The organism is Corynebacterium sp. LK2537, assembly GCF_040946485.1.
GTDB lineage: Bacteria > Actinomycetota > Actinomycetes > Mycobacteriales > Mycobacteriaceae > Corynebacterium.
The window spans coordinates 55332-166233 of record NZ_JAYWLQ010000005.1; the positions used below are offsets into that span (position 1 = coordinate 55332).

Annotated in this window: 118 protein-coding genes, 1 pseudogene and 1 riboswitch (2 of these 120 only partly in view); of the genes and pseudogenes, 38 read left to right on the plus strand and 81 right to left on the minus strand. The window is 66.2% G+C overall.

Annotated elements, in window-relative coordinates:
* Positions 1 to 279: the 3' portion of a tRNA (cytidine(34)-2'-O)-methyltransferase gene (locus VVS03_RS07805; RefSeq protein ID WP_070769206.1), read on the plus strand. It extends 192 nt beyond the left edge of the window; 279 of the gene's 471 nt are visible here — the last part of the coding sequence; its start codon lies off the left edge, out of view; its stop codon occupies positions 277 to 279.
* Here the strand turns inward: VVS03_RS07805 and VVS03_RS07810 are convergent.
* The gene (locus VVS03_RS07810) at positions 276 to 1742 is read right to left on the minus strand and encodes a PH domain-containing protein (RefSeq protein ID WP_368534295.1); all 1467 of its coding nucleotides are present in this window, start codon (positions 1740 to 1742) and stop codon (positions 276 to 278) included. The two genes, VVS03_RS07805 and VVS03_RS07810, sit on opposite strands and share 4 nt — an antisense overlap.
* Entirely contained in the window at positions 1739 to 2212 is a 474-nt protein-coding gene (locus VVS03_RS07815; RefSeq protein ID WP_368521340.1) for a PH domain-containing protein, read from the minus strand. The genes VVS03_RS07810 and VVS03_RS07815 overlap by 4 nt, the downstream gene beginning before the upstream one ends.
* Positions 2213 to 2338: 126 nt before the next feature.
* Here VVS03_RS07815 and VVS03_RS07820 point away from each other — a divergent pair, with 126 nt between their 5' ends.
* Positions 2339 to 2599 carry a helix-turn-helix transcriptional regulator gene (locus VVS03_RS07820; RefSeq protein WP_368520049.1) on the plus strand — a complete coding sequence of 87 codons (261 nt, stop codon included), beginning with the start codon at positions 2339 to 2341 and terminating at the stop codon, positions 2597 to 2599.
* A gap of 38 nt (positions 2600 to 2637) precedes the next feature.
* Here the strand turns inward: VVS03_RS07820 and VVS03_RS07825 are convergent, their stop codons facing one another.
* Positions 2638 to 5811 carry an error-prone DNA polymerase gene (locus VVS03_RS07825; protein ID WP_368534294.1) on the minus strand — a complete coding sequence of 1058 codons (3174 nt, stop codon included), beginning with the start codon at positions 5809 to 5811 and terminating at the stop codon, positions 2638 to 2640.
* Between the two features lie 243 nt (positions 5812 to 6054).
* Here VVS03_RS07825 and VVS03_RS07830 point away from each other — a divergent pair, with 243 nt between their 5' ends.
* The 3 genes from VVS03_RS07830 to VVS03_RS07840 all read left to right on the plus strand — a co-directional run bounded on the left by VVS03_RS07830 (position 6055) and on the right by VVS03_RS07840 (position 8765).
* Entirely contained in the window at positions 6055 to 6930 is an 876-nt protein-coding gene (locus VVS03_RS07830) for a MetQ/NlpA family ABC transporter substrate-binding protein (protein ID WP_368534293.1), read from the plus strand.
* Between the two features lie 120 nt (positions 6931 to 7050).
* The gene (locus tag VVS03_RS07835) at positions 7051 to 8088 is read left to right on the plus strand and encodes a methionine ABC transporter ATP-binding protein (protein ID WP_368520046.1); all 1038 of its coding nucleotides are present in this window, start codon (positions 7051 to 7053) and stop codon (positions 8086 to 8088) included.
* Complete coding sequence (locus VVS03_RS07840) at positions 8085 to 8765, plus strand: methionine ABC transporter permease (protein WP_296202927.1); 681 nt, start codon at positions 8085 to 8087, stop codon at positions 8763 to 8765. Before VVS03_RS07835 ends, VVS03_RS07840 begins: the two co-directional genes overlap by 4 nt.
* A gap of 90 nt (positions 8766 to 8855) precedes the next feature.
* On the opposite strand, the gene VVS03_RS07845 is transcribed toward VVS03_RS07840, so the two are convergent.
* Positions 8856 to 9734 (minus strand): sucrase ferredoxin, encoded by an 879-nt coding sequence (locus VVS03_RS07845; protein ID WP_368534292.1) that lies wholly within the window; start codon positions 9732 to 9734, stop codon positions 8856 to 8858.
* A gap of 130 nt (positions 9735 to 9864) precedes the next feature.
* Here VVS03_RS07845 and VVS03_RS07850 point away from each other — a divergent pair, with 130 nt between their 5' ends.
* On the plus strand, positions 9865 to 10491 hold the full coding sequence (locus VVS03_RS07850) for a hypothetical protein (RefSeq protein ID WP_368534291.1): 627 nt from the start codon (positions 9865 to 9867) through the stop codon (positions 10489 to 10491).
* Positions 10492 to 10531: 40 nt separating this feature from the next.
* On the opposite strand, the gene VVS03_RS07855 is transcribed toward VVS03_RS07850, so the two are convergent.
* The 4 genes from VVS03_RS07855 to VVS03_RS07870 form a co-directional block, all read right to left on the minus strand.
* Complete coding sequence (locus VVS03_RS07855) at positions 10532 to 12118, minus strand: DNA polymerase Y family protein (protein ID WP_368534290.1); 1587 nt, start codon at positions 12116 to 12118, stop codon at positions 10532 to 10534.
* Positions 12115 to 12903: a hypothetical protein gene (locus VVS03_RS07860; protein WP_368520838.1), complete on the minus strand. Its 789-nt coding sequence runs from the start codon at positions 12901 to 12903 to the stop codon at positions 12115 to 12117. Before VVS03_RS07860 ends, VVS03_RS07855 begins: the two co-directional genes overlap by 4 nt.
* An 82-nt stretch (positions 12904 to 12985) precedes the next feature.
* On the minus strand, positions 12986 to 13648 hold the full coding sequence (locus VVS03_RS07865) for a response regulator (protein WP_368521346.1): 663 nt from the start codon (positions 13646 to 13648) through the stop codon (positions 12986 to 12988).
* A gap of 2 nt (positions 13649 to 13650) precedes the next feature.
* Positions 13651 to 14835 carry a PspC domain-containing protein gene (locus tag VVS03_RS07870; protein WP_368534289.1) on the minus strand — a complete coding sequence of 395 codons (1185 nt, stop codon included), beginning with the start codon at positions 14833 to 14835 and terminating at the stop codon, positions 13651 to 13653.
* 123 nt (positions 14836 to 14958) lie between these two features.
* Here VVS03_RS07870 and VVS03_RS07875 point away from each other — a divergent pair, with 123 nt between their 5' ends.
* From VVS03_RS07875 to VVS03_RS07895, 5 genes and pseudogenes are all read left to right on the plus strand, one after another.
* The gene (locus VVS03_RS07875) at positions 14959 to 16248 is read left to right on the plus strand and encodes a PspC domain-containing protein (protein ID WP_368534288.1); all 1290 of its coding nucleotides are present in this window, start codon (positions 14959 to 14961) and stop codon (positions 16246 to 16248) included.
* A 412-nt stretch (positions 16249 to 16660) separates the two neighbouring features.
* Positions 16661 to 17599, plus strand: a complete 939-nt coding sequence (locus VVS03_RS07880; protein ID WP_368534287.1) for an efflux RND transporter periplasmic adaptor subunit — start codon at positions 16661 to 16663, stop codon at positions 17597 to 17599.
* Complete coding sequence (locus VVS03_RS07885; protein WP_368534286.1) at positions 17581 to 17847, plus strand: hypothetical protein; 267 nt, start codon at positions 17581 to 17583, stop codon at positions 17845 to 17847. The genes VVS03_RS07880 and VVS03_RS07885 overlap by 19 nt, the downstream gene beginning before the upstream one ends.
* Positions 17848 to 17870: 23 nt before the next feature.
* Positions 17871 to 18546, plus strand: a pseudogene (locus VVS03_RS07890) (ABC transporter ATP-binding protein).
* A complete protein-coding gene (locus tag VVS03_RS07895) occupies positions 18536 to 19840 on the plus strand; it encodes an ABC transporter permease (RefSeq protein ID WP_368534285.1) in 1305 nt (434 codons plus the stop codon). The pseudogene VVS03_RS07890 and the gene VVS03_RS07895 overlap by 11 nt, the downstream one beginning before the upstream one ends.
* A 138-nt stretch (positions 19841 to 19978) precedes the next feature.
* Here the strand turns inward: VVS03_RS07895 and guaA are convergent, their stop codons facing one another.
* Positions 19979 to 21559: a glutamine-hydrolyzing GMP synthase gene (gene guaA, locus VVS03_RS07900; protein WP_368534284.1), complete on the minus strand. Its 1581-nt coding sequence runs from the start codon at positions 21557 to 21559 to the stop codon at positions 19979 to 19981.
* Between the two features lie 172 nt (positions 21560 to 21731).
* On the opposite strand from guaA, the gene VVS03_RS07905 reads away from it, so the two are divergent.
* A complete protein-coding gene (locus tag VVS03_RS07905) occupies positions 21732 to 23102 on the plus strand; it encodes an amino acid permease (RefSeq protein ID WP_368520830.1) in 1371 nt (456 codons plus the stop codon).
* A gap of 198 nt (positions 23103 to 23300) precedes the next feature.
* Here VVS03_RS07905 and VVS03_RS07910 read toward each other — a convergent pair whose 3' ends face one another.
* Both VVS03_RS07910 and guaB read right to left on the minus strand, forming a co-directional pair.
* Complete coding sequence (locus VVS03_RS07910; protein WP_368534283.1) at positions 23301 to 24449, minus strand: GuaB3 family IMP dehydrogenase-related protein; 1149 nt, start codon at positions 24447 to 24449, stop codon at positions 23301 to 23303.
* A gap of 77 nt (positions 24450 to 24526) precedes the next feature.
* Positions 24527 to 26047, minus strand: coding sequence for an IMP dehydrogenase (gene guaB / locus VVS03_RS07915; protein WP_368520828.1), 1521 nt, complete (start codon positions 26045 to 26047; stop codon positions 24527 to 24529).
* 133 nt (positions 26048 to 26180) lie between these two features.
* Here guaB and VVS03_RS07920 point away from each other — a divergent pair, with 133 nt between their 5' ends.
* On the plus strand, positions 26181 to 26552 hold the full coding sequence (locus VVS03_RS07920) for a DUF5319 domain-containing protein (protein ID WP_368520827.1): 372 nt from the start codon (positions 26181 to 26183) through the stop codon (positions 26550 to 26552).
* Positions 26553 to 26636: 84 nt separating this feature from the next.
* Here the strand turns inward: VVS03_RS07920 and VVS03_RS07925 are convergent, their stop codons facing one another.
* Positions 26637 to 27452, minus strand: a complete 816-nt coding sequence (locus tag VVS03_RS07925; protein WP_368534282.1) for a hypothetical protein — start codon at positions 27450 to 27452, stop codon at positions 26637 to 26639.
* Positions 27453 to 27514: 62 nt separating this feature from the next.
* Positions 27515 to 28075 carry a sigma-70 family RNA polymerase sigma factor gene (locus tag VVS03_RS07930; protein WP_368534281.1) on the minus strand — a complete coding sequence of 187 codons (561 nt, stop codon included), beginning with the start codon at positions 28073 to 28075 and terminating at the stop codon, positions 27515 to 27517.
* 405 nt (positions 28076 to 28480) lie between these two features.
* Between VVS03_RS07930 and VVS03_RS07935 the strand changes: the two genes are divergently transcribed.
* A complete protein-coding gene (locus VVS03_RS07935; protein ID WP_368520824.1) occupies positions 28481 to 28798 on the plus strand; it encodes a WhiB family transcriptional regulator in 318 nt (105 codons plus the stop codon).
* A 109-nt stretch (positions 28799 to 28907) separates the two neighbouring features.
* Here the strand turns inward: VVS03_RS07935 and VVS03_RS07940 are convergent, their stop codons facing one another.
* The 13 genes from VVS03_RS07940 to glmS all read right to left on the minus strand — a co-directional run bounded on the left by VVS03_RS07940 (position 28908) and on the right by glmS (position 43315).
* Positions 28908 to 31271, minus strand: coding sequence for an ATP-binding cassette domain-containing protein (locus tag VVS03_RS07940; protein WP_368534280.1), 2364 nt, complete (start codon positions 31269 to 31271; stop codon positions 28908 to 28910).
* 134 nt (positions 31272 to 31405) lie between these two features.
* On the minus strand, positions 31406 to 33022 hold the full coding sequence (groL, locus tag VVS03_RS07945; protein ID WP_290224835.1) for a chaperonin GroEL: 1617 nt from the start codon (positions 33020 to 33022) through the stop codon (positions 31406 to 31408).
* Between the two features lie 18 nt (positions 33023 to 33040).
* A complete protein-coding gene (gene groES, locus VVS03_RS07950) occupies positions 33041 to 33334 on the minus strand; it encodes a co-chaperone GroES (protein WP_070769183.1) in 294 nt (97 codons plus the stop codon).
* 341 nt (positions 33335 to 33675) lie between these two features.
* A complete protein-coding gene (locus VVS03_RS07955) occupies positions 33676 to 35073 on the minus strand; it encodes an L-serine ammonia-lyase (RefSeq protein ID WP_368534279.1) in 1398 nt (465 codons plus the stop codon).
* 274 nt (positions 35074 to 35347) lie between these two features.
* Positions 35348 to 35773, minus strand: a complete 426-nt coding sequence (locus tag VVS03_RS07960; RefSeq protein ID WP_368520820.1) for a hypothetical protein — start codon at positions 35771 to 35773, stop codon at positions 35348 to 35350.
* 177 nt (positions 35774 to 35950) lie between these two features.
* Entirely contained in the window at positions 35951 to 36610 is a 660-nt protein-coding gene (locus tag VVS03_RS07965; protein ID WP_368534278.1) for a hypothetical protein, read from the minus strand.
* Positions 36611 to 36873: 263 nt separating this feature from the next.
* Positions 36874 to 37926, minus strand: a complete 1053-nt coding sequence (gene tsaD, locus VVS03_RS07970; protein ID WP_368534277.1) for a tRNA (adenosine(37)-N6)-threonylcarbamoyltransferase complex transferase subunit TsaD — start codon at positions 37924 to 37926, stop codon at positions 36874 to 36876.
* A gap of 77 nt (positions 37927 to 38003) precedes the next feature.
* Positions 38004 to 38498 (minus strand): ribosomal protein S18-alanine N-acetyltransferase, encoded by a 495-nt coding sequence (gene rimI / locus VVS03_RS07975; protein ID WP_368534276.1) that lies wholly within the window; start codon positions 38496 to 38498, stop codon positions 38004 to 38006.
* Positions 38495 to 39190, minus strand: coding sequence for a tRNA (adenosine(37)-N6)-threonylcarbamoyltransferase complex dimerization subunit type 1 TsaB (gene tsaB / locus VVS03_RS07980; protein WP_368534275.1), 696 nt, complete (start codon positions 39188 to 39190; stop codon positions 38495 to 38497). Before tsaB ends, rimI begins: the two co-directional genes overlap by 4 nt.
* On the minus strand, positions 39190 to 39666 hold the full coding sequence (locus VVS03_RS07985) for a hypothetical protein (RefSeq protein ID WP_368534274.1): 477 nt from the start codon (positions 39664 to 39666) through the stop codon (positions 39190 to 39192). The genes tsaB and VVS03_RS07985 overlap by 1 nt, the downstream gene beginning before the upstream one ends.
* A 163-nt stretch (positions 39667 to 39829) precedes the next feature.
* On the minus strand, positions 39830 to 40336 hold the full coding sequence (gene tsaE, locus VVS03_RS07990) for a tRNA (adenosine(37)-N6)-threonylcarbamoyltransferase complex ATPase subunit type 1 TsaE (protein ID WP_368520814.1): 507 nt from the start codon (positions 40334 to 40336) through the stop codon (positions 39830 to 39832).
* Between the two features lies 1 nt (position 40337).
* On the minus strand, positions 40338 to 41438 hold the full coding sequence (gene alr, locus VVS03_RS07995; RefSeq protein WP_368534273.1) for an alanine racemase: 1101 nt from the start codon (positions 41436 to 41438) through the stop codon (positions 40338 to 40340).
* Between the two features lie 5 nt (positions 41439 to 41443).
* Entirely contained in the window at positions 41444 to 43315 is a 1872-nt protein-coding gene (gene glmS / locus VVS03_RS08000) for a glutamine--fructose-6-phosphate transaminase (isomerizing) (protein ID WP_368520812.1), read from the minus strand.
* Between the two features lie 134 nt (positions 43316 to 43449).
* On the opposite strand from glmS, the gene VVS03_RS08005 reads away from it, so the two are divergent.
* A complete protein-coding gene (locus VVS03_RS08005; protein WP_368520811.1) occupies positions 43450 to 44283 on the plus strand; it encodes a dienelactone hydrolase family protein in 834 nt (277 codons plus the stop codon).
* Here VVS03_RS08005 and VVS03_RS08010 read toward each other — a convergent pair.
* The 4 genes from VVS03_RS08010 to glmM form a co-directional block, all read right to left on the minus strand.
* Positions 44280 to 44549: a hypothetical protein gene (locus VVS03_RS08010; RefSeq protein WP_368520810.1), complete on the minus strand. Its 270-nt coding sequence runs from the start codon at positions 44547 to 44549 to the stop codon at positions 44280 to 44282. The genes VVS03_RS08005 and VVS03_RS08010 overlap by 4 nt on opposite strands.
* Positions 44543 to 46123: a zinc metalloprotease gene (locus VVS03_RS08015; RefSeq protein ID WP_368534656.1), complete on the minus strand. Its 1581-nt coding sequence runs from the start codon at positions 46121 to 46123 to the stop codon at positions 44543 to 44545. The genes VVS03_RS08010 and VVS03_RS08015 overlap by 7 nt, the downstream gene beginning before the upstream one ends.
* Positions 46116 to 46424, minus strand: a complete 309-nt coding sequence (locus VVS03_RS08020) for a hypothetical protein (protein ID WP_368534657.1) — start codon at positions 46422 to 46424, stop codon at positions 46116 to 46118. Before VVS03_RS08020 ends, VVS03_RS08015 begins: the two co-directional genes overlap by 8 nt.
* 156 nt (positions 46425 to 46580) lie before the next feature.
* On the minus strand, positions 46581 to 47924 hold the full coding sequence (glmM, locus tag VVS03_RS08025) for a phosphoglucosamine mutase (RefSeq protein ID WP_368520807.1): 1344 nt from the start codon (positions 47922 to 47924) through the stop codon (positions 46581 to 46583).
* Between the two features lie 137 nt (positions 47925 to 48061).
* On the opposite strand from glmM, the gene VVS03_RS08030 reads away from it, so the two are divergent.
* Positions 48062 to 49600, plus strand: a complete 1539-nt coding sequence (locus tag VVS03_RS08030) for an FAD-binding oxidoreductase (protein ID WP_368520806.1) — start codon at positions 48062 to 48064, stop codon at positions 49598 to 49600.
* 23 nt (positions 49601 to 49623) lie between these two features.
* Positions 49624 to 50931: a class I SAM-dependent methyltransferase gene (locus VVS03_RS08035; RefSeq protein WP_368520805.1), complete on the plus strand. Its 1308-nt coding sequence runs from the start codon at positions 49624 to 49626 to the stop codon at positions 50929 to 50931.
* 140 nt (positions 50932 to 51071) lie between these two features.
* On the opposite strand, the gene rpsI is transcribed toward VVS03_RS08035, so the two are convergent.
* The 6 genes from rpsI to eccCa all read right to left on the minus strand — a co-directional run bounded on the left by rpsI (position 51072) and on the right by eccCa (position 57949).
* Entirely contained in the window at positions 51072 to 51611 is a 540-nt protein-coding gene (rpsI, locus tag VVS03_RS08040; RefSeq protein WP_368520804.1) for a 30S ribosomal protein S9, read from the minus strand.
* Positions 51611 to 52054, minus strand: coding sequence for a 50S ribosomal protein L13 (gene rplM / locus VVS03_RS08045; protein WP_070769166.1), 444 nt, complete (start codon positions 52052 to 52054; stop codon positions 51611 to 51613). The genes rpsI and rplM overlap by 1 nt, the downstream gene beginning before the upstream one ends.
* A gap of 281 nt (positions 52055 to 52335) precedes the next feature.
* The gene (locus VVS03_RS08050; protein WP_070769165.1) at positions 52336 to 52623 is read right to left on the minus strand and encodes a WXG100 family type VII secretion target; all 288 of its coding nucleotides are present in this window, start codon (positions 52621 to 52623) and stop codon (positions 52336 to 52338) included.
* Between the two features lie 66 nt (positions 52624 to 52689).
* On the minus strand, positions 52690 to 53007 hold the full coding sequence (locus tag VVS03_RS08055; protein WP_368520803.1) for a WXG100 family type VII secretion target: 318 nt from the start codon (positions 53005 to 53007) through the stop codon (positions 52690 to 52692).
* A gap of 191 nt (positions 53008 to 53198) precedes the next feature.
* Entirely contained in the window at positions 53199 to 54248 is a 1050-nt protein-coding gene (locus tag VVS03_RS08060) for a type VII secretion-associated protein (protein ID WP_368520802.1), read from the minus strand.
* Entirely contained in the window at positions 54245 to 57949 is a 3705-nt protein-coding gene (eccCa, locus tag VVS03_RS08065) for a type VII secretion protein EccCa (protein WP_368534658.1), read from the minus strand. The genes VVS03_RS08060 and eccCa overlap by 4 nt, the downstream gene beginning before the upstream one ends.
* 227 nt (positions 57950 to 58176) lie before the next feature.
* Here eccCa and eccD point away from each other — a divergent pair, with 227 nt between their 5' ends.
* Positions 58177 to 59655, plus strand: coding sequence for a type VII secretion integral membrane protein EccD (gene eccD / locus VVS03_RS08070; RefSeq protein WP_368520800.1), 1479 nt, complete (start codon positions 58177 to 58179; stop codon positions 59653 to 59655).
* Between the two features lie 65 nt (positions 59656 to 59720).
* The gene (locus VVS03_RS08075) at positions 59721 to 60848 is read left to right on the plus strand and encodes a S8 family serine peptidase (protein WP_368534272.1); all 1128 of its coding nucleotides are present in this window, start codon (positions 59721 to 59723) and stop codon (positions 60846 to 60848) included.
* Here the strand turns inward: VVS03_RS08075 and eccB are convergent.
* The 14 genes from eccB to VVS03_RS08145 all read right to left on the minus strand — a co-directional run bounded on the left by eccB (position 60842) and on the right by VVS03_RS08145 (position 72718).
* Complete coding sequence (eccB, locus tag VVS03_RS08080) at positions 60842 to 62134, minus strand: type VII secretion protein EccB (protein WP_368534271.1); 1293 nt, start codon at positions 62132 to 62134, stop codon at positions 60842 to 60844. The genes VVS03_RS08075 and eccB overlap by 7 nt on opposite strands.
* Before the next feature lie 114 nt (positions 62135 to 62248).
* Positions 62249 to 63175 carry a tRNA pseudouridine(38-40) synthase TruA gene (gene truA / locus VVS03_RS08085; RefSeq protein WP_368534270.1) on the minus strand — a complete coding sequence of 309 codons (927 nt, stop codon included), beginning with the start codon at positions 63173 to 63175 and terminating at the stop codon, positions 62249 to 62251.
* Positions 63176 to 63713: 538 nt separating this feature from the next.
* On the minus strand, positions 63714 to 64250 hold the full coding sequence (gene rplQ / locus VVS03_RS08090; RefSeq protein ID WP_368534269.1) for a 50S ribosomal protein L17: 537 nt from the start codon (positions 64248 to 64250) through the stop codon (positions 63714 to 63716).
* A gap of 64 nt (positions 64251 to 64314) precedes the next feature.
* Entirely contained in the window at positions 64315 to 65325 is a 1011-nt protein-coding gene (locus VVS03_RS08095; RefSeq protein WP_070768227.1) for a DNA-directed RNA polymerase subunit alpha, read from the minus strand.
* A 66-nt stretch (positions 65326 to 65391) separates the two neighbouring features.
* The gene (gene rpsD / locus VVS03_RS08100) at positions 65392 to 65997 is read right to left on the minus strand and encodes a 30S ribosomal protein S4 (protein ID WP_070768226.1); all 606 of its coding nucleotides are present in this window, start codon (positions 65995 to 65997) and stop codon (positions 65392 to 65394) included.
* Between the two features lie 23 nt (positions 65998 to 66020).
* Positions 66021 to 66425, minus strand: coding sequence for a 30S ribosomal protein S11 (rpsK, locus tag VVS03_RS08105; RefSeq protein WP_070768225.1), 405 nt, complete (start codon positions 66423 to 66425; stop codon positions 66021 to 66023).
* A 3-nt stretch (positions 66426 to 66428) separates the two neighbouring features.
* A complete protein-coding gene (gene rpsM / locus VVS03_RS08110) occupies positions 66429 to 66797 on the minus strand; it encodes a 30S ribosomal protein S13 (RefSeq protein WP_296202787.1) in 369 nt (122 codons plus the stop codon).
* Between the two features lie 182 nt (positions 66798 to 66979).
* Positions 66980 to 67198, minus strand: coding sequence for a translation initiation factor IF-1 (infA, locus tag VVS03_RS08115; RefSeq protein ID WP_004566852.1), 219 nt, complete (start codon positions 67196 to 67198; stop codon positions 66980 to 66982).
* Positions 67199 to 67454: 256 nt separating this feature from the next.
* Positions 67455 to 68315, minus strand: coding sequence for a L,D-transpeptidase (locus tag VVS03_RS08120; RefSeq protein WP_368520795.1), 861 nt, complete (start codon positions 68313 to 68315; stop codon positions 67455 to 67457).
* Positions 68316 to 68468: 153 nt separating this feature from the next.
* A complete protein-coding gene (map, locus tag VVS03_RS08125) occupies positions 68469 to 69266 on the minus strand; it encodes a type I methionyl aminopeptidase (protein WP_368534325.1) in 798 nt (265 codons plus the stop codon).
* 16 nt (positions 69267 to 69282) lie between these two features.
* Positions 69283 to 69828: an adenylate kinase gene (locus VVS03_RS08130; RefSeq protein ID WP_368520794.1), complete on the minus strand. Its 546-nt coding sequence runs from the start codon at positions 69826 to 69828 to the stop codon at positions 69283 to 69285.
* Positions 69828 to 71153, minus strand: a complete 1326-nt coding sequence (gene secY, locus VVS03_RS08135) for a preprotein translocase subunit SecY (protein ID WP_070768220.1) — start codon at positions 71151 to 71153, stop codon at positions 69828 to 69830. Before secY ends, VVS03_RS08130 begins: the two co-directional genes overlap by 1 nt.
* A gap of 258 nt (positions 71154 to 71411) precedes the next feature.
* On the minus strand, positions 71412 to 72077 hold the full coding sequence (locus VVS03_RS08140; RefSeq protein ID WP_368520793.1) for a response regulator: 666 nt from the start codon (positions 72075 to 72077) through the stop codon (positions 71412 to 71414).
* The gene (locus VVS03_RS08145; protein ID WP_409338394.1) at positions 72077 to 72718 is read right to left on the minus strand and encodes a sensor histidine kinase; all 642 of its coding nucleotides are present in this window, start codon (positions 72716 to 72718) and stop codon (positions 72077 to 72079) included. Before VVS03_RS08145 ends, VVS03_RS08140 begins: the two co-directional genes overlap by 1 nt.
* A 198-nt stretch (positions 72719 to 72916) precedes the next feature.
* On the opposite strand from VVS03_RS08145, the gene VVS03_RS08150 reads away from it, so the two are divergent.
* Genes VVS03_RS08150 through VVS03_RS08160 form a run of 3 tightly spaced genes read left to right on the plus strand, consistent with a single transcriptional unit; the run spans position 72917 to position 75258 of the window.
* Positions 72917 to 73603, plus strand: a complete 687-nt coding sequence (locus VVS03_RS08150; RefSeq protein WP_368534267.1) for an ABC transporter ATP-binding protein — start codon at positions 72917 to 72919, stop codon at positions 73601 to 73603.
* Positions 73600 to 75042, plus strand: coding sequence for an FtsX-like permease family protein (locus VVS03_RS08155; RefSeq protein ID WP_368534266.1), 1443 nt, complete (start codon positions 73600 to 73602; stop codon positions 75040 to 75042). The genes VVS03_RS08150 and VVS03_RS08155 overlap by 4 nt, the downstream gene beginning before the upstream one ends.
* Positions 75043 to 75090: 48 nt before the next feature.
* Entirely contained in the window at positions 75091 to 75258 is a 168-nt protein-coding gene (locus VVS03_RS08160; RefSeq protein WP_368534265.1) for a hypothetical protein, read from the plus strand.
* A 143-nt stretch (positions 75259 to 75401) separates the two neighbouring features.
* Here VVS03_RS08160 and rplO read toward each other — a convergent pair whose 3' ends face one another.
* From rplO to rpsH, 6 genes are read right to left on the minus strand one after another with little or no spacing between them, the layout of a single operon-like run.
* Positions 75402 to 75851, minus strand: a complete 450-nt coding sequence (rplO, locus tag VVS03_RS08165) for a 50S ribosomal protein L15 (RefSeq protein ID WP_070768216.1) — start codon at positions 75849 to 75851, stop codon at positions 75402 to 75404.
* A 7-nt stretch (positions 75852 to 75858) separates the two neighbouring features.
* The gene (gene rpmD / locus VVS03_RS08170; protein WP_290224733.1) at positions 75859 to 76044 is read right to left on the minus strand and encodes a 50S ribosomal protein L30; all 186 of its coding nucleotides are present in this window, start codon (positions 76042 to 76044) and stop codon (positions 75859 to 75861) included.
* Between the two features lie 3 nt (positions 76045 to 76047).
* Positions 76048 to 76668, minus strand: a complete 621-nt coding sequence (gene rpsE, locus VVS03_RS08175; protein WP_070768214.1) for a 30S ribosomal protein S5 — start codon at positions 76666 to 76668, stop codon at positions 76048 to 76050.
* Between the two features lie 34 nt (positions 76669 to 76702).
* The gene (gene rplR / locus VVS03_RS08180) at positions 76703 to 77104 is read right to left on the minus strand and encodes a 50S ribosomal protein L18 (protein WP_070768213.1); all 402 of its coding nucleotides are present in this window, start codon (positions 77102 to 77104) and stop codon (positions 76703 to 76705) included.
* Positions 77105 to 77107: 3 nt separating this feature from the next.
* Positions 77108 to 77644, minus strand: a complete 537-nt coding sequence (gene rplF / locus VVS03_RS08185) for a 50S ribosomal protein L6 (RefSeq protein ID WP_368520788.1) — start codon at positions 77642 to 77644, stop codon at positions 77108 to 77110.
* Positions 77645 to 77658: 14 nt separating this feature from the next.
* Positions 77659 to 78042: a 30S ribosomal protein S8 gene (gene rpsH, locus VVS03_RS08190; protein ID WP_368520787.1), complete on the minus strand. Its 384-nt coding sequence runs from the start codon at positions 78040 to 78042 to the stop codon at positions 77659 to 77661.
* 500 nt (positions 78043 to 78542) lie between these two features.
* On the opposite strand from rpsH, the gene VVS03_RS08195 reads away from it, so the two are divergent.
* Together VVS03_RS08195 and fdhD are read left to right on the plus strand one after the other, a co-directional pair.
* Positions 78543 to 78815: a DUF6457 domain-containing protein gene (locus VVS03_RS08195; protein ID WP_368534264.1), complete on the plus strand. Its 273-nt coding sequence runs from the start codon at positions 78543 to 78545 to the stop codon at positions 78813 to 78815.
* Between the two features lie 69 nt (positions 78816 to 78884).
* Positions 78885 to 79724 carry a formate dehydrogenase accessory sulfurtransferase FdhD gene (fdhD, locus tag VVS03_RS08200; RefSeq protein ID WP_368534263.1) on the plus strand — a complete coding sequence of 280 codons (840 nt, stop codon included), beginning with the start codon at positions 78885 to 78887 and terminating at the stop codon, positions 79722 to 79724.
* A 142-nt stretch (positions 79725 to 79866) separates the two neighbouring features.
* On the opposite strand, the gene VVS03_RS08205 is transcribed toward fdhD, so the two are convergent.
* Positions 79867 to 80652, minus strand: coding sequence for a formate/nitrite transporter family protein (locus VVS03_RS08205; RefSeq protein WP_368521358.1), 786 nt, complete (start codon positions 80650 to 80652; stop codon positions 79867 to 79869).
* A gap of 235 nt (positions 80653 to 80887) precedes the next feature.
* On the opposite strand from VVS03_RS08205, the gene VVS03_RS08210 reads away from it, so the two are divergent.
* On the plus strand, positions 80888 to 81877 hold the full coding sequence (locus VVS03_RS08210) for a hypothetical protein (protein WP_368534659.1): 990 nt from the start codon (positions 80888 to 80890) through the stop codon (positions 81875 to 81877).
* Between the two features lie 370 nt (positions 81878 to 82247).
* The gene (locus VVS03_RS08215; protein ID WP_368534660.1) at positions 82248 to 83291 is read left to right on the plus strand and encodes a hypothetical protein; all 1044 of its coding nucleotides are present in this window, start codon (positions 82248 to 82250) and stop codon (positions 83289 to 83291) included.
* 337 nt (positions 83292 to 83628) lie between these two features.
* Here the strand turns inward: VVS03_RS08215 and rplE are convergent, their stop codons facing one another.
* From rplE to rpsJ, 14 genes are all read right to left on the minus strand, one after another.
* Complete coding sequence (gene rplE / locus VVS03_RS08220; protein WP_070768205.1) at positions 83629 to 84180, minus strand: 50S ribosomal protein L5; 552 nt, start codon at positions 84178 to 84180, stop codon at positions 83629 to 83631.
* A gap of 2 nt (positions 84181 to 84182) precedes the next feature.
* Complete coding sequence (rplX, locus tag VVS03_RS08225; RefSeq protein WP_368534260.1) at positions 84183 to 84497, minus strand: 50S ribosomal protein L24; 315 nt, start codon at positions 84495 to 84497, stop codon at positions 84183 to 84185.
* A 4-nt stretch (positions 84498 to 84501) separates the two neighbouring features.
* Complete coding sequence (rplN, locus tag VVS03_RS08230; RefSeq protein ID WP_070768203.1) at positions 84502 to 84870, minus strand: 50S ribosomal protein L14; 369 nt, start codon at positions 84868 to 84870, stop codon at positions 84502 to 84504.
* 329 nt (positions 84871 to 85199) lie between these two features.
* Positions 85200 to 85508 (minus strand): 30S ribosomal protein S17, encoded by a 309-nt coding sequence (gene rpsQ / locus VVS03_RS08235; protein ID WP_070768202.1) that lies wholly within the window; start codon positions 85506 to 85508, stop codon positions 85200 to 85202.
* A 2-nt stretch (positions 85509 to 85510) separates the two neighbouring features.
* Positions 85511 to 85741: a 50S ribosomal protein L29 gene (rpmC, locus tag VVS03_RS08240; protein ID WP_070768201.1), complete on the minus strand. Its 231-nt coding sequence runs from the start codon at positions 85739 to 85741 to the stop codon at positions 85511 to 85513.
* The gene (gene rplP / locus VVS03_RS08245) at positions 85741 to 86157 is read right to left on the minus strand and encodes a 50S ribosomal protein L16 (RefSeq protein ID WP_368520781.1); all 417 of its coding nucleotides are present in this window, start codon (positions 86155 to 86157) and stop codon (positions 85741 to 85743) included. The genes rpmC and rplP overlap by 1 nt, the downstream gene beginning before the upstream one ends.
* 3 nt (positions 86158 to 86160) lie before the next feature.
* Entirely contained in the window at positions 86161 to 86907 is a 747-nt protein-coding gene (rpsC, locus tag VVS03_RS08250; RefSeq protein ID WP_070768199.1) for a 30S ribosomal protein S3, read from the minus strand.
* Positions 86907 to 87269: a 50S ribosomal protein L22 gene (gene rplV / locus VVS03_RS08255; RefSeq protein WP_070768198.1), complete on the minus strand. Its 363-nt coding sequence runs from the start codon at positions 87267 to 87269 to the stop codon at positions 86907 to 86909. The genes rpsC and rplV overlap by 1 nt, the downstream gene beginning before the upstream one ends.
* 3 nt (positions 87270 to 87272) lie before the next feature.
* Positions 87273 to 87551: a 30S ribosomal protein S19 gene (rpsS, locus tag VVS03_RS08260; RefSeq protein ID WP_040084843.1), complete on the minus strand. Its 279-nt coding sequence runs from the start codon at positions 87549 to 87551 to the stop codon at positions 87273 to 87275.
* Between the two features lie 13 nt (positions 87552 to 87564).
* Positions 87565 to 88401 (minus strand): 50S ribosomal protein L2, encoded by an 837-nt coding sequence (gene rplB, locus VVS03_RS08265; protein ID WP_368520780.1) that lies wholly within the window; start codon positions 88399 to 88401, stop codon positions 87565 to 87567.
* 28 nt (positions 88402 to 88429) lie between these two features.
* Positions 88430 to 88732 (minus strand): 50S ribosomal protein L23, encoded by a 303-nt coding sequence (gene rplW, locus VVS03_RS08270; protein WP_368534259.1) that lies wholly within the window; start codon positions 88730 to 88732, stop codon positions 88430 to 88432.
* Positions 88725 to 89390, minus strand: coding sequence for a 50S ribosomal protein L4 (gene rplD / locus VVS03_RS08275; RefSeq protein ID WP_368534258.1), 666 nt, complete (start codon positions 89388 to 89390; stop codon positions 88725 to 88727). Before rplD ends, rplW begins: the two co-directional genes overlap by 8 nt.
* On the minus strand, positions 89387 to 90043 hold the full coding sequence (gene rplC, locus VVS03_RS08280; protein WP_368520778.1) for a 50S ribosomal protein L3: 657 nt from the start codon (positions 90041 to 90043) through the stop codon (positions 89387 to 89389). Before rplC ends, rplD begins: the two co-directional genes overlap by 4 nt.
* A 32-nt stretch (positions 90044 to 90075) precedes the next feature.
* Entirely contained in the window at positions 90076 to 90381 is a 306-nt protein-coding gene (gene rpsJ, locus VVS03_RS08285) for a 30S ribosomal protein S10 (protein ID WP_003848085.1), read from the minus strand.
* An 837-nt stretch (positions 90382 to 91218) separates the two neighbouring features.
* Here rpsJ and VVS03_RS08290 point away from each other — a divergent pair.
* From VVS03_RS08290 to amaP, 6 genes are read left to right on the plus strand one after another with little or no spacing between them, the layout of a single operon-like run.
* Positions 91219 to 91632: an Asp23/Gls24 family envelope stress response protein gene (locus tag VVS03_RS08290; RefSeq protein ID WP_368520843.1), complete on the plus strand. Its 414-nt coding sequence runs from the start codon at positions 91219 to 91221 to the stop codon at positions 91630 to 91632.
* A gap of 6 nt (positions 91633 to 91638) precedes the next feature.
* Positions 91639 to 92022, plus strand: coding sequence for a hypothetical protein (locus VVS03_RS08295; RefSeq protein WP_368534257.1), 384 nt, complete (start codon positions 91639 to 91641; stop codon positions 92020 to 92022).
* A gap of 46 nt (positions 92023 to 92068) precedes the next feature.
* Entirely contained in the window at positions 92069 to 92266 is a 198-nt protein-coding gene (locus tag VVS03_RS08300; protein ID WP_368520776.1) for a hypothetical protein, read from the plus strand.
* Positions 92266 to 93186 (plus strand): Asp23/Gls24 family envelope stress response protein, encoded by a 921-nt coding sequence (locus VVS03_RS08305; RefSeq protein ID WP_368534256.1) that lies wholly within the window; start codon positions 92266 to 92268, stop codon positions 93184 to 93186. The genes VVS03_RS08300 and VVS03_RS08305 overlap by 1 nt, the downstream gene beginning before the upstream one ends.
* The gene (locus tag VVS03_RS08310) at positions 93176 to 93751 is read left to right on the plus strand and encodes a DUF6286 domain-containing protein (protein WP_368520774.1); all 576 of its coding nucleotides are present in this window, start codon (positions 93176 to 93178) and stop codon (positions 93749 to 93751) included. Before VVS03_RS08305 ends, VVS03_RS08310 begins: the two co-directional genes overlap by 11 nt.
* Positions 93744 to 94304 carry an alkaline shock response membrane anchor protein AmaP gene (amaP, locus tag VVS03_RS08315; RefSeq protein ID WP_368520773.1) on the plus strand — a complete coding sequence of 187 codons (561 nt, stop codon included), beginning with the start codon at positions 93744 to 93746 and terminating at the stop codon, positions 94302 to 94304. Before VVS03_RS08310 ends, amaP begins: the two co-directional genes overlap by 8 nt.
* Positions 94305 to 94337: 33 nt before the next feature.
* Here the strand turns inward: amaP and VVS03_RS08320 are convergent, their stop codons facing one another.
* The 5 genes from VVS03_RS08320 to rpsL all read right to left on the minus strand — a co-directional run bounded on the left by VVS03_RS08320 (position 94338) and on the right by rpsL (position 100029).
* A complete protein-coding gene (locus VVS03_RS08320) occupies positions 94338 to 95075 on the minus strand; it encodes a hypothetical protein (RefSeq protein ID WP_368534255.1) in 738 nt (245 codons plus the stop codon).
* A gap of 150 nt (positions 95076 to 95225) precedes the next feature.
* A complete protein-coding gene (tuf, locus tag VVS03_RS08325) occupies positions 95226 to 96416 on the minus strand; it encodes an elongation factor Tu (protein WP_368521361.1) in 1191 nt (396 codons plus the stop codon).
* Positions 96417 to 96842: 426 nt separating this feature from the next.
* The gene (fusA, locus tag VVS03_RS08330; protein ID WP_368520770.1) at positions 96843 to 98972 is read right to left on the minus strand and encodes an elongation factor G; all 2130 of its coding nucleotides are present in this window, start codon (positions 98970 to 98972) and stop codon (positions 96843 to 96845) included.
* Positions 98973 to 99183: 211 nt separating this feature from the next.
* Complete coding sequence (gene rpsG, locus VVS03_RS08335; protein WP_070768185.1) at positions 99184 to 99651, minus strand: 30S ribosomal protein S7; 468 nt, start codon at positions 99649 to 99651, stop codon at positions 99184 to 99186.
* A gap of 6 nt (positions 99652 to 99657) precedes the next feature.
* On the minus strand, positions 99658 to 100029 hold the full coding sequence (gene rpsL, locus VVS03_RS08340; protein ID WP_290224662.1) for a 30S ribosomal protein S12: 372 nt from the start codon (positions 100027 to 100029) through the stop codon (positions 99658 to 99660).
* A 555-nt stretch (positions 100030 to 100584) separates the two neighbouring features.
* Between rpsL and VVS03_RS08345 the strand changes: the two genes are divergently transcribed.
* Positions 100585 to 102399 carry a ribonucleoside triphosphate reductase gene (locus VVS03_RS08345; protein WP_368534254.1) on the plus strand — a complete coding sequence of 605 codons (1815 nt, stop codon included), beginning with the start codon at positions 100585 to 100587 and terminating at the stop codon, positions 102397 to 102399.
* A complete protein-coding gene (locus tag VVS03_RS08350) occupies positions 102380 to 103069 on the plus strand; it encodes an anaerobic ribonucleoside-triphosphate reductase activating protein (protein WP_368520768.1) in 690 nt (229 codons plus the stop codon). The genes VVS03_RS08345 and VVS03_RS08350 overlap by 20 nt, the downstream gene beginning before the upstream one ends.
* A 30-nt stretch (positions 103070 to 103099) precedes the next feature.
* On the opposite strand, the gene VVS03_RS08355 is transcribed toward VVS03_RS08350, so the two are convergent.
* The 4 genes from VVS03_RS08355 to VVS03_RS08370 all read right to left on the minus strand — a co-directional run bounded on the left by VVS03_RS08355 (position 103100) and on the right by VVS03_RS08370 (position 106574).
* Complete coding sequence (locus VVS03_RS08355; protein ID WP_368520767.1) at positions 103100 to 103750, minus strand: hypothetical protein; 651 nt, start codon at positions 103748 to 103750, stop codon at positions 103100 to 103102.
* Positions 103751 to 103758: 8 nt separating this feature from the next.
* Entirely contained in the window at positions 103759 to 104529 is a 771-nt protein-coding gene (locus VVS03_RS08360) for an energy-coupling factor transporter transmembrane protein EcfT (RefSeq protein WP_368520766.1), read from the minus strand.
* Positions 104522 to 105997 (minus strand): ABC transporter ATP-binding protein, encoded by a 1476-nt coding sequence (locus VVS03_RS08365; RefSeq protein WP_368520765.1) that lies wholly within the window; start codon positions 105995 to 105997, stop codon positions 104522 to 104524. The genes VVS03_RS08360 and VVS03_RS08365 overlap by 8 nt, the downstream gene beginning before the upstream one ends.
* A complete protein-coding gene (locus VVS03_RS08370; RefSeq protein WP_368520764.1) occupies positions 105990 to 106574 on the minus strand; it encodes an ECF transporter S component in 585 nt (194 codons plus the stop codon). The genes VVS03_RS08365 and VVS03_RS08370 overlap by 8 nt, the downstream gene beginning before the upstream one ends.
* Positions 106564 to 106679: riboswitch (TPP riboswitch) on the minus strand. (Overlaps the previous gene by 11 nt.)
* A gap of 149 nt (positions 106680 to 106828) precedes the next feature.
* On the opposite strand from VVS03_RS08370, the gene VVS03_RS08375 reads away from it, so the two are divergent.
* Genes VVS03_RS08375 through VVS03_RS08390 form a run of 4 tightly spaced genes read left to right on the plus strand, consistent with a single transcriptional unit; the run spans position 106829 to position 110180 of the window.
* On the plus strand, positions 106829 to 107665 hold the full coding sequence (locus VVS03_RS08375; protein WP_368520763.1) for an ABC transporter ATP-binding protein: 837 nt from the start codon (positions 106829 to 106831) through the stop codon (positions 107663 to 107665).
* Positions 107666 to 107680: 15 nt separating this feature from the next.
* Positions 107681 to 108469 carry an ABC transporter permease gene (locus tag VVS03_RS08380; protein WP_368534250.1) on the plus strand — a complete coding sequence of 263 codons (789 nt, stop codon included), beginning with the start codon at positions 107681 to 107683 and terminating at the stop codon, positions 108467 to 108469.
* Positions 108470 to 108477: 8 nt separating this feature from the next.
* The gene (locus VVS03_RS08385) at positions 108478 to 109539 is read left to right on the plus strand and encodes a sensor histidine kinase (RefSeq protein ID WP_368520761.1); all 1062 of its coding nucleotides are present in this window, start codon (positions 108478 to 108480) and stop codon (positions 109537 to 109539) included.
* Positions 109536 to 110180 carry a response regulator gene (locus VVS03_RS08390; RefSeq protein WP_368520760.1) on the plus strand — a complete coding sequence of 215 codons (645 nt, stop codon included), beginning with the start codon at positions 109536 to 109538 and terminating at the stop codon, positions 110178 to 110180. The genes VVS03_RS08385 and VVS03_RS08390 overlap by 4 nt, the downstream gene beginning before the upstream one ends.
* Before the next feature lie 145 nt (positions 110181 to 110325).
* Here the strand turns inward: VVS03_RS08390 and VVS03_RS08395 are convergent, their stop codons facing one another.
* On the minus strand, positions 110326 to 110902 hold the 3' end of the coding sequence (locus VVS03_RS08395) for a DNA-directed RNA polymerase subunit beta' (protein WP_368520759.1). It continues 3416 nt past the right edge of the window; 577 of the gene's 3993 nt are visible here — the last part of the coding sequence; its start codon lies off the right edge, out of view — the gene reads right to left on this strand; the stop codon is at positions 110326 to 110328.

Genomic DNA, 110902 nt, shown 5'->3' on the forward strand with positions numbered 1-110902 from the left:
TTCCAGGCCTGCATGGATGCCCTGCCCGGCGCGCGGGTCTTCGCGTTTACCACCCACACGGACAAGTGGTTTACCGATATCGAGTACCAGGAAGGTGACGTACTGCTCTTCGGCACGGAGCCGACCGGCCTGCCGGCCGAGCACCTCGCCCACGAGCGGATCACCGAGCAGGTGCGTATCCCCATGGTGCCGGCGCGGCGCTCGATGAACCTGTCGAATGCGGCATCGACGGCCGTGTTCGAGGCCTGGCGCCAGCTGGGCTTTAACGGCGCGGTCTAGGCCGGGTCCGGATCGTCTGTGGCGTGGGCGCTCGGGGCCGCCGGCAGGCGCCGGACGCGCAGGTGGCTTAGCAAGGCGGCGGCGTCGGCCGGATCCAGGTCGCTGCCGGCCATGCGCACCGGCCCGGCGACCAGTTCGTAGCGGACGGTGGCCAGCCGGCACAGCTGGGCAATCGGGCCGGCGGTATAGGCCAGCTCCTGGATGTGGCTGTTGGCAATCACGCTGACCCGGCGGTTGAGCAGCCCGGCGTGGGTGATGCTGTTATCGCCCACCAGGGTCACGGCCTGCCGGTGGGAATCCAGCGGCGAGACCCACCAGGCCCGGCGCGGCGAGGAATAGGTCGGCTCACGGGCGCCCTCCGGTTGGGCGTAGCGGTCGATCTCCTTCTTGTCCAGGGGGCTGAGCAGCTCCAGCAGGCGGAGGGCCTGCTCCCGGCTGCCGACGGGCAGCACCCGGGTAGTGCCCGAGCCCTTGCCCGCGGCGGAGCCGTAGCCGGCCACGGAGACGCGGACCTCCCACCACTTGGTCAGGCGCCACAGCAGCGGCTGGCGGACCTGGACGGCGTGGATGCGATCCAGTCGCACCGACTGGTGGCGCCGGTCGGCCAGGCCGTAGTTGATGATGAGCAGCGCGCGGCCGGAGTCGTCCTCATCCAGGCGGGAGCTAAACCGCCACGAGGTGTCAATGAGCCCCCAGACGTTGGGCACCATGCCCACCAGGATCGGCACCACGGTGGTAGTCGGCACCGGTGTGAGGATCAAGACCGCAGCAATCGCCACCACCAGCAACGTGCTCACCCGCAGGGCCGCGCCCAGCAGGCTGCGCCGCGTCGGGATAGGCGGGATGACCACCTCCTGGTGGCCGGTGCCGCTGCCGGTGTCGCTGCCGGCGGCATCGTTAGCGGCAGCTGGCTCCGCGCCGGTGGGTGGGCGGCGGCCGCTGGTGCGGGTGAGGATCTCCTCGCGCAGCTGGGTGGCCGCGGGCTTTTTCAGGTAGGCGATCTGGATGTGGGAGGACGCCCCGCCGGCGGTCTCGACGCGGACGGCGGCCACGCCGAAAATCCGGGCGATGACCGGCTCGATGACGTCGACGGCCTGGATGCGGTCGTAGCGGGCGGTGCGCAGCTGGGTGGATAACACCCCGCGCCGCAGGGCCAGCTCGTCCGTGCCCAGCCGGTAGCCCAGCCGCCGCCACCAGATGGCGGAGAGGAACCAGATGGCCAGGCAGACGCCGAGGAAGGCGGCTGCGGTCCAGGCGGCGTCCCGCAGGCCGCGACCCCAGTGGCCGTCGGCGATGAAGCGCGCGGCATCCCCTAGGACCTCGAGGTTGATGTTGACCACCCCGATGGCCAGGATGGCCAGGATGACCGACCAGAACTGCAGCAGCGGCGTGAGCCGGTGCACGCGGTGGAAGCCGTCGGCGTCGACGGCCGCGTTGTCCGGGCCGCGGCGGTGTTTGCTCACAGCCCGCTCATCCTCTCCCGGGCCTTGACGGCCAGGCGCTCGCGCAGCTGGTCCGCGGTCTGGGCCGGCAGGCCCTTGACGGTCGCGTCCGTGGTCGCCGAGGCCGTGTGCAGCTGCAGCTTCTTAATGCCCAGCCAGCGCTGGATGGGCCCGGCGGTCGCGTCCACGAACTGGATGCGCCCGTAGGGCACCACGGTGAAGGTGTGCCACAGCTTGCCGCGGGTAATGAGCAGCTCGTCGTCGGTTTCCAGCCAGCCCAGGTTGCGCACCTGGGCGGGGATGAGCCAGGCCAGCCACGCGCCGAAGGCGGCAATGACGATAAGGCCCCAGTACCACCAGCTGGCCCAGAAAAATCCCAGGGCGCCTACGCCCAGGGCCAGGGCTATCAGCCAGATCGCGGCATTGATGTAGCGGGCCTTGACCAAGGCTTGGGAGACCGGGTTGAGCTCCGGCGAGGCGACAGCGTTCATGCGCTTTAGCCTAACAATCCTGGGCGCGACTGCCGGGTGATAGCCGCGGTGCTACGCCCGGGCGGGTGCCGCGCGCCGGAAAACTACACCTTGACTAGCCGTTATGTTTATATAATAATTTCTTGCATGTCCCCGAAGAAGAAGCCGCGCCGCCCCATCTACAACCGCGTGCGCCTGCTTCGCGTCGAGCGCGGCGTCTCCCGCGCCGAGCTGGCCGCGGCCGTGGATGTGAACCCCCAGTCCATCGGGGCGCTCGAGCGCGGCGACCACTCGCCCAGCCTGGACCTGGCCTTTAGCATCTGCGAGTTTTTCGACCTGCCCGTCGAGGCCGTCTTCTCCCGCACCGAGTTCACCCCGCTGTCCAGCGAGCTCTACCAGCGGATCTAGCCGGGCCCTCCCCGGCGCCTCCGGCGGCTGGCGCCCGCCTAGCGGAAGTCCCGCGAGCCGCGGCTGAAATACTCTCCGATATCCAGCGGCTCGAGCTTGTCCGCCACCACGCTGACCGCGCCCGTGGCGTTCTGGACAATACCCCGGATGACCAGCGCCTTGGCCGTGCGCGCCAGCACCTTCTGCCGCTTCCACAGCCCGGGCGAGACCATCACGTTCATCAGCCCCGTCTCATCCTCCATCCCTAAGAAGATGAGGCCGGCGGCCGTCTGCGGGCGCTGCCGGTGCGTGATGATCCCGGCCAGGCGCACGCGGGTGCCGTCCGGGACCGCGGCCAGGTCGCGCGCCCGCAGGATGCCGACGGCATCCAGGGCCCCGCGCACCGCGGACATCGGCTGCCGGTCGTGGCTGACCCCGGTGGCGGCGATGTCTTGGGCCAGCAGCTCGAAGGAGGACATGCCGGGCAGGGCCGGCGCCGAAATGGCGGACATGCCGGGCAGCATGCCGGCGCGCTCGGTGGCCGCCACCCCGGCCTGCCACAGCGCCTGCCGGCGGCTTAGCCCCAGACAGTCCAGGGCGCCGGCCTCGGCCAGGGCCTCGACCTGGGCGACCTTTAGCCCCGCCCGGCGCGACAGGTCCGGGATGTCCGTGTACGGCGCGTTGGCCTCCACCCGCTCGGCCGCCTTGTCGCCCAAGCCCTTGACCAAACCCAGCCCTAGGCGGATGGCCATGGGACCAGGTGGGCCGCCCGGCCGGGGTGGGGTGGGCTCGCAGGTCTCCACGCTCGACTCCTTGCCGGAGGCGTTGATGCTGACCGGGCGCACCGGCACGCCGTGGCGGCGGGCGTCCTGGATGAGCGACTGCGGGGAATAAAAGCCCATCGGCTGGGCGCGCAGCAGGCCCACGCAGAACTGCGCCGGGTAGTGGTGCTTGAACCAGGCGGAGAAATACACCAAGGAGGCAAAGGACTGGGAGTGCGACTCCGGGAAGCCGTAGGCGGCAAACGCCACGATCTTGTTCCAGAGCTTGTCCGCCGTCTCCCCGGTGATCCCGTGGGTGGCGGCCAGGCCGGCGAAGAACTGGTCTTTCAGCGCGGCCATCTTCTCCGGCGAGCGCTTCGAGCCCATCGCGCGGCGCAGATCGTCGGCCTGGGCGCCGGTAAAACCGGCGGCATCGACGGCAATCTGCATCAGTTGTTCCTGGAACAGCGGGATCCCCAGCGTCTTGCCCAGGGACTTTTCCAGCACCGGGTGATCGTAGGTGACCTCCTCCAGCCCGTCGCGGCGGCGCAGGTACGGGTGCACGGACCCGCCCTGGATGGGGCCCGGGCGGATGAGGGCGACCTCGACGACCAGGTCGAAGAAGACGCGGGGCTTCAGCCGCGGCAGGGTGGCCAGCTGCGCACGGGACTCGACCTGGAAGACGCCGACGGCATCAGCCCGGCAGAGCATGTCGTAGACGGCCTCCTCCGCCAGATCTAGCTCCCAGAGGTTGACCTCACGGCCGGTCGACTCGGCCACCAGGTCCTGCATGTGGTGCAGGGCCTCCAGCATGCCCAGCCCCAGCAGGTCGAATTTGACCAGGCCGGCGGCCGCGCAGTCGTCCTTGTCCCACTGCAGCACCGAGCGACCCTCCATCCGCGCCCACTCCATGGGCACCACGTCCGCGATAGGCCTATCGCACAGCACCATCCCGCCGGAGTGGATGCCCAGGTGCCGCGGCTGGCCCAGGAATTCCTCGGCGAGTGCGACCACGTCCGCCGGGGGCTCGTCGGTGCCCTTCGACCAGGCGTCCGCGCTGCCCTGCGGGTAGCCCAGGGCGCGGGCGGCGTCCCGGGTCGCACCCTTGCGGCGGTAGGTGTTGACGTTGGCCACCTGCGCGGCCTGCTGGCGCCCGTAGGCGGAGTAGACGTACTGGATGACCTCCTCGCGGCGGCCGGACTCAATATCAACGTCGATATCCGGCGGGCCGTCCCGGTCCGGGGACAAGAAGCGCTCGAAGAGCAGGCCCGCGGAGATGGGCTCCGCGTTCGTGATGCCGAGAGCGAAGCAGACCGCGGAGTTGGCGGCGGAGCCGCGGCCCTGGCACAGGATGTTTTCCCGGCGGCAGAAATCCACCAGGTCCGTGACGATGAGGAAATAGCCGGGAAAGCCCAGCTGCTCCACCACGGCGAGCTCGTGTTCTATCTGTTTTTTCGCGCGCTCGCGGATATCGGCCGGCCGGCTCGCGTAGCGCTTGCGCGCCCGCACGTAAACCAGCGTACGCAGCCAGGTCATCTCCGTGTGCCCGTCCGGCACGTCAAAGTGCGGCAGGTTGGGCACCAAAACGTCCCAGCGGAAGCTGCAGTCGCGCCCCAGCTGGGCCGCGGCGGCCAGCAGATCCTCGCGCCCGGGAAGCAGGCGCGCCATGTCCTCGCCGGAGCGCAGCCAGCTCGCCCCCATCGGGTGCTGGTCCGGGTCCGCCTGCTGCAGGGACTGCCGGTGGGCCAAGGCGTTTTTCGCCGCCGCCAGGCGGGCCTGGGTGCGCCGCGCCGCCGCCGGGCGGGCGCTCGCGATAGCCCGCAGCCCCCAGCCGTCCCGGGCGGCATCCAGCCGGCGGTGGCGGTCCGCGTCCGCCGGCACCATGGTGCTGGCGTATTCAAGCACCACGTTGTCGGCCCCGGCGGCGCCCACCAGCTGCTCCAACCGGTCCACCCAGTCCACGTCGGCGAGGTAGACCACCTCCTCGCCCAGGGCGCGGGCGACCTGCGCCAGCGGCGGGTAGGCGGTCTTGCCCTTCTCCCCGGCCGCCATCTTGGCCTGGGCGATAAGCCGCGACAGGCGCCGGTAGCCCTCCGGGCCGCGCGCCAGCACCGTCAGGGCGCCCTCGTCCAGGCTCAGCTCGGCGCCGAAGACCGTGGGCAGGCCCGCGCGGGCGGCGGCTTCGGCGAATTTCATCAGGCCGTAGAACCCGTCCCTGTCCACCAGCGCCAGGGATTCCAGGCCTAGTTCAACTGCGCGTTCGACCAACTCCTCCGGCTCGGAGGCGCCCTGCAGGAAGGAATAGCTCGACACGGCGTGCAGCTCCGCAAACGGCACCGCGGATTTCCCCTTAGCCCGCGGTACGTCCTGCTCAGCGCTGTGGTTTACGGGCACAGGCGTGAGCGCCGGGCGGCCGGAAAGGATCCGCTCCAGCCGCGACCAGCTCAGCGCCCGTCCACCGTTGAATCTCACGCCGCACAGCCTAGCAAGATACGAACTCGTGTTCTAATTACTCGCACCTTACAAACCGAGCAGTCTGTGAATATGCATAAAATCTGCAAGTAAATAGACAAAGCGGTATACAGACTGTTAGGTTATAACCCATCGAGGTTGCGCGCCCCGCAACCCGCTTTATTACGCCTGCCGACGGCGCTCGGGCACTGCCCCGAGACACCGCCCGGCCTTATAAAAGTCACACAGAAAAGGACCATTCTCATGCAGATCCGTCGCGCACTTGCCGCAGCCGCCGCCACCGTCGTGGCAGCGACCGGCCTGGTTGCCTGCTCCTCCGACTCCGAGGGCGGGGAAATTACCAAGGATTCGAAGATCGCCGTCGGCACCACCGACGCCTCCAAGAAGGCCTGGGCGGCATTCGAGACCGCCGCCAAGGACCAGGGCTTCGACCTGGATATCGTCAATTACTCGGATTACACCACCCCGAACCAGGCCCTGGAGCAGGGCGAGCTGGACACCAACAACTTCCAGCACCTGAAGTTCCTGGCCGAGTACAACAAGGGCAACGGCACCGAGCTGGTGCCGATCGCCGCCACCGAGATCGTGCCGCTGGCCCTGTTCTGGAAGGACCACAACTCCCTGGACGGCATCGAGGGCGAAAACGTCGCCATCCCGAACGACTCCACCAACCAGGGCCGCGCCATCAACCTGCTGGTCCAGCAGGACCTGGTCACCCTGAAGCAGGACGGGCTTATTACCCCGACCCCGGCCGACATTGACGAGAAGGCCTCCAAGGTCAAGGTCACCCCGGTCGGCGCCGAGCAGACCACCTCCGCCTACAGCGAGGGCACCCCGGCCGTCATCAACAACTCCTTCCTGGAGCGCGCCGGCATCGACCCGACCACCGCGGTGGTCCAGGACGACCCGAACTCCGAGGAGGCCGAGCCCTACATCAACGTCTTCGCCGTGCGCTCGGAGGACGCCGACAACGAGACCCTCAAGGAGCTCGTCAAGATCTGGCACACCCCCGAGATCCAGGAAGCCGTGCAGGAAGACTCCAAGGGCACCTCCGTTTCCGTGGAGCGCACCCCGGAGGAACTGCAGGACATCCTCAAGCGCCTGGAAGAAGACCTCTAAACTTAACTCCCGGCACCTTCCACCCCGCCGACGCGCCCAGCCCACTGGCTACCGCGTTGCCGGGGTTGTACCACGTTTAATGAACCCGCTACTGCACACGCAACAACCAAGGGGCTTTTAGTGACCGAATCACCCACCACCGGAACCCGCGTCGAGTTCCGCCACGTATCCAAGGTCTTTGAGCATAAAAAGACCACCACCCGGGCGCTCGACGATGTCAGCCTGACCGTGGAGCCCGGCGAAATCATGGGCATCATCGGCTACTCCGGCGCCGGCAAGTCCACCCTGGTGCGCCTCATCAACGGGCTCGACACCCCGACCGAGGGCGAGCTGTTGCTGGACGAGACCAACATCGCCGGCATGTCGGAGAAGAAGCTGCGCTCCCTGCGCCGCTCCATCGGCATGATTTTCCAGCAGTTCAACCTGTTCAACTCCCGCACGGCCGCCGGCAACATCGAATACCCGCTGCAGCTGGCCGGCGTGGCCAAGGCCGAGCGCAAGCGCCGCGTGCAGGAGCTCCTGGAATTCGTCGGCCTGGGCGACAAGGGCTCGAGCTACCCGGAGCAGCTCTCCGGCGGGCAGAAGCAGCGCGTCGGCATCGCCCGCGCGCTGGCCACCAACCCGCGCCTCCTGCTGGCCGACGAGGCCACCTCCGCGCTGGACCCGCAGACCACCCACGAGGTCCTCGAGCTGCTGCGCCAGGTCAACCAGAAATTCGGCATCACCATCGTGGTCATTACCCACGAGATGGAGGTCGTGCGCTCCATCGCCGATAAGGTCGCCGTCATGGAGCAGGGCCGCGTGGTCGAGCAAGGCTCCATCTACGAGGTCTTCTCCAACCCGCAGACCCCGGTGGCGCAGCGCTTCGTGTCCACTTCCCTGCGCAACACCCCGGACCACGTCGAGGCCGACGACCTGCTGGCCCACGAGGGCCGCTTGTTCACCATCAACCTGACGGAAAACTCCGGCTTCTTCGGCGCGGCCGCCCAGCTGCGCGAGCGCGGCGTGTCCATCTCCATCGTCCACGGCGGCGTGACCACCTTGCAGCAGCACTCCTTCGGCAAGATGACCGTCCGCCTCAACGGCTCTGACGAGGCCATCGAGGAGTTCTACCACACCATGTCCCAGACCACCGACATTGAGGAGATCAAGCGATGACGACAACTATCTTGGCCGCCGCGGACTGGGACCGCCTGTCCGGTACCCTCATGGAGGCGGTCGTCGACACCCTCATCATGGTCTCGCTGACCATGATCATCGGCGGCATCCTGGGCCTTATCCTCGGTATCCTCCTCTACACCACCCGCCCGTCGGGAATCCTGGCCAACCGGTTTATCTACACGATCCTCAACATCGCGGTAAACATCATCCGGCCCATCCCGTTCATCATCTTGCTGGCGTTCGTGCAACCGGTCACCGTGGCCGTTATGGGCTCGTCCATCGGCCGCGAGCCCGCCACCTTCGTCATGGCCTTTGCCGCCACCTTCGCCGTGGCCCGCATCGTCGAGCAAAACCTCGTGGGCATCGACCCCGGCGTCATCGAGGCCGCCCGCGCGATGGGCGCCAGCCCCTGGAAGATCATCACCAGCGTCATCATCCCGGAGGCCCTCGGCCCGCTGGTGCTGGGCTACACCTTCCTGTTCATCGCCGTGGTCGACATGTCCGCCATGGCCGGCTACGTCGGCGGCGGCGGCCTGGGTGACTTCGCCATCGTCTACGGCTACCGCGCCTACGAGTGGCAGGTCACCGTCGTGGCCACCCTGATCATCATCGTCCTAGTCCAGGCCGCCCAGTTCCTGGGCAACTGGGTCTCGGCCAAGATCATGCGCCGCTAACCAGTCCCCGCCACAACCCCCAACCCCCGGCCAGCACCTAGCAGTTAAAGCTGGTGCCGGCCGGGGGTTGGTTTATCTCCGGGGGCAGGCTTAGGCGACTTCCCAGATGAGGGAGGACTTCGGTTCCTTCCCGCAGGAGGCGACGATGCCGTCGTATTCGCGCTGGACCAACTCGATGTCCCAGTGCCGCCCGTCGCGGTGGCTAACGCGCACGGGCCCGGAGCCGGTGTCCGTGGGGCGCAGATCCGCGTATCCCAGCTCCTCGCCGGCCTCGATGAGGCGGCGGGCGACCTCCAGCTCGGCTACCTGCCCGCGCTGGGAATACAGGCCGCGGCCACGGTTGGCCGGGTAGAAATAGCTGCCGTTCAAGGCCTGCTTGGTCATCTCGCGCGCGGCCTCCAGGTTCAGGCGGCCGAAGGAGTAGCCCCACGGCATCAGCAGCACCGAGGGGGCGAAGCGGTGGCCCTTGGTGTGGGAGGTCTCCCAGACAATCGCCGGGAAGATCTCGCCCAGCTGCGCGGCCAGCGGGCGGCCCTTGATGGCGCAGCACTTGTCGCGCTTGGAGTGGGTGCACACCAGCACCAAAGGCGTGTCCAGCTCACCGCCGCCGTTGCGCCCCGGGCCGGAAAGATCCAGGTGGAGGATGTCTTCCGGGCCTTCCAGCAGGAGCATTTCCATCTCCCCGCGCTCGGCCCAGACCAGGTAGCAACGGTGCACGCTGCCGACCTGGTGGCCGGCCCGTCCGGGCCGCCGGATGAGCTGGAGGCCCGCCTGCCCGTCGAGTTTCTCTTTCAGCCGGGCGGTGAGCTCTGGGCTAAAGGTGCCGCCGTCCAGGATGTCGTGGGACCACCCGCCAGGCCACTCGAAGAGGACATAGACGGATTCCTGCTTCGCGGACCCCGCCAGCGGCTCGACGTCGACGTCGGAACACAGCGCGTCAGCTGCCCCGATCTTTTCAGCTGTTGACATGCCCGTCATTCTACCTTCCGCCGGCCCGCCTAAACCCCCTAGCGGAGGCGCTGCAATAATTTTATTTCCTTTCGAGTGAAATCGAACTCGTATTTTGTTTCTGCCTGTAAGAACCGCTACCGTAGGCACTATGTCTGTCCCTGATCGAGCCCGCCGGGCCCAAATTGCAGCAATTTTTATCACCGCTGCGTGTGGCCTGTCTGCCTGCTCGACGGACGGCTCCCGGGACATGCTCGCCGGGATTGGCGACGCCCACCCCACGGATTCTTCCTCGGCGGACTCCGACAAGCAGGATCACAACGTCTCCGGCCCCAGCCCCCTGGGCGACGCCAACAAGGAGATGAAGACCCAGCGCCCGCCGGCACCCGCCCGCCTGATGGTGACCAACATGCGCATCGGCCAGCACCCCGGCTTTGAGCGCGTGGTCTTCGACCTGGAGGGCGAGGGCCAGCCCGGCTGGTTCGTCGATTTCCAGGACCAGCCCACCCAGCAGGGCTCCGGCAAGCGCATCAACTACTACGGCGCGACCGCCCTCAACGTCAACATCGACGGCACCGTCCTGCCCTACGAGCTGGGCAAGGACGACCCGGCGCTCGGCACCATGACCGGCTACGGCAGCCTGATCACCGAGGTCACCAGCGCCGGCACCTTCGAGGGCCGCTCCCAGTTCATCATCGGCCTCGACCAGGCCCACCCCTACTCCGTGGAGGTCCTCGACAACCCGAAGCGCGTGGTCATCGACATCCTCGACCGCTAACCCGTACCGCGCAGAATCGCGGCGCTGGGTCCCGCCTTTTCTAGACGTAGCTGGCTTCGACCGTCCAGAGCCCGGCCTGCCAATTGAGCAGCCAGGCCCGTGTCTTTTCTTGATCCGTGCCGACTATCTGCAGCCGCGCCAGGCGCGTGCCGGCCGCCGTCCACCAGCCCGTGTCCACCGGCCACGGGCCTGCCCACGCGGTGACCAGGTAGCGGTTTTTGCCCCAGGCCAGGCCGGCCGGCTCAGCCGAGAGCAGCGCCTCCTCGGTGACGAAGACGTCGTGGCCTTCGGCATTGATCATCCGGATGCGGGCGGCCGGGTGGTTCGCGCTCGGGTGATCGAGTTCCAGCTGGGCCGGCAGCGGCGCCGGAATCCGGCCCGGCCAACTACCCGGCGGCGCGGGCTCGACCCGCTCGCCGTAGGGGACGAAGTCCACCCGCTCGGCCACCCCGCGGCCGCCGCGGTCTACCGGTTGGACCACCTTGTCGATGCCCAGCTGGGACTGGACGCGCTCGATGACCTGCTGGGCGCGGGCCGCCGAGCCCGCCCCGGATTCCACCAGGCTGTGCTGCTCCGGCTGGGCGACCTCCAGCGGCTCCAGCCCGAGCCCCACGATCCCGCCCTCGGCCTGGTTGCCCACCAGCCAGCCGTCGAGCTGCCAGCGCACCCGGTCCGCGGTGGCGGATTCGCTCAGCGCCGCGCGCGTGCGCCAGACCCGCCGCAGCTCCGTGCCGTCGGCCCACTGCGCGCTCACGCGCAGGCGCAGGCACGACAGCCCGGCCGCGCTCAAGCGCTGGTGCAGCTGGGCGGCCAGCTGGCGGGCGGCGAACGCGGCGGCGTCCACGCGCTCCAGCGGATCCTCCGGCCGCATCCACACGTCCAGTTCAGCACCCGCCAGCTCCGGGGCGACCCGCCGGTCCAGCTGCGCGCTGGCGATGGCGTGGCACCGCCGCCCGGCGTGGCCGAAGCGGCTGGTGACTTGGTGCAGCGGCAGCTGCGCCACATCCCCCAAGGTGGGCAGACCCAGCCGCACGAACTGGGCGACCAGCTCCGGCGGGCAGCCCAGGGAGACCTCCGCGGCCAGCACCTGGACGCTGCGCGGGGCCAAGAACTGCCGGGAGGCCCCTGGCTCCACCACCACGCCGAGCCCGCGGTCCCGGGCCGCGATGATGGCGGTGGCCAGCTCATCGGCCACCCCGACCGTCATGTCCAGGCCCTGGCGCGCGGCGGCGTCGACCAACATCTCCACCGCGATGGCCTCCCCGCCGTGGAAGCGGGCGGCCGCGGCGGCGTCCACCACCACGAGGCCGGGGCGGATGACCTCGATGGACGAGGCCACCGCGTCCAGGGATTCCACGATTTCGGCGAAGACGGCGCCCTCGCGCTCCGGCTGGGACTCCCAGACTAAAAGCTCCGGGCAGACCGCCTGGGCCGCCCGCACCCGCATGCCGCGGTGGACCCCGGCGCGGCGCGCGGCGGTATTGCAGACCTTCACGGCCCCGCCGGCGAGGACCCCGATGGGGCTGCCCGCCCCCGCGCCCTCCGGCAGGGTCTCGGCGTAGCGGGCGGCCTGGATGGGCCAGTCGGGAAACCAGAGCGCAGCAATCCGCACGGCCGGCGCGCTCATGCGCACCTCACCACGGACTGCGCCGGGCGCGACAGGTACTTCGAATACGCCTGCACGCGCACCTCGACCCCGCGGATGCGCCCGCACCCGCGCCCGATCCCCGGGTAGGACTCCACCTGGGCGTCCAACCGCAGCGCCGCGGACGGCACGTGCTGCCCGACGGTAATGAGCACCGCGCGCCCCTGCCGCAGCCGCGCCGCCACCGGGCGCGCCCGCGCGGGGCTTAGCACCCGCTGCTGGGAGGCCGCGCGCACGCGCTGGATGACAAAATCCATGCCCTCGACCAAGGTGGCGCTGACCGCCCACGGATCCGTGCCCGGGTCCGGCACCGCGACGACCTTGCTGATATCCCCGCGCTCGCACACCTGGGCCAGGGCCAGCTCCGGCCAGCCGACCAGGGCCACGTAGTAGCCTTCCTCCGTGGCTTGGCACACCAGTTCTATTATGAAGGCCGGGCACTCGCTGCACCGCACCGCGCTGCCGCGCACCAGGCCGCCCGCCGGGAGGGCGCCGGCCAGCGCGCCGCCCAGCTCAATCTGCTGCTCGGCAGCCTGCGCCCCGCGGGGCGCCACGCCGCCGGCCAGTGCGGCCTGCCCGCCGGACCCCCCGGAACTTTTGTTACTTCCCTGTTCAGCACCGCTTTCGGCGGAGCGTGCAGCGCGCTGCTGAGGCCCGCGCGCGGGCAGGGCGGAGCCGCCGCCCATCTTTTCCATCTGCGCGCGCAGGGCCGCCACCCGGTCCTCGACCGACTGGCCCACCACTTGGGGAACACTTGTTTGCTGCACCCCTCAAGTATGAACTCTCCCCCGGACACATGCAAACGTCCGTTCGACTGACGCAAGGGGTGTGCGCCTCACCTGGGATTAATCAGTCCAGGTCGCGGCTGGCCGCCCAGCGGGTGAGCTGATAGCGGTTGGACTGCTGGGTCTTGCGCAAGATATTGGAGGCGTGCGTTTCCACCGTCTTGATGGAGATGAACAGCTTCTGCCCGATCTCGCGGTAGGTATAGCCGCGCGCCAGCAGGCGCAGTACCTCCAGCTCGCGCGGGGTCAGGGCGTCGACTATCGGATCCTCGCCCTGGGCGGGCAGGGGCTTGGGCTCGCCCTCCGGTTCCGGCGCCGGCTCGCCGGCGGCGAAGGCGTCCAGCACGAAGCCGGCCAGCCGCGGGGAGAAATACGCGTCCCCGCCGTAGACCTGCTCGACCGCCCGCGCCAGCTCCGCGCCGTCGATATTCTTAGTCACGTATCCGCGCGCCCCGGCGCGGATGAGAGCGATGACGTCTTCCGCGGCATCGGACACACTCAGCGCCAAGAACTTCGGGCCCGGCTCAATGCCCTGGATGACGGCCAGCCCGCCGCCGTCCGGCATGTGCACGTCCAGCAGGACCACGTCCGGCCGGGTCTCGTTGATGCCACGGATGGCCTCGGCGACCGTCCCGGCGTCCCCCACGATGTCTACCTTGTCGGCCAGCTCCGCGCGCACCCCGGCGCGGAAGACGGAGTGATCATCGACCAAGAAGACAGTAACCATGCCTATAACGCTACCGTGAGCTCCACTTCCGTGCCGGCCCCGGGCTGGCTATCCAGCCGTGCCGCACCGCCCGCGCGTTCCATGCGCTGCCGGATGGAGTCCCGGATCCCGTGGCGGTCGGCCGCCACCGCAGTCGGGTCAAAGCCCACGCCGCGGTCGCGCACGAACAGGGTCAGCTCGCCTGCCAGCACCTCGCAGAAGACGTCGACCGTGTCCACCTGCGCGTGCTTGCCGGCGTTGACTAGCGCCTCGCGGGCCGCCTCGACCGCCAGCTTGGTGTTGTCGCTCAGGGGCGCGTCCTGCCCCACGGTCACCGGACTAATCCGCACGTTGAATAGGTCCTCGACCTCGGCGCAGGCGGCTTCCACCGCGCCGAAGATGGTCTCCGGGGTGGCGGAGTCGGCATCGAAAAGCCAGGCCCGCAGCTGGCGCTCCTGGGAGCGGGCCAGCCGCGCGACCTCCGGGCCATCGTCGGCGCGTTTCTGGATAAGCGCCAGGGTCTGCAGCACCGAGTCGTGCAGCTTGGAGGCGATAGCCGTCCGCTCGTCCGCCGCCGCCTTCGCCGCCTTTTCCTCCGCCAGCGAGCGCCACAGCTTCAGCACCAGCGGGATGACCAGCACGCCCAGCCCCAGCATGGTCAGCAGGGAGGCCACCAGCGCCGAGCTGAACCCGTGCTCGCGGTCCCAGAACACCGCCATGACCACCGTGCCGGCCAGCACCAGGGCAAAGCCGGCTGCGAGGCTGCCCATGCCGAGCAGCGTATTCGTCGCGCGATCGTAGGCCTGCCAGGCCAGCAAGGCGCCCACCGCGACGAAAGCCAGCGGCATCAGCACCTGCGGCGGCACGCCCAGCACCACCGTCGCGATTGCGACCCCGGCCGCCAGCGCGAGGGCCACCACCAGCCCCCAGCCCCAGCGCGGGATCTCCCACTGCGAGGCCGGGGCCTGGGCGCCCTCCCGGGCCGGGGTGCAGATCCACAGGCCCGCGTACAAAATCAGCCCCACCCCGGAGACCAGCGCCAGCCCGGCCAGCGCCAGGCGCACCCAGAGGATGTCCACGCCTAGGTTTTCGGCCACACCGCTGGCCACGCCGGCGACCATCTTGCCCTGCTGCGGGCGCACCATGGCCGGGTAGGGTGCCGCGCGCCGCTGGGAATACGCGGCGGGCTCGGACGGGGGAGTACTCATAGATCAATATCGTGCCACGCTCCCGCGCAGACCACATCCGGGATCACCCTGAGAGGTCTAATCCGGGCAAAGATCAGGGCGCTCCCCGATGTGCGGGGCAGGCACGCAGACCATACTTAAAGCATGACTTCCCCATACGAGCCTTTCCACTCCACGCCCCGCTCCGAACCCCACTCCGAATCTCATTCGGATCCCCACGCTGCCGCCTCCGCTAACGATGCCCCCGCCAGCCCCTATTCCGCCCCCACCCACTCCGATTCCACCGACGGGCTGGGCGAGACCCTGCGCGCCATGTGGGCCACCCGCCCGCCGCGCATCCCCGCCGAGCAGGGCGGCAACGCCAAGATAGCCGGCGTGTGCGAGGGCATCGGCGCCCGCTTCGGCATCGACCCGGTCCTGCCCCGCGTGGCCTTCGTCGCCACCACCCTCGCCTTCGGCGGCGGGCTGGCGGCCTACTTCTTAGCCTGGGCGCTGATGCCCCGCTATTCCAAGGCCTCTTCCCCGGTCGAGGATCTCTTCGGCCGCCGGGACGGGGAGACTTCCGAGTCGGGGCTTGCCATCGCCTTGCTCATCGGCTTCCTGATGACCTCCGGGGCCTGGTCGGTAACCATCATGGAAGACTCCTTCTTCCCCTCCTTTAGCTCCTCGGCCCTAGGCATTGCCCTGTTCACCGGCCTCATCTGGTTCTTCCTGTACCGCCACCGCCCGACCCCGCCGGCGGGACTTTTGGCGGCCGGGCAGCTCGCCCAGACCGACGCGCAGCAGGCGCAGCCGGCCGCGGACCCGGAGGTGGACATGTCGATGTTCACCCCGGTGGACGGCTACCCCTTCCCACCGGGCCGGAACACCCCGCCGGCCTGGGACCCGCTGGGCGCCGCCCCGGACACCTGGCACTTGCCGGACCCGCGCCCGGCCGAGCAGCCGAAGAAGAAGCGATCCCTCTTCAAGACCCTCCTGGTCATCGCCTTGAGTTTCTTCGGCGTGGCCCTGGCCGCCGCCCTCGTCATCGCCGCCACCGTGGGCTTCGGGGTGGTCCGCCACGTCGACAACCCCACCGACGGGCTGACGGTCACCGACGGCTTCGTCTTCGACGACCGCGAATACACTCCCACCTCGGTCAACGGCCTGCCGCAGACCTACGACTTCTCCGTCGGCTACGGCAAGGTGGACTTCAGCCAAATCCGCGACTGGGACCAGCTCAACCACCGCACCGAGGTCACCATCGACGCCGGGGTTGGCAACCTCGACATCGTCCTGCCGAAGGGGGTCTCCTACAGCCTGACCTGTGACGACGGCGTGGGTACCACCAACTGCCGCGAGCAGGACAACCCCGACGCCAAGTTCGCCGTCCACGTTGACGCCGGCGTTGGCAACGTCACCATCGACTACCCCACCGCCGCTGCCAATTCCTAGGCGCGCAGGTTAACCCCTCCGCTCTTAAAACCTCCGCCTAGGCTCGGGCTTTCCCTCGGTCCGGCTCCCGCTCCCCAATTCCTCACGCCCCTCTCCCTCGCCCATCCTCCCCGACGTGATTTTCACCCGGCTATGTATTTTTCCGGGAAATCATTCTCAGGGAGGATTAAGGTGAGGGTTTTCGCGTCCATAGTTAGGAGCTGCCAAAAACTTGCCCGTCTGCCACCCCGCGGTGCCAGAGCCTTAAATCCTGCCTTTGCCCCAAGGCCTTTACTCAAAAGGAGTACTAGCTGTTATGGCCATCGAGCCCGCTACCGCTAAGAGGAAAACCAAGAAGCCGCTGATCATCGGCGCCATTATCGCCGTGGTTGTCCTCATCCTCGGCGCGCTTGCCTGATCCTGGTACGCCAGCGTGGCCAGCGGGAGCGTCCTGCAGGCCGACGACGTCACCGAGGTCACCCGCGGGGACGTCACCAACGCGGTCAGCGCCAACGGCACCGTGGCCGCCCGCGAAGAGGCCGTACTGTCCACGCGCCTGACCGGCCCGGTCTCCAGCGTGCGCGTGGGCGACCGCGTCCAGGCCCATCAGCCCCTGGCCGTCATTGACACCACCCCGGAGGAGCAGGAGCTGGCCGGCCAGCGCGCCACCCAGCGCACCGAGCTGCGCTCCGCCCAGAACCAGGTGGCCGACGCCCAGGCCGAGCTGGATCGCCTCTACACCGCCGCCGCCAACGGGGAGACCGAATCCGCCGCGACCGGGGCGACCGGCGAGGGCGAGGAGGGCGCCGCCGCCGCAGCCGGCGACATCCAGACCCAGATCGCCGCCCAGGAACGCGCCCTGGCCCGCGCCCAGGAGGACGTCTCTGCCGCGCAGGAGTCGGCCAACCTGGCCAACGCCGGGCTGGAAAACTCCATCAACGCCGGCACGCTGTCCGCCCCCTTCGAGGGAGTGGTGACCGCCCTGAACGCCCGGGAAGGCAGCCCCGCGGAAGGGCCGGTGGCCACCGTGGCGGACGACTCCACGCTGGAAATCCGCACCACCGTCAACGAGGTCGACATGCCCAACCTGCGCCCGGGCAACCGGGTGACGTTTACCTCCCCGAGCGCCCCGGGCAAGGAATTTGCCGGCAAGGTCACCGGCATCTCTCCGGTCGCCCAGCAGCCCAAGGCCGCCGCTGGCGCCGGCGCCGGCGGGGATAGCGCCGCGCTGGCCGGACAGGGCGGGGCCACCAAGGCGACCTTCCCAGTCACCATCGAGGTCACCGCGACACCGAGGGCCTGCACATCGGCTCCACGGCAAAGACCAAGATCGTCTCCGCGGAGGAAAAACACGTGCCCACCGTGCCGCTGACCGCGATTCTCAGCGAGGGGCAGCGCGCCTTCGTCCTCGTGGCCGAGCCCGCCGGCGACAACCCAGACGAGGACGGCTACCGCGTGGTCAAGCGCCCCGTGACCGTGGGCATTACCAGTGCCTTCGCCGCGGAGCTCAAGGGCACGGAGGTCAAGCCCGGCGAGATCGTGCTCACCCAGACCCGCGACCACGAGGATCTGGTCGATCAGAACGTCACCATCGCCGGATTCGAAGGCAGCCAACAGTGACCGAGAACCACGCCCTCATCGACATGCGCGGCATCGTCAAAAGCTTCAACGTCGGCACCGAAGGGGAACTGACCGTCCTGCCGGGCTGCGACTTCCAGGTCCCCCGCGGGGAATTCACCGCCGTGGTCGGCGCCTCCGGTTCCGGCAAGTCGATCCTGATGAACATCATCGGGCTGCTGGACCGGCCGAGCGCGGGCACCTACCTGCTCGACGGCATCGACGTGCTCGATAGCACCGACGACCAGCTGGCGTACTACCGCAGCCAGGCCATCGGCTTCGTCTTCCAGAACTTCAACCTGGTCGGCCGCATCAGCGCCGCCAAGAACGTGGAAATGCCCCTGGTCTACGCCGGCGTGCCCGCCAAGCAGCGCGCGCAGCGGGCCGCAGAGCTACTCGAGCTCGTCGGCATGGCCGATCCGCGCCCACCACCTGCCCAACGAGCTGTCCGGCGGGCAGAAGCAGCGCGTGGCCATCGCCCGCGCGCTGGCCAACGACCCCGATATCCTGCTCGCCGACGAGCCGACCGGCGCGCTGGACTCGCACACCGGCCGCCGCATGATGGACCTTTTCCACACGCTGCACCGCGAGCACGGCAAGACCATCGTGTTCATCACCCACAACCCGGAACTGGCCGAAGAGACCGAACGCACCGTCACCATGCGCGACGGCATTTTGCAGGAGGAGCCCCGTGAGCATTAAGGAATCCGTCTTCCTGGCGCTAACCAGCCTGCGCACCAACAAGATGCGCTCGTTTTTGACGCTGCTGGGGGTCATCATCGGCATCGCCGCGGTCATCGCCATCATGACGCTGAGCGCCTCGCTGAAAAACCAGTTCCAGCAAAACCTGGACGACGCGGGCATCAACAACCTCAACGTCGATGTCACCTCCCGCCCCGCCGAGGAGGAGGAGGACGCCGAGGACCCGGCGGCCATGTACGGCTCCGGCGAGAGCATCGATAGCGCCTCGCTGATTAGCCCCGATCAGCTCGAGCAGCTGCGGGAGCACATGGGCGACATGGTCACCGGGATCGGCGTGGGAGAAAACTCCGCCACTTTCGGCAAGGTCTCCATGGACAACCAGCTCGTGCCCCAGGAGTTCTCCGCGACCACCCGCGGCATCAACCCGGACACGGCGCTGATTAACGGCGACCCGCTGGCGGCCGGCCGGGACATCGAGGACGCCGACATCGACGGCGCCCGCCCGGTGGCCGTGCTCAACGCGGACCTGTCGGAAAAACTCTTCGGCGCGGACCCGCACAACGCGCTCGGCCAATTCGTGGAATTTACCCCGGAGGAAGGCAACGCGGTAGATCTGATGGTCGTCGGTGTAAAGGCCCGGGAGGAATCCGCCAGCCTGCTTAGCGTCAACGCCGAGGATCTCAGCCTGACGGTCCCCTACCCGCTGGCGGCGAATTACTCGAAGCAGCCCGGCGCCGGCGAGGCTTTCAACCACCTGACGGTCCAGGTGGCCAACTCGGTCGACAAGCAGGCCGCGGCCGACCGCCTGCGCTCGGCCTTAGACGAGATGTACGCGGACAACGACGCCTACCACGCCAAGGTCACGGACTTTAGCCAGGACATGGCCAGCTTCAACCAGGTCATTACCTCGCTGAGCATTGGCCTGGCCGCCATCGGCGGCATCTCGCTGCTGGTCGGCGGCATCGGGGTCATGAACATCATGCTGATCACCGTCACCGAGCGCACCCGGGAGATCGGCGTGCGCAAGGCCCTGGGGGCAACCCGCCGGGATATCCGCTGGCAGTTCGTCACCGAGGCCATCATCGTCTGCCTGGTCGGCGGCGTCATCGGCATCATCCTCGGCGCCCTAGCCGGCATGGCCGGTTCCGCCGCGATGGGGCTCCTCGCCTTCCCGCCACTGTCCGCCGTGGTCATCTCCCTGCTCTTCGCCCTCGCCATCGGCCTGTTCTTCGGCTACTACCCCGCCGGCAAGGCCGCTAAACTCGACCCCATTGAGGCCCTGCGGTACGAGTAGCTGGCCCCGCCGGACTGCTAAAACCGCGAAAATACACAAACCCGCCGCCGCTACCAGGACACGTTCCTGAGGTAGCGGCGGCAGGTTTTTATGCTGAAAGGCGCGTGCCTTCAGCTGAAGCCGGTTAAGCTTTCCGGCTTATTCCCACTCGATGGTTCCCGGCGGCTTGGAGGTCACGTCGAGCACGACGCGGTTGACTTCCTTGACCTCGTTGGTGATCTTGGTGGAGATCTTCTCCAACACGTCGTAAGGGATGCGGGTCCAGTCCGCGGTCATGGCGTCCTCGGAGGAGACCGGGCGCAGCACGATCGGGTGGCCGTAGGTACGGCCATCGCCTTGGACGCCGACGGAGCGCACGTCCGCCAGCAGGACCACCGGGCACTGCCAGATCTCAGCGTCCAGGCCGGCGTTGGTCAGCTCGGTGCGGGCGATGAGGTCCGCCTGGCGCAGGGTCTCCAGGCGATCCTCGGTGACCTCGCCGATGATGCGGATGCCCAGGCCCGGGCCCGGGAAGGGCTGGCGGTTGACAATCTCTTCCGGCAGGCCCAGCTCGCGGCCCACGGCGCGGACCTCGTCCTTGAACAACAGGCGCAGCGGCTCGACCAACTCGAATTCCACGTCGTCCGGCAGGCCGCCGACGTTGTGGTGGGATTTGATGTTCGCGGTGCCGTCGCCGCCGCCGGATTCCACGACGTCCGGGTACAGGGTGCCCTGCACCAGGTAGTCCACGGTGGAGCCTTCCGGGGCGTCATCCAGCACGCCGGCGACGGCGCGCTCGAAGGAGCGGATGAATTCCGCGCCGATGGCCTTGCGCTTGTCTTCCGGGTCGGTCTTGCCGGCCAGCTTCTCCAGGAAGGAGGCGCGCTCGTCCACGGTGACCAGCTTGGCGCCCGTGGAGGCCACGAAGTCCTTTTCCACCTGTTCGCGTTCCCCGGCGCGCAGCAGGCCGTGGTCCACGAAGACGCAGGTCAGGCGGTCGCCGATGGCGCGCTGCACGAGGGCGGCGGCCACGGCGGAGTCCACGCCGCCGGACAGGCCGCAGATGGCCCGGCCGGTCTCGCCGACCTGAGCGCGGACGTCGTCGATGAGCTGCTCGGCGATGTTATCGGCGGTCCAGTTCTGCTCCAGGCCGGCGATCTCGGTCAGAAAGCGGGTCAGCACTTCCTGGCCGTGCGGCGAGTGCAGCACCTCCGGGTGGTACTGGACGCCGGCCATCTTCTTGTCCACGCACTCCATGGCGGCCACCGGGGCGCCCGCGGAGGAGGCGGTCACGGTGAAGCCTGCCGGGGCGGCCGAGACCGCGTCGCCGTGGGACATCCAGACCTTGTGGGTTGCTTCCAGACCGGCGTGCAGCACGCCGGACTGGTCATCCACGTGCAGGTCGGTGCGGCCGTACTCGCGCTCCCCGGTGGAGGAGACGGTGCCGCCCAAAGCGTGGTTCATGGCCTGGAAGCCGTAGCAGATGCCGAAGACCGGCACGCCGAGCTCCAGCAGCTCCGGCTTCAGGGCCGGGGCGCCGTCGGCGTAGACGGAGGAAGGACCACCGGAAAGGATCAGCGCGGCCGGGTTCTTGGCCTTGATCTCCTCCACGGTGGCGGAGTTGGGAACTACCTCGGAGTAAATCTGGGCCTCGCGCACGCGACGGGCGATAAGCTGCGCGTACTGAGCCCCGAAATCCACCACGAGGACTGGACGAGGGGTAGTGGAAGGCTTAGTCACCCCGCCAGTTTAACGCATAGACGGCCCGACGCTATAGCCTGGCCATCCCCCGCAACCTCCCCGCCTCGCGCCCGGTTGCAGAATCAAGCAATTCCCCCGAACTCATGCCTCGCGGTTTATCACTCGTCTATGCTAGAGTGTCATATTTCACACCAGACGAGGAGGAGAGGTAATGAGCACTCCCATCCACGGCGACGAGCTGCCTGAGCAACATAGCCCGGAGCATATTGCGCAGTCGCGCGAAGAATTCGACTTAGAGCACATCCACGAAGAGGACATCCAAGACCCGGTGGAGGGCGAAGACTCCTCCGCCGGCTCCGATCTGACGTGGGCTATCACCCTGTTCGGCACCGCGGTCGGCGCGGGCATCCTCTTTTTGCCGATTAACGCCGGCAGCTTCGGCTTCTGGCCGCTGCTTATCGCCACCGCCTTCATCGGGCCCGTGGTGTTTTTCTCCCACCGCACCTACGCGCGCATCGTCGCCGCCTCCCCCATCAAGGGCCTGGACGTTTTGCAGGTCATCACGGCGCTGACCGGGCGCAAGCGCGGGCTAGCCACGGCGCTGCTGTACTGGCTGGCCATCTACCCCACCGTGCTGATCTACGGCATCAGTATCACAAACACCGTCGACAGCTTCATCGTCAACCAGCTCGGCGGCCCGGAAATCAACCGCTGGGTGCTGGCCAGCGTCTGTATCGGCGTGCTCACCCTCGCCTTCGCCGCCGGCAAGAAGGCCGTGCTCTGGCTGGGCAACGCGCTGGTCTACCCGCTGATTATCGCCCTGGCGGTGGTCTCCATCTACCTCATCCCGCAGTGGGACCTGGCCAGCTTCTACAGCTACCAGTCGGACACGCCCCTGTGGAAGTCCCTGCTGCTTATCCTGCCGGTGCTGGTCTTCTCCTTTAGCCACATGGCGGCGCTGTCCCAGTTCGCGCTTGATGCCCAGCAGGGCCACGGCGATGACGTCGCCAGCACCGAGCGCCAGGTCTCCCGGGTGGAACTTATCACCGCCTGCCTGCTGGTGACCTTCACGATGTTTTTCGTCTGGTCCTGTTCCATGGCCATGGGCGCGGAAGGCATGGACGCCGCGGGCGAGGCCAACATCCCGATCCTGTCCTACTTCGCCAACGTTACCCACACCCCGTTCATGGCTTTCCTCGCCCCCGTGGTGGCCATCTGCGCCATCGCCTCGTCCTTCTCCGGCCACATGCTGGGCACCGAGGAGGGCACCAAGTACATCTTCCGCGTGCTCGCCCCGCGCACCGCGGACAAGCTCACGGGCAAAAAGCTCACCTACGTCATCTACGTGATGGTCTTTATCGGGTCGGTCGCCGTGGCGGTCTACAACCCGTCCATCCTGGACTTCATCTCCGTCGTCGGCGGCATCTTCGTCGCCTTCTTGGTCTACATCGTGCCCATGCTGCTCTTCCGCAAGGCCACCGCCTTCAAGCACTACGCCACCCGGCCGGACACCATCTTCGTCTTCGTCGTGGGCCTTGTCATCATGGCCGTCTCCGCCTGGGACATCGTCGCCGGCAGCTAGGACCGCCGCCGCGCTTAAACGGTCCGACGCGACTGGACCGGGAGTCTGCACGCAGGCCCGGGAGTCCGCGCGCAAAGACGCGAAGGAGGGCATCGCCGTGCTTGGCGATGCCCTCCTTTACTTTCTCGACCAGTGCCTCCCGGGTTTCGGGCGCTCTAGCTTTCCGGGGTCGTACTTTGTGCCGCGTGCCTTCCCGGCTTAGCCGCGGATGGCGAGGTTGACCTTCTGGAAGGACTTCAGGTCCGTGTAGCCGCACTTGGCCATGGCGCGTTTGAGGCCGCCGACCAGGTTGAACTGGCCGAAGGGCTCGTTCGACGGGCCGTGCAGGACCACCTCGAGGCTCGGGGCGTTGTGCTCGACCTCGCCGTCCAGGAAGTCGACGTCCAGGTCGCCCGGGACGGCGGCGGCGTAGTCCACGAAGCCGCGCGGGAAGCGCGGGTGGCCGGCCGCGGCCGGCCAGTACCAGCCCTTGCCGCCGGCCTCGCGGGCCGAGGCCAGAAGCGGGCCCAGGACGACGCCGTCGGCGCCGCAGGCCACGGCCTTGGTGATCTCGGCGGAGTTGACGAAGTCGCCGTCGGCCAACAGGTGCACGTAGCGCCCGCCGGTCTCGTCCAGGTAGTCCCGGCGCGCGGCCGCGGCATCCGCCACGGCGGTGGCCAGGGGCACGTCGATGCCGACGGCCTCCGGGTTGGTGTTCACGCCGCCGCCCACGATGACGCCGGCCGCGCCGGTGCGCATCAGGTGCAGGGCCGTGGTGTAGTCCGCCACGCCGCCGGCGATGACCGGCACGTCCAGGGAACCGATGAATTCCTTCAGGTTCAGCGGCTCGCCGCCGGTGCTGACGTGCTCGGCGGAGATCAGGGTGCCCTGGATGAACAGCAGCTCCGCGCCGGCCGCGATGACCACCGGGGCCAGCTCGCGGGCGTTTTGCGGGGACACGCGCACCGCCACGGTCACGCCGGCCTCCCGCACCTGGCGGATGCGCTCGGTCAGCAGGTCGGTGTCCAGGTCCGCGGCGTGCAGCTCCTGCAGCACGGAGTTATCCCCCGGCTGGGAATAGACCTGCTCGAGCGCGGCCTCCAGGTCCACGTGCCGGCCCCATAGGCCCTCGGCGTTGATAACGCCCAGGCCGCCCTGCTTGCCCATCTCGATGACGAATTCCGGCGTGGCCAGGGCGTCGGTCGGGTGGGAGACGAACGGGATGTCGAAGGTGTAGGCGTCGATGTGCCAGGTGGTGTCCACGTCCTTCGAGGACCGCGTGCGCCGGGTGGGCACCAGGGAAATATCGTCCAGGTCGTAGGTGCGCTGCGCCTGCCGCCCCAGTCCGATTTCTACGTAGTCGCGCATGTGCTGCTCCTTGTCTGTGAGTGTTGCGACGTTGCGGGTAGTGCTACGTGTCGTTTAACGGGTCTTCTACGCGCTGCTTAGCGGTAGTTCGGGGCCTCGGCGGTCTGCTGCAGATCGTGCGGGTGGGACTCGCGCAGGCCGGCCGCGGTGATGCGGACGAAGCGCTTGGTCTTGAGATCCGCGATGGAGGCCGAGCCGGTGTAGCCCATGGCCGCGCGCAGGCCGCCGATGATCTGGTGGGTGATCGCGTCGATCTCGCCGCGGTAAGGAACCTTGCCTTCCACGCCTTCCGGCACCAGCTTGTCCTCGCTCTTGACGTCGGCCTGGAAGTAGCGGTCCTTGGAGTAGGAGCGCTTCTCGCCGCTCAGGCCGCGGCCCTGCATGGCTCCCATGGAGCCCATGCCGCGGTAGCGCTTGTACTGCTTGCCGCCCACGACGACGATGTCGCCTGGGGCTTCCTTGGTGCCGGCGAACATGGAGCCCAGCATCACGGTGTCGGCGCCGGCGGCCAGGGCCTTGGCGACGTCGCCGGAGTACTGCATGCCGCCGTCACCGATGATCGGAACGCCGGCGGGGCCGGCTACGGCGGCGGCCTCCATGATGGCGGTGATCTGCGGCGCACCCACGCCGGCGACCACGCGGGTGGTGCAGATGGAGCCCGGGCCGATGCCGACCTTGATGGCGTCGGCGCCGGCGTCGATCATGGCCTGGGCGGCCTCGCGGGTGGCCAGGTTGCCGCCCACGACGTCGACGCGGTGGCCGAAGTCCTTCTTCACGCGGGAGACCATCTCCAGCACGCGGTTGTTGTGGGCGTGGGCGGAGTCGACGACCAGCACGTCGACGCCGGCGTCCACCAAGGCGCCGGCGCGCTCGTAGGACTCCTCGCCGGTGCCGATGCCGGCGGCGACCAGCAGGCGGCCGGAGGAATCCTTGGAGGCGTTCGGGTACTGCTCGGACTTCACGAAGTCCTTGACGGTGATGAGGCCGACCAGCACGTTGTTGTCGTCCACGATGGGCAGCTTCTCGACCTTGTTGTTCGACAGCAGCTTCAGGGCCTCGCTCTTGGACACGCCCTCCTTGGCCACCACCAGCGGCATGGAGGTCATGATGTCCGAGACCTTGCGCTGGAAGTCCGGCTCGAAGCGCATGTCGCGGTTGGTGCAGATGCCCAGCAGGACACCCTTGTCATCGACCACCGGCAGGCCGGAGATGCGGAACCGCGCGCACAGGGCGTCGACTTCCTCGATGGTCATGTCCGGCGAGGCCACCACCGGGTCGGTAACCATGCCGGACTCGGAACGCTTGACCGTTTCCACCTGCTCGGCCTGCTCCTGGGTCGACAGGTTGCGGTGCAGCACGCCGATGCCGCCCTGGCGGGCCATCGCGATAGCCATGCGCGCTTCCGTGACCGTGTCCATGGCCGCCGAGGACAGCGGGATGCCCAGCCGGATGTTGCGGGTAAACTGCGCCGAGGTGTCTACCTCCGAAGGCACGATATTGGATTCGGCCGGCAGCAGAAGCACATCATCAAAGGTCAGCCCATTGAGCAGGATCTTATCCGGGTCGTTTCCCCCAGTTTGCACGCGGTTGTCAGTCATCTTGAGTGCCCATCTCCTTAACACGAAGCCGAATTTTGGTGGTATGCACCCTAACTGTAGTGCCTTTTAGCGCCACATCGTGAGTCCGGGGGAGAATTGCCTAAGTCTGGTTGAGTAAATAGGCTTCTAAACTGTGAACTTTTTCGCCAATATGCCCCGCGACCCATTTGCCGACGACCCCAATGATCCCGCCTCCTTCCTGGAAGAAGACGAGCAGGCACAGCCGCTGAGCCAAGAGGAGCGCGCCGCCGTGATCCACGACCTCGCCTTGGTCCAGGAATTCGCCCGCGCGCTCGGGCCCCGCGGAGTGGACGGAATCTTCTTCTACTGCGAGGACTGCCAAGAAAACCACTTCTACGAGTGGGACATCATGGCCGCCAACATGCGGGCCACCCTGAACAACGAGCTCGCCCCGGTGCACGAGCCGGGCGCTGAGCCGGACCCGAACCGCTACGTGCCCTGGGACTACGCCCTGGGCTACCTGGACGGCCTCGACGCACGCTAAAACCGCCCCCGGCGAAAGGTGGGCTCCACCCCACCCCGCCAAGAGCGGTTTAGTTAAAAGACGTTTTCTAAAAGGACCTAGCTGCTACTGCTGCACCTGCGGCGGAGCGAGTTCACCGTCGTTTTCCTCCGGGGAAGCGCTCGGCTCCTCCGTGGGTTCTACCGGTGCGGGCAGCGGGTTGGGCAACCCGGTCTCGGTCACCGTAACCGTCACGGTCTGGGTGGCCTTCTCCGTCACCGTGGTCGGCTCCGGGGCAGGAGCCGGCTTGTTGGCCTCCGCGTCCTGCTCGGGCGGCAGGGTCTCGGTCACCGTCTCCGTCGGGCGCGGGCGGGCCACCCGCGACGAGCGGGCCTTGTCCTGCTTGACCTCGGCGTCGGCTTCCTTCTCTTCTGCGAGGTTGAGCATCTTGCGGGCCTCGGCCAGCAGGGACTGCGCGCCCTCCCAGTCGCCGCTGGCGGCGCGTGACTCGATCTCATCCAGCTTGCCGGCCAGCTCGACCGACTGCGGATCGTGCTGGGCACCAAAACCCTGGGTGTTGTAGACCACCGCGCCGGCCCCGGCGATAACCAGGGTAGCCGCGGCCGCACCAATGAGGCCGTGGACGAACGGGCGCGGGCGCTTGGCCTTACGGCGATCCGCCAGCGAGGCCACGGAGGCCCCCGCGGCGTTCCCCGTGCCCTCGGCCGACTCAGCGCCTTCGAGGGGAGCCACCACCGGCACCGGCGGCAGCGGCTGGTGGACCTCGTTACGCAGGTCCATGAATAACGCTGCTAGCTCGTCGCTGCCGTCACTGGGGTCTTTTCCTGCGGATAGATCGGTCAGGAAGTGATCGTCATCAACTAAGGGCTGCAGCTGATCGGCCAAGTCATTAGTGTCATCGGGCCGACGTCGCTTTGACATGATCATCCCTCCTTTCCGATCCTGCCGTGCAGGATATTTTAAAAAAATCTGGTTTTTAGTTGTTATTGAGATTCAGCCAGCCGCTTGCGCAACTGCCCGAGGGCTCGGTGCTGAGCTACCCGGACCGCGCCCGGAGTAGAACCTACGGCTGCGGCTGTTTCCTCCGCGGAAAGGCCCACGAACACCCTTAAAATCACAATGTTGCGAGCCTTTTCACTTAATGTATCGAGTAACTCGCGAACTCTGTTACTTCCATCTGTAACCAGCGCGTATTCCTCCGGGCTGTGGCCGGAGGCCGTCTGTTCCGGCAGGTCCTCGGTGGGCACCGAGTGGTCGCGCCCCAAGTTGCGGTGCGCGTCCGCCACCTTGTTAAAAGCGATGCCGTAGACGTAGGCCATGAACGGCCGCCCCTTGTCCTCGTACTTGGGCAGGGAGGTCGCCACGGCGAGGCAGACCTCTTGCGCCACGTCGTCGGCCGTCGGGTGGCGGTGGCCGCCGATCCGGGCGCGGCAGTACCGCACCACCTGGGGGTGGATTAGGCGGATGATCTCTTGCAGAGCTCGGCGATCACCCGATACCGCCGACGGCACGAGGGCCGCTAGCTCGGTCTCGGAATCACTCACGGTTGGGCTCTACTTTCTCAGTTACGGTTTCACAGCAGCACGGTGGCCCGGGCACCCGTTTTAGGGCGTGGGAGCGGGCACCGGATCGGTTCGGAAATTAGCCGTCTCAGAACTATACCGATGATCAGCGTCTAATTCATCATCGTGATTTTACTTTTAGTTACGGCACGGAGTCTGCCACCTGGCTCTTTCTACCCCGAAGGTAGTAGCCCACGCCGTGGTAGACAAAGTTCACCAAACTTTAACCTTTGCGCATATGGCCAGGCCAGGCAACTAATTACCAAGATTTACATAACCAGAAAACCAGCTGGCAACCAGCTGGCAACCAAACGTTTACCAATCCGGACCACACTGCCAAATCGGAATACTTCAAGTCCCGAATTAACCAATTGAGGAGATTTCGTCGTGTCACAGCCGCATCTGCTTCCCGGACCCAACGCAGATTTTTGGGAATGGCAACTGCATGGAGCATGCCGCGGGAAGAACTCGGATGTTTTCTACCACCCGGACGGGGAACGCGGCCGTGCCCGCGCGCAGCGTGAAAACCGCGCGAAGGCCATCTGCAACGCGTGCCCGGTCATCGAGCTGTGCCGCGAGCACGCCCTCCAGTCCGCTGAGCCCTACGGCGTCTGGGGCGGCATGTCCGAGTCCGAGCGCTCCCACGCCCTGCGCGCCCGTAATAAGCGCGCCCAGGTCACCAAGGTCGCCCCGGTTTCCGTCTAGGCGGTTTCCCGTTAGGGCTTGACCCCTACCGCCACTGGCGCACAGGCCACCGCGCTGCCCCATAGTGCAGCCTGCTGCCCTGCGCCCGGTGGCGCCTTTTTGTGGCTGCCTAGACCTCGTGGGCCAGGTAACGGGCCAGGTAGCTGCCGGTGACCGAGTCCGCGACTTCGGTGAGCCCGCGCAGGCTCGTGCTGGCCACGACGCGGCCGCCGGCCGAGCCGGCCCCGGGACCCAAATCGATGACGTGATCGGCGTGGGCGATAACCGCCGGGTGGTGCTCGACGCAGACAACGGTGTGCCCGCTGTCGACGAGTTCGTCCAAAAGCTCCAGCAGCACCTGCGTGTCCAGCAGGTGCAGGCCGGTGGTCGGCTCGTCCAGGATGAGCACGTCGGCCGTCGCCTTCTTATCGGCCATATGCACGGCCAGCTTCAGCCGCTGGCGCTCCCCGCCCGACAGGGTGTTGAGCGGCTGGCCTAGGTGGATATAGCCCAGGCCGACGGTACGCAGGATCTCGCAGATTTTCGCCGCGGCCGGCACCCGGGATTCCTTGGCGGCGAAGAACTCGGCGGCCTCCGCGGCGGGCATGTCAAGGACCTCGGCGATGTTTAAGCCGCCGAAGGTATACGCCAGCACCTCCGCGGAAAAGCGCTTACCCTCGCAGACCTCGCAGGGCACGTCGACCCCGGTCATCACGCCCAGCTCCACGTAGACCACCCCGGCGCCGTTGCAGTTCGGGCAGGCGCCGGCGGAGTTGGCCGAAAACAGCGCGGGCTTAACCTCGTTCGCCTTGGCGAAGGCCTTGCGGATGGGCTCGAGCGCGCCCGTGTAAGTCGCCGGGTTCGAGCGCCTCGACCCGGTGATGGTGGCTTGGTCGACCATGAGGACGCGGCCGTCCTCTATAAGCTGCTGCGGCAGGCAGGCCAGCAGCGAGGACTTGCCCGAGCCGGCCACGCCGGTAATGGCGGTGAGCACCCCGGTGGGGATGTCGACGTCGAGGTCGCGCAGGTTGTTTTCGCTCGCGCCGCGCACCTCGATGGCCCCGGTGGGCGTGCGGACCTCCTCCTTGAGGCCGGTCTGCAGGCCCAGCGCCCGCGCGGTAGCCGTGTCCGCCTTTGCGAGTTGCTCGACGGTGCCGGTGAAGACGACCTCGCCGCCGCTCTGCCCGGCGCCGGGGCCGAGCTCCACCACGTAGTCGGCGATGTCGATGGTCGCGCGCTTGTGCTCGACCACGAGGACGGTATTGCCCTTGTCCCGCAGGCGCAGCAGCAGGCGGTTGAGGCGCTCGATGTCCTGCGGGTGCAGGCCCGCGGTCGGCTCGTCGAAGACGTAGGTGATATCCGTCAGCGCCGAGCCCAAGTGCCGGACCATGCGGGTGCGCTGCGCTTCCCCGCCCGAGAGGGTGCCCGCCGGCCGGTCTAGGCTGAGGTAGCCCAGGCCGATCTCCACGGCGCTGTTGACCGCCTGGCGCAGGTTGTCCACCAGTGGGGCCACGCGGGCATCTTCCAGGCTCTCCAGCCAGGAGTAGACCTCGGTCAGCTCCCATTGGGAGACCTCCGCGAGGGAAACACCCGCGATATAGGACCGGCGGGCGTGCTCGGCCAGGCGGGTTCCCTCGCAGGCCGGGCAGTCGACGAAGCGGGCGGCGCGCTCGACGAACTCCCGCATCTGTTTGGGCAGCTGCTGCGGGTCTTTGGACAGCGTCGAGCCCTCCAGCCTCGGTACCAGGCCCTGGTAGGAGATGTTGATGCCGTTGACCTTCACCTTGACGTCGTCGAGGTAGTACAGCGCGTGCTTTTGTCCGTCGGTGAACTCGGCGACGGGCACGTCCGTGGGGTACAGCCCGGACTGGGCGTAGCTCTGCCAGGTCCAGGAGCCGACCTTGAGGCGCGGGACGATGATGGCGCCGTCGTCGAGGCTGAGCGTCTCATCCACTAGCGCCGTGAGATCAATGTCGGTGACCCGGCCGGTGCCGCTGCAGTCCGGGCACATGCCGCCGGTGCGCTGGAAATGGGTGACTTCCTTCTTCGCGCCGGCCTTCTCGACCTGGATGGCGCCCTGCGCGCTCACGGAGGGCACGTTGAAGGAATAGGCGGCCGGGCCGCCGGCGTTCGGCTCCGCGATGCGGGAGAACAGCACGCGCAGCATACCGGTGATATCCGTGGCCGTGCCGAAGGTGGAGCGCGCGTTGGCCGCCAGCGGCTCCTGGCCTACCACGATGGCGGCGGTCAGGCCCTCGAGGCGGTCGACATCGGGGCGGGCGGTCTGCGGCATAAAGCCTTGGACGAAGCCGGGGTAGGTCTCATTGACCAGCCGCTGGGACTCGGCCGCGATGGTGTCGAAGACCAGGCTGGATTTGCCGGAGCCCGACAGCCCGACGAAGACGGTCAGCTGGCGCTTCGGGATATCGACGCTGATATCGCGCAGGTTGTTATCCCGCGCGCCGGTGACGCGGATGAATTCTTGTTGTGGCACGAGACATAGCTTAAAGCACGATGAAGGGCCCCGCCGGCTGGCTAGCCGGGCGGGGCCCTCGGGCTCTTTTCAAGCGGAAGGTCCGCCGATTACTCGGCGGAGCCGGTCTCCCGCGCGCGTGAGCTCACGCGGTTTTAGTGATGGTGGTGGTGGCCCTGGGAGGACTCTTCTTCCTCGGCGGGCTTTTCCACGACGGAAGCGTCGGTGGTCAGCACCATGCGTGCCACGGAGGTGGCGTTGACGACGGCGGAGTGGGTGACCTTGACCGGGTCGATGATGCCGTTGTCGATGAGGTTGCCGTACTCCAGGGTGTGGGCGTTGAAGCCTTCACCGTTGGGCATCTCGGCCACGCGGTTGGTGACCACGGCGCCGTCCTCACCGGCGTTGGTGGCGATCCAGTAGGCCGGGCGGGACAGCGCCTTGGCTACGGAGAGCACGCCGGTCTTGGCCTCGCCCTCGAAGTCCTGGGCGAAGGTCTCCAGCTCGCGCGCGATCTGGACCAGGGCGGAGCCGCCGCCGGCGATGACGCCTTCCTCGACCGCGGCGCGCGCGGCGTTGATGGCGTCCTCGACGCGGAGCTTGCGCTCGTTGACCTCGGTCTCGGTGGCGGCGCCGACGCGGATGACGGCCACGCCGCCGGACAGCTTGGCCAGGCGCTCCTCGAGCTTTTCCTTGTCCCAGGTGGAGTCGGTGCGCTCGATCTCGCGGCGGATCTGGCCGCGGCGCTCCTCGACGGCCTCGGCGGTGCCGGCGCCGTCGACCAGGACGGTGTCTTCCTTGGTCACGGTCACGCGGCGTGCGGAGCCCAGAACCTCGAGGCCCACCTCGTTGAGGTTGATGCCCAGCTCCGGGTCCACGACGGTGGCGCCGGTGACGACGGCCAGGTCGTCCATGAAGGCCTTGCGGCGGTCGCCGAAGTACGGGGCCTTCACGCCCACGACCTTCAGGACCTTGCGGATGGAGTTGACCACCAGGGCCTGCAGCGGCTCGCCCTCGATGTCCTCGGCCATAATCAGGGTCGGCTTGCCGGACTCGGCGATCTTCTCCAGCAGCGGCAGGAAGTCCGGCAGGGAGGAGATCTTGTTGCGCACCAGCAGGATCTGGGCGTCGTCGAGCACGGCGTGGTTGGTCTCTTCCTCCGTCGCGAAGTACGGGGAGAGGTAGCCCTTGTCGAAGGAGATACCTTCGGTGACATCCACGGTGGACTCCATGGTCTGGGATTCCTCCACGGTGACCACGCCGTCCTTGCCGACCTTTTCCATCGCGCCGGCGACCATCTCGCCGATCTCCGGGTCGCGGGAAGAAACCGTGGCGACCTGGGCGATTTCGGAGGCGGAGTTAACCGGGGTGGCGCGTTTCTTGAGCTCTTCCACGGTCTTCTCGGCAGCCGCGGCAATGCCGCGGTTCAGCTCGACCGGGTTAGCGCCGGCGGCCACGTTACGCAGGCCTTCGAAGACCAGCGCCTGGGCCAGAAGCGTCGCGGTCGTGGTGCCGTCGCCGGCGATGTCGTTGGTCTTGACGGCCACGGACTTGACCAGCTGGGCGCCCAGGTTGGCGAAGGGCTCGTCCAGGTCGATGTCGCGGGCGATGGTCACGCCGTCGTTGGTGACGGTCGGGCCGCCGAAGGCCTTGGACAGAACCACGTTGCGGCCGCGCGGGCCCAGGGTGACCTTGACGGCGTCGGCCAGGGTGTCGACGCCGCGCTGGATGCCCTCGCGGGCCTCCTGATCAAATGCAATGAGTTTTGCCATTAGTGGCTACACCACCTTTTACTTTTCGATAACGGCGAGCAGGTCGCGAGCGGACAGCAGCAGGTACTCCTGGCCGTCGTATTTCAGCTCGGTGCCACCGAACTTGGAGAAGATAACGGTGTCGCCTTCGTTGACGCCCACCGGGACGACCTCACCCTTGTCATTGGTGCGGCCCGGGCCGACGGCAATGACGGTCGCCTCTTGCGGCTTTTCCTTAGCCGAGTCCGGGATTACCAGGCCGGAAGCGGTAGTGGTTTCCGCTTCGACGATCTGGACCAGAACTTTATCTTCCAGCGGCTTGATGTTTGCCATGGTGTGATTCCTCCGTTTATGAATCAATGAGTTGTATGTGCCGGTTGCATGCATTGCCAGCACAGCCGTCGTCGCGGGTGAACAACTGTGGGTCAAACAACCTATCTAGCACTCTACCCGCGCGACTGCTAACCGACAACAACACCATTCCCCCGCCGCGCACACGCCCGCCACTCCCCTGCACCACCGGGCCGCAAAGCCATACTGCCCCACCCAGCCACACTGCCGGGTCCCTCCCCGGCCGCGGCCCAACAAAACACGCAAAAAGCCCCGCCGGCAGCTCGTGCAAGCCACCAGCGGGGCCAAGAGCAAGCCCTGCGCTTTAAACCGTCAGGGTGCTACTAGCAGGAGACCTGGGCGACGGTGAAGCCCATGGTCTTGGCCAGCCCGCCCAGGGAGGTCTCCTTGTACTTGGAGAGCATGTCCCGGCCGGTTTCTGCCATGGTCGTGACCGCGTTGTCCAGGGAGACAACGTGGGGGCCCTCGCCGCGCTTGGCCAGACGGGCGGAGTTGATGGCTTTGACGGCGCCGACGGCGTTGCGCTCGATGCAGGGGATCTGCACCAGACCGCCGATGGGGTCGCAGGTCAGGCCGAGGTTGTGCTCGAGCGCGATCTCGGCGGCGTTTTCCACCTGGGCCGGCGTGCCACCCAGCAGCTCAGCCATGCCGGCGGCCGCCATGGAGGAAGCAGAGCCGACCTCGCCCTGGCAGCCGACCTCGGCGCCGGAGATAGAAGCGTTCGTCTTGATGATGATGGCCACCGCGCCGGCAGTCAGCAGGTAGCGGTGCACGCTGTGCTTGTTGAAGCCGCGCTGGAAGTCCCGCGCGTAGTGCAGCACGGCCGGCAGGATGCCGCAGGCACCGTTGGTCGGGGCAGTAATCACGCGGCCGCCGGCAGCGTTCTGCTCGTTGACGGCCAGCGCGTAGAGGTCCACCCAGTCCATGGCCTCCAGGCCGGAGTCCTCCTCCTCGCGCTGAGCCAGCAGGTCCTGGTAGAGCTTCGGCGCACGGCGCGGGACCAGGAGACCGCCCGGCAGGATGCCGTCGGTCTCGATGCCCTGGGATACGGCCTGCTGCATGACCTCCCAGACCCGGTCCAGGTGGGCCAGCACGAAGTCCTCGCCACCTTCGTCGGCGTGGAGGAAGGCCTCGTTAGCCAGCATGATCTCCCAGATTGCCAGGTCGTGCTTCTCGCACAGCTCCAGCAGCTCATCGCCAGTGTCGAACTCGTAGGGCGCGCGCATGTTCTCCGGCATGGGCGTCGGGTTCTCCGCGGCCAGCTTGGACGCCTCCAGCTCCGCACGGGTCTGGATGAAGCCGCCGCCAACGGAGAAGTACGGCACGCCCTCAGCAATGCACTTGCCGTCGGCGTCGTAGGCCGAGAACAACATACAGTTCGGGTGGCCCGGGAAGGGCTCGTTGTCGAAGACCAGGCTGTAGTCCATGGTCCCGGTCGGGCCGGTGACACTACCCTCGCGCGGGATGTTAGTGCCGGCGACCGGCTCCGCGTCCAGCGGCACGTCCAGCGGAGTCCAGCCCACCATGCCGAGGATGACCGCGCGGTCCGTGGCGTGTCCCAGGCCGGTGGCCGAAAGGGAGCCGCGCAGCTCGCAGCGCACCAGCGCCGGGTATTCGACCAGCGAGTCCACGAAGGCCTTGGCCGCGCGCATGGGGCCGACCGTGTGCGAGGACGACGGGCCGATACCGATACTGAAGATGTCAGTCACTGTCAGGGTCATGAGGTACTCCTTTTGGTTGCTCCACTCGTGGCTCGCGCGCCTGCCGCAACCAGGTAGGGGTGCGAAGAAATTATCGCGACCGGGCGCGCCGCCTCTCACCGCCCATCCTAACGGCAAAAGCGACGCTAGGCACGTTCGCAACAGATTGTCATCTAGCTCAAGTTTTTGAGCCGTTGACCTGCCACTTTTGCCAATTGCACAAAAATTATCACCGACCCCTGTCAGGAGCCGGTGAGTGAAGGTCGCGCGACGCAGCAAAACCGCGCCCGCGGCCTTAGGCCTGCTTGTCCGTGTTGATCACGGCCGCGCGCCAGAGCTGGTATTCCTCCGGGTTGTCCTCGCGGTAGTTCAGCACGGCGCGAATGGAGTTTTCCACCCCTTCGACGATGTCATCAGTGATGTCGTCGCCTTCGGCACCCACGAAGATCACCGAGCCGGAAATCGCCCGAATCGGGTCCTGCAGGAAGGCCGAGTTGCCAGTATCAGCGGTAATACGCGCCAACGATGCCACCGGGTTCGGCTCCGCGCCCTCAGCGCGGGCATCCGGGTTGAACAGCGCAGCGTAGGTCGAGCCATCTTCCTGGAAGGCCACCGCCACGCGGTCTTCAGTGGCCCCACCCAGGAACTGGTTAGCATGCTCCAGCTCGAAGGTGATCTTGCGGCGGGTCAGGTCCGGGTTGACAAGGAATCCAATAGTCATAATTCCTAAAACTAGCCGGCCCACCAGAAAACCACACTCTGAGCAGGGAAAACTTTGGGTTAACATTCCGTGAACCAGGGGTCAATAATCTCGACGGCAGACTCTCTTATACTCAATTGCAAACAACTAGTTTGAACTGATCCTTTGGGACACAGGCACGGCGGTTCCTAGCGCCATTTACTTGTCAGGTTTATCGCCCTTCTTGCGTTGTAACTGGGTCAATACGAGACCAGCCAGAAACAGAAACGCAGAGATACCAACAATCCGTAGACCACTGGTGCCTGTATCCGTAACTCCTTTCTCGCACTTCCGGACAGAAGCAGACTGTTCAGCAAACTGGCCATTGGAGTTCTCATCTACATTCCCCTGTTGACTCAGCCCTCTTTCCAACTTCGAAGGTATATAGTTTGCTGCGTCCCAAGCCACAACGGCCGCCCATAAATACGTGGCAGTCATCAGAAAAAGTTTGACCAAAACCCAAGGTGCCGAAGACAGTGTTATCGAGGAAATAATTACCGACAAGAACGTTAAAGCTAAAAGTAAAACAAAGTAATAGGGGGGCCTATTCTGATCCCTTTCAGAGGTCTGATCTATTGACACTCCAAAGTAACAGAAAGCTACGATAGCTAATGTCAACGAGCCAACACCAAAGATGATCCAGTGCTGTCGGCCCCAATCCCCAAGAAACCAATTACTAAAAAACGCGGCGAAGTTGGTCCAGAAAAAGAGAAACACTTGGTAGAAGATCAATCCCCATTTACCAACACGGTGCTTCGTCATTTGCCCTCGCTCAATGCTATCTACTTTTCCAGTAAGGTCTAGCGATTCAGATTCCATGCCACTCTCCCTAAAAACAAGTGCTCCACCAGAACAAAGTATCTTCTGCTAGCCATTTCGCCCATCTGCTAAGAGAAGAAAATTTGAGCAAGCAGAAGACCGAACTAGAACTCAACTCCCCACGCGAGTCAACATCTGCTTAAAGAGTCGAAACCAGCAGAAACCTCGTTCACCTCGGGATAACCTCCAATAGGAATTTCTCGAAGAGGGCCTGCGCCTCGCGCAATACCCCAGGGGGCTACTCCGAAAGAGAGATCAGGAGTCTAGGAACCCGCCACCACCAGCGGGGTCTCAACCTCCAGCTGGGTGTCCGTGGCGGTGGCGAGGCCGGAGGGCTCGGCGCCTTCGGTGATGAGTTGGGCGGCGACGGCGGCGATCATGACGCCGTTGTCGGTGCAGAGTTTGAAGCTCGGGACGCGCAGCTCGATGCCGGCTGCGGCGCAGCGCTTGGCGGCCAGTTCGCGCAGCCGGGAGTTGGCGGCCACTCCGCCGCCCAGCAGCAGGACGCCGGCGCCGGTGTCCTGGCAGGCGCGCACGGCCTTGGCGGTGAGCACGTCGCAGACGGCCTCCTGGAAGGAGGCGCAGGTGTCTTCCACGGAGATGACCTCGCCGTTGCGCTCGGCCTGCTCGACGTAGCGGGCCACGGCGGTCTTTAAGCCGGAGAAGGAGAAGTCGTGGCGGTGGTCGCCGCGCAGATCCTCGGCCTTGCTCAGCCCGCGGGGGAACATGATGGTGGGCTCGCCGCGGGCGGCGAGCTTGTCGATGACTGGCCCGCCCGGATACCCCAGGCCCAGCAGGCGGGAGACTTTGTCATAGGCCTCGCCGGCGGCATCGTCAAGCGTGGTGCCTAGCTCCCGCATGGGGCGGCCGACGGCTTCGACCTCCAGCAGCTGGGTGTGCCCGCCGGAGACCAACAGGGCCACCGCGTGCGGCAGCGGCTTGCCCTCCAGGTTGGCTACGGCGACGTGGCCGCCCAGGTGGTTGACCCCGTAGAAGGGCACGCCCCAGGCGGCGGCATAGGCCTTCGCCGCGGAGGCGCCGACCAACAGCGCGCCGGCCAGGCCCGGGCCTACGGTGGCGGCCACGGCATCGGGGCGCTCAATACCGGCCTGGCGCAGGGCCTCCTCCATCACCTGGGGCATGGCCTCCAGGTGGGCGCGGGAAGCGATCTCCGGCACGACGCCGCCGAAGCGGGCGTGCTGCTGCATGGACGAGGCCACCGCGTCCGCCAGCACGTGCATCTGCCCGGCCTCGTCGACCTCCACGATGCCGACGCCAGTCTCGTCGCAGGAGGACTCGATTCCCAATACGATCATTGCCGTTCGCCTTCTTTAGTTTCTTGTCATTCCCACCCGGCCGCGCTGGGGCCCGGCACCAGGCTGGTTGTTGTTCTCTAGTTGCTGGTTCTCTGGTTGCTGGCGGGCTGCCCGCCTTCTCGCTTATAAGTGTAGGCATCCGCGCCGGAGGGTTGGTAATAGTTGCGGCGCACGCCCAGCCGGTCAAAGCCATAGGCCTCGTACAGGCTAATCGCCGGCACGTTGTCCACGCGCACTTCCAAAAAGATCGGGGCCTTCTCACGGTCGGCGATGTAGCAGATATTGTCCATCATCATCCGGCCAATACCGCGGCGCTGGTGCGCCGGATCCGTGCCAATGGTGTGGATTTCGTACTCCGGGTCATCGGCCGGGCCCATCCGCCCGATGCCCGCGTAGCCGACCAACAGATCCGCCTCGGTATCCTGCGCGCCTAGGTAAAAGGTGTGCGGCTGGCGGAACTCCGCCTGGAAGACCTCTTGCGACCAGGGGGTCTCCCCCGGGAAGAGCACGGTTTCCAGCTCGGCGCACCGGGCGGCGTCGGATGCTTCTAACTTCCGCAGGACGAGGCTCACAGCTCGACCTCGGGGATGGCCGCCGAGCGCGGCTTCGGCGCCGGCTCCTTGGCGTCGGGCCGGCGCAGGTACAGCGGCACCAGCGGCACCGGCTGCGCGCTAAAGTCCACGGCCGCTGCCAGCGCGCCCGGGCGCGGGTTCAGCGCCGGGTGCACGGCGGCGTGCCACTTCTCCGGCAGCCGCTCCCCCAGCGCCGCCGGGATAAAGATGGCAGTCACGGTGTCCGGGAAGTCCACGTCCTCCGGCCGAGCCACGTCCGGCCCGCTGACCCGCTCGGTGCCGCGGTAGACGGAGTAGTAGATCTCCTTGCGGCGGGCATCGGTAGCCACCACGAACTCGCCGCCGCCCTGGGCGGCCGCGGCCACTGCGATGGCGTCGTGCGAGCAGAGCCCATAGACCGGGATGCCGCGGGCCTGCGCCAGGGCCGAGGCCGTGGCCATCCCGACGCGCAGGCCGGTAAACGGCCCCGGGCCGCAGCCGGCCACGACGGCGTCCAGCTGGGAATAGTCCCCGCCCAGCAGCTGGTCGATGGTGGGCATCAGCAGCTCATTGTGGGCGCGGGTGTCCTCAACGGTCGCGTCCGGGACCGCCGACGGTTGGGCACCAGCCGCGTTGCCCGGCTGGGCCGGGTCGATGTCCACCAGACCGGTGACCAGGTCCGTAGTGGAGGTGTCGATGCACAGAACCCGCATTAGGACGCCAGGACCCAGGTTCCGTCTTGGTTCTGCATGAACGGCAGCAGGGAGAAGCCGTTGATGACCGGCGGGACCTGCTGGGAGCACAGGTCAACCTCGCTGCGGTCCAGCTTCTCCGGGAAGCTGTTCAGGTCCTCGTCCAGGGCCACCAGGTAGTTGGTGTCCTCCGGGACCTTGCCGTCCACCAGGTCCAGCTCGTCCGGGTTCAGGCCGAAGGCCTCCTGCAGCTCATCGCCGGAAACGCCCGGGCAGACAAACGCCACGGCGGTCCACTCCTCGCCGTAGACATCCGCCGGGGACAGGGCCGTGCCGTGCAGGCCCTTGTTCTTGGTCTCTTCCAGGATGTGGCCCACGCGGCCGACCGGCTCGTCGGCGCGGGCGGCGGTCCAGCCGACCAGGCCCAGGATGGCGATGAGGAAGCCGACGGTGACGACGGCCACCAGTGCGGCGGCTGACTTGGACAGTTTCATCATGGTGACTCCTTCTGCGTGACAGTCGTACGCCCGACTATCGGATTAGTTCTATGGGGATTAAGTGCCTAGACAGGCTTGGGCATTGTTTTTACGCCCTGTAATGGTACATCGTGCAGGTTCCGCGAGTGTGTGGCGCCTCCGCGGTAGCCGCGGGCGCGGGCCGCTAGCGGCTGTGCCACTGCCAGGAAATAACGCGGGGGCCGTCTTCGTCCAGCGGGGCATCGTCGGCCCGGGCGCTCTCGCGGTCGATGCGCACGAGCAGGAAGTCGTCGCTGAGCTGCTCGACCAGTCCGCCGCCCCACTCGGCGACGACGACGGCGTCGGCCAGCTCCGTGTCCAGGTCCAGCGCGTCCAGGTCCCCGATGGGGTCGCCCGAGCCGGCGCCGAAGTCATCCAGCAGGCGGTAGGCGTCCACGTGCACCAGGTTCGGGCCGGACTGCTTCGCGCGGTGCTCCCGGGCGATGACGAAGGTCGGCGAGGTCACCCGGCCTTTCACACCCATGCCTTCGGCGATGCCCTGGGTCAGGGTGGTCTTGCCCGCGCCCAGCGGGCCGTCCAGGATCACCACGTCGCCGGCCTCCAGCGCGCGTCCCAGCCGCGCACCTAGATCCTGGGTCTGCTCGCGGGTGCTCAGGGTCTCGCTGCCCTGGGCGGGAAAATCGCTGCGCATCCTAGGCCTCCTGCCGGGGCAGGTAGGTCCGCTGGGTGCGCCCGGTGGGCCGGCAGACCACCTCGTAGTTGATGGTCCCGGCGGCGTTCGCCAGATCCGTGGCGCTGCGCCCGCCAGTGCCAAAAAGCACGGCCTCGTCCCCGATGGCCACCCCGTGCGGGTTGGAACCTAGGTCCACCACGACCTGGTCCATGCACACCCGGCCGACCTGCGGGTAGAGGTGGCCGTTGATGCCCACCTCCAGCTTGTCCTGGAAGTTGCGCGGCAGGCCGTCGGCGTAGCCGGCGGGCACGGTGGCCAGGTAGCCCGGCTCGGACGCGCTCCAGGTCAGGCCGTAGCAGGTGGCCTCCCCCGGCTCGATCGGTTTGACGTTGATGACGGTGGCGGCCCAGGTCATCGCCGGGCGCAGGTCGTGTTCCAGGCCCTCGATGGGCTCCAGGCCGTAGCAGGCCAGGCCCACGCGCACCTGCTCGAAGTAGGCGCTCGGGCGGGTCAGGGTGGCCGGGGAATTCGCCAGGTGGTTGACCGGGCACTCCAGGCCCATCGACCGCGCCTGCTCTAGCGCGTCGCGGAACTGCTGTTCCTGGTAGTCATTGTGCGGATGATCCGGGGTATCGGCGCACGCGAAGTGCGACATCAGGCCGGTGACCTCCAGGAAGGGGCAGTCGCGCAGCAGCTCAAAGGCCTCCGCCCAGTCCGCGCGCTGGATGCCGGAGCGGTGCATCCCGGTCTCCACGCCGATGATGACGCTGGCCGGGGTCTCCTGGTTGATGAGTGCCCGGGCGTGCTCCAGGGAGGGCACGCCGACGGTGATCCCGTGGGCTAAGACCTCCGAGAGATCGTCGCTGGGGTCCCAGATCCACGCCGCGATCGGCTGGTTGACGCCGACCTGGCGCAGGCGCACGGCCTCCGCCGTGGTGGCCACGCCGAAGGCGTCCGCGCCGGCGGCTGCCATCACGGGGGCCACCTTCTCGATTCCATGCCCGTAGGCGTCCGCCTTCACCACGCACATCAGCCGGGTGCCCGGTCCCACTTTGTCCTTGAGATAGGCAATATTGTGGGCGATGGCATCCAAATCGATGCGGGTGGTGAGTAACGACATGGAAGCTACTCTACCGTCACCGACTTTGCGAGGTTACGCGGCTGGTCCACGTCGTAGCCCTTGGCGGCGGCGACGTTGCAGGCGAAGATCTGCAGCGGCACGGTAGCCAGCAGCGGCTGCATCAGGGTCGGGGCCTGCGGGATGCGGATGATGTAGTCCGCGTAGTCCTCGACCGCGGTGTCGCCTTCCTCGGCGATGACCACGGTGACGGCGCCGCGGGCGCGGATCTCCTGGATGTTGGAGACCACCTTGGAGTGCAGCGAGTCGCGCCCGCGCGGGGACGGCACGATAACGAAGACCGGCTGGCCCTGCTCGATGAGCGCGATCGGGCCGTGCTTGAGCTCGCCGGCGGCGAAGCCCTCGGCGTGCAGGTAGGCGATTTCCTTCAGCTTCAGCGCGCCCTCCAGGGCGACGGGGAAGCCGACGTGGCGGCCCAGGAAGAGCACGGAGGTCGCGTTCTGCATGGACTTGGCCAGGTCCGCGACCTGCTGCTCGCCGTCGATGACCTCCTGGATCTTGTCCGGCATGGCGCGCAGCTCGCGCAGGGTGGATTCGACCTCGTCGGCAAACTTGTTGCCGCGCAGCTGCGCCAGGTACAGGCCCAGCAGGTAGGTGGCGGTGATCTGCGCCAGGAAGGCCTTGGTGGAGGCCACCGCGATCTCCGGGCCGGCGTGGGTGTACAGCGCGGCGTCGGACTCACGCGGGATGGACGAGCCCTGGGTGTTGCAGATGGCGATGACCTTCGCGCCCTGCTGGCGGGCGTGCCGCACGGCCATCAGGGTGTCCATGGTCTCGCCGGACTGGGACAGGGCCACCACGAGCGTCTTTTCGTTGACGATCGGATCGCGGTAGCGGAACTCGTGCGCCAGCTCCACCTCGGTGGGGATGCGGCACCAGTGCTCGATGGCGTAGCGGGCCACGTGGCCGGCGTAGGCGGCGGTGCCGCAGGCGATGACGATAATCTTGTCGATGGACTTGAGCACGGATTCCTCGATCCGCAGCTCGTCCAGGATCAGCTTGCCGGACTCGTCGAAGCGGCCCAGCAGGGTGTCGCGGACCGCGCTCGGCTGGTCGTGGATCTCCTTGTCCATGAAGGAGTCGAAGCCACCCTTTTCTGCCTGGGCGGCGTCCCACTTGATTTCAAACGGCTTGCCCTCGGCCGGGTTGCCGTCGTAATCGGTGATGGCGACCTCGTCCGCGGTGATGGTCACGACGCGGTCGTTATCGATCTCAACGGCGGACTTGGTGTAGTCGATGAAGCCCGACACGTCGGAGCCCAGGAAGTTCTCGCCCTCGCCCAGTCCGATGACCAGCGGCGAGTCGCGGCGGGCAGCCACGATGCGGTCCGGCTGATCCGCGTGGATGGCCAGCAGCGTGAAGGCGCCTTCGAAGCGCTGGCAGGCCAGCTGCATAGCGCGGGTCAGGTCACCCTCGGCCTCGCCGTGGAAGACGTCGGCGAGCACCGTGGCGGCGACCTCGGTGTCGGTCTCCGACGCGAAGTGGGCGCCCTTGTCGATGAGCTCGGTGCGCAGCTCGGAGAAGTTCTCGATGATGCCGTTGTGCACGACGGCGAGCTTCCCGCCGTCTACGACGTGCGGGTGGGCGTTGATGTCGGTGGGGCCGCCGTGGGTGGCCCAGCGGGTGTGGCCGATACCCAGGACCGAGTCCGGCACCGGGCGGCTGGCCAGCTCCTTATCCAGCTCGGCTACCTTGCCGGCCTTCTTGCGCCAACTGATTTCCCCGTCCGCGTACATCGCGATGCCGGCGGAGTCATAGCCGCGGTATTCCAGGCGGCGCAGCCCCTCCAGCACGACGTCGAGGGCAAAATATTCACGGTCGTTTCCCGATTGACCAACGTATCCGACGATTCCACACATAGCCCCAGATGTTACAGCATCATCCAGCACTCCGACGGATTCAGGTTGTATATTCACCTCGCCGTAATAATTGCCCGAAGTTTTCGGCCCCGGTCAGGTGCTACCGCGCCAAGGTTTGCTCTATCCTGGTAGATGTGTCTGCGAATTTGAAGAAGCATCTATCGACCCTGTCCAAGCGCGGCCCGCACCGGGTACTCGTCGGCGATCTGTCGTACGCCGGCCTGAACGGCAAGGTGTATGCCCCTGCCGAAGGCAACGCGTTGCCCGCCGTGGCCTTCGGCCACGACTGGATGAAGAAGGTGAAAAGCTACCACGCCACGCTGCGCCACCTGGCCTCGTGGGGGATCGTGGCGGTCGCCCCGGACACGGAGACCGGCTTTCACCCGAACCACCGCAACTTAGCCGCTGACATGGAAACCGCCCTGCAGATCGCCGCCGGCGTGAAGCTGGGCCAGGGCAATATCTCCGTCGGCCCGGGCAAGCTCGGCATGGTCGGCCACGGCATGGGCGGCGGCGCCGCAGTCCTGGCCAGCGTTGATAACGAGAAGGTGCGCGCTGTCGCGGCCATTTACCCCGCCTCCACTGCCCCGTCGGCCTCCCGCGCCGCCCGCCGCCTGGAGATCCCCGGCCTGGTCATCGGCTCCGGCCGCTCCGATATCTTCAGCGCCGGCAACCCGGCAAAGTTGGCCTACAACTGGGCCGGCGACTGCTCCTACCGGGAGATCGCCAAGGGCACCCAGCAGGGCTTTAGCGAAGACCGCCTGACCAAGCTCATGCTCGGCACCCCAGCCTTTGAGGGCGGCCCCACGGAGACCGCCCGCGGCCTTATCACCGGTTTCTTCCTCCACCAGCTCAACAACGACAGCAAGTACTCCGACTTCTCCGATCCGGAGGCCGTCGGCAAGAACGTGGAGAGCTTCATCGGCGAAGACCTCAGTGAGAAGGCCGGCGTCACCCGCGACGACTAGCCCCTCCGCAGCACGGATTTAACCTGCCCCGGCGCACTGGTGCGCTGGGGCTTTCTGCGTTCATCCCGCCCCACCCCGGGCCGCGCCGCCGATGCCCGCGCCGTCTTGCCGGTCGCCTTCGCCTCGGCACTGGCCTGGTGCTTGGCATTGTCCGCGGCCTTTTCTAAGTCTTCCTGCGCCTTGGCCAGGGTGCGTTCAAATTCCAACAGCCGCGCCGCGGTGCGCTGGCGGAACTGCCGGGCAAATTCGTCGAAGTCGTTTACCATCGTCCTGCCTTTCGGGCTCGCTCTTGCGGTTCATCTCCAGCTTCTTCCTCCGGCGCCTCCGGCTCTTGCGGGGCAGGGCCCGCCCGGCCACCGGCGTCCGCAGCCGGCGGTGTCGCCGGTTCGGGCGCTACCGGCTGGGCAGCAGGCTCGGGCGCCGGCTCAGGCGCCGGCGGCGCGGCATCCATATGGGCCAGCTTGCCTGCCGGCGGTTCCGGCTCTGGTACCTCTGACAGGTCCGGCGGCGACGGCTTAGGCGCAGGCTCCGGCTCGGGTTGTGGTTTAGGCTCCGGCTCCGGGCAAGGCTCGAGTTCTGGCTCTGGCTCAGGAGCTGGTTCTGGTTCCGGGCAGTCCATGCCCTCCAGGCACTCGGCCGCGGCCGCCAGCAGCAGGCCTGCCCCGATGAGGGCCACGCCAGCGCCGGCGACGCCGAGTGCGCCGCAGCAGCTGTGTGCGGGTTCGCACGGGACCGGTTCCGGGCAGGGCTCGGGTGCTGGCTCAGGTGCTGGCTCAGGTTCCGGTTCGGGTTCAGGCTCGGGTGCGGGCTGTCCGGCCGGTTCGGTCTCCGGTGCTGGCTCCGGCTCCGGGCAGGGCTCAGGCTCGGGTTCTGGCTCTGGTTTAGGTTCTGGCTCCGGGCACGGCTCAGGCTCGGGTTCCAGGCAGGGCTCAGGCTTGGGTTCCGGTTTAGGTTTGGGCTGCGGTTGCGGTTCTGGTTGTTTTTCTGGCTCTGGTTTTGGTTCCGGCTCTGGGGCCGGCTTGGGCGCAGGGTCCAGGGACGACGGTTCGGTCGGTGGTGGGCCGGCATCCGGAGCGGGCTGAGGCTGCGGTTTGGGCTCGGGCTTGGGTTGCGGTTCTGGTTTAGGCTTGGGCTCGGCCTCTGGCTTGGGCTCTGGCTGGCCCTCGGCGCAGGGCTCGGCTTCCGCGGGGGCTTGCGGTGGTTCGGGTGGTAGCGGGCGCTCGCAGGCGCACTCGCAGCGGCGCTCGAATTCCTCGTAGCAGCTGTCGATGGCCTCGTCGCGCTCCCGGCAGGTGCCGGCGACCTGCTTGTTGGTGTCCTCGATGACGCGGCCGCCGATGGCGGAGATGGCCGGGATGAGGAACTGGGCCACGGGGTGGCGGCGCAGCACCATGGCCAGGATGTCCAGCAGCCCGATGGCGGCGCTGAGCAGCTCCCCAATCGCGGAGTCGGAGATGTGCACCACGTCGTCGATGGCCTGGGCGCAATGCTCCGCGTCGCGGGCGAGCTCGTCGGCCTGGGTGCGGTCCTCCTCGTGGTCGTCGTTGAGGGTGCGCAGGCGGTCCAGCAGCTTATCGCCGGCGGCGAGGAAGCCGCCGCCGAAGAGGAATTCGCGCAGCTCCCCGCCGCCGCGGTTGGGCCGGTCCGCTCCCACGGCCGCGCGGGTGCCCGCCACCAGGTCGGCGCTGCTGAGCCCGTCGACGGAAGCGACCATCCGCTGCAGCACCCCGACGGGCAGGCTGGGGCCGGAATACGCGCCCTGGCTGGCCAGCTGGAAATTGCTCACCGAGCGGGAATAATCGGCTAGTTGGCTGCGGGCCATGGCGCTGGTGCTACTCATGGCTATCCCCCTGCCCCAGCCGGGCGCCGAATGCGTCATCGCCGCGGTAGAGGGCGGTGAACTGGTCGGCCGCGGCGCGCACGGTGTCATCCATGTTGTTAATGCGCCAGCCGCCCTGCTCATGCAGGCGGTTGAGCAGCTGTTGGATGCGCTGCCCGTGGCCGGCGAAGTCGCGGCCGGCGGCGACCTGCGGGTACTCCGGCACGCGGCGCAGGTGGGCCTGGCGCTGTGCGCTCACGCCGGTGGATACCTGGCGGAGGCGAGCGACAATATCAGTGTGGTCGAACTCGATTTCCGGCACCGAGGGACTCCCTTTCTTGCAGTCTCGTCTTTTTAAGGTCTTGGCCGCCCCGGTGGGAGCAGCTTCACCTTATTTGGACTGCCGGAAGTCCCCGGCGGTTCCCGCCAATTTCTGCGGGAACTTTTTAGGGTTTCGGGTGCCGGTGGTGCGGGTGGTTTAGACGCCGGCGACCACGGCGGCGAGCCGGCCGGCGACCTTGCGGGCCTGCTCTTCCTCGGCGGCTTCGACCATGACGCGGAAGAGTTCCTCGGTGCCCGACGGGCGCAGCAGCACGCGGCCGGTGCCGTGGAGTTCCTCCTCGGCCTGGGCGATGGCGGATTTCACCTCGTCGTTGCCCATGATGGCGGACTTGTCGGAGACCGGCACGTTGATGAGCACCTGCGGCAGGACCTTCATCACGCTGGCCAGCTCCTGCAGGGACTTACCGGAACGGGCCATGCGCGCCATGAGCGACAGGCCGGTCAGGGTGCCGTCGCCGGTGGTGCAGTCGTCGGGCAGGACGATGTGCCCGGACTGCTCGCCGCCCAGGGAGAAGTCGCCGCGGATGAGCTCTTCGACCACGTAGCGGTCGCCCACCTTGGTCTGGACAACCTCGATGCCCTGCTCTTGCATCGCCAGCGTCAGGCCCAGGTTGGACATGACGGTAGCGACCAGGGTCTTGTGGCGCAGGTCGTTGTCCTCGTGCATGCCGACGGCCAGGATGGCCATGATCTGGTCGCCGTCGACGACGTTGCCGGCGGCATCGACAGCCAGGCAGCGGTCGGCGTCGCCATCGTGGGCCAGGCCGAGATCCGCGCCGTGCTCCACGACGGCCTTCTGGGCCTGCTCGATGTGGGTGGAGCCGCAGTCCTCGTTGATGTTGAAGGCGTTCGGCTTGTGGTGAATCGGAATCACCGTCGCGCCGGCGGCCTCGTAGGCCTGCGGGGCGACCTTGGAGGCGGCGCCGTTGGCGGTATCCACCACCACGGTGATACCCGATAGGTCGGCGGTAACGACCTCGGCCAGGTGCTTGAGGTAGCGCTCGCGGGCATCGGGGGCCTCCGAGATGATGCGGCCCAGCTTGGTGCCGGTCGGGCCCTCCTCGCTCAGGGTGTCCATCGCCTGCTGGATTTCGTCTTCCACCGCGTCCGGCAGCTTCCGCCCTCCGGCGGAGAAGAACTTGATGCCGTTGTCCGGCATGGGGTTGTGCGACGCGGAAATCATCACGCCCAAGTCCGCCCCGTAGTCATCGGTGAGGAAGGCAATAGCCGGGGTCGGCAGCACGCCCACGCGCAGCACGTCCACGCCGCGGGAAGCGAGCCCGGAGGCGATCGCCGCGTCGAGCATCTCCCCGGACACGCGCGGGTCGCGGCCGATGATAGCGAGCGGGCGGCGCTCGTAGGATTCCCGGTTGGCGGTAAAAACCTCCGCCGCCGCTTGGCCAAGTTTCAGTGCCAGCATGGGGGTCAGCTTCTGGTTAGCCAGACCCCGTACTCCGTCGGTGCCAAATAGTCGAGTCATGTCCAACATTATGCCCCTAGCGTTATGCTTCGCGCGACCGGACCGGACCTATTCCCACTCGTTCCACTCACCTAAAGTGGGGTAGCCGCGCCAGCACCGAATAGCGCCGCGCCCGGACACGCTTAAAATGGCCCCATATGAGCGCAGGCGGAACCTTAAGAGAATCACTGATTAACGTCACCGGTCGAGCTACTAATGCGCTAGCAAGCGCATTACCCGGCCGCACTGTCGACGCGGAAAGCATTCAACCCATCGGCTGGCACCGCCACGCAGAAGGCGTGCGCCGGCTGCTGGATAGCTTCCAGGCCGTCCCCGCCGGCAAGCGGGTGCGCCTGGCGAAGAAGACCTCCAACCTCTTCCGCGGCCGCGAGTCCACCACCCCAGGGCTGGACGTGAGCGGCCTGGGCGGGGTCATCGCCATCGACCCGGTGGCCCAGACCGCCGACGTGCAGGGCATGTGCACCTACGAGGACCTGGTGGACGCGACCCTGCCCTTCGGGCTGGCACCGCTGGTGGTCCCGCAGCTGAAAACCATCACCCTGGGCGGGGCGGTCACCGGCATGGGGGTGGAATCCACCTCCTTCCGCAACGGCCTGCCGCACGAATCCGTGCTGGAGATGGACGTCCTCGACGGCAACGGGCAGATCGTGACCTGCTCGCGGGAAGAAAACGTGGACCTGTTCCGCACCTTCCCCAACTCCTACGGCTCGCTGGGCTACGCGGTCCGCCTGACCATCGAGCTCGAGGAAGTCCCCTCCCTCATCGAGGTCCGCTCCGTGCGCTTCCACGACCTGGAAAGCTTCCAGGACGCCCTGGCCGAGGCCTCCGCCAGCGGGGAATTCGACGGCACCCGCCTGCACGGCCTCGACGGGGTGGCCTTCAGCCCGCAGGAGGCCTACCTGGTGCTGGCGGTCGCGGCTGGCGATGCCGCCGTCCACACCTCGGACTACACCGGCCAGGCCATCTACTACCGCAGCCTGCAGCACCCTAACGGCACGAGCCACGACCTGCTGAGCATCCGCGACTACATCTGGCGCTGGGACACGGACTGGTTCTGGTGCTCCCGGGCCTTCGGGGCGCAGAACCCGACGGTGCGCAAGATCTGGCCGCGCCAGTGGCGCCGCAGCTCCTTCTACTGGAAGATCGTGCGCCTGGACCGCAAGTACCAGCTGGAATACAACTTCCTCAAAAAGCCCAAGGGCCTGCCGGCCTCCGAGCGGGTGGTCCAGGACGTGGAAGTCACCGCTGACAAGACCGCCCAGTGGCTCGACTGGTTCTTTTCCGCCAGCGATATCCAGCCGGTGTGGCTCTGCCCCATCCGGCTGCGCGACGGCGTCGAGGACCTAGTCGGCACCGGAGAGGTTACCGCTGAGTCGGACGCGCCCTGGCCGCTGTACCCCCTGAAGCCGGGAACGACCTGGGTAAACGTCGGGTTCTGGTCCGGGGTCCCGGCCGACCACGTCAGCCCGGCACAGGAGCCCGGCGCCTTCAACAAGGTCATCGAGGCCAAGGTCAGCGAGCTGGGCGGGCACAAGTCCCTGTACTCCGAGGCCTTTTATACCCCGGAGCAGTTCGCCGAGCTCTACGGCGGCGACCTGCCGGAGAAGATGAAACAGCAGGCCGACCCGGCGGGCCGTTTCCCCACCCTCTACGACAAGACCGTGAACAACTCTTAAACCAACGAAAGGAAGCCCTATCCATGCCCGGTAAGTTTCAGCCGATGACGGTAGCCGAGATTATCGATGCCTTCGTCCCCGCCGCCAACCCCTTCTACTGGACCGCGTTCGATGGTTCTTCCACCGGCAACCCGGACTCGCAGTATCACGTGTCCATCAACAACGTAGAGGGCCTGTCCTATATCGCCACCGCCCCGGGCGACGTCGGCCTGGCCCGCGCCTTTGTCACCGACGGCATCACGGTCAAGGGCGAGCACCTGGCGCACCCCTACGGCATCTTCGACGCCCTGCACGAGATGTACCGGAAATTCGAGCGGCCGGATACCAGCACGCTGCTGAAGATCGTGCGCTCGCTGGCGTCGATGGGAGCTATCCAGATCCAGCCGGTGCCGGAGGCCGAGCGCGCCGGCCGCTTCGAGCGCATGCTGCGCCAGGGCCTGTCCCGGCACTCCAAGGCACGCGACGCGGATGTCATCTCCGATCACTACGACGTGGGCAACGACTTCTACGAGCTCTTCCTGGGCGACTCCATGACCTATACCTGCGCCTACTACCCCAGCCCGGACGCGTCGCTGGACGAGGCCCAGGACAACAAGTACCGCCTGGTCTTTGAGAAGCTGCACCTGAAGGAAGGCGACCGCCACCTGGACATCGGCTGCGGCTGGGGCGGCATGGTCCGCTACGCCGCCCGCCAGGGCGTGAAGTCCATCGGCGTGACGCTCTCGCGCGAGCAGGCCGAGTGGGGCCAGAAGAAGATTCTGGAGGAAGGCCTCGAGGATCTGGCCGAGATCCGCTACATGGACTACCGCGACGTGCCGGAGGAGAACTTCGACGCCATCTCCTCCATCGGCTTGATGGAGCACATCGGCGTGAAGAACTACGCCAGCTACTTCGACTTCTTGTCCGGCAAGCTGCGCGAAGGCGGCGTGATGGTCAACCACTGCATCACCTACCCGGACAACCACAAGACCCCGCGCGGTTCCTTCATCGACCGCTACATCTTCCCCGACGGGGAGCTGACCGGCTCGGGCACCATCGTCCGCAAGATGCAGGACCACGGCTTCGAGGTCTTCCACGAGGAAAACCTGCGCTTCGACTACATGCGCACGCTGTCGGCCTGGTGCGAAAACCTCAAGGACAACTGGGAGGAGGCCGTCAGCCTGGTCGGCCTGCCGACCGCCCGCCTGTGGGGCATGTACATGGCCGGCTCCCAGTGGGGCTTCGAGCACAACATCGTCCAGCTCCACCAGGTCGTAGGCATCAAGCTGGACAAGACCGGCTCCCGCTGCGGCACCCCGGAACGCCGCTGGTGGAACGACTCGGTCTTCTAGACCCTCGCCGTCCTAGGCCCCGGCAAAGGACCCGGGTGTCCTAGGCCCCGGCCAACCCCGGGACTAGAAAACACAAACGCCGCTTGGGCTTCCCCAAAGGGAAGGGCCCAAGCGGCGTAAGTGTAAGTACCAGCGAAGAATTAACGCTTGGAGTACTGCGGGGCACGACGTGCCTTGTGCAGACCAGCCTTCTTGCGCTCGACGGCACGGGCGTCACGGGTGAGCAGGCCGGCCTTCTTCAGGGCGGCGCGGTCAGCCGGGTTGTAGACGTTGAGTGCACGGGCGATAGCCAGACGCAGAGCGCCGGCCTGGCCGGTCGGGCCGCCGCCGTTGACGGTGACCTTGATGTCGAACTGGTTCTCGCGGTCCAGCAGGGTCAGCGGAGTGAGGATGTCCTGCTGGTGCAGCTTGTTCGGGAAGTAGTCATCCAGGGTGCGGCCGTTGACCACGATCTCGCCGGAGCCGGCGATCAGGCGGACACGAGCGATGGCGCGCTTACGGCGACCAACGGTCTGGATCGGGCCCTCGTGGATAGCCGGGGCAGCAGCCTCGGTCTCCTCAGCGGCTTCCGGAGCAACGACGTCACCGATGGTGTTGGTGAACTCTTCGGTTGCGGCGGCTGCGGCTGCGATGTCGGCAGCGTCTGCCACGTTGTTATCGATGTTGTTCTGCTCGGTCATTACTGTGCCACCTGCTTAAGCTCGTAGGATTCCGGCTTCTGGCCGGCGTACGGGTGCTCCTCGCCTGCAAAGACGTGCAGCTTGCGGGCAGAAGAACGGGAAAGCTTGTTGTGCGGCATCATGCCGGTGACAGCTTCTTCGATAACGCGAACCGGGTTGGCGTCCAAAGACTGACCCAGGGTCATGGTCTTCAGACCACCCGGGTAGCCGGAGTGGCGGTAGCGCTTTTCGCGGTCACGCTTGTTGGAAGAGATGTGGATCTTGTCAGCGTTGATGATGATGACGTGGTCACCACAGTCAACGTTCGGTGCGAACTGCGGCTTGTGCTTGCCACGCAGCAGGTCTGCCACGGTGGAAGCGAGCTTGCCCAGCACCACGTCAGTAGCGTCGATGACGTACCACTTGCGGGTGATGTCACCGCTCTTAGGGTGGAAAGTAGACAAAATGACTCCTTGAAAGTCTGTCTCGGAACTGCCGGCCAACGCCATGGTCCTTCGACTGCCCCTAGATACAGCGGCCGGTGGAGACCTGCACTAGGCGCCGCGTCCAGCCCCAAAGCAGGGCTATCTCGCTCAGACACATAGGTCTAATACTTTAGTGGTTTCGCCCCAAAATCCCAAAACGCCGTTAGACGGCGGAAACGCTCCCCCACTACACACAAAACCCGCCTTCCCCATTTACCGGGGAAGGCGGGGTGACAGACGGGATTGTGTGGTGGGTGCGTTTAGCCCCAGCTGGCGGCGGCGCGGCGGTTGACGTCGCTCATGGCGTCGTTGCCCTCGGAGACGGTGCGGGAGATGGTCATCAGCACCTGGTTGAGCTCCAGGGCGGCGTTGTCCCACTTGCGCTGGGCCTGCTGGTAGGCGGCTGCGGACTCGCCCTCCCAGGTGGCGGCCATGGGCTCGATGATGGACTTGAGCTCGTCCAGCAGGCCGTTGATGCGGGCCGAGGTGGAGTTGATATCGGCAGCGGCGGCCTCGATGGCGCCGAATTCGTACTTGATAGCGGTCATGCGGGAATTTTTCCTTCCTGGTGTTTATCTGGTGTGCGCTCGCGCGGTGGGTGTTGTGCCGGGCGGCTACAGGGCCAAGCCGGCGCCGCCGACGTTGTTGAGGACCTGCGCGTTCTGGGCCTCGACGTCGTCGAAGTTGCGGGCGTTGCTGCGGATGTTGTCCGAGATGGCGGACAGGGCCTCGCGCAGCTGCTGGGCGGAGGCGTTGTAGCGCTGCATGAGGTTGTCGAAGGACAGCTGCGCGCGGCCCTCCCAGCTCGCGCGGGTGCCCTCCACGACGTTGTGCAGGCGGGTCAGCTCGCCCTGGACTTCCTCATTGGTCGAATCGACATGCCCGGCCGTGGCCTGCATGACCTCGGCTTCGGTCTTGAACGTAGTGTGCATAGTGTTCGCCCCTCCTCGAACGGGTTGACAGTGTGGTGTCACGGTCTTGTGTCACGGATTGTGTGTCGCGGTTACTTGTCAGACTGGTGGAGGAAGTCCCCCGCCGCCGCGTTCTTTCCGACGCGGTGCCTTCCTCATCTTTATTGGACTGCCCCGCCGGGCAATCGGTTCCCGGAGTTTTTAAAAAAGTTTTAGCCCTGACGGACCAGGGATTCTTCGGCCATGCGGCAGGCCGCCTTCTGCGCGACGCTGGGCAGCTCGCGGGTGTGACAGCCCACGGACAGCTGGTGATCGCCGTCCACCCACGTCGTCCAGACAACGTGCGAGTCGTCCCCGGGCTTTTCCACGTAGGTCAGCCGGCCGTCGTGCTCCTGCGGGTGGGACAGGGCGTCGTCGCCGGCGATTTCTTCCTGGATTTGTTCCAGCAGGTAGTCCGCGGGCACCGAATAGAGCGGATCCGCGGCAAAGAGCACCCGCAGGTCCGGGTCCGGCCCCGTGGCCGTGACCAGCCCATCGCCCTCGGCGGATTCCTCGGCGTGAAAGCCCTGCGGCAGCTGCACCGACAGTCCCGCCGCGCTTAACTGCTCCGGTGCGGGCGGCGGCTCGTTTGCCGGCCCGTCGCTGCCCGCCTCCCCGGGCGCCGGCGGGCCGCCGTCCTGACCGCCCGGGGCGGCCGCCACCGCGTTATCGGTTGCCTCACCGCCCGCGCTCTCCTCGTTCGCATCGCCGCCGCGGCCGACCACGAACCAGGCCACGCCGGCCACGATCAGCACCACCACGGCCAGCAGCGCGTAGAAGGGCTGGAACCACCCGCCCTTGCTGGTGTTGTCCGTGCTCGGGCGCAGCGGCTCGGCGCGCGGCGCGTCCGGGTGTGAGCCGCCGGGAGCGGCGGCATCGGCAGCCGGTGCGAGCGGGGCGAAGACCTCGGTCTCCGGGTGGGAGACCGCGTGCTCGGCGGTGTCCACCACCGGCACCTCCCGGCCCTCGAGCTGCCGGGTAATGATGCTCACGGCTTCCGCTGAGACCGCAGTCGCGCTGGAGTCCGCGCAGACCTTCACGGGGGCTTCCGGCCAGTGCGCGCCCAGGATCTTCTCCGCCTGCTCGAGCGCGCCGTCCAGGGCCCAGCCCTCCACAATCCCGGTGCCGGGCAGGTCGTAGCGGTACACGGTTTCCGGGCCTTCGAAAATGGTGGCGGTATCCAAGATGGTGATGGTCAACAAAGCGGGTGCGGCGGTCGTCATGGCGTGTCCTTTCGCTTGCTTTCTGCTTGGTTGCTTGCTGCTTGGTGGCTCTCGTCTCGTTCTTCGGCGGCTGGTGGTGTGTCTTCTTGGTCGTCGGCGCGGATGACTTGGCACAGGCCCAGTTCCTCGCCGCGGAGGTGGTAGCGGCCGCGGCCGGGTGGCTGGCGCTTCGGCTTCATGCCGAAGATGGGGCCTTCCTCCTTGTCGGCGTCCAGGAGCAGGACGGCCGGCTGGGTATCTTTGAGCGCCGAGCAGAACTTGCCGAACATGGCGCGGCCGATGCCGCCGGCCTTGCGGGCGAAGATGACGTGCAGGCCGATGTCCTGGGCGTGCGGGATGAGCTCCACCAGCGGGTGCAGGGCGGCCTCGCTGGTGAGCTCCGCGTCGTCGATGACCACGTAGATCTCGGGGCCGCTCCACCAATCGCGGGCGCGCAGGCGCGCCGGGGTGATATCCGGCCCCGGCAGGCGCTGCCGCATAGTCGCCGCGGTATCGCGCAGGGCCTTCTCCGCCGCCGCGGGCGTGGCGGCATAGGCGGCGAGCATGTCCTCGTCGAGCGCGCCCAGGTGCGCCCGGCGCGGATCGATGACCACCAGGCGCGCGTCCTCCCGGGGCAGGCCGGCCACAGCATCAGCGATGACCCGGACGAAGGTGGACTTGCCGGACCCGCTGGCGCCGACGCAGACCACGTGGGCGCTGGTGGCCGGGTCCCAGGCCACCGGTTCCAGGTCGCGGCCGCCAATTCCCCAAACCAGCCCGGCGGTCAGCGCGTGGCGGGGCAGGTCGGCCGGGCGCAGCTGGGCGGGCAGGGTCTTGAGCCGGGGCACCGGCTCGCCGCCGCGGGACTGCAGGTGTGCCACGTCCTGGTTGGAGGTGCGCGCCAGCAGCATCATCTCCCCGGTCTCGGTGAGCCCGCGGCCGGGCAGGGCCGGCAGCTTCTGTTGGGCCTTGCGGTCCACCAGGGATTCCATGGCCTCCCCCAGGCGCAGCTCCAACCGGTGGGCGATGAGGTCCCTAATCGACGGGCGCAGGGTGGTCCACCGCGGCGTGGACAAGACCAGGTGGACGCGGGCGCTGGGGCCGTCGGCGGCCAGGGCGGTGATCTTCTCCGTGAGATCGTTGAACTCCGCGCCGGCGGTGCCCACGTGGTGCCAGCCGTCTAGCACCAGGAAGGTGTGGCGGGGCTCGGGGCGCTCGACCAGGCCGGTGACCTCGTCGATGATGCGGCGGACCGTGTCCGGCTCGTCGCGGCCAGCCACGCCCGCCACGTGCGGCAGGCGGTCCAGGTTGGCTAGCGCCCCGCCGCCCAGGTCGATGACGTAGAAGCGGATGGCCTCGGTGCCGTGGGTCGCGGCCAGGGAGCCGACGATGGTGCGCAGCGCCATGGACTTGCCTGTCTGCGGGCCGCCGCAGACGGCCGCGTGCCCACCGGCGGTGGAAAAGTCCACCACCAGGGGATCCTGGCGCTGGTGGTAGGGACGGTCGATGAGCCCGACCGCGGCCTGCAGGTGGGTGGTCTGGCCGGCCCGGTGCAGGATCTCGGGCAGCTCGACCGCGGCGGGCAGCGGCGGCAGCCAGATGCGGTGGGCGCTGTGCCCGCGGTGGTCGGCCTCCGCGCGGGCGACGGCCACGACCTCGTTGAGCAGCGTGGTCGACTCGTCCCAGACAAGCTCCGGCTCGCTGTCCTCGGTGGTGTGAGCGTCCCAGCCGTCGAAGACGGACACCCGGGCCGGCGGTACGCTTTCCCCTTCGGCTGGTTCGGCCGGGCGAGCGAGCGGCCCGGAGACGTAGGTGGCCTGGAAGCGCTCGAGGGCGTCGCCGTTGGTCTTCAGGTAGCCGGCACCCGGCCGGGCGGGCAGGTGGTAGGCATCGGTAGCGCCTAAGACCTGGCGGGACTCCGCGGCGGAGAAGGTCTTGAGCCCGATCCGGTAGGACAGGTGCGAATCCAGCCCGCGCAGCCGGCCCTCCTCCAGCCGCTGGGAGGCCAGCAGCAGGTGCACGTGCAGCGAACGGCCCAGGCGGCCGACGGCGACGAAGAGATCGGCGAAGTCCGGGTGCTGGCCCAACAGCTCGGAGAACTCGTCCACCACGATGACCAGGGCGGGAAGCGGCGGGAACTGGTCCGGGTCGCGGCCGGCGTTGTAGTCGCCGACGTTGGCGAAGTTGCCGGCCTGGCGCAGGATCTCCTGGCGGCGGTTCATCTCCCCGGAGATGGCGTCGTACATGCGCTCGACCAGGACGGATTCTTCCTCCAGGTTGGTAATCACCGCCGCGGTGTGCGGCAGCTGCTCGCAGCCCAGGAAGGTCGCCCCGCCTTTAAAATCCACGAGCACCAGGTTCAGCTCCTCGGGCGAGTGCGTGGCCGCCAGCGCGGTGACCAGGCTGCGCAGCAACTCCGATTTGCCGCTGCCGGTGGCGCCGATACACAGACCGTGCGGGCCCATGCCGCCCTGGGCAGATTCCTTCAGGTCGAGGTAGACCGGCTGGCCGCTAGGGTCCAGCCCCACCGGCACGTGCAGGCGCTGCGACCCGGCGCGCCCCGGCCAGAGGTTCTCGCCGCGCAGCTCGGCGATGTCGCGGTGCCCGAGCAGGGCCACCAAGTCGCCGCCGCCGGAGCCGAGCTTGGGCCCCGGCTCGGCCAACGGGCGGCGGCAGCGGGCCATGCGGCGCGCGATGAGCACCGCGCCCTCTTCGGCCAGCTGGTCCGCGCGCCCCAACTCTTCCTCGCCCGCGGCCGTGGAGACCAACAGCGTTGTGCCCGCATCCCCGCCCGCCTCGTCGCGCAGGCTCAGGCACAGGCCCTCGTGCTCGGCGCGCAGGCCGAGTGCGGTGTTGCGCCGCGACCCGACATCGATGATGGTGGTTACCCCCTCCTCGTCGAGGAAGTCTTCCACCCCGGTGGTCGCCACGCCGTCGACGATGAGCACGCGGTAGTTCGCCTGCTCCGGCCGGCGGGCGTGCGGCAGCCACTTGACCCACTCCCAGCCGGCCCCGCGCACGGAGCGCACGGAAATGCCCAGGGTGTCGGGCCCATGCGCGCAGGCCAGCTGGATGACGATGGCCCGAGCCAGGTCCGCCGCGCCCGCGCCCGCGATCCCCAGCACGCCGAAGGCCTGGAGCTGGATGACCACGGGCATCTCCGGCAGGGTTTCGACCGCCTGGATGGTCCGGCGCAGGCTGACCGCGCACACCGGGTCGAGGTCCTCGGCCGCGGCCGCCTCCGGCACCTGGATTTCCGTGGCGAGCTTGGTCTCTCCCACCCCAATGCGCACCTCGAGCGCGTCCGGGTCGCCCGCGCTGCGCTCCCACAGCCGCTGGTTGTGGACGAAGGCGGGCAGCTGCTCGACCGGCGGGTGGCGGTGCAGCTCGTGGGCCCGCTGGGCGGCGCCGTTGTCCAGGGCCTTCTCGCGCAGCGCCTTGAGGTGGCGCAGGTAGGTCCGCCGGGTCTCGTCCGGGTCCTGGCCGCCGGTGGTCGGGCTGAACATCATGAACATGCTGGCCAGCATCATGATGGGAAACATCAGCATGAGCGGGCTGAAGGTCCGATCCGACCCGCCGCTCAAGACCATGAGCGCGACCATGCCTAGCATGGCGGCGACCATGACGATGGGCATGATGATGCGCACCAGCGGCACGGGTTGTTTGCGTTGGGCCTCCGGCACCGCCTCTGCGGTGATGGTCCCGGTCGGCGCCGGCGGCACCGGTTGGCGCTGCGTTAAGGTTGTTGGCTCGATTACTTGGATACTCTCGCGCTGATCCAGCACGGCTGATACACCCCCGAAAAGTTTTTGGCGGCCACCTCCCCTAGCGGTGGACACGCTGCCCACAGTAAGCCACAATTGAGCGCGACGGGCAAGGTGGGGAAGAAAATTTTTCTTGGCCACCGGCCTGAGAATTCGGGGATCTACTACTTCGGGGGTGAAGTGTTATGACGGCTGCGATCCCGCATACCGTCCGCGTGACGGTGCGCGTCCACGCAGGTAATTTTCGGAAAGAAGCGGACCTGTCCTTGCCGGTGACCGGCAGTTTAGGCGAGATGATTGACGATATCGGCTATATGGTCGACGCGCCCCAGCTGTCCAAGCCGTGGCGGGCGTCCACCGCGGGCGGGCGCGGGTTGGACATGGCCCAGCCGCTTGCAGCCACCCGGCTCACGGACGGCGCGGTCGTCATCCTCACCCCGCAGGAGGACACCCCGGCGCCGGTCATCCGCGACTCGGCGGAGGCCCTCGTGGCGGCCGGCCGCCCCTCGGAACTGCCGGGGCTGGCCGCGGTCTGGGCGGGTATCGGGCTGGTCGCCGTCGCCGCCCTGCTCGCGGGCGTGCTGCCCGCCTCCGCCGCGGTCGCCATCGCGCTAGCCCTGGGCACCGCGCTGGTCATCTATCAACCCGCGACCCGCCCCTTGGTCCCGGCGCTGGTTTTCGCCGGGGCGCTGGCCGGCTGGTGGGCCGTCGCCCCGCCGGGTGGGACGCTTCCACCCGCGTGGCAGGCGGCCCACCAGCAGCTAGACGGGCCCGCGCTGGTAATCCACAGTGCCCTGTCCTGGGTGGCCCCCGCCGCGCTTGGCGATGCCGCCTGGGCGCTGCTGGCCGCGGTGTCCTGCGGGCTGGCCATGGTGGCGGTCTTCCACGTGACCGCCGTGGCTCGGCCGCGGTGCACGGCCGCCGCGCTCACCCTCGGCGGGCTGGGGTTGGTCGCGGCCGGCGGCCTGGCCATGCCGGGTGAGGCGCCTTTCGTCGCCGCCGGGGCCGCGGTGCTGCTGGCGGTGGTCTGCCTCATCGCCGCCGCCCCGGGCGTGGTCACGCGGGCGGCGGGGCTGTCGGTGCCGCAGCTGCCGACCGCGGGCCAGGACTTGTCGGTCTCCGACGGGCACCAGCCGGACGTGGACGCCCGCGCCCGGCGCGCCCAGGAGCTCTACGCCGGGGTCTGCCTGGGCGCCGGGCTGGCTGCGCTGCCCGCCCTGGCGGCGCTGGCGCTGACCGGCACGGGCATTACGCCGGTCTACGAGGGGCCCTTCGGCACGCAGCTTCACGGCTCCGGCTTCGCCCAGGCGCTGTGCCTGTGCGTCGGCGGGGCACTCATCATGCACGCGGTGCGGCACGGGCAGGCCAGCGCCGCATGGTGCCTGTCCCTGCTGGCGGCCGCTAGCCTGCTGACCGCCTGCCTCATCCCGGTTGCGGCCAGCGCGCCGGCCAGCGACGGCGACCCGCACCTGGCGATGTTCATCGTCGCCGGCTTCGCCGCCGCGGGCGCGCTGAGCACCCCGCTGTGGGCGGCGAAAGTCCCCGCGGCGGAGCCGACCACCATCGTCTGGTGGGAGCGCGCCGAGGCGCTTGCCATCGCCACGTGCCTGCCCCTGGCCGCGCACCTAATCGGGCTCTTCGCCCTGCTGCGGGGGCTGGGATGACGCAGCGTCCAGGACGAGGAACTAGGTGCGCCGCAGCACTCGTCGCCGGCGCCGTCGTCGCGGGTGTGGCTCCCATAGCCGCCGCGGCGGAGCCGGACACCGCCTGCGCGGTGGCAGTACCCACCGAGGAGGTCCCCGCCCCGACCGCCGAGCAGGCCGACTACCGCGCCCGCCTGCACGCCCAGGCCACCGGGGACGGGGTGACCGTGGTGGTCATCGACACCGGCGTCCACCCGCACCCGCAGCTGGGCCAGCTGGATCCGGGCCCCGACTTCGTCGACCCGGAGGAACCGAACCCGCTCGAGGACTGCGACGCCCACGGGACCGTGGTCGCCGGGGTCATCGCCGCGGCCGATACCGGTCTGGCCCCCGGCGCCCGGGTGCTATCCATCCGGCAGACCTCGGCGCACTACCGCGCCGCCGGCGGGGACGGCGGGCAGGAGGACGCTGCGGCCGGCGACCTGGATACGCTGGCCGAGGCCATCGAGGCGGCCGTGGACGCGGAGGCCGACGTGATCAACATCTCGGTGGTCTCCTGCCTGCCCGCCGGCACCAGCGTGGACACCAGCCGGCTCGACGCCGCCCTAGAGCGTGCCGAGGCCGCCGGGACCGTGGTGGTCGCCGCCGCCGGCAACGCCGGTGATTCCTGCGAGCCGGGCCATACCGTCTACCCGGCCCATGCCGCCACGGTCGTCTCCGTGGGCGCGCTGGCTGGCCCGCAGGTCCGTGCGGAATATTCCATCCCGCAGCCCGACTCCGGCCTGGCGCTGTCCGCGCCGGGCTCGGTGCCGCTGGGGTTAAGCCCCGACGGGCAGGGCTGGGCCCGGGCCGTCGTGGCGGCCGATGGGACTGGCCCGCAGCGCGAGTTCACGGGCACCAGCTTCGCCGCGCCGACCGTCGCCGGCACCGCGGCACTGCTGCGGGAGGTCCATCCGGGTGCCAGTGCCGCAGACATCCGCGCGCTGCTGGCGCAGGCGGCCGAGCCCGCCCACGGCGGCGTGGATCCCTTGGCGGCCGTGGGCGCGCGCCCGGCCGATTACGCCGAGGAAGAACGGGCGCTGGCCGTGGCCGCGGGCGAGGACGCCATCCGTCCGGCCACCCGGCGGGCGCAGCTGGTGCTGCTCGGCCTGGCCGGCACCGCGTTAGTGGCGGCCCTGGGTTGGGCCACCCTCCGGCGCGGGCGCGCTCAGTAGCTGGCCTTCAGCGCTTCCTCCCGGCTGAGCTGGCTGCCGCCCGGCAACAGCCGGAGGATCTGCCAGGGCGCATGCGCCCCGGTGCTCGTGCCCAGGGCCTCCAGCGTGGCCTCGTCCTCCACGGAGTGCCGCAGGCCGTGCGCGGTGACCAGGTGGAAGCCGTGCTCGGAACTTAGCCCCAGCCCGCCCTGGGGCAAGCCGCTGAAGCGGTCGGCCACGGCCGAGCCGGACAGTTCGATAGTCCCCTCCTGTGGCGGGGCGGCTGCCCCGCGGCCGGCGGCCGTCGCGCACAGCCAGCCGTGGGCCGGGTCGATGAACTCAGGCGCGGCTTCGGGCAGGCTGAAGGCCTCCTGCGCCGCCGGGGCATCGGGCAGGGCGGCGACCTCCTCGTGGCTCAGGCGCTGCAGATCCGCGCCGGCATCGACCAAGGCGCCGGCCTGCGGCTCGGTTAGCGCGAAGACTCCCTGGTCCGTCCGGGCCCACAGCCCCTGGTCCCCGGTGCCGGTGTCGATGACGGCCGGCAGCGGGTCCGGGAATTCGACGGCGGGCAGCACCCGGAAAGCGTTGAGCATCTCCGCGGGCAGCTCCCAGCGGAAGGTGTCCGCGTCCACGCCCAGGGCGCGCCGGATTATCCGCCCTTCCGTCGTCTCCGCCGGAGGGATTTCGCGCCGGCCCTGCACGTCCACCAGCCAGTCCGTGCCCTCCGTTTCCACCCACGCGGCCCGCCCGTCGAGGAGCTCGTGGCCCTGGTTGGCGGTTACCACGATGTCGCCGGCGCTGAACTCGCGGGCGGCGTCGATGGTGATGACGAAGCCGGGGGTTTCCGCCGCGTCCGCGCCGGCGAAGCAGGCCAACCACTCCACCGCGTTTTCGGTGCCGGAGGCGGCGATAAAGCCGGGCGCGTCCGCAATCCCCAGGGGCACGCCCAGCTGCGCGTCGTCTAGGTGCTGGGTGCCGATGCGGGCCGGTTCCGCCGGCTCGCCGGCGATGATGCGGGCCGAGGCCAAATTGGAAACCGGGTGGTAGGTGCCGTCGACGAGCACGAAGAGCTGCTTGTCCGCCGATTCCACGATGGGCGCCTCGCCGGGGTTGGGCTCCGGCTGCAGCCAGGCCAGCAGGGCCGAGCCTATGCCCACCAGCACCACGGCGATAAGCCCGAAGATAAGCGCCCGCCGGCGGGTGGACAGCGGGTCATGGATCATGCGGATATCCCCCATGACCAGGCCGTGCTCTACCCGCCTGCGCAGGAATTTGTGGCCGGATACTTGCGCTTTCGTAGTGGGCACTGGACGCGCCATAAAATTTCCCCCCTGGGTAGCCAGCGACACCCCATCGCTGCTGTAGAAACCGTACCGTCGGCAGCCAGAAAACTCTGCCGCTGCCCGTCAGGGTAGCCGGGCTTAGTCCAGCTCGCTACCGCTGCGCTTGGCCCGGGTGGCCTCCGCCCGTGCGGAGAGCTCTTCCGGGGCCGGGTAGTCCACGCCCACCAGGCTCAGCCCCTTGGCCGGGGCGACCGGGATCTGGGAGGAGCGTTGACTCTCCGCGAGCATCGCCGTGGCGAAGTCGACGTCCCGGCGCCCCTGCCCCACCGCCAGGCAGCAGCCCACCAGAGAGCGCACCATGGACCAGCAAAACGCGTCGGCGACCACGTGCGCCTGGTACAGGTTCGGCTCGGTCGGGGTTGAGATATCCTCCCAGGTAAAGCTCTCCAGTTCCCGGATGGTGGTGGCGTGCGGCTTGGCCTTACAAAAGGCCGCGAAGTCGTGCAGGCCCACCAGGAGGTTAGCGGCCTGCTGCATGGCGTCGATGTCCACCGGCTTCGACCAGACCGCGGTATCCGCCCGGCGCAGAGGCAGCGCCCCGGCCGGGGAGGTGGTCACCCGGTAGACGTAGTGCCGCCGCAGGGCCGAAAAGCGCGCGTCGAAGCCATCCGGGGCGAAGGCGACGTCGTGGACGCGGATATCCTCCGGCAGGAGCTTGGCCAGGCGGCGGACCAGCTTGCCCGGATCCCCGTCGATGGAGCGTTGCTGCAAGCAATCCTCCGGGATATCGAAGTGCGCGACCTGGCCGGCCGCGTGCACCCCGGCGTCGGTGCGCCCAGCGACGGTCAGTTCGACCGGGTGGCGCAGGATCATCGTCAGGTTGTCCTCGATAACCGCCTGGACCGTGCGCAGCTCGCTGCCCTGCTGCGGCTTCTGCCGGGCCCACCCGTGGAAGCCGGTACCGTCGTAGGCGACGTCCAGCCGCACGCGCCGCAGGCTCGCCGCGGGCGCGGGGTTCGGCGTTTCCTCCGGGGTGACTTGGGGGCTGTGCTCAGCAGGGTTCATAGGCCCACATGCTACCCCCACGCCGGGTTGGAAAAAAATCTTTGGGAGGGATTTTTCGGCACCTAGCGGGCATTATGTGGGATAGCTGAATGTGTGAGAACTGCATTAACAGCGCCTTTACAGACTGACCTGTCACAATAATTGTCAGGCGCCAAGGGAAGGCGAAAGTTTTCCACTTTCCTTGGTGTGGATTTGAGAGATGGTCCTTGCACCCCGCAGGGCGGCTGGTGACAGCCAAAGCGGGGTGGACTTCGCAGAGGCGGCTTGAACGGCCGCGGAGGAGTTTTCCTTTTCAAGCCGTAGCTTGGGGAACCTTAGAGAGACAGAGACAGCGAACCGCCGGTAGCCTTCGGGCCGCCGGCGGTTCGTTGTTGTATCAGGCGCCGTCAAGGACGGCGCGCTGGTTTGTGCACTGGGCGGTCCTATCCCGCGCGGGGCGGTATCCCCGCGCAAGGCGCGCGGCCACCACGGCACAAAGAAACCGCCCGTCCTTACCGCAGGTGCGGAATGGACGGGCGGTCTACTGAGTGAGAAGGACTTACTTGTCCTCAGCCTCGGTCTCAGCCTCGGCGGAAGCCTCCTCGGCCGGAGCCTCGGTAGTCTCCTCAGCCGGAGCTTCCTCAGCGGTCTCCTCGGCCTTTTCAGCCTCGGCCTCTTCGGCCTCAGCCTGCTTGGAGGCGGCAGCGCGGGTGGCGCGGTTAGCCTCGGCGGAGACGGTCTCCTCGGTCACCAGGGAGATCTGGGACATCGGAGCGTTGTCGCCGGCACGGTTGTCCAGCTTTATGGTGCGGGTGTAGCCGCCGTCGCGGTTAGCGAACTTCGGGGCCAGCTCATCAAACAGGTAAGCAACAACATGCTTGTGCGGGATGAGCTTCAGAACCTGGCGGCGGTCGGCAACGGAGCCGGACTTGGCCTTGGTGATGATCTTCTCAGCGTAAGGACGAAGCATCTTCGCCTTCGCATCGGTGGTCTTGATAGCGCCGTGCTCGAACAGGCTGACTGCCAGGTTGCTCAGCAGGTGAGCTTGCTGGGCAGCGGAGCCGCCGAGACGGGCACCCTTCTTCGGGGTAGGCATTATGTACTCCTCGTTAGCGTTTTAAATGAGCGCTGCAGCCGGCGGGGCCGGCGCACTAGCTTCTTTACTCGGAATCGTCTGCAGCCGGATCCTTAAAGTCACCGGTTTCAGCGTCGTAACCTTCCAGCTGGGTGGGGTCGAAGTCTTCCGGAGTGTCCTTCAGAGCCAGACCCAGGTTAGCCAGCTTGATCTTTACCTCATTGATCGACTTCTGACCGAAGTTGCGGATATCCAGCAGATCGGACTCGGTGCACTCGGCGAGCTCACCGACGGTGTGGATTTCCTGGCGCTTCAGGCAGTTGTAGGAGCGAACGGAGAAGTTCAGGTCCTCAATCGGCTTGCTGTAGGCAGCGATGAACTCCGTCTCCTGCGGGGACGGGCCGATCTCGATGCCCTCGGCGGCCGTGTTGAGTTCGCGGGCCAAGCCGAACAGCTCGACCAGGGTGCCACCGGCGGAAGCCAGGGCGTCGCGAGCGGTGATGGAGTTCTTGGTCTCCACGTCGATGATCAGCTTGTCAAAGTCGGTGCGCTGCTCAACACGAGTTGCCTCGACCTTGTACGAAACCTTGAGGACCGGGGAGTAGATCTGGTCGACCGGGATGCGACCGATTTCCCCAGACGTAGCGGCGGCCGGCACGTAGCCGCGGCCGCGCTCTACGACGAGCTCCATGTCCAGCTTCGCGGTGTCATTCAGGCTGGCGATGTGCAGATCCGGGTTGTGGATCTCCACGCCGGCCGGCGGCTGAATGTCGCCCGCGGTGACCTCGCCCGGGCCTTCCTTGCTCAGGTACATAACGACCGGTTCCTCGGAGTCCGACGACAGTACCAGGCCCTTGATGTTCAGGATGATCTCGGAAACGTCTTCCTTGACCCCGTTGATGGTGGTGAACTCGTGGAGAACGCCATCAATCTTGACGGAGGTCACGGCCGCGCCCGGGATGGACGACAGCAAGGTGCGACGCAGGGAGTTGCCGAGGGTGTAACCGAAGCCCGGCTCGAGCGGTTCGATGACGAACTTGGAACGAGACGAGTCGATGAATTCCTCGGAGAGCTGAGGACGCTGGGAAATGAGCATTGAAATTCTCCTTTTCGACGCCCGCTATATGACGTCGGTAGAGGGATAAAGATGACTTTTCGAAGTTTACTTCGAGTAAAGCTCGACGATGAGCTGCTCCTGCAGCGGGATGTCGATTTGTGCGCGCTCGGGCAGCTGGTGCACGAGGATGCGCAGGGTCTCCGGAACGACCTGCAGCCATGCCGGAACGTTGGCGTCGGCCAGGCGATCCTGGGCCTCTTCGAACCATTCCATCTTCTGGGAACGCTCACGGACATCGATGATGTCGTACTGCGTCACGCGGAAGGACGGAACGTTGATGTTCTTACCGTTGACGGTGAAGTGGCCGTGGGAGACCAGCTGACGGGCCTGGCGGCGGGTGCGAGCCAGACCAGCGCGGTAGACCACGTTGTCCAGGCGGGACTCCAGCAGGATGACCAGGTTGTCACCGGTCTTGCCCGGCAGACGGTTGGCCTCTGCGTAGTAGCGACGGAACTGACGCTCCAGGACACCGTAGGTGTACTTTGCCTTCTGCTTTTCCTGCAGCTGCAGCAAGTACTCGGATTCCTTGATGCGGTTGCGGCCAGCCTGTCCCGGGGGGTACGGGCGGCGCTCAAACGCCATGTCGCCGCCGACCAGGTCGACGCGGAGACGGCGGGATACACGGGTAGCGGGGCCGGTATAACGAGCCATAGTTTAGTTACCTCTTCCTTCCCTTAAACGCGACGACGCTTCGGCGGACGGCAGCCGTTGTGCGGCTGCGGAGTCACATCCGAGATCGAGGACACCTCCAGGCCGGCGGCCTGGAGCGAACGGATTGCGGTTTCGCGGCCCGAGCCCGGGCCCTTAACGAAAACGTCAACCTTCTTCATCCCGTGCTCCATCGCCTTGCGGGCGGCGGACTCGGCAGCCATCTGAGCTGCGAACGGGGTGGACTTACGGGAACCCTTGAAGCCGACGTGACCGGAGGATGCCCAGGAAATAACAGCACCGGTCTGATCGGTGATCGAGACGATGGTGTTGTTGAAGGTGGACTTGATGTACGCGTGGCCCTGGGCCACATTCTTCTTTACGACGCGACGGCCGGAACGGCGGGCGCCGGAACGAGTCTTTGGAGGCATGAATTACTTCTTCTTTCCTGCGATCGTCTTCTTCGGACCCTTACGAGTACGAGCATTGGTCTTGGTGCGCTGACCACGAACCGGCAGGCCACGACGGTGGCGCAGGCCCTGGTAGCAGCCAATTTCAATCTTGCGGCGGATGTCAGCCTGTACCTGGCGGCGCAGATCGCCTTCTACCTTGTACTCAGCCTCGATCGCGTCACGCAGTGCCGACAGCTGGTCATCATCCAGGTTGTCGGTACGCAGGTCGGGAGAGATGCCGGTCTTTTCCAGCAGTGCCTTGGCACGGGTGTGCCCGATGCCATAGATGTAGGTGAGAGCGATCTCCATGCGCTTGTTGCGCGGGAGATCAACACCAGCTAGACGTGCCATGTGGCTTGTCCTTTCGGGTTTTTACGGTGGTTTTCTCCCTACCCGTCCCCTACCATTTCGCGCGCTGCCCGGACCGTGCCGGTGCCAGCGCGAAATTGTGGTGGGGCTCAAGCCACCGTGGCCTGAGGTAGAAAAAGGCGACCGACCTTGCGGCCGCCCCTGGGTAAGGAGGCTTACTGTCTTTACTTGTAGCGGTAGACGATGCGTCCGCGGGTCAGGTCGTAAGGAGACAGCTCAACAACTACCCGGTCCTCAGGGAGGATGCGGATGTAGTGCTGACGCATTTTGCCCGAAATGTGGGCAAGAACCTTGTGTCCGTTGTCAAGCTCGACACGAAACATTGCATTCGGCAAGGGCTCGATGATGCGGCCCTCGACCTCAATTGCGCCTTCCTTAGCCATAACCTCAACTTTTCTAGCCGCTGGCTACTAGCCGAAGCGACTGCATGTATTTGTCTACTGCCTGGCGTTTATCGTGCGGAGAGTTCCGCACACATACACCAAACAAAGAGCATACGCGTTAACGACACGAATTCCAAACCCGTCCCCTAACGTTCATGCTGGGTGCCCGCGCGCTAGCGACGCCAAAAAGGCCCGCCCCGCGCCTGGATGAGGCGGGCGGGGCGGGCCGGGGAAGTTTCAGATGTCGAAGCTTCGCTTAGTAGATGAAGACCTTGTCACCAATCTGCAGGTCGTTGAAGTAACGGATAGCAGCCTGGTCCGGCAGGCGGACGCAGCCAGCGGAGTCGTAGGCCGGGTCGCCCAGGTGGAAGGCGTGGCCGTTGTTGGTGAAGTAGATGGCGTAAGGCATCGGGGCGTTGTTGAACTCGTAGGAGATCTCGTCCTTGATCTTACGGTTGACGTGGAAGGTGCCACGCGGGGTCTCCTGGCCCGTCTTGCCCGGGGCCATGGACGGGGCGACGTAGGTGACATCGCCGTTCTTCTGCAGCCAGGTGCGGCGGCCGTCCAGGTCGACGCAGACGGCGGCGTCGGCCGGGCACGGGCCGCGGTTGAAGGCGTTGCGCTGGCGCTCCTGCTCCGCCTTGCGGGCAGCGGCTTCGGCGGCAGCCTTCTCGCGGGCGGCCTGCTCGGCCTGGGCGCGGGCGGCGGCCTCGCGGGCAGCCTTGGCCTCGGCCTGCTTCTGGGCCACCAGGCCCGGGAACAGAGCGTTCAGGACGTTGTCGACGACCGGGCGCAGGGCGTTGGCGGCCTGCGGGTTGAGCTTGTTGACCTCGTTGAGCATCTGGTTGCGGGTGTTCCAGGCCTGCTCGCGGGCACCGCCGAAGAACTTGTCTGCTTCTTCCTGCACCTGCTTGGACAGCTGGTCGATGTTCGGCAGCTGGGAGCTGCCCTGGTTCAGCTGAACTTGGGAGGACAGTTGGGTCGGGTCCGGCATTTGCTGGGCGTGGGCGTTCGGCACGCCACCAATCAGGGTGACGGCCATGGCCACCGTGGCGGCCAGCGCTAAGGCGGCGCGACGGAAAGCCAGGGGGACGGCATTGAAGCGGAATTTCGACATGCTGAAAATTATAGACCTCTGGCCGAGGAATTTCCCAGCCGGGCGTGAACGTTACCAAATCGTAGCCGCGCACAGGCCTGTCCCGCCCGGCGTCGCCGCGCGCTCGCTGGGAGCTTTTGGAGTGTTTGGGGAGCTTGGCCCTAGGCAGCCGGGCTACTTGTCGTAGCGCGGGGTCAGGATGCGCGGGCCGTCGGCGGTGGCGGCGACGGTGTGCTCCCAGTGGGAGGCCAGCGAGCCGTCCTCGGTAATGACGGTCCAGTCGTCGTCCAGGACCACGGAGTCCTCGGTGCCCAGCGTGAGCATGGGCTCGATGGCCAGCACGGAGCCTTCCTGGATATAGGGCCCGCGGCCCGGGCGGCCCTCGTTGGCCAGGTAGGGCTCCTCGTGCATGGTGCAGCCGATGCCGTGGCCGCCGTAGCCGTCGACGATGAACAGCTCAACGCCGAATTTCTCCTCGGCGGCCCAGGTGGCCAGCTCGAGGGCGTGGGAGGCGTCGGTCAGCCGGTTGCCCGGCACCATGGCCTTGAGCCCCTCGGACAGGACCCAGGCGGTGGCATCGTTCAGCTTGGTGGCCTCCGCGCTGACCTCGCCGACAGGGAAAGTCCAGGCGCTGTCGCCCACCCAGCCGTCGAGGGTGGCCCCGCAGTCGATGGAGACCAGGTCACCTTCGGCCAGGATCGTCTCCTCATCCGGGATGCCGTGGACGATGACGTCGTTCACGGAGGCGCAGATGGAGCCCGGGAAGCCCTCGTAACCTTTGAAGGTGGGCTGAGCGCCGGCGCCGCGGATGAGTTCTTCCGCGACGGCGTCGAGTTCGAGGGTAGATACGCCTGGCGCCGCAGCCAAGCGCACGGCCTGCAGGGCGCGACCGACGATTTCGCCGGCCGCCTGCATGGCGTCGAGTTCACCCGGGGTGCGGGCGGGGATGCGTTTGCTGCGGCGCGAGAAGATGGAAATGGCTCTTAACCTACTTCCCCAGTGCTTCCATGGCGCGGGCGTTAATCTCTTCGACCTCGCCCTCGGCCTTGATCGGGATGATGGCGTCGCCGTAGTGCTGGATGAGCGGGAAGGTCTCATCGCGGTAGACGCCCAGGCGGGTGCGGATGGTGTCCTCGGTGTCATCGGCGCGGCCGCGGGCCAGCATGCGCTCGACCACGACGTCCTCGGAAACCTCGAAGTTCAGCACGCCGTCCAGCTTCAGGCCCTTGTCGGCCAGCAGCTGGGTCAGGATGTCGGCCTGCTCCACGGTGCGCGGGAAGCCGTCCAGCAGGAAGCCCTTGGCGGCGTCGTCCTGCTCGAGGCGGTCCTTGACCATGCGGGCGGTGACGTCGGTCGGCACGAGCTGACCGGCGTCCATGTAGGACTTGGCTTCCTTGCCTAGCTCGGTGCCCTCGCCGATGTTGGCGCGGAAGAGGTCACCGGTGGAGATGTGCGGGATGCCCAGCTTTTCGCTCAAAATAGCGGCCTGCGTGCCCTTGCCGGCACCGGGAGGTCCAAGGAGTACGTAACGCATTATTTCAACAGTCCTTCGTAGTTCGATTGCAGAAGCTGGGACTCAATCTGCTTGACGGTAGTCAAGGCAACAGAGACCATAATCAAGATCGCGGTACCACCGAAGGCGGTCATGCCGCCGCCCTGGGAGTGCCCCACGCCGAAGTCCAGCAGGATGTTCGGCAGGATAGCAATGATACCCAGGTAGGCAGCGCCCACGAACAGCAGGCGGTTCATCACGTAGCCCAGGTACTCGGCCGTCGGGCGGCCGGGGCGGATGCCCGGAATGAAGCCACCGTACTTCTTCATATTATCCGCTTGCTCCGCCGGATCGTACTGAACCGAAACGTAGAAGTAGGCGAAGAAGATGGTCAGCACGAAGTAGAGCACGATGTACTGCCAGGACGCCGGGCTCTGCAGCCAGGAGATGACGTTGCGCTGCCACCAGTTGTCCGGGGTGACCGCGTTGTTGGAGTTGACGATCTGGGTGATCAGCACCGGCATGTAAATCAGCGAGGAGGCGAAGATCACCGGGATAACGCCGGCCTGGTTGACCTTCAGCGGCAGGTAGGTGGAGGAACCACCGTACTGGCGGCGGCCCACCATGCGCTTGGCGTACTGGACCGGGATGCGGCGCTGGCCCTGCTCGATGAAGGTGATGCCGATGACCAGGACGATGACGCCGGCGACGATCATGGCGAAGACCAGGCCGCCGTTGTTCTGCAGGATGTTCATGCCGTCGGTAGGCAGACGGGTCGCGATACCTGCGAAGATCATCAGGGACATGCCGTTACCGATACCCTTTTCGGTAATCAGCTCGCCCATCCACATCACGAGCACGGCGCCGGAGGTCATCACCAGCACCAGCACCACCAGGTCGAAGATGTTGCGGTCCGGAACCAGGACCTCCACGCCCTGGCCCAGCAGCTGCTGACGGTCGGCCAGGGCGACGATGCCGGAGGACTGCAGCAGCGCCAGCGCCACGGTGAGGTAGCGGGTGTACTGCGTCATCTTGGTCTGCCCGGACTGGCCTTCCTTCTTCAGCTGCTCGAAGTGCGGGATGACCACGGTCAGCAGCTGCACGATAATGGAGGCCGTAATGTACGGCATGATGCCGATGGCGAAGATCGACAGCTGCAGCAGCGCGCCACCCGAGAACAGGTTGATGACGGAGTACAGGTTGCCGGATTCTTCCGTCAGGTCGCGCAGACGGCCCGCGATGGCGCCGTAGTCGACGCCCGGGGACGGGATCTGCGCGCCGATGCGGTACGCAATGATCATCACGATCGTAAAGATGATCTTCTTGCGCAGATCGGCGTCCTTAAATGCCTGAATAATGGCGGACACTACACAATCCTCCTGGCCTACCGAGGGCGTGCGCAGAAAAATACCGCCCGCGTCTCACGCGTGCCGGTGCCCTTCTACTGCCTCGAGGTGGATACTCATTTGACCCGCTGGGCAACGCCAGGCCGCCGCCCGCGGCGCGCGCGGTAAAGGCAGCCTGGTTAGCCCTCCGGGTGGGATGAACAGTTTTGACCCCATTACCCTACCAGCCCCAAAAGCATTAGCCCCAATAGCAGCGACCTAAACGCGATTAGGCTCGCCTTAGCCGGGCAGCTGGCGCTGCGCGAGATAGCGCAAGATGGCCTTGACCCGCCGGTTTTCCTCCGCCGGGTCCAAGCGCAGCTTCAGGAAGATATTGCTCACATGTTTGCCCACCGCCGCGGTCGATAGGAACAGCTGGTTCTCGATCTCCCGGTTCGACAGCCCGCAGGACATCAGCTCCAAGACCTCTCGCTCCCGCGGGGTGAGCTCGCCGATGCCGCTGCGCGCCGAGTTCATCAGCGCCTGCGCCACCGTCGGGTCGATGACCACGCCGCCGGCGGCTACCGTGTCCAGGGACTTAAGGAAGTCCGCCACTTCCGACACCCGGTCCTTGAGCAGGTAGCCGGTCCCGCCGTCCGTGTTATCAAAAAGCTCCACGGCATAGGCCGGGGCCACGTACTGGCTCAAGACCACCACCGCCAGGCCGGGAAACTCCTGCCGTAGGCTCACCGCGGTCCGCAGGCCGTCGTCGGCCATGCGCGGCGGCATCCGCACGTCCGTGATTAAGACTTCGGGGAGTTGGCCGGCGGCGGCCAGCTCACGCACCAGGCCGACCAGCTGGTCGGCGTCGCTAGCCTGGCCGACGACGCGGTGGCCGCGGCGCTCTAGCAGCCCGGCCACGCCCTCGCGCAGCAGCGCGGAATCATCCGCGATAACAATCCGCATTATCCGATCCCCGTTTCTCCTCGTTCCAACAGCAACGGAATGACCGCCGCCACCCGCGTGGGCCCGCCCGCCGGCGAGGTCAGCTCCAGCCTGCCGCCGAAAGCCGCCAACCGCTCGCGCATCCCGGCCAGGCCACAGCCTGCAGTTAGCTCGGCCCCGCCCGGGCCCTCGTCCACCACGGTGATGCGCAGGTTGGCGTCGGCGGTGACCAGGACACTGACCGCCGCGCCCGGGGCGTGCTTGGAGGCATTGGTCATGGCCTCGGTGGCGAAGAAATAGGCGGCCGCCAAAATGCTGGGTTGCAGATCCGGCAACGGGTGCGGGGCGCGGACGGCGACGTGCGGGCCCAGCCCCGCCGCGGCATCGTTCAGCGCGGCCACCAGCCCGCGGTCCGTGAGCACCTGCGGCTGGATGCCGCGGACGGTCGCACGCAGGCTGGCCAGCCCGTTTTCGATGTCCTCCTTGGCCGCGCGCACCAGGTCTGCCTCGGTACCCTCCAAGTCTAGCAGGGCCTCTCCCAGCTTGATGGAGGCCGCCACGAGGTACTGCTGGGTGCCGTCGTGCAGATCCCGCTCTATGCGCTGGCGCTCGACTTCGTAGGCGTCCGCGATCGCCCGGCGGGCGCGGGTAAGCTCGGCCAAGCGCTGGGCTTGTGCCCGCTCCTGCGCGCGCTCGGTGGCCGCCGGGGTAAAGGCCGCGCGCGGGTTATGCTTCCACGGGAGTTTCACACTGACAGACTTTAACGCCTGCGCTTTCGGTGGGGGTAGGGCCAGCCCTACCTGGAAATCTAGTTCCACCCCGCTTCTGCGCCGGCGTTTTCCTACGTTGAATAGGTAGACATGACCACCACATTGAAACTCAACGACGTCACCAAGAATTTTGGCGGCAACGATGTCCTCTCCGGCATCACCCTGGAGCTTTCCCCGGGTGAAACCGCCGCCATCATGGGCCCGTCCGGCTCCGGCAAGTCCACCCTCCTGCACTGCATGTCCGGGGTCCTTTTCCCCACCACCGGCCGCGTCCACTTCGGAACGACCGACCTGACCGAGCTCAACGACGGCGACCGCTCGCACCTGCGCCTTAGCTCCTTCGGCTTCGTCTTCCAGGACGGGCAGCTCCTACCGGAGCTGACCGCCGCGGAGAATATCGCGCTGCCGGCAACCCTGACCGGCACCTCCCGCCGGAAGGCCCGGCGCCGCGCCGTCCACCTGCTGGACCAGCTGGGCCTGGGCGAGTTCGCCGACCGCCGCCCCGGGCAGCTGTCCGGCGGGCAGGCCCAGCGCGTGGCCATCGCCCGCGCACTGGCTACCGAGCCCGCGGTCATCTTCGCCGACGAGCCGACCGGGGCGCTCGACCAGGCCACCGGGCACGACGTCATGCAAATGCTGACCACCCTGGTGCGCCAGCAGGGCTCCACCCTGGTGCTGGTCACCCACGACGCGCAGGTGGCCGACTGGCTGGACCGGCGCATCGAGCTGCGCGACGGCATCATCCACGACGACCGCCGGCTGGGGGCCGCCCGATGAGCACTCCCACCGCTTCCTTGACCGCCCGTTCCGCGCCGGTGCGCGCCTCCGTCGGCGGCCTGACGCTGCAGCTGTTCCGGGCCTCCGTGTCCTTCCGCACCGGCACCGGCACCCTGACTCTGCTCTCGCTCGGCTCGCTGACGGTGGGCGCGACCATCGCTTTCCTCGTCGCCGGCGGGACGTATATGTTCTACCGCCGGGGCGAAAACGCTCACCTCCAGGCCGGCTTGGACACCTCCCAGCCGGGCATGGACGCCCACACCTGGACGGTCTTGGCGCTGATTGCTTGCGCCTTCCTCGTACCTGCCCTGTTTAGCCTGATCTCCCAGGCCGCCGTGACCAGCGCCGCCGGGCGGGAGCGGCGGCTGGCGGCCCTGCGGCTGGTCGGGCTCAGCGCCCGCGACATCACCCGCATGACGGTGCTGGAGACGGGCATCAACGCGGTGGTCGGCACGGTTCTCGGGGCGTTTATCAGCGCGCTGCTGGTCCCGGCCTTTGCCAGCCTGACCTTTATGGGGATTCCCCTCTCCCCGGCCGAGCTCTACCTGCCGTGGTGGGGCTACCTGGCCGTCGGCTCCGCTCTCATCGTCTTGGCGCTGGCCGCCGCCCTGGCCGGCATGCAGCGGGTCGCGGTGAGCCCGCTAGGGGTAGCCCGCCGCCAGATGCCCCGCGCCCTGCGCTGGTGGCGCGCCGTGGCCTTCCTGGTGCTCGCCGTCGGCCTGCTGGTAGGAATCAATCAGTTCGACTTTTTTGCCAGCCTGGGGGCTATGCTCGCCATCGCCGCTTTTCTCTTTCTGCTCATCGGCACTCTGAGCCTCATCGCCCCGCTCTTCCTCCAGGTCAGCGCCTGGGTGGCGGGTATGTTGGGCTCTAATGCAAACTTCATCGCCTCCCGCCGCGTGGCCACTGGGGCCCGGGCGGCCTGGCGGCGGGTCGCCCCGAGCGCGCTCTTCGGCCTCTTGGCCGGGCATATGATCGTCTCCCCCTTCGGCGACGACGACCTGAGCCAGTCGCTGCGGGAGAACCCGGAGACCTCCATCATTTTCCACGACGTCTTTACCGGGATCATCCTGACCATCTCCTTCGGCTTCTGCATCATGGCGATGTCCATCCTGCAGGGCCAGGCGCACGAGGTCTTCGCCAACGCTGACCTGACCCGCAGCCTCCGGCTGATGGGGCTGCGCCCGGGCTTCCTCACCCGCGTGGCCGCCTACGAAATCTTCGCTCCCCTCGTATCTGTCAGCCTGCTCGGATTTACCTGGGGCGCGCTCATCGGCCTGGTGATGCTCTACCGCGCCGGGGATCTAGAGATCGCCCCGCGCCTGGCCAACGCCGGGATCCTGCTGGGCGCCGGCTGGCTGGTCGTGGCCGTGGCATTTATCGCCGTTATCCCCCTTCGGAATCGGGTAGCCCGCCACGCCACCCGCAAAAACGACTAGGGTGGCTGCTTAGACAACCGTTAGCCGTTAAAGGAAGGAATTCTATCTATGGCTACCACTAAGTTTCAGCCCACCCGCCGCCTGGCGGCCGTCACCCTGACCGCGCTGCTCGCCGTGGGCGGCGCCACCGCCTGCGACGACTCTTCGCGCAGCGAGAACGAGCACGACGTCTCCTCCACCGAGCCGTCCGTGCCGGCCTCCGAAGAATCCAAGTAACCTAGCGCGCCGCTCACCTGGCGCTTGCCGCTCCAACGCGTTGAGCGCTCGAGTGGCATACAACGCATAGAAAAATCCCACCGCCGGTCTCCCTCAAGCGGGAACCCGGCGGTGGGATTTTATTTAGTAGGTCTTAAAAAGACTTACTTGGTCGCGGTGGTGGAGCCACCGGCGGCCTCGATCTTCTCCACAGCGGACTTGGAGAACTTGTCAGCGGTGACGTTCAGCTTGACGCTGATTTCACCGTTGCCCAGGACCTTGACCGGCTGCTTAGCGCGGACCAGGCCGGCGGAGACGATGTCTGCGACAGTGACGTCGCCGCCGTTCGGGAAGGCCTTGGCCAGGTCGGACACGTTGACCACCTGGTAATCGACCTTGTTCGGGTTGCGGAAGCCCTTGAGCTTCGGCAGACGCATGTGGATGGGCATTTGGCCACCCTCGAAAGCGGCCGAAACCTGCTTACGTGCCTTAGTACCCTTGGTACCGCGGCCGGCGGTCTTACCCTTGGAAGCTTCACCGCGGCCGACGCGGGTCTTAGCCTTGTTTGCACCCTTGGAAGGGCGCAGATCGTGCAGCTTGATGATATCAGCCATGATTTATCTACTCCCCTGCCACTTCTTCAACGGTGACCAGGTGACGCACCTTGTTAACCATGCCGCGGATGACCGGGGTGTCCTGCTTAACGACGGACTGACCGATCCGCTTGAGGCCCAGGGCCTCAATGTTGGCGCGGTGGTTCGGCTTGGTGCCCACCAGGCCCTTAATTTGAGTAATCTTCAGAGCCATTGTTTATGCCTCCTGACCTGCGCGACGGCGCAGCATACGGGCCGGGGTGACCTCCTCGACGGACTTGCCGCGGCGAGCGGCAACTTCCTCGGGGCGGACCAGCTGCTTGAGGCCGTCCACGGTAGCGCGGACGACGTTGAGGGCGTTGTCGGAGCCCAGGGACTTCGACAGGATGTCCTGCACGCCGGCGCACTCAAGCACCGGGCGGGCAGCGCCACCAGCGATGACACCGGTACCGGGGGCGGCCGGCTTCATCATGACGATGCCGGCGGCGTCGCGGCCCTCGACCGGGTGGGTGATGGTGCCGGCGATCATCGGGACGCGGAAGAAGTTCTTGCGAGCTTCCTCGGCACCCTTCTGGATGGCAGCCGGGACTTCCTTGGCCTTGCCGTAGCCGACGCCGACCATGCCCTGGCCGTCGCCAACGACCACGAGAGCGGTGAACGACATGTTGCGGCCACCCTTGACGGTCTTGGAGACGCGGTTGATGGTCACAACGCGCTCGATGTACTTATCGCGCTCGTTGTCCTGGTTACGACGATCGTTGCGGCGGTTGTGGCCACCGCGGTTGTTGTTCTTGTTCTCGGCGGAGCGTCCGCCGTCACGCTGTTCACGGTCCGACATTAGGCGTTCCTTCCGTTGATGTTTCCGTTGACCATTAGAACTTCAGACCGCCTTCACGTGCGGCCTCAGCCAGAGCTGCGACGCGACCGTGGTACTTGTAACCACCGCGGTCGAAGACAACCTGCTCGATGCCAGCTGCCTTGGCGCGCTCTGCGATCAGCTCGCCCACCTTGGAAGCCTTAGCCTTCTTGTCGCCCTCGAGGGCGCGGATGTCCGCTTCCATGGTGGACGCGGAGACCAAGGTGTGGCCCGCCAGGTCGTCGATGACCTGGACGTGCATGTGGCGGGAAGAGCGGTGGAGAACCAGACGCGGTGCCTCCGGGGTACCGCGCAGGGTCTTGCGGATACGGAAGTGACGGCGGGCGCGTGCCTCGCGACGACGGCTAGAGATGTCCTTGCCGACTGGAGTGCGCTTGTTGTTTTCAGTGTTTGCCATTGCTTACTTACCCGTCTTTCCGACCTTGCGGCGGATCTGCTCGCCTTCGTAACGAATGCCCTTGCCCTTGTAAGGATCGTCCTTACGCAGGCGGCGGATGTTCGCGGCGATCTGTCCGACAGCTTGCTTGTCAATGCCAGTGATGGAGAACTTGGTGGCGCCATCAGTTGCGAAGCTGATGCCCTCCGGAGCCTCAATGAGGATCGGGTGGGAGTAGCCCAAGTTGAACTCCAGGTTCGAACCCTTCTGCTGAACGCGGTAGCCGACACCGAAGATTTCCATCTTGATGGTGTAGCCATCGGTCACGCCGATAACGGCGTTGTTGATGAGGGAACGAGACAGGCCGTGCAGGGCACGGTGCTTGCGGTGATCATCCGGGCGGGAAACGCGGATCTCGTTGTCCTCCACGGCGACGGTGATCGGCTCCGGGACCTCGACGGTCAGGGTGCCCTTCGGGCCCTTAACCTCGATGGTCTGTCCGTTGATCTTGGTTTCGACGCCGCTCTTAACGGCGATGGGTGCTAGACCGACTCGAGACATGTGTCATACCTCCCTTACCAGACGTAGGCGAGAACTTCTCCGCCTACGCCCTTCTCCTGAGCCTGACGATCGGTCAGCAGACCGTGGGACGTGGAGATGATAGCCACGCCTAGGCCGCCAAGGACCTTCGGCAGGTTGGTGGACTTTGCATACACACGCAGACCCGGCTTAGACACGCGGCGCAGACCGGACAGGGAGCGCTCACGGTTGTTGTACTTAAGCTCGAGGGACAGCTCGCGGTCCTCGACAGAGTAGTCAGCGATGTAGCCTTCCTGCTTCAAGATCTCAGCAATGTTGACCTTGATCTTGGAGGTCGGCATCGACACGGTGTCGTGGTGCGCATGGTTTGCGTTGCGCACGCGCGACAGCATGTCGGCGATAGGATCAGTCATGGTCATGGTTAAACGACCGTTACCTTTCTCGTTGCGGTTCCCATCCCAGCCGCGCGACAGGCAGAGACTGCCTGCCCGTTCGACTGGACTCACCACGCGCGTTTTCCGTGTGATTTCGGGCCACTCACGCTCCCCGCGGTCAATACCGCGAGGCGCTCGCCACCCTTTGATACAGACACGGTCCGCTTTATCGGCGAGGGGCCTACAACAAAGTTGATGTTCAATTCTTACCTGGAAGGCGCCGAAAAAATCACGGCTCCGCGGCACCCATTGGGTACTGCCGAGCAGGTCAGGGGTTCAAAACCCCCGACGGACGCTATTCCAACGGGTCAGTGTACCCAACCAGCAGGGCGTTTGTAAAATTTCTCCTGCTCACGATTTCTTCGCCGCCCGCGGGGCCTCCCCGCGCCCCTCCCGCCGCCCCGCCGCAGAATTCGAGCAGTCTCCCACTTGCCCATTCACCAGCACCAACGCCTCCTTTTGCGCGGGGGCCTAAACTGGGTCCCATGTCTGATGATGCGAAGAAGATCGATAACAACCAGGAACCCATGCAGTCCGCCCACGCCTGGCTCGTCGAGGCCGCCGGCCACCTGGGCCTCGACCAGGCGGATGCCACCGCCCTGACCAAGGAATTGCTCGACCTGACCGCCGACGTCGCCCACAACCGCTCCCGCCCGGCCGCACCGCTAACCGCGTTCCTGGTGGGTTTGGCCTCTAAGGACACCGACGAGGCCCGCCAGTACATCGAGAAGCTGCGCGCCCAGATCGCCGAGCAGTAGCAAGCCGGCCGCCACGGCCAAGCCCACAGCAAGCCAGGTCAGACCGACCACCCCAGACCAGGAGGATTAGTGTCCAACAGGGTTAACGCCCGCTTTGCCGTCACCCGCGTGCGCCTTGACGACGACGGCCAGCTCACCCAGGTCGACACCCGGGCCGATACCGTCGCGGGCGAGGAACCGCTGGAGATCCGCGTGGACGGACAGACTATTACCACCACCATGCGCACCCCGGGCCACGACGTGGAGCTGGCCCACGGCTTCCTCCACTCGGAGGGCCACATCCGGGCCGCCGCCGACGTGACGACCGCGCGCTACTGCGCCGGATCGACCGTCAACGGCGAGAACACCTACAACCTGCTGGACGTGGAACTGGCGCGTCAGAACGTCATCGAGCTATCGGATCTGCGCCTGGGGCTGACCACCTCCGCGTGCGGGGTCTGCGGTACTTCCTCCATCGAGCAGCTCCAGCACAAGCTGCCCTACCCCATCCCCCACTGGGACGTGGACCCGCAGCTCATCGCAACCATCCCGGACCGGCTGCGCGAGCACCAAAAACAGTTCAAAAAGACCGGCGGCATCCACGCCGCGGCCGCCTTCACCATGGACGGGGAGCCGGTCGTCGTGCGCGAGGACATCGGCCGTCACAACGCCGCCGACAAGGTCATCGGACACCTGCTGCTAGAAGGCCGCCTACCCGCCCACGACCTGGTGCTAGTGGTTAGCTCCCGCGCCTCTTTCGAGCTGGTGCAAAAGGCCGCCATGGCCGGCTTCCCCGCGCTGATTGCGGTCTCCGCCGCCTCCTCCCTTGCCGTCGAGACCGCCCGCGAGGCCGGCATGGCACTGGTCGGCTTCGCCCGCGGCAACCGCTTTAACCTGTACTCCGGCCAGCTGGACCGCTCGCGGGGTTAAACGCCCCGCACACGCACCACCAGATCACCAAAGGCCCGCCGGGCACATACCCAGCGGGCCTCGTCCTCAGCAGGTGAGAACTCCCCGAAATTGGGAGATTCGCGGAGCCAAAAGGCCCGAGAGTCCTTGTCCCTGGCAGGGATTAGTCGCGGTATTCCTCGGGGCCGTTGTTCAGCCAGGCGTAGACGCCGCCGATGAGGAAGCCGCCGCCGACCAGGTTGCCCAGCCAGACCAGGGTCCAGTTGAGCGCGACGTTGCCGATGGTCAGCGCAGCCGGGAGCGGATCCGAGCCGAAGGCGGTGAGCAGGAAGAGGCAGAAGTTAGCAATAACGTGCTCGAGGCCCAGGCCCACGAAGCAGGCGATGATGGGCACGATCATAAAGAACTTGGAGACGACCTCCTTGGCGAAGATGCCGCCCACGATGGCCATGTTGACCACGAAGTTGGCCAGGATGGCCTCGACGAACATGCCCTGCGGGGACTTGGTCAGCTTGCCCTCGGACAGGGTGACGATGAGGTGGCTGGGGTCCATCCCGGAGAATTTCGCCGACATGCCCATGGCCGCGGCGAAAAGAATCACGCCCACCAGGTTGAAGAAGGTCGTGACGATAAGCAGCCAGAGACCCTTACCCCACGAGACCTGCTTGTTGACCGCGCCGTAGACCATGTACATCATGTTGCCGGTGGCCAGGTCAGCGCCGAGCACCACGATGGCGAACAGGCCCAGGCCGAAGAGCATGGCGAAGACCGGGGTGCCCAGGCCGGGCGCGAGCTGCTCCACGGCGTTGCCCACGACGCCCGCGAAGGCGGTGCCCACGGTCAGGTAGACGCCCGCCAGGGTGGAGCGGCCCGCGAACCTGCTGAAGGACTTATCCAGCAGGGTCACTTTCTTATTGACGGCCGCGGCGGCCGAATCATTCAACGACATTGATTTCCTTTACTGCGGTTACGCGGAAGGGGCCACGCGGGCCTAGTACGCATAAAATTTTAAGACTATTTCCAGCACTTACATAATCAGGGCGCAAAGATTTTCCAGACACCCCAACCGTGTCTTTTGCAACTCCAGTCACTCCAGGCACTATGGTTGTGTATATTCGTTCCGCTGGCCCGGCCGGCGGACTCCTTCCCCTCTCCCCGCCCTATCCCTTTTCGGAGCCACCTCGATGCCGAGCCACCCACACACCAGTGCCTGGGCCGCCTTGCAGGCCCGGGGCGATGCCGCCCGCCCAGATTCCCGCTCCGCTACCCGCCCCCGACCGGAGGCCGACGGCCCCCGCCGCCGTCCCCGCCGGCGCACGGATGCCACCCCGCAGCAACACCCTTTGGCCTTCCCGCAACAGGAGGCGCCCGCGGCTACGCCGGCGAGCACCCAGGTAGACACCGCCGAAAGCACTGCCGGTCCCAGACTGCTCCGCGCGTGGTCCAACAACGGCGCGGTCCGCGTCGCCGTCGGCGTGGTAGCTACGGTCGCGCTTATCTTCTCCATCCAGCGCACCGTCGATACCCCGGAGGAAATCACCCAGGCCCCGCAGCTGTCGGCCCACGCGGGCGAGGCCCCGGCTATCGCCCCGTCGCCGGCGCAGGAGATGTATGTTCCGGCGGTAGGTATTCACGCCAATTTCGACGCGGAGCCCTGCCGGGTTAAGGACGGCGCCATCGATCCGGAGAACATGGACACCGCGTGCACGTATACCGCAGATAACCGCCCCTATTCCCTACCCGGCACCACCGCCGAGGACCTCGTGGTGGTCGCCGGCCACACCGGCGCGGGCGTGCCCGGGGTCTTCGACAACCTCTACGACGGCGGCAGCGACGAGCACCGCATCAACGTGGGCGACAAGCTCTACCTGCGCACGGCAGCCTCCGGCGACGACTGGCTGGTCTATACAGCCACCGACCTCCACGATCCCGACAAGGGCGGTCTGGCTGACGATGCCTCCGTGTGGGGCGACGGCCCCCAGCCCGGGCGCCTTTTGACCATCAGCTGCATCCAGCCCGCTAACCTGTGGCAGCCGGCTGTCCGCAACGCGGTCGTGGGCTGGCAGCTGGAATCCGTGGTCAGCCCCGACGCCGGCAGTGATGCGCCGGACCAGGTCTCCCCGGACGAGGTTCAACCCGTGCCCTACCCGGGCAAGGAGCCGGCCACGCTCTAGAGCAAACTGGGGCCCGAGGCCCGCCCGCGGCACTGCCCCAGCACAGTTGTCTATACCCCCGAAACCTACCCCCAGCGAAAATCGCGAGTCCTAAATAATACCTTTTCGCCGGAAAGATAGCACTTCGCCACGCCGAAAACTGTTCGAGCCTCCACCAAGCTGGAACTTCATCTAGCACCCGTTAAGGCACCCGCCGCGCTGTCTACGCTTTTAGGGCCAAAATTAGTGAGCCACTCTCAAAGTTACTGATGAGAAAATTGTTACTTGTTGTGACAAAAGGTGCGCTTGGGGCTAATCTCAATTTCGATGGCGCCATGGTCCCCTATTCGAACTTGGCGCCTAGTCCCATCACTCTCAAGGAGAACCTCTCATGCAGAAGCTCACCCGCACCCTGACCGCCGGCGTTATGGCCGCAGCTCTTACCCTGGGCGGCACCGTCGTGGCTCAGGCCCAGGAAAACCCGATGACGCTCACCGTCGACGGCACGGAGTACTACAAGAACGCCGACGGCAAGTACACCTCCGGTTTCGGCGAGGATGCCACCGAACTGACCGGCGCGGAGCTCGACAACGCCCTGAATGCGTGGCGCGAAGAAAACGGCTTCACCTCTGAAGGCGAAGCAGGTGACACCGGCGAGGAAGGCACCCCCGAGGGAAACGAGGGCATCCCGGCCCCGGCCACCATTGAGGAAGAGGGCACCACCTGGTACCAATCCACCCAGGACAAGGGCGTCTACGTCGACGACCCGGCCAAGGTCAACGAGCCGATCACCGACGAGATGCGCGCTGCTTCTCAGGCCATGCTGGACAACCGCGCCGCCCGCTTGGAGCACGGCGACAACGAAGGTATCCCGCTTCCGGCAGAAATCACCCATAAGGACGGCGTGACCTGGTACCAGTCCACCCAGGACAAGAGCGTCTACGTCGACGACCCGGCCAAGGTCAACGAGCCGATCACCGACGAGATGCGCGCTGCTTCCGATGCCATGCTGGCCGAGTACAACAAGCAGCAGGCGGAGGAAGAAAAAGACTACTCCAAGCTGGCTTGGCTGGCCCTGCCGGCAGCCCTCATCATCGGCGGCGTGACCTGGTACCTGATGCAGGACGGCAAGACCTACACCCAGGACAAGGCCCGCGTGAACGAGCAGCCGACCGCAGAAGAAAAGGCTGCCTCCGAGGAGCTCCTGGCCGCTAACAAGGACGAGGTCATCGCCCAGGGCGGCAAGCTGGACGAGGCCGCCTACGCCGGCGCCGGCGCCCAGGGTGTCGGCACCGCCCAGGACACCGCCACCGCCCCGCGCGGTATGGCCGCTGAGACCGGCTCCAACACCGTGGCACGCGGCCTCATCGCCCTGGCCGTCGTCGCCATGGCGGGCGCCGCCGCCTTCGTGGCCCGCCGCAAGTTCTTCGCCTAATAGCGCGAAGCCGAAAACACTAAAGCTCCCGTAACCACCAACGTGGCTACGGGAGCTTTTCTCTGCCCAGCCCAGCGCTCGTAAGCAGCCACTAGCGCCCGGCGGGCGGCTATGAAGCTCTCTACCTACGGACATCATACCGCGTATACACCGTCGAGCGCACAGGTTACGACGAAATGCCGCAGTGGGATGAGGGCCTCAACTAAAGAACGAGACAGAGACAACAAAGAAGAAGACATAGAAGAACCCCGGCCGGTACTTCGTTTGAGTACCGGCCGGGGTTCTTGCTTAGCCCGAGTTCCTAGCCTTGGTTCGGCTGAGAACTCGGCTAGCTACCTTACTTGAACGGGAAGCCCAGCTCGCGCAGGAGCTTGCGGCCCTCGTCATCGTTGGTAGCGGTGGTGACGACGGTGATGTCCATACCACGTGGGCGATCGATCTTGTCGATGTCGATCTCGTAGAACATGGACTGCTCGGACAGGCCGAAGGTGTAGTTGCCGTGGCCGTCGAACTGCTGATCAGACAGACCGCGGAAGTCGCGAATACGCGGCAGCGCGATGGTCAGCAGGCGGTCCAGGAACTCCCACATGCGGTCGCCACGCAGGGTGACGCGGGCGCCGATCGGCATGCCCTCACGCAGCTTGAAGTTTGCGATGGACTTGCGTGCGCGGCGCAGCTGCGGCTTCTGGCCGGTAATCAGGGCCAGGTCTTCCAGTGCACCGTTGATCAGCTTGGAGTCACGGGCAGCGTCGCCGACGCCCATGTTGACGACAACCTTGGTCACGCCCGGAATCTGCATGACGTTGTCGTAGTGGAACTCCTCGTTGAGGGTGTTCTTGATTTCGTCGCGGTAGCGCGCCTTCAGGCGCGGGGTGTAGTTCTCGCTCATGTTTAGATGTCCTTCCCGTTGCTACGCGCGATACGGACCTTCTTGCCGTTTTCGTCGAAACGGTAGCCCACGCGGGTCGGCTTGCCCTCGGAGTCCAGGATCGCAACGTTGGACACGTGGATCGGAGCCTCCTGGGTCACGATTCCGCCGGACTCAGCACCGCGCTCGTTAGCGGAGTTGGCGACGTGCTTCTTGATGCGGTTGACGCCCTCGACGAGGACCTTCTCGCGCTTCGGGTATGCCTCGATGACCTTGCCCTGGGCGCCCTTGTCCGGGCCCGAGATGACAACGACCATATCTCCCTTATGAATCTTCATAAGACTAGATCACCTCCGGGGCGAGAGAAACGATGCGCATGAAGCGCTTGTCACGCAGCTCACGAGCAACCGGCCCGAAGATACGGGTACCGCGGGGCTCGCTCTCACCCTTCAGGATGACAGCAGCGTTCTCATCAAAGCGGATGTAGGAGCCGTCCGGACGACGGGTTTCCTTCTTGGCACGGACGATGACGGCCTTGACGACGTCACCTTCTTTAACGTTTCCGCCTGGTACGGCTTCCTTGACAGTAGCGACGACAACGTCACCGATGCCAGCGAAGCGACGTACGGAGCCGCCGAGAGGACGGATGACGAGCAGCTCTCGTGCACCCGAGTTATCGGCGACGCGCAGGCGCGATTCTTGCTGAATCACTATGGGTCTCCTGACCTGGATTAACGTGCGACAAGATTTCCGTCCTTGCCACACCTGGTCTACTTACATGATTGGAGCTAAAGCCTTACAACGAACATGTCGAGGGGTCTCGGGCTGCGGTTCGGAACGCACCGCGCGCCGACCAAGCTTTTAGCAACCCTAATATTCAACCACATGCCGGCCCCTTAACTCAAATCCCTGATCTTTTCATTCTCCAACACGCCGCCGGGGCGTTTGCGCTGGTGCGGCGGCTGGCCTATGCAAAAAGCCCGCAGCCAACCAGATGGTTGCTGCGGGCTTAAATCGCTTAATCGCGAAAGGGCTAGGTTTTACTTAGCCTTCTCGACGATCTCGACGAGACGGAAGTGCTTGTCCTTGGACAGCGGGCGGGTCTCGGCGATGCGGACGCGGTCGCCGACGCCGGCGATCTCGTCTTCGTCGTGCGCCTTCACCTTGGAGTTGGAGCGCATGATCTTGCCGTACAGGGCGTGCTGCTTGCGGTCTTCGAGCTCGACGACAATAGTCTTCTGCATCTTGTCAGAAACCACGTAGCCGGTGCGGACCTTGCGGGCGCCCTTTTCCTTCTCCTTCTTCGGAGTCGGTTGCTTCTTGGATTCAGTCACGTTTGCCTCACTCATGATTAAGCCTCAGCTCCCGGAGCAACGGACAGGCCCAACTCGCGCTCACGCAGAACGGTGTAAATGCGGGCGATGTCGCGCTTTACAACGCTGACGCGGCGGTTGTTGGTCAGCTGGCCAGTTGCCTTCTGGAAACGGAGGTTGAACAGCTCTTCCTTCGCATCCTTCAGGCGGTTTTCCAGCTCGGAGTTGTCGAGCTCGCGGAACTCGTGGGCGGGGGTACCGGTAGCCATTAGAACTGGTCCTCCTTCTTGATGATGCGGACCTTGCACGGAAGCTTCTGGCCGGCACGGCGCAGAGCCTCAACAGCAGTGGCCTCGTTCGGGTAGCTCATCTCGAAAAGAACGCGGCCCGGCTTAACGTTAGCCACCCACTTCTCGACCGGGCCCTTACCGGAACCCATACGAACGCCGAGCGGCTTCTGGGTCAACGGACGGTCCGGGAAGATGTTGATCCACACCTTGCCACCGCGCTTGACGTGGCGGTTGATGGCAATACGTGCGGCCTCAATCTGACGGTTGGTGATGTAAGCCGGCTCCAGAGCCTGGATGGCGTAATCACCGAAGTTGATGCGGTTACCGCCCTTGGAGACACCGCGCCGACCCGGGCGGTGCTGACGACGGTACTTGACGCGCTTAGGAATCAGCATGGATTAGCCCTCCTGCTTCTGCTGTGCGCGCTGACGGCGCTGGCCGCCACGGCGGGAACGACCACCACGGTCGCGGCCGCGGCCCTGCGCCGGAGCGTTCAGTTCGGATTCGCGTACGCCGCCGACAACGTCACCCTTGTAGATCCACACCTTGATGCCGATGCGGCCGAAGGTGGTGTGGGCCTCTGCGGTGCCGTAGTCGATTTCCGCACGCAGGGTGTGCAGCGGAACGCGGCCTTCGTGGTAGCGCTCGGTGCGGGACATCTCAGCGCCGCCCAGACGACCAGAGCAGAGGACCTTGATGCCCTTGACCTGCGGCTGGCGCATAGCGGACTGGATGGCCTTACGCATGGCGCGGCGGAAAGCAACGCGGTTGACCAGCTGCTCAGCGATGGACTGAGCAACCAGGGTGGCGTTGGCGTCGACCTGCTTGACCTCGAGGATGTTGAGGGCAACCATCTTGCCGGTGAGCTTTTCCAGCCCGCGGCGGATGCGGTCGGCCTCAGCACCGCGGCGACCGATCACGATGCCCGGGCGGGCGGTGTGAATGTCGACGCGGACGCGGTCACGGGTGCGCTCGATGACGACGTCGGCGATGCCGGCGCGCTCGAGGCCCGTGGACAGGTACTCGCGGATCTTGATGTCTTCGGCTACGTACTTTGCGTAGTCGTCCTTATCGGCGTACCAGTGGGTCTTCCAGTCGGAAGTGATGCCCAAACGTAGGCCGTGAGGATGGATTTTCTGGCCCATTACTTGGCCCCTTCCTGCTGGCTCTCGACCACCACGGTGATGTGGCTGGTGCGCTTACGGATCATGAATGCGCGGCCCTGGGCGCGCGGCTGGAAACGACGCATGGTCGGACCCTCGTTGGCGTAAGCCTCGGAGATGACCAGGGTCTTCGGGTCGAGCCCGAAGTTGTTCTCAGCGTTAGCAGCGGCCGAGGCAACGACCTTAGCGACCGGCTTAGCAGCGCCCTGCGGGGCGTACTTCAGGATAGCCAGTGCCTCGGATACGGACTTACCGCGTACCAGGTCGATAACGCGGCGCGCCTTCATCGGGGTTACGCGGACGTAACGGGCCGTAGCGCTGGCGTTGGTGATGGTGTCACTCATCGCTTATCGACGTCCCTTCTTGTCATCCTTGACGTGACCCTTAAAGGTCTTGGTGGGGGCGAACTCGCCCAGTTTGTGGCCGACCATGGAGTCGTCGACAAACACCGGCACATGCTTCCGGCCGTCGTGGACGGCGAAGGTGTGGCCAATGAAGTCCGGCAAAATGGTCGAACGGCGGGACCAGGTCTTGATGACCTGCTTGGTGCCTGCCTCGTTCTGAGCATCTACCTTGTTGAGGAGGTGCTCATCGACGAAGGGGCCCTTCTTTAGGCTGCGTGGCATTTTTTACCTCCTCTTAGCGCTTCTTGTTCGGGCGACGACGGCGCACGATCATGTTGTTGGAGTAACGGTTCGGGTTGCGGGTACGGCCTTCCTTCTGGCCCCACGGGGAAACCGGGTGGCGACCACCGGAAGTCTTACCCTCACCACCACCGTGCGGGTGGTCGACCGGGTTCATAACAACACCACGGACGGTCGGGCGAACGCCCTTCCAACGCAAACGGCCGGCCTTGCCCCAACGGATGTTCATCTGGTCAGCGTTGCCGACCTCACCGACGGTAGCGCGGCAGCGGATGTCCACGCGGCGGATTTCGGAAGACGGCATACGCAGGACTGCGTACTTGCCTTCCTTACCCAGCAGCTGGATAGAAGCACCAGCGGAGCGGGCCAGCTTAGCGCCAGCGCCCGGCTTCAGCTCTACAGCGTGGATGATGGTACCGGTCGGGATGTTGCGCAGCGGCAAGTTGTTACCGGTCTTGATATCGGCGTTGGCGCCAGACTCGACCATGGTGCCCTGCTTCAGGCCCTTCGGTGCGATGATGTAGCGCTTCTCGCCGTCCACGTAGTGGAGCAGAGCGATGTTTGCGGTGCGGTTCGGGTCGTACTCGATGTGAGCGACCTTTGCCGGGATGCCGTCCTTGTCGTTACGACGGAAGTCGATCAGACGGTAACGGCGCTTGTGGCCACCGCCGATGTGGCGGGTGGTGATGCGACCGTAGTTGTTACGGCCGCCGGTCTTGCTCAGGGGACGCAGCAGGGACTTCTCCGGAGTAGAACGAGTGATTTCCTCGAACTTAGACACGGAGGATGCGCGGCGACCCGGAGTTGTCGGCTTGTACTTACGAATAGCCATAATTCTTCCTTACTTCTCGACTTTCCTCTTAGGCGCCAGCGCCGAAGATGTCGATGGAGTCGCTGCCCTCACGGAGCGTCACGTAGGCGCGCTTGGTGGACTTGCGTCGGCCGAAACCGGTGCGGGTGCGCTTCAGCTTGCCCTCGCGGTTAACGGTGTTGACGGAGTCGACCGTCACGCCGAAGATCTGCTCTACGGCATCTTTGATTTGGGTCTTGTTGGAGTCCTTGGCGACGAAGAACGTGTAGACGTTCTGCTCCATCAGGCCGTAGGACTTTTCAGAGACGACCGGGGCGATAATGATATCGCGCGGGTTAACGGTCTTAGCCATTGTTGACCTCCTTGGCCTCGTCAGCGCCGTTCACGCGGGTGACGAAGGTATGCAGAGCCTCAACGGAGAACACAACGTCGTCCGCGTTCAGGACGTCGTAGGTGTTCAGCTGGCCAGCGTCCAGGATGTGGACGTTTTCCAGGTTGTTGGCGCTGCGGCGAGCGTTCAGGTCCTCGCGGCCGATGACCAGCAGCACGTTCTTGCGGTCGGTCAGGCGCTCGAGGAAGGCCTTAGCCGACTTGGTGGACGGCTTCTGGCCCGGAACCAGCTCTTCGATGACGTGGATGCGCTCGTTGCGAGCACGGTCGGACAGTGCGCCGAAGAGAGCAGCCTTGATCATCTTCTTCGGGGTACGCTGCGCGTAGTTACGCGGCTGCGGACCGTGCACGGTGCCGCCGCCAGTGTAGTGCGGGGCGCGGATGGAGCCCTGACGAGCTCGGCCTGTGCCCTTCTGGCGGAACGGCTTGCGGCCACCGCCGCGGACATCGCCGCGGGTCTTGGTGGCGTGGGTGCCCTGACGGGCGCCGGCCAGCTGAGCGGTGACGACCTGGTGCATCAAAGCGATGGATGCCTCGGTGTCAAAGATTTCAGCCGGCAGCTCCACGGAGCCGTTGGTCTTACCCTCAGCGGTCTGGACGTCTAGCTTAAGGTTGCTCATGCGTGTGCACCGCCCTTCACTGCGGTCTTAACGGTGACGAGTCCGCCGCGAGCACCCGGGATAGCACCCTTGATGAGCAGCAGGTTGGACTCGGCATCGATCTTCTGAACCTTCAGGTTTTGCGTGGTAACGCGGTCCTGGCCCATGCGGCCAGCCATGCGCTTACCCTTGAAGACGCGGCCCGGGGTAGCAGCGCCGCCGATACCGCCGACGCGGCGGTGAGCAGCCTGGTTACCGTGGGCAGCGCCCTGGCCGGCGAAGCCGTGGCGCTTCATAGCGCCGGCGTAGCCGTGGCCCTTGGTGGTGCCGGTGACATCCACGAAGTCAACGCCTTCGAAGATCTCAACGGTCACGTCCTGGCCGACCTCGTAAGCGGAGGTGTCGTCCATGCGGATCTCGGCCACGTGGCGACGCGGGGTCACGCCAGCCTTCTTGAAGTGGCCAGCGGCCGGCTTCTTAGCCTTGCGGGGATCCATGTCGCCGAAGGCGATCTGGATGGCGTTGTAGCCATCGGTTTCTACGGTACGAATCTGGGTGACAACGCACGGCCCAGCCTCGACGACGGTGACCGGCACAACGCGGTTCTCCTCGTCGAAGACCTGGGTCATGCCGAGCTTGCGGCCCAGAATGCCCTTGATCTCGTTTTCACTCATTAGTATTTCTCCACCAAAGTTCTATTCGTCGATCACTGAATGTTCACGTCGACACTTGCCGGAAGATCGATGCGCATCAGGGCGTCAACGGTCTTCGGCGTCGGGTCGAGAATGTCGATCAGGCGCTTGTGGGTGCGCATTTCGAAGTGCTCGCGAGAGTCCTTGTACTTGTGTGGAGAACGAATGACGGCGTATACGTTCTTTTCGGTCGGCAGCGGCACCGGGCCAACGACACGGGCACCCGTGCGGGTGACAGTTTCGACGATCTTCTTGGCAGAAGCGTCGATAGCCTCGTGGTCATAGGCCTTCAGCCGAATGCGGATTTTTTGTCCCGCCACGCTTATCCTCTTTCTCGCTTTCCCACTTTCACATACCCGGTTCTTCCGGGGCGTGAAGCGGTGGAAACTTGCTTCTCGATTTCTCTATAACGTTGTCCGGGCCAGGGGCCTGGGCGCAACGCCAGTTGTCTTGACTGCCATGACGACGAAGAAGTACTCGGCCTGGCAAAAACAGGCGCCGACTTCTTTTCGGGGTACAAGACCCGAAGTCAATTCAAGCTACTCGAGGACGGTTTTCACGCATTACACGTGGCAATCCGAACCGATTTACTATACTGCCGCTGTTTATTTGCCATGCCCCTTCTCCGGTTCTAATTCTCGGGATGTCTCTGCTCAAACGCGGACCTAGCCCGATCCTTAGACCTTCGTTAGCACCTGCCAGAGCAGGCCCTATGCGAAAGCGTCATGTTCGCCTTACCAGCGCCAGCGTCTTCCGCCTTCCCTGTGGGAACCCCGCCGTAGCTAAGTACTGCGGCCCTCCCGTCAGTCCGAAGGACACGCTGCCGTGTTAAAGCAACCCTTGTATTAAAGCACGTAGATTCGCTTTTTCCAAACCACTGCCCAAACAGTGCCAAAAATCACCTTTAAATAAAGATTTGTCTATCCCCGCATTAATAACGAGCCGGTTCCGCTAAATCTCCGTATACTTTGGGGCGTAAATAAAAGCCCATTATTGAAAGGGAAATAGCTGTGGCTAACAACACCGCAAACTCCGGCAAGAACTCCAACAACAACTCGGCTAACGAGACCAAGACTGACGTGACCAAGGTCCAGGATTCCGCTTCCCAGAACGCCCCGGCCCAGAAGGTCGGCGGCGAGGAGGTCTCCCGGCGCAAGGTGAACTCCAACCTGGAGACCGAGTACGGCACCACCACCATCGATGACGACGTGGTGGCCAAGATCTCCGGCATCGCCGCCCGCGAGGTCTCCGGCGTTTCCGCCCTGGGTGGCGGCGGCGCCCGCATGCTGGGCTCCATCCGCGAGTCCTTCGGCGCTTCCGAGGACGTCCGCCAGGGCGTGTCCGTTGAGGTTTCCGAGGGCACCGCTTCCGTCGAGGTCGCCATCATCGCCGAGTACGGCGTGGCCATCCACGAGCTGGCCGAGGCCATCCGCCGCAACATCATGAACGCTGTGGAGCGCATGACCGGTCTGAACGTTGACCGCGTCGACGTCATCGTCCACGACGTGAAGCTGCCGGAGGAAGACAACGACGACAACGAGCAGCAGGCCATCGCCGGCAACCAGGCGTAGTAACTCATGCCCAGCCCCCGTTCTCGCTTCCTCTTAGAGGCAGACCAGGCCCAAGGGCTAGCTGCAGCACTGGAAGGACTTCCCGGCGTCGCCGAGCTTTTCGGCGGACGCTTCGGGGAAGTCTCTCTGTATTTCCCGGGTCAACGCATCCCGGGCATCCGTCAACTGCACCAGCGCGACGAAACGCAGATCGAAATCCAGGTGGTCGCGGATCTTTCCCGCACTAGGGATCTCCACGATCTGGCCGACCGCGTGCGCGACAAGGCCCGGGAAACCGTTCCCGAGCTGCAACGCGTCGACGTCCGGATCGCTGATGCTGTCCCGAACGCCTCCGCTGTAGCGAACGCGGATTCTTCCGCTGCCCCGTCGGCTACTGGCCCGACCTCGTAGACGAGCAAACAGCCCGACTTCTACTTTCCCAACGAAGGGTAAACCTATGAACAACTACACCACTTACGGCATCGTCGCCGGTGTTGTTTTGGCCTTCGCCATCATTCTGGGCAACCTGCCCCTGGTGCTGCTCGCGATCTTGTTCGGCGCCATCGGCGGCGTCATCGGCGCACACTTTGATGGCCGCATTAACCTGTCCGAAATCTGGTACAACATCATCGGCAAAGACAAGGGCCAAGGCTAATGACCGACACCCCGAACAACCCCACTGGGGCCGGGGCGGATAACGCTGGCGCGACGGATATCTCCATCCGCACTTTCGACAAGTTGGTCACGGCAGCCATCCGTTCCGTGCCCGGAACCTGCGACGTGGACTCGAAGCTCGCCGGTATCGCCGGCCGCGGCTTCCCGCGCGTGCAAACCCAGGTAGATTCCTACCGCCGCGTCCTCGCGGTGGAGGCTTCCATCGCGGTCACGTGGCCCGCGCCCGTAACCCAGGTGGCCGAGCAGGTTCGTGCCGCCATCGCGGAGGCCGCGCGCACCTACACGGACTACGAGACCACCCGGGTCAACGTCTCCGTGGGCACCGTGGTCCCGGGCGAGCGCATCGCGCCGACCAGCGTGGCCGCCCGCCCGCACGCCGCGGCGTTTAGCCCGCAGGTCAACCCGCACCGCATCTGGCAGCCGGAGACGGTACGCGGCATCGACAAGCTCGCGGAGATCCACTCCCCGGAGCCGGTCCGCCTGCGGTCCATCGACGCCGGCCGCGAGCCGGAGGTGCGTTCCGTGTCCGCGGACGCCTCCCCGTTCCGCCCGCGCCAGATTGCACAGCCGCGCGAGGCTCAGGTCACCAGCCCGGTGACCCCGGAGCCGGTTACCCCGCGCTCGGTGCAGTCCCCTGCCCCGGCACGCTTGCGCGTCCACGGCGAGGCCTTCGAGCACGAACCGCGCCCGGTGCGCACCGCGTCCAGCCAGCCGCTGCGCCGAATCGAGATCCGGCCCGCCAATCCGTCGCCGGCGCACGTCTACGCGCCCCGCCCGGAGCCGCTGCGCCAGATCGAGGTCACGCCGCTGCAGGTCCGCAGCCCCGAAATCGTCCCGTTCCATAAGCGCCAGAAGGCGCCTCAGCCGCAACCGCCGAAGGGAGGCTACGATGTCCGCTAATTCCGACAACCAGGAAATCGTCGGTCTGGGCCAGCAGCCCAAGGCCTCCCCCGCCGCGCGCGGCTGGGCCATCTTCCTGGGCCTGTTGTTGCTCGCGCTGGCCGTCATGGCCGGCCGGGAGACCTGGCTCGTGGCCACCGACGCCAACGCCAGCTCCTGGGTCACCCCGGTCACCGACCTGGTGGCGCGGGAGAACCTGGAGACCTGGATGATCTGGGCCGGCGTGGCCGCGGTCGTGGTGGGCCTTATCTTCCTCATCGTGGCCTTCAAGCCGCGCCGGAAGACCCACATGCGCCTCGAGTCCGAGCGGTCCTCGGTCTGGCTGCGCGCCGTGGACGTGGCCCGCCGCTCCAGCGCGGTGGCCCGCCAGGTCCCCGGCGTTGCGGCCGCCCGCACCCAGGCCACGGACAAGAACGTCAAGATCACCGTCAACGGCGACACCGAAGACCCGGCGCTGGCCCCGCGCGTGGAGGAAGCCGTCAGCCAAGCACTGCAGACGCTGGAGTCCACCCCGCGGGTCAGCGTGACCGTCGAGCCGGTCCAGGAGGTCGAAACCAATGTCTAGAGCACTAGCAACCGTTGACCGCCTGCTGTTCTTCCTGCTGGGCGTTATCCTCGTCGTGCTGGGCCTGTGGCCCATCCTGATGCACTTTGATGTCAGCTTCGCCAACCAGGCCGCCGAGTGGGTCAACCACGACGTCTGGGGCAGCCTCAGCGAACAGTCCTGGTGGGTCTACGTCTTGGCCGGCACGGCCGTCGTGGCCTTCATCCTGGGCCTGTGGATCATCGTGGCGAACTCGCGGCCGCACCGCTTCAACAAGCTGACCTCTTCGGCTTCCAACGACGAGGGCCAGGTGACCATGTCGATGAACCCGATTGCCGGGGGTATCGCCAGCGCCCTGGAAAACCTCGACGGCGTGGAGACCGTGGACCGGCGCGTGACCTACGACCGCAAGCGGCCGACCATCGCCTACACCGTCATCAGCAGCGCGGAAAAGCCCCTGGCGGACCTGCGCGCAGAGATCGAGCAGTGCGAGAGCGACTTCCGCCTGGCGTTCCCGGAGATGGACGTGGACACCACGTACAAGCTCCACTACTCCAAGCTGAAGGCGCGCTAGAAAGCCGCCGGGTCTAGGGCCGGCAAACTGGCCCTAGCACTCCGCGACGAGCACGTCCTCGATGGCGCCGAAGCGCGCCACCTCGCCGCCCGGCAGGCAGACAACCATCTGTCCGCCCGGGCGGCATTGTTCTATCTTCTCCCACTTCAGGCTCCGCTGCTGCAGGTCCCGGCGGCCGGCGGAATAGACCCGCAGACCGTGGCCGAGCACCAGCGTCTGGTCCTGGTCGGTCTTTATCACCCAGACGGTATCTCCCACCTCCCGGCGCCGCAGGGGCTTCTCCCGCGTGGCCGAGGCCAGCATCTCCTGCGCGTGGGCGATCTCTTCGTTCGCGACGCGCTGGAGGGACTCGCACACGCCCAGGCGGTGCTCTATCCCGTCCGCGTCCGCCACCACCAGCGGGCGCGCCGGCCCGGTCGGGCGCAGGCGCGAATAGTCCCAGACCACCGGCTGCAGGGCGCGGACCTGCCCGCCGTCTTCCCGGAAGGAGCGCACGACAATTCGTTCCGGATAGACCATCACGCGCGCGGTAGGCGCTTGCGTGGTCACCAGCCAGCTGCCCTGGGCCACCCCGCCCTCGGTAGGCAGCAGCGCCGGGCGCTCCCGCGCCATCTGCTCCAGAGCGGCGACCAGGTCCGCATCCGCAGTACCCCAGCCAATCCCCCGTTCTGCCAGCTGCGCGAAGATAGTGGCCAGGGACTCCTCCGGCCGGCCCTCCCAGGCCTCCTGGAGGGCGGCTAGCGTCTTTTCAATACGGGTTGGATCATGCACCCGTCCAACTCTATTACACCGCGCCTGGGAGCCTCCCCGCCCACCCTGAGCGGCGGCGCGCCACAGCCTGAAGACGCGAAAAAGCCGCCTCCCCTTTAGGGGAAGCGGCTTAATCTATTACGCCTTAGCGCGGCCCGTTAGGGGTATCGATTACTCGACAACCTTGGTAACGCGGCCAGCGCCGACGGTGCGGGAGCCCTCGCGGATAGCGAAGCGCAGGCCCTCGTCCATAGCGACCGGCTGGATCAGCTCAACGCTCATCTCAACGTTGTCGCCCGGCATAACCATCTCGGTGCCTTCCGGCAGCTTGATGACGCCGGTAACGTCGGTGGTGCGGAAGTAGAACTGCGGACGGTAGTTGTCCATGAACGGGGTGTGGCGGCCGCCCTCTTCCTTCTTCAGGACGTAGACGGAACCCTCGAACTTGGTGTGCGGGGTGTAAGCGCCCGGTTTGATGACAACCTGGCCACGCTCGACCTCTTCGCGCTTGGTACCACGCAGCAGCAGACCACAGTTGTCGCCAGCCTCGGTGTAGTCCATCATCTTGCGGAACATCTCGATACCGGTGACGGTGGTGGACATGGACTTGTCCTTGATACCGATGATCTCGACGTCCTCGTTGACCTCGAGACGGCCACGCTCAACACGGCCGGTCACGACGGTGCCGCGGCCGGTAATGGTGAAGATGTCCTCGATCGGCATCAGGAACGGCTTGTCGGTCTCGCGCTCCGGATCCGGGATGGACTCGTCGCAGGCATCCATCAGTTCAACGATGGACTTAACCCACTTCTCGTCGCCCTCGAGAGCCTTCAGAGCGGAGATGTGAACGATCGGAGCTTCCTCGTCGAAGTCCTGCTCGCCCAGCAGCTCGCGGATCTCCATCTCGACCAGCTCGATGATTTCCTCATCATCGACCATGTCGCACTTGTTCAGTGCAACGAGGATGTACGGAACGCCAACCTGGCGAGCCAGCAGAACGTGCTCGCGGGTCTGCGGCATCGGGCCGTCGGTAGCGGCGACGACCAGGATAGCACCGTCCATCTGAGCAGCGCCGGTAATCATGTTCTTGATGTAGTCGGCGTGGCCCGGGGCGTCCACGTGTGCGTAGTGGCGCTTCGGGGTGGAGTACTCAACGTGGGAGATGTTGATGGTAATACCGCGCTCCTTCTCCTCCGGAGCCTTATCGATCATGTCGAAAGCGAAAGCGGTGTTCTCTTCCGGGTACTCGTCAGCCAGCACCTTGGTGATCGCTGCGGTAGTGGTGGTCTTGCCGTGGTCGACGTGTCCGATGGTGCCGATGTTAACGTGCGGCTTCGAACGCTCGAACTTCTCCTTTGCCACTGTATGTCCTCCTGGACTATATGGTGGCTACGACCTTCGCAGCCACGTGGTTGACAGTTGCCATAGGCACGTGGGTTGTTACCGCGTGCTTATGACGCTTTCTTTACGTGCCAGTTACACGATCCTAGATTTATGCCGCGGATATTTCAAACTGCCCTCGCGGGAAGTCTGTCCGCGGAAGTTAGTGCGGACGTTATCTCTCGACAAGAATCTTTGCGGATCCTAGGTGAGCGGTAACGGCCGGCTCAGCCTGCAATATCGCGATGTTAACACTGCGATTCTACGAGGCTCAGCCCGACCGCTACCGGCCCGACCTAGTTCCTAGGAAGGGTCTGGCATTCCCTAGCGCAGAATACCAAACGCGCAAGCTTCCTAGGTTCTCGGGGTCGCTAAAACCCCAAGTGGTTGCCGGGGTGGGTACTACCCCTAGCTGGCGTTGCCGGTGCGCTCAGCGATGATCTCCTGGGCCACACTGGAGGGAACCTCAGCGTAGGAGTCGAAGACCATGGTGAAGTTCGCACGGCCGGCGGTCGAGGAACGCAGGTCGCCGATGTAGCCGAACATCTCGGACAGCGGGACCTTGGCCTTGACGACCTTGGCGCCAGCGCGGTCTTCCATAGCGAAGACCTGGCCACGGCGGGAGCTGATGTCACCGTTAACGGTGCCCATGTATTCCTCCGGGGTGACGACCTCGACGGCCATCAGCGGCTCGAGCAGGGTCGGCTTTGCCTTGGCGACAGCTTCCTTCAGGACCTGGGAGCCGGCCAGCTTGAAGGCCATCTCCGAGGAGTCGACGTCGTGGTAAGCGCCGTCTTCCAGGGTGGCCTTGATGTTGACCAGCGGGAAGCCTGCCAGGTAGCCGTACTGCATGGCGTCCTGGATACCAGCGTCGACGGACGGGATGTACTCCTTCGGAACGCGGCCACCGGTGACCTCGTTGACGAACTTGTACTGCGGGTTCTCGCCCTCTTCCAGGGTCTCCGGATCCGGGTTGTACGGCTCGATGGAGACGATGACCTTTGCGAACTGGCCGGAACCACCGGTCTGCTTCTTGTGGGTGTAGTCCAGGGACTTCACCGGCTTCTTAATGGTCTCGCGGTAAGCAACCTGCGGGTTACCAATGTTGGCCTCGACCTTGAACTCGCGCTTCATGCGGTCGACCAGGACGTCCAGGTGGAGCTCGCCCATGCCGCCGATGACGGTCTGGCCGGTCTCTTCGTCCAGCTCGACGGTGAAGGTCGGGTCCTCGTCCGCCAGCTTCTGGATGGCGGTACCCAGCTTCTCCTGGTCGGCCTTGGTCTTCGGCTCGATGGAGACCTTGATAACCGGGTCCGGGAAGTCCATGGACTCCAGGATGATCGGGGCATCCTTGGCGCAGAGGGTGTCACCGGTGGTGATGTCCTTCAGGCCAATGATGGCGTAGATGTTGCCGGCCACGGCCTCATCCACCGGGTTCTCCTTGTTGGCGTGCATCTGGAAGATCTTGCCGATGCGCTCCTTCTTGCCCTTGGTGGAGTTGATAACCTCGTCACCGGGCTGCACGCGGCCGGAGTAGACGCGCACGAAGGTCAGCTGACCGAAGAACGGGTGAGCAGCGATCTTGAAGGCCAGACCGGAGAACGGCTCGTCCTTGGACGGCTTACGGGTCATGTCCTCGTCTTCGTTGCCCACAGCGTGGCCGTGCACCTCGCCGACGTCCATCGGGGTCGGCAGGTAGTCGACGACGGCGTCCAGCAGCGGCTGGACACCCTTGTTGCGGTAAGCGGTACCACACAGGACCGGGTAGATCTCGGAGTTGATGGTCAGCTTGCGGATGCCGGCCTTGAGCTCCTCGATGGTCAGCTCTTCGCCGCCGAAGTACTTCTCCATCAGCTCTTCGTCGGACTCGGCGACAGCCTCAACCAGCTTCTCGCGGTACTCGGCGGCCTTGTCCTTGAGGTCCTCCGGGATCTCCTCGATGGTCGGCTCAGCACCGGTCTCGACCTTGCCGCGCCAGGTGATGGCCTTCATCTCGAGCAGGTCGACGACGCCGTCGAAGTCATCCTCAGCGCCGATCGGCAGCTGCATAACCAACGGCTTAGCGCCCAGGCGGTCGATGATGGTCTGCACGGTGAAGTAGAAGTCAGCGCCCAGCTTGTCCATCTTGTTGACAAAGCAGATACGCGGAACGTCGTACTTAGCAGCCTGACGCCACACCTGCTCGGACTGGGGCTCGACACCTTCCTTACCGTCGAAGACGGCGACGGCACCGTCCAGAACACGCAGGGAGCGCTCCACCTCAACGGTGAAGTCCACGTGGCCCGGGGTGTCGATGATGTTGATCTGGTTGCCTTCCCAGAAACAGGTCACGGCGGCGGACGTAATGGTGATGCCGCGCTCCTTCTCCTGCTCCATCCAGTCAGTCGTGGAGGCACCATCGTGGGTCTCGCCTACCTTGCGGTTAATACCGGTGTAGAACAAGATACGTTCGGTCGTGGTGGTCTTACCAGCATCGATGTGGGCCATGATGCCGATATTGCGGACCTTCTTCAGATCCTTAAGCACTTCTTGTGCCACAGTCTTTACCCCAACTCATAGTCGTTAAACGGATAGTTCTCGGTCAATTGTGCCACTATTAAGCCGCTTTAGCAGCACATGGGCGCCTAAAACACCCAAAGTGGCCTGCTAGACAAATGCCCGAGCAACGATTATCAAGTTATGGGCGCCGTGCGACGGCGCGAAAACTAGGTTGTCGTTACTCGGGCATATGTGTGCAGTCTGCTGGAAATTACCAGCGGTAGTGGGCGAAGGCGCGGTTGGCCTCGGCCATCTTGTGGGTGTCTTCGCGACGCTTCACGGAAGCACCCAGACCATTGGAGGCGTCCAGGATCTCATTGGCCAGACGCTCAATCATGGTGTTCTCACGACGCTGGCGGGTGAAGGTCACCAGCCAACGCAGGGCCAGGGTGTTGGCGCGGCCCGGACGGACCTCCACCGGCACCTGGTAGGTAGCGCCACCGACACGGCGGGAGCGAACCTCAAGATCCGGGCGGATGTTGCCCAGAGCCTTTTCCAGCGTGTCAACCGGCTCGGTACCGGTCTTCTCGCGGCACATTTCCAGCGCACCGTAGACGATACGCTCTGCGGTCGACTTCTTACCGTCCTTAAGGACCTTGTTGACCAGCTGAGTAACCTGCTCAGACTGGTAAACGGGATCCTTTACAACCGGACGCTTCGGAGCAGCATTCTTACGCATTTTTTATTACTGTCCCTTCTTCGCGCCGTAACGGGAACGAGCTTGCTTGCGGTCCTTGACGCCCTGGGTATCCAGCGCGCCACGGATGATCTTGTAACGGACACCCGGAAGGTCCTTCACACGACCACCGCGCACCAGCACCATGGAGTGCTCCTGCAGGTTGTGGCCCTCACCCGGGATGTAGGCGGAAACCTCGATGCCGGAGGTCAGACGAACACGGGCGACCTTACGCAGTGCCGAGTTCGGCTTCTTCGGCGTGGTGGTGTACACGCGGGTGCACACGCCACGACGCTGCGGGGAGCCCTTCAGCGCAGCGGTGGACACCTCGCTGCGCTTGCTGTGGCGGCCCTTGCGGACCAGCTGTTGAATAGTTGGCATATTTTCAGTCTTTCTGTTGACTTCTACGTCCGGCCGCCGGATAAGAGGACTAAACATGCAAAAATGAGGGCTCTTTTCCGGGGCCCTGCCGCACGTCCAGAACCTTTACCCTAGCCGCGGCCAGTTTAAGGATCAGACTTCTTCGCCGCACATATACGACGAGACCTTTGGTACTTTACCGGATAACACCCCGAAGAGAAAAATCACCGCCGGGCCGAAGCTCTGCCGCACTGAAACGCCGCCGATCCGAAACCCTAGTGACAAAGTCCACGGAACTTTCCCCTCCCCGCCGAAGGGGTAGGCCGAACGGCGGACTGGGGCGGATGTCACGGCCACTACATGGCCTCCGGTTCGCGCAGCGAACTCTGGACCCAAACCACAACATGTTGGAGTCGTGATCTATCACACCGGAATATATGGAGTTTCGGCTAACTCACACCGCCGAAATTACAGCTATGTTGTCCATCGAAAGCGCTTTTAATTGGCCCACCCCGGGCACGCGGCACCGGCCCTGCCGCGACGACTTCACCGCTTCTCCTAACCGAAAGGACACCCATGGCTTCCCAGCACCCCGCACGGCACACGAGCATCGACGTGCAGTCCACCCTGGACGAGTACCTCGAGCGCGCCGACTGGCGCATCCACGCCAACGCCAACCAGGACTACTCCCTGGGCGGGATGGTGCTCAACACCTCCGGCAAGGTCACCGCTAACTACTGGCTCAACCACGTCTTCTCCTCCGCGGCCGGTCAAGCGCACCGGGACGGCGATCTCCACATCCACGACCTGGACATGCTCTCCGGCTACTGCGCCGGCTGGTCGCTGCGCCAGCTGCTAGAGGAAGGCTTTGGCGGCGTGCCCGCCACGGTCAGCTCCGCCCCGCCCAAGCACCTGTCTGCCGCGTGCGGCCAGGCCGTCAACTTCCTGGGCACGTTGCAGAACGAATGGGCGGGCGCGCAGGCCTTCTCCAGCTTTGACACCTACATGGCCCCCTTCGTGCGTCTGGACAACTTGAGTTACGAGCAGGTGAAGCAGACCCTGCAGGAGTTCGTCTTCAACCTCAACGTTCCCTCGCGCTGGGGCACGCAGACGCCCTTTACCAACCTCACCTTCGACTGGACCTGCCCGGCCGACCTGGCGGATATCACCCCGCTCATCGGCGGCGAGCCCGTCGACTTCCGCTACGGGGACCTGCAGGCGGAGATGGACCTTATCAACCGCGCCTTCCTGGAGGTCATGTCCGCCGGGGACGCCGACGGCCGGCCGTTTACCTTCCCCATCCCTACCTACAACATCACCGAGGACTTCGACTGGGACAGCCCGAACGCCCAGGCCCTGTTCACCATGACCGCGCGCTACGGGCTGCCCTATTTCCAGAACTTCCTCAACTCGGATCTGGATCCCGGCATGGTGCGCTCCATGTGCTGCCGGCTGCAGCTCGACCTGACGGAGCTGCTCAAGCGCGGCAACGGCCTGTTCGGCTCGGCGGAACTGACCGGCTCCATCGGGGTGGTCACCCTCAACTGCGCGCGGCTGGGCTACCTCTACCGCGGCGACGAGGAGGCGCTGCTGGCCCGCGTGACCGAGCTGGTCGACCTCGCCGTGGATACCCTGGAACGCCGCCGCGCCTTCGTCCAGGAAAACCTGGACCGCGGCCTCTACCCTTACACGCGGCGCTGGCTGCCCAGCCTGGACAACCACTTCTCCACCATCGGCGTCAACGGCTGCAACGAGATGATCCGCAACTTCACCCAGGACGCCTACGACCTCACCGATCCGCAGGGCCACGACCAGGTCGCGCGCCTGCTGGACCACGTCAACGCCCTGCTGACCCGGGCCCAGGAGCGCACCGGGCACCTCTACAACCTGGAGGCCTCCCCGGCCGAGGGCGCCACCTACCGCTTTGCCCGTGAGGACAAGGAGCGCTTCCCGGGCATCCTGCAGGCCGGCACCGCGGCGCAGCCCTACTACACCAACTCCTCCCAGCTGCCGGTGGCGCATACCCCGGATCCCTTCGCCGCCCTGGCCGCCCAGGAGGATCTGCAGTCCAAGTACACCGGCGGTACCGTCCTGCACCTGTACATGGGCTCGGCCATGTCCTCCGGCGCCGCCTGCGCCAAGCTGGTCAAGCGGGCGCTGAGCACCTTCCGTCTGCCGTACATCACCATCACGCCGACGTTTTCCATCTGCGCCTCGCACGGCTATATCTCCGGCGAGCACCCACAGTGCCCGGAGTGCGGCGAGGCTACGGAGATGTGGACCCGCGTGATGGGCTATTTCCGGCCCGTGTCCAGCTTCAACACCGGCAAGCAGGGCGAGTTCCACGAGCGCGAGTACTTCGCGGAGTCTTATGTCGGCCAAGGCAATTAATCCCCCGGGCGCCTCCGCCGGGCCGGCCAACCCCTCGCTGCCCGTCGCGGGGGTCATCCCCTTTTCCACCTGTGACTGGCCGGGCAAGCTTACGATCACGGCCTTCGTGCAGGGCTGCCCGCTGCGCTGCCGCTACTGCCACAACCCGGCGCTCCAGCCGCTCGGCGGCAGCGGCGGCGACCAGGGCTTCGAGGAGGTGCTCGACCTCCTGCACGCGCGCAGGGGGCTTATCGATGCCCTGGTCATCTCCGGCGGGGAGCCGCTGGCCGTACCGGGGCTGGCCGATGCCATCCGCCGCACCCACGCCGCCGGTTTCCCGGTGGGGCTGCACACCAGTGGCTATAGCCCGGCGCGGCTGCGGCGCCTGCTGGCGGATCCGGACACCCGGCCGGACTGGATAGGCCTGGACGTCAAGGGCCTGCCCGGGGACTTGCCCGCCGTGGCCGGGGTAACACCCGCGGTAGCTCACCGGATGTGGCAGAGCCTGGATATCGCCGCGGACGCCGCCCACGCCCACGGCATGGGGCTGCAGCTGCGCACCACCTCCTGGCCCGGCTCCGCGGTAGAAGGCCATCTGCCGGAGCTTAAGGCCGCGGCGCGGGCGCGGGGAAGCGAGCTGGTGGTCCAGGCCGCCCGCGGCTGCGATGCCGAGGGCTATTACCGCGGTTAGGCGGCTAGCGCGGCGGGCTTTCTGCCTCCGCTAGTCTTGCGCCGGGGTCCAGTCCCAGTGGACGTCGAATTCGATTCCGGCGGCCTCGAGTTCTGCGAAGTGTTCCTTTTCTTGGTCCTCCCAGACCTCGAACCACTCGGCGTAATACGGATCGCGGCCCAGCGCGCGCTCTTTGCGCTCTTCGCGCGGCCCGGTGACCCAGACCGCCACGACGCTGCCGCGCTCGCGGGCGGTGGCCAGGGATTCCGGGGTTACCGAGCCCACGCCCTCGACGATGAGGTCGTCGCGTGCGTCTAGGCTCATCCATTCGCCGGGGGCGTTGGCTTCCCAGTCCCAGCGCCAGTAGCCGGGGTTCATCTGGCGCAGGACGTGCTCGTAGACCATCTCCGAACCACGGTCCAGGCCGTGCCAGCCCGGGTAGAACTCGTCCAGGTGTACGACCTGGCAGTTATCGCGCTCGGCCAGGCGGGCCGACAGCCAGGTCTTTCCCGCCCCCGACGGGCCGTCGATGAGCACGGTGACGGGCTTCATCGGCCGCTTGGTCTCAGCGGCGAGCTGCAAAACCCGCGCGACCACGTGGGCCTGCTGCCGGTCGATGCTCAAGTGTTTTAGCGCCGCCGCGGACGGGAAGGGCTCGTCCACGACGCCACTAGCAGGTTGCTCGGGCTGGTCAGAGGGCATAGAAGCTATCACAATCCAAAAAATCGCCAAGAGTTCGTGATTACCGAAACTACCACCGGGACGGCCGCGAGTACTACGGCACCGGCCATGACCAGCCAGTCTTGGGTGCGCAGGCGGGATTCGCGGGCCCAGGTCCGGCTCCTGCCGTGCGGCGGGGTGCGGCCGAAACCGCGGGCCTCCATCGCCGTGGCGAGCTTGCCGCCGCGCCGCAGGGCCACGACCAGCAGGCCGAAGGACATCGAGGCCATGTGCGCAATCCGGCCGCGGTCGGTCAGCCCCCGAGCCCGGCGGGCCCGTTCCATGGACGCCCAGTCGTCTTTGAAGAGGGTGGCCATGCGCACGCCGGCCACCGCGCCGATGACAAAGCGCGCGGGCAGCCGCAGCACCTGGGCCAGGCCGTCGCCCAGCTCCGTCGGGTCGATGTCGCGGGCCAGCACCACCACGGGCAGGGCCACGGCCAGGACACGGATCATCACCGCGATGGCCAGCTCGACCGAGTTCTCCGTGACCACCGCCAGCCAGACGGAGAAGTACTCCTTCCCGCCCGGCCGGCCGTAGAGCAGCATGGAGATGCCCGACAGCGGGGCGATAATCAGCAGGGGCCAGGCCAGCCGGATCAGCCGGGGCCAGGGCACCCCGCACAGCGGGGCGAGCAGCACCGTCAGGCCCAGGGAGACGGTCGCGCTGACCCAGTCCAGGCTGAGCAGCAGCGGCGTGGTGATGATGACCATCAGCGCCAGCCGGGTCACCGGGTTGACAGTCGCCAGGATATTAGGCATTCCGCCCCTCCCCTCGCCGGCGGCCGCGGGCGCGACTGGCTGGCACGCTGGGCGCGGCCTCGGGGGCCGTGACGCGGATGCGGGCATCGCCCAGCGCCGCGATGAACATCTCGTCGTGGGTGATGGAGGCGATCGTGGTGCCGGCGTCGACGAGCTCGCGCAGCATGACGACTAGCTCGGCGAAGGTAGACGGATCCTGGCCGAAGGTGGGTTCGTCGAGGAGGACCACCGCCGGCGCGGTCACCAGGGCGGTGGCCACGGACAGGCGGCGCTTCTCCCCGCCGGAGAGCGTGAACGGGTTGGCCTCCAGCAGGTGCCCGAGCCGGAGGCGCTCCACCAGCTCGTCGATGCGCGCGGTCGGCACCTCCTCGCCCATCACCGTTGGGCCCACGCGCAGCTCCTCGGCCACGCTGCGGGCCACGAATTGGTGTTCCGGGTTCTGGAAGACGTAGCCAATGCGGTGCGCCAGCTGCCGCGACTTCCACTTGCGCGGGGTGGGCGGCAGCCCGCGGGCGACCACCTCCGACATGCCGATCTGGCCGCTGACCGGGGCGAGCAGGCCGGCCATGGTCATCAGCCAGGTGGTCTTGCCGGAGCCGTTCGGCCCGGTAATCACGGTGGAGGCCCCGGCCGGGATCTCGTAGCTGCGCGGCGGGCCGAAGCGGGTGACCAGCTCGCGCGAGAACATCGCGGCCGGCGCGTGCGGGGCAACCGGCCGGGCTTCCGGCAGACCAGTCACCGCCCGGGCGGCAGCCACGTCCGCGACGGTGGAATCCGCGCTCACGCGCCCGTCGCTGAGCATAATCGCGCGGTCCAGCAGGTCTTCCCAGCCGGAGTAGTTGTGCTCAACCACGACGAGCGTCGCGCCGGTGGCCTCGACGGTCTCGCGCACCGCGGCGATGACGTCCCGGGCACCCTGCGGGTCCAGGTTGGCCGTGGGCTCGTCGAGCAGGATGAGACCCGCGCCCATGGCAATGATCCCGGCCAGCGCCAGGCGCTGCTTCTGCCCGCCGGACAGGCGCTGCGTCGGGTGGTCCAGGCCGACGTCCAGGCCCACCACGTCCAAGGCGTGGCGCACCCGGCGCCAGATCTCTTCCCTTTCCACGCCGAGGTTCTCGCACCCGAAGGCGACGTCATCGCCCACGCGGGAGGCGATCACCTGCGCGTCCGGGTCCTGGAGCACCAGCCCCACCGGGACGGTGCGCCCGGGCGCCTCGCGGTGGCCGGCGGCGTCGTAGAGCGTCAGCTCGCCGGTCTGCTCGCCCTCGTCATCGCCGCCCAGCACGCCCGCGAAGGCGGCCAGCAGCGTCGACTTGCCGGAGCCGGAGTCCCCGCACAGCAGGACCCGCTCGCCCGGTGCGATATCGAGCTCAATATCTTTGAGCGCCGCCCGGTTGCGCCCGGCGTGCTGCCAGCCAAAGCCCCGGGCCGCAAGTCCCGTCGGGTGGCTGGCAGCGAGACTAGGCACGGGCTTCCCGGCCTACCGCAAACCGGTCCAGGGCGCCGGTGCGCGCCAGGGCGCGGACCAGGTAGTAGCCGAGCACGCCGGCCAGGATGGCGCCGGAGATCATCAGGCAGGACAGGTAGATGAGGTTGAATTCCAGCGACTTGGCCAGGTTGGCGGACGTGAACAGCTCCAGGATGAACGCGCCGATTCCCGCGCCGATGCCGGACAGCGCCGCCACCGGCAGCTTGAAGTTCCGGTAGGCGAAGATCGCCAAGACGATCTCGACGCCCAGGCCCTGGGCCAGGCCGGAGTAGAGCGTCTCGATGCCCCACTGGCTGCCCAGCGCCGCGGAGACCGAGGCCGCCAGGACCTCGACGAAGATGGCCGCGCCCGGCTTGCGAATCACCAAGCCGCCAATGACGCCGCCCAGCAGCCAGATACCGGTGGCCAGTCCCCCGAACCCCGGTGTGAGGCTATCCATGGCCATGAACCACGCGTACCCCACGGTGTTCCACAGCAAGAAAATCAGACCGCAGGCCACACCCAAGATGGATGCAACCACGATGTCTACAACACGCCAATGAAGCCTATTCGGCATTTTTCCTCCCTCGCGCCGGCATTACCCGGATCAGGTTCTACGGTTCGGCCCCAAGGCCATCTCAGCCGCTGGACATTGCCTCCAGCAGCTCCCGCGTTTGTTTAGTTGTACAGGCGTTTAGCATAGCAAGCCCCTGCGCACGACAAAATCACCTGCACGGGCGGGGGTAGAGACCCCGACCCCTGACATTTGTCATGCCTATGTCTGGATCTTTGGCCTACGCACCCCTTGTCCTTCTCGCCGATACTCGGGGCATGCACGCGAGCACGAACAACAAGCCCACCCCAGCTATTGAGATTCAGCACCTGACTAAAGCCTTTGGGCGCGGCAAGAAGCGGGTCAACGCCATCCGGGACCTTGACCTAACCATCCCCGCTGGGGAAGTTGTGGCCTTGGTAGGCGCCAATGGCGCGGGCAAGACAACGCTTTTCGACATGGTGCTAGGACTGACGGAACCAACCAGCGGCGCCATCGAACTCTTCGGCGGGCCGCCCGCCCGGGCCGCGAAGACGTCCCGCGTGGGCGCGGTGCTGCAATCCGGCGGGCTTCTCCCCGACATCACGGTCGAGGAGACCGTACGCGCTATAGCCGGGCTGCACCCGCGGTCCGCTCCACTAGATGAGGTCGAGCGCGAAGTCATGGAGGAGACCCGGCTGACTGAGATCCAGGACCGTAAGGTCCGGTTGTGCTCCGGCGGGGAGCAGCAGCGCGTGCGTTTCACGCTGGCCATCCTGCCCCGCCCCGACCTCCTCATCCTGGACGAGCCGACCACCGGTATGGACATCTACGCCCGCCACGAATTCTGGCACACCTTGCGCCACCAGGCACGAGAAGGCCAAACCATCATTTTCGCCACCCACTACCTCGAGGAGGCCCAGCGCTACGCCGACCGGGTGGTCATCCTCCAGGACGGCCGAGTCACCGCCAACGGCACCGTCGCGGAAGTCCAAGGCGGCTACCCGAGCCTCGACGAGGCGGTACTGCGCTACATCGCCCCGGATTTCACCGCCGACCTCAACGCCGGTCTGCGGCCGGAGGAAACCAACGCGAAGAACTCCGAAGTCACGGCCTGGCCTACGCGACGGGCCTAGAAAGGAATTACAGGAATGACCACTACCGCAGCCGCTGCCGCGCCTGTCCGCTCCCTGACGGCGCTAAACCTCAAGCGCGCCTCCCGGGACTTCACCAACCTCTTTTTCACCGTCTTCATGCCGGTCGGCTTCTACCTGCTCTTCGGCGCCCTGCAGGACTATTCGTCCATGCCGGACTTTGCGCACGGCAACCCTAAAGCCTTCGTCATGGTCTCCATGGCGCTCTACGGCGCGGTCATCGCCGCGACCGCGGCGGCCGGCGGCACGGTCGTTGAAAGCCGCAGTGGTTGGGGCCGCCAACTAGCGCTTACCCCCACCACCCCGGGCCATTACCTGACCGCCCAGGTGCTGTCCTTGGTGCTGCGCTGCGCCCTCCCCGTGGTGGCTGTTTTTATCGCCGGCGCCCTGACCGGTGCCACCATGACCGTGAGCGCGTGGGCCGCCTGCTTCTTTGTCTGCATCGCCGTTTCCCTGCCCTTCGGCGTCTACGGCATGGCCTTTGGGGAGCTTTTCCGCTCCGACAGCGCGATTACGATAGCCTCCACGCTCATCGTGGTCTTCGCCTTCGCCGCCAACATGTTCATGCCGCTGAGCGCCGGTATGCTCGATTTCGGGCGCTTCACGCCCCTCTACGGCGCCAACGCCCTAGCCAACTACCCCCTCACCGACGGGGTACAAATAATCTCCGACGAACCTTACTACCACGAAGAAGCCCTCCCCAACGCCCTAGCAAATATTGCCGCCTGGACTGCTATCTTTGTAATCACCTTCATACTGCTCAACCGCCGCCAGAAGGGACGCTAAACCGCCTCATGCACTTCTCCCGCAGCGACGCCACCAAGAGCAGCATCTGGCTGGTCTTCCTGCTGTTTTCCTTCGTGCCCTTCCTGTTCTCAGGACTCAACGGCACTGCCCTAGCAAGCGTCGCTGCCGGCTTTGCGTTTTTCGCCCTCGCCTACGCCCTAGGCTCCGGCTACCACGCATCAGTGCCCCGCCGGCGCCTGCCCCTCTTCGTGCTCGTCTGGTGCGCCGTCCTGCTGATCGGTCCGCTAGCCCTCCTGCCGCTGATCGGCTGGTACGTGCTGGTCTTCCTGCCCTATTTCATGGCCGTCTTTCTCTACGTCACGCCTGGGATGACCGGCTACGCCATGGTCGGTTGCGGAGCCGGTTTCACAGTGATCCTCCTGATCGTCTTCCAGCCGCCGAACGCCTTCGCCTTGGCCGGCCTCGCCTTGTGCACCCCGGCGTTCATGGCGCTCAACAAGAGCCTCGAGGATAGGAAGGCCGCGGAGCGCAGCGCCGAGAGCCGTCTCCGGCTGGCGCGCGAGCGCGAGGCCATCGCCAGCGACATCCACGATCTGTTGGGGCAGTCCCTGACCGTCATCAACCTCAAGTCCGAGCTGGCCCGGCGGCAGCTCCAGTTCGCTCCGGAAAAGGCCGAGGAGGAGCTGCGCGCCATTAGCGAGCTGACGCGATCGTCCCTGGACGAGGTACGCGCGACCGTTACCGCTCTGCGCCAGCCGCAGCTGGCGGTGGAGCTAGCCAATGCCGAAAATGCGCTGCACGCCGCGGGCATCGCCGCCCGCGTCCCGGAGCCCTCCCACGCCCAGGAGATCGCCGCTAAGCACCAAGTCTTGTATGCCTGGGCGGTACGAGAGGCCACGACCAATATCCTCCGCCACGCCGGGGCCCGCCGGGCCTGGATCGAGGTCACGCCCACGCGTCTCGTCGTCGGCGATGACGGCATCGGCCACACCATCTCCCCGGGCAACGGGCTAGCGGGCCTGCGCGCCCGGGTCGAAGATGCCGGCGGGACGTTGAGCATCACTTCCCAACCAGGCCGGGGCACCCGGATTGAGGTGGAAATGCCGTGACTAAAGACTGTGGAGCCAAGGCCCCCATCAAGGTTTTCATCGCCGACGACCAGCACCTGGTCCGCGGGGCGCTCGCCGCGCTGCTGAGTCTGCAGGGCGACCTCGAGGTCGTGGGCGAGGCCGCCGACGGCGCGCAGATCGTCTCCCAGGTACGCCAGTGCCGGCCAGACGTGCTCATCATGGATATTGAGATGCCCGGCACCAGCGGCCTGGAAGCGACCAAAGAGCTGCGCGACGCAGGACTGCTGGGAGCCGGCAAGGCCCACGTTCTTATCGTCACCACCTTCGGACGCACCGGCTACTTGCAGCGCGCACTGGCCGCCGGGGCCTCCGGCTTCATTATGAAGGACACCCCGCCGGATTCCCTCGCCGACGCCGTACGCCGCATCCACGCCGGCCATCGCGTTATCGATCCGGGGCTGGCGGAGCGGGCCCTTTTCAGCCCGCCCAACCCGCTCACCCAGCGCGAGGTAGAGGTCTGCCACGCCGCGACTGAGCACCACAGCGTGCGCGACATCGCCGCGGCCCTGCATTTGAGCGAGGGCACCGTGCGCAATCACCTGTCCGCCATCATGACCAAGACCGCCACCGGCAACCGGCACGCCGCCGTTGCTGCGGCCGAGGACAACGGCTGGCTCTAGCGGCCCTCCCTCGGGCCGGGCGTCAGAGGCCCTGGCGGGGTTAAGGACGGCGCACAAAGACAGCGGCCCCGCGGCCTCCCGTGAAGGAGGTGCGGGGCCGCTGTGCAGACCGAATGTGTGCGGTTAGACCGCGGGAGTACTTCCTCTAGAAGAAGTCCTCCTCCAGCGGGACAGAGGCGCCGGTGAACTCACCGAAGCTGTCGTCGCTGTAGATGGTATCGCTGTAGGTCGGGATGGAGTACGCCGCGTTGCGGGCGGCCTCCGTCGGCTTCACAGTGATGTTGCGGTAGCGGGAAATACCGGTACCGGCCGGGATCAGCTTACCGATGATCACGTTCTCCTTGAGACCGATGAGCTTATCGGAGCGCTTGTTGATAGCGGCATCGGTAAGCACGCGGGTGGTCTCCTGGAAGGAGGCGGCGGACAGCCAGGACTCGGTAGCCAGGGAGGCCTTGGTGATACCCATGATCTCACTGCGCAGCTGTGCGGGCTCGCCGCCCTCGGCCACCTGCGCGGCGTTGATCTGCTTGGCCTCGGACAGGTCCACCAGGGTGCCCGGCAGGAACTCGGTCGAGCCGGCGTCGATCACCGTGCCACGGCGCAGCATCTGGCGGATGATGATCTCGATGTGCTTGTCGTGGATGGCCACACCCTGGGTCCGGTACACGGCCTGGACCTCGTCGATGAGGTGCTTCTCCACGCCACGGCGACCCAGGACCTCC

Excerpts from the sequence above, each read along its gene's own strand:
- VVS03_RS07815 (WP_368521340.1), bottom strand. The coding sequence starts at position 2,212 with ATGAACGCTGTCGCCTCGCCGGAGCTCAACCCGGTCTCCCAAGCCTTG.
- VVS03_RS07820 (WP_368520049.1), top strand. The coding sequence starts at position 2,339 with ATGTCCCCGAAGAAGAAGCCGCGCCGCCCCATCTACAACCGCGTGCGC.
- VVS03_RS07830 (WP_368534293.1), top strand. The coding sequence starts at position 6,055 with ATGCAGATCCGTCGCGCACTTGCCGCAGCCGCCGCCACCGTCGTGGCA.
- VVS03_RS07840 (WP_296202927.1), top strand. The coding sequence starts at position 8,085 with ATGACGACAACTATCTTGGCCGCCGCGGACTGGGACCGCCTGTCCGGT.
- VVS03_RS07845 (WP_368534292.1), bottom strand. The coding sequence starts at position 9,734 with ATGTCAACAGCTGAAAAGATCGGGGCAGCTGACGCGCTGTGTTCCGAC.
- VVS03_RS07850 (WP_368534291.1), top strand. The coding sequence starts at position 9,865 with ATGTCTGTCCCTGATCGAGCCCGCCGGGCCCAAATTGCAGCAATTTTT.
- VVS03_RS07855 (WP_368534290.1), bottom strand. The coding sequence starts at position 12,118 with ATGAGCGCGCCGGCCGTGCGGATTGCTGCGCTCTGGTTTCCCGACTGG.
- VVS03_RS07865 (WP_368521346.1), bottom strand. The coding sequence starts at position 13,648 with ATGGTTACTGTCTTCTTGGTCGATGATCACTCCGTCTTCCGCGCCGGG.
- VVS03_RS07870 (WP_368534289.1), bottom strand. The coding sequence starts at position 14,835 with ATGAGTACTCCCCCGTCCGAGCCCGCCGCGTATTCCCAGCGGCGCGCG.
- VVS03_RS07875 (WP_368534288.1), top strand. The coding sequence starts at position 14,959 with ATGACTTCCCCATACGAGCCTTTCCACTCCACGCCCCGCTCCGAACCC.
- VVS03_RS07905 (WP_368520830.1), top strand. The coding sequence starts at position 21,732 with ATGAGCACTCCCATCCACGGCGACGAGCTGCCTGAGCAACATAGCCCG.
- VVS03_RS07910 (WP_368534283.1), bottom strand. The coding sequence starts at position 24,449 with ATGCGCGACTACGTAGAAATCGGACTGGGGCGGCAGGCGCAGCGCACC.
- guaB (WP_368520828.1), bottom strand. The coding sequence starts at position 26,047 with ATGACTGACAACCGCGTGCAAACTGGGGGAAACGACCCGGATAAGATC.
- VVS03_RS07925 (WP_368534282.1), bottom strand. The coding sequence starts at position 27,452 with ATGTCAAAGCGACGTCGGCCCGATGACACTAATGACTTGGCCGATCAG.
- groL (WP_290224835.1), bottom strand. The coding sequence starts at position 33,022 with ATGGCAAAACTCATTGCATTTGATCAGGAGGCCCGCGAGGGCATCCAG.
- groES (WP_070769183.1), bottom strand. The coding sequence starts at position 33,334 with ATGGCAAACATCAAGCCGCTGGAAGATAAAGTTCTGGTCCAGATCGTC.
- VVS03_RS07955 (WP_368534279.1), bottom strand. The coding sequence starts at position 35,073 with ATGACCCTGACAGTGACTGACATCTTCAGTATCGGTATCGGCCCGTCG.
- VVS03_RS07960 (WP_368520820.1), bottom strand. The coding sequence starts at position 35,773 with ATGACTATTGGATTCCTTGTCAACCCGGACCTGACCCGCCGCAAGATC.
- VVS03_RS07965 (WP_368534278.1), bottom strand. The coding sequence starts at position 36,610 with ATGGAATCTGAATCGCTAGACCTTACTGGAAAAGTAGATAGCATTGAG.
- tsaD (WP_368534277.1), bottom strand. The coding sequence starts at position 37,926 with ATGATCGTATTGGGAATCGAGTCCTCCTGCGACGAGACTGGCGTCGGC.
- tsaB (WP_368534275.1), bottom strand. The coding sequence starts at position 39,190 with ATGCGGGTTCTGTGCATCGACACCTCCACTACGGACCTGGTCACCGGT.
- VVS03_RS07985 (WP_368534274.1), bottom strand. The coding sequence starts at position 39,666 with ATGATGAAACTGTCCAAGTCAGCCGCCGCACTGGTGGCCGTCGTCACC.
- tsaE (WP_368520814.1), bottom strand. The coding sequence starts at position 40,336 with ATGCGCAGCGATTTTCCCGCCCAGGGCAGCGAGACCCTGAGCACCCGC.
- alr (WP_368534273.1), bottom strand. The coding sequence starts at position 41,438 with ATGTCGTTACTCACCACCCGCATCGATTTGGATGCCATCGCCCACAAT.
- glmS (WP_368520812.1), bottom strand. The coding sequence starts at position 43,315 with ATGTGTGGAATCGTCGGATACGTTGGTCAATCGGGAAACGACCGTGAA.
- VVS03_RS08010 (WP_368520810.1), bottom strand. The coding sequence starts at position 44,549 with ATGGTAAACGACTTCGACGAATTTGCCCGGCAGTTCCGCCAGCGCACC.
- VVS03_RS08015 (WP_368534656.1), bottom strand. The coding sequence starts at position 46,123 with ATGAGTAGCACCAGCGCCATGGCCCGCAGCCAACTAGCCGATTATTCC.
- glmM (WP_368520807.1), bottom strand. The coding sequence starts at position 47,924 with ATGACTCGACTATTTGGCACCGACGGAGTACGGGGTCTGGCTAACCAG.
- VVS03_RS08030 (WP_368520806.1), top strand. The coding sequence starts at position 48,062 with ATGAGCGCAGGCGGAACCTTAAGAGAATCACTGATTAACGTCACCGGT.
- VVS03_RS08035 (WP_368520805.1), top strand. The coding sequence starts at position 49,624 with ATGCCCGGTAAGTTTCAGCCGATGACGGTAGCCGAGATTATCGATGCC.
- rpsI (WP_368520804.1), bottom strand. The coding sequence starts at position 51,611 with ATGACCGAGCAGAACAACATCGATAACAACGTGGCAGACGCTGCCGAC.
- VVS03_RS08050 (WP_070769165.1), bottom strand. The coding sequence starts at position 52,623 with ATGACCGCTATCAAGTACGAATTCGGCGCCATCGAGGCCGCCGCTGCC.
- VVS03_RS08055 (WP_368520803.1), bottom strand. The coding sequence starts at position 53,007 with ATGCACACTACGTTCAAGACCGAAGCCGAGGTCATGCAGGCCACGGCC.
- VVS03_RS08060 (WP_368520802.1), bottom strand. The coding sequence starts at position 54,248 with ATGACGACCGCCGCACCCGCTTTGTTGACCATCACCATCTTGGATACC.
- eccD (WP_368520800.1), top strand. The coding sequence starts at position 58,177 with ATGACGGCTGCGATCCCGCATACCGTCCGCGTGACGGTGCGCGTCCAC.
- truA (WP_368534270.1), bottom strand. The coding sequence starts at position 63,175 with ATGAACCCTGCTGAGCACAGCCCCCAAGTCACCCCGGAGGAAACGCCG.
- rplQ (WP_368534269.1), bottom strand. The coding sequence starts at position 64,250 with ATGCCTACCCCGAAGAAGGGTGCCCGTCTCGGCGGCTCCGCTGCCCAG.
- VVS03_RS08095 (WP_070768227.1), bottom strand. The coding sequence starts at position 65,325 with ATGCTCATTTCCCAGCGTCCTCAGCTCTCCGAGGAATTCATCGACTCG.
- rpsD (WP_070768226.1), bottom strand. The coding sequence starts at position 65,997 with ATGGCTCGTTATACCGGCCCCGCTACCCGTGTATCCCGCCGTCTCCGC.
- rpsK (WP_070768225.1), bottom strand. The coding sequence starts at position 66,425 with ATGCCTCCAAAGACTCGTTCCGGCGCCCGCCGTTCCGGCCGTCGCGTC.
- rpsM (WP_296202787.1), bottom strand. The coding sequence starts at position 66,797 with ATGGCACGTCTAGCTGGTGTTGATCTCCCGCGCAACAAGCGCATGGAG.
- infA (WP_004566852.1), bottom strand. The coding sequence starts at position 67,198 with ATGGCTAAGGAAGGCGCAATTGAGGTCGAGGGCCGCATCATCGAGCCC.
- VVS03_RS08120 (WP_368520795.1), bottom strand. The coding sequence starts at position 68,315 with ATGTCGAAATTCCGCTTCAATGCCGTCCCCCTGGCTTTCCGTCGCGCC.
- VVS03_RS08130 (WP_368520794.1), bottom strand. The coding sequence starts at position 69,828 with ATGCGTTACGTACTCCTTGGACCTCCCGGTGCCGGCAAGGGCACGCAG.
- VVS03_RS08140 (WP_368520793.1), bottom strand. The coding sequence starts at position 72,077 with ATGCGGATTGTTATCGCGGATGATTCCGCGCTGCTGCGCGAGGGCGTG.
- VVS03_RS08150 (WP_368534267.1), top strand. The coding sequence starts at position 72,917 with ATGACCACCACATTGAAACTCAACGACGTCACCAAGAATTTTGGCGGC.
- VVS03_RS08155 (WP_368534266.1), top strand. The coding sequence starts at position 73,600 with ATGAGCACTCCCACCGCTTCCTTGACCGCCCGTTCCGCGCCGGTGCGC.
- VVS03_RS08160 (WP_368534265.1), top strand. The coding sequence starts at position 75,091 with ATGGCTACCACTAAGTTTCAGCCCACCCGCCGCCTGGCGGCCGTCACC.
- rplO (WP_070768216.1), bottom strand. The coding sequence starts at position 75,851 with ATGGCTGATATCATCAAGCTGCACGATCTGCGCCCTTCCAAGGGTGCA.
- rpmD (WP_290224733.1), bottom strand. The coding sequence starts at position 76,044 with ATGGCTCTGAAGATTACTCAAATTAAGGGCCTGGTGGGCACCAAGCCG.
- rpsE (WP_070768214.1), bottom strand. The coding sequence starts at position 76,668 with ATGTCGGACCGTGAACAGCGTGACGGCGGACGCTCCGCCGAGAACAAG.
- rplR (WP_070768213.1), bottom strand. The coding sequence starts at position 77,104 with ATGGCAAACACTGAAAACAACAAGCGCACTCCAGTCGGCAAGGACATC.
- rplF (WP_368520788.1), bottom strand. The coding sequence starts at position 77,644 with ATGTCTCGAGTCGGTCTAGCACCCATCGCCGTTAAGAGCGGCGTCGAA.
- rpsH (WP_368520787.1), bottom strand. The coding sequence starts at position 78,042 with ATGACCATGACTGATCCTATCGCCGACATGCTGTCGCGCGTGCGCAAC.
- VVS03_RS08195 (WP_368534264.1), top strand. The coding sequence starts at position 78,543 with ATGTCTGATGATGCGAAGAAGATCGATAACAACCAGGAACCCATGCAG.
- VVS03_RS08205 (WP_368521358.1), bottom strand. The coding sequence starts at position 80,652 with ATGTCGTTGAATGATTCGGCCGCCGCGGCCGTCAATAAGAAAGTGACC.
- VVS03_RS08210 (WP_368534659.1), top strand. The coding sequence starts at position 80,888 with ATGCCGAGCCACCCACACACCAGTGCCTGGGCCGCCTTGCAGGCCCGG.
- VVS03_RS08215 (WP_368534660.1), top strand. The coding sequence starts at position 82,248 with ATGCAGAAGCTCACCCGCACCCTGACCGCCGGCGTTATGGCCGCAGCT.
- rplE (WP_070768205.1), bottom strand. The coding sequence starts at position 84,180 with ATGAGCGAGAACTACACCCCGCGCCTGAAGGCGCGCTACCGCGACGAA.
- rplX (WP_368534260.1), bottom strand. The coding sequence starts at position 84,497 with ATGAAGATTCATAAGGGAGATATGGTCGTTGTCATCTCGGGCCCGGAC.
- rpsQ (WP_070768202.1), bottom strand. The coding sequence starts at position 85,508 with ATGAGTGAGGCAAACGTGACTGAATCCAAGAAGCAACCGACTCCGAAG.
- rpmC (WP_070768201.1), bottom strand. The coding sequence starts at position 85,741 with ATGGCTACCGGTACCCCCGCCCACGAGTTCCGCGAGCTCGACAACTCC.
- rplP (WP_368520781.1), bottom strand. The coding sequence starts at position 86,157 with ATGCTGATTCCTAAGCGCGTCAAGTACCGTCGTCAGCACCGCCCGGGT.
- rpsC (WP_070768199.1), bottom strand. The coding sequence starts at position 86,907 with ATGGGCCAGAAAATCCATCCTCACGGCCTACGTTTGGGCATCACTTCC.
- rplV (WP_070768198.1), bottom strand. The coding sequence starts at position 87,269 with ATGAGTGACACCATCACCAACGCCAGCGCTACGGCCCGTTACGTCCGC.
- rpsS (WP_040084843.1), bottom strand. The coding sequence starts at position 87,551 with ATGCCACGCAGCCTAAAGAAGGGCCCCTTCGTCGATGAGCACCTCCTC.
- rplB (WP_368520780.1), bottom strand. The coding sequence starts at position 88,401 with ATGGCTATTCGTAAGTACAAGCCGACAACTCCGGGTCGCCGCGCATCC.
- rplW (WP_368534259.1), bottom strand. The coding sequence starts at position 88,732 with ATGGCTAAGACCGTTAACCCGCGCGATATCATTATCGCCCCGGTCGTC.
- rplD (WP_368534258.1), bottom strand. The coding sequence starts at position 89,390 with ATGAGCAACCTTAAGCTAGACGTCCAGACCGCTGAGGGTAAGACCAAC.
- rplC (WP_368520778.1), bottom strand. The coding sequence starts at position 90,043 with ATGAGTGAAAACGAGATCAAGGGCATTCTGGGCCGCAAGCTCGGCATG.
- VVS03_RS08295 (WP_368534257.1), top strand. The coding sequence starts at position 91,639 with ATGCCCAGCCCCCGTTCTCGCTTCCTCTTAGAGGCAGACCAGGCCCAA.
- VVS03_RS08300 (WP_368520776.1), top strand. The coding sequence starts at position 92,069 with ATGAACAACTACACCACTTACGGCATCGTCGCCGGTGTTGTTTTGGCC.
- VVS03_RS08305 (WP_368534256.1), top strand. The coding sequence starts at position 92,266 with ATGACCGACACCCCGAACAACCCCACTGGGGCCGGGGCGGATAACGCT.
- VVS03_RS08310 (WP_368520774.1), top strand. The coding sequence starts at position 93,176 with ATGTCCGCTAATTCCGACAACCAGGAAATCGTCGGTCTGGGCCAGCAG.
- amaP (WP_368520773.1), top strand. The coding sequence starts at position 93,744 with ATGTCTAGAGCACTAGCAACCGTTGACCGCCTGCTGTTCTTCCTGCTG.
- rpsG (WP_070768185.1), bottom strand. The coding sequence starts at position 99,651 with ATGCGTAAGAATGCTGCTCCGAAGCGTCCGGTTGTAAAGGATCCCGTT.
- rpsL (WP_290224662.1), bottom strand. The coding sequence starts at position 100,029 with ATGCCAACTATTCAACAGCTGGTCCGCAAGGGCCGCCACAGCAAGCGC.
- VVS03_RS08345 (WP_368534254.1), top strand. The coding sequence starts at position 100,585 with ATGGCTTCCCAGCACCCCGCACGGCACACGAGCATCGACGTGCAGTCC.
- VVS03_RS08350 (WP_368520768.1), top strand. The coding sequence starts at position 102,380 with ATGTCGGCCAAGGCAATTAATCCCCCGGGCGCCTCCGCCGGGCCGGCC.
- VVS03_RS08355 (WP_368520767.1), bottom strand. The coding sequence starts at position 103,750 with ATGCCCTCTGACCAGCCCGAGCAACCTGCTAGTGGCGTCGTGGACGAG.
- VVS03_RS08360 (WP_368520766.1), bottom strand. The coding sequence starts at position 104,529 with ATGCCTAATATCCTGGCGACTGTCAACCCGGTGACCCGGCTGGCGCTG.
- VVS03_RS08370 (WP_368520764.1), bottom strand. The coding sequence starts at position 106,574 with ATGCCGAATAGGCTTCATTGGCGTGTTGTAGACATCGTGGTTGCATCC.
- VVS03_RS08375 (WP_368520763.1), top strand. The coding sequence starts at position 106,829 with ATGCACGCGAGCACGAACAACAAGCCCACCCCAGCTATTGAGATTCAG.
- VVS03_RS08380 (WP_368534250.1), top strand. The coding sequence starts at position 107,681 with ATGACCACTACCGCAGCCGCTGCCGCGCCTGTCCGCTCCCTGACGGCG.
- VVS03_RS08385 (WP_368520761.1), top strand. The coding sequence starts at position 108,478 with ATGCACTTCTCCCGCAGCGACGCCACCAAGAGCAGCATCTGGCTGGTC.